General features: G+C 68.4%; 109 protein-coding genes and 1 tRNA gene (2 of these 110 only partly in view). 68 read left to right on the forward strand and 42 right to left on the reverse strand.

The genetic code is table 11. From position 1 onward, the window contains the following. Positions 1-22 carry the end of a uracil phosphoribosyltransferase gene (gene upp, locus TBIF_RS03440; RefSeq protein WP_024793467.1) on the forward strand. Its footprint begins 602 nt before the window's first position, so the window shows 22 of its 624 coding nt (coding positions 603-624); the start codon falls outside the window, past its left edge; its stop codon occupies positions 20-22. On the opposite strand, the gene TBIF_RS03445 is transcribed toward upp, so the two are convergent. Next, positions 19-1,452 carry a phospho-sugar mutase gene (locus TBIF_RS03445; RefSeq protein ID WP_235174481.1) on the reverse strand — a complete coding sequence of 478 codons (1,434 nt, stop codon included), beginning with the start codon at positions 1,450-1,452 and terminating at the stop codon, positions 19-21. The two genes, upp and TBIF_RS03445, sit on opposite strands and share 4 nt — an antisense overlap. A 179-nt stretch (positions 1,453-1,631) precedes the next feature. Next, a complete protein-coding gene (locus TBIF_RS03450) occupies positions 1,632-2,450 on the reverse strand; it encodes a purine-nucleoside phosphorylase (RefSeq protein ID WP_024793469.1) in 819 nt (272 codons plus the stop codon). Positions 2,451-2,968: 518 nt separating this feature from the next. Between TBIF_RS03450 and TBIF_RS03455 the strand changes: the two genes are divergently transcribed. From TBIF_RS03455 to TBIF_RS03470, 4 genes are all read left to right on the forward strand, one after another. Next, positions 2,969-4,459: a WS/DGAT/MGAT family O-acyltransferase gene (locus tag TBIF_RS03455; RefSeq protein ID WP_024793470.1), complete on the forward strand. Its 1,491-nt coding sequence runs from the start codon at positions 2,969-2,971 to the stop codon at positions 4,457-4,459. Beyond that, entirely contained in the window at positions 4,456-4,605 is a 150-nt protein-coding gene (locus TBIF_RS25610; protein WP_158506309.1) for a hypothetical protein, read from the forward strand. The genes TBIF_RS03455 and TBIF_RS25610 overlap by 4 nt, the downstream gene beginning before the upstream one ends. A gap of 116 nt (positions 4,606-4,721) precedes the next feature. Beyond that, complete coding sequence (locus TBIF_RS03465; protein WP_024793471.1) at positions 4,722-5,417, forward strand: enoyl-CoA hydratase/isomerase family protein; 696 nt, start codon at positions 4,722-4,724, stop codon at positions 5,415-5,417. Positions 5,418-5,433: 16 nt separating this feature from the next. Beyond that, on the forward strand, positions 5,434-6,675 hold the full coding sequence (locus TBIF_RS03470) for an amidohydrolase (RefSeq protein WP_024793472.1): 1,242 nt from the start codon (positions 5,434-5,436) through the stop codon (positions 6,673-6,675). A gap of 43 nt (positions 6,676-6,718) precedes the next feature. Here TBIF_RS03470 and TBIF_RS03475 read toward each other — a convergent pair whose 3' ends face one another. Beyond that, entirely contained in the window at positions 6,719-7,192 is a 474-nt protein-coding gene (locus TBIF_RS03475) for a gamma-glutamylcyclotransferase family protein (protein WP_024793473.1), read from the reverse strand. A gap of 147 nt (positions 7,193-7,339) precedes the next feature. On the opposite strand from TBIF_RS03475, the gene TBIF_RS03480 reads away from it, so the two are divergent. Beyond that, positions 7,340-8,743 (forward strand): NAD(P)H-quinone dehydrogenase, encoded by a 1,404-nt coding sequence (locus TBIF_RS03480; protein ID WP_024793474.1) that lies wholly within the window; start codon positions 7,340-7,342, stop codon positions 8,741-8,743. A gap of 35 nt (positions 8,744-8,778) precedes the next feature. Then, positions 8,779-9,612, forward strand: coding sequence for a phosphatase PAP2 family protein (locus TBIF_RS03485; RefSeq protein ID WP_024793475.1), 834 nt, complete (start codon positions 8,779-8,781; stop codon positions 9,610-9,612). Here the strand turns inward: TBIF_RS03485 and glpK are convergent. After that, positions 9,591-11,063: a glycerol kinase GlpK gene (gene glpK, locus TBIF_RS03490; protein WP_051461343.1), complete on the reverse strand. Its 1,473-nt coding sequence runs from the start codon at positions 11,061-11,063 to the stop codon at positions 9,591-9,593. The two genes, TBIF_RS03485 and glpK, sit on opposite strands and share 22 nt — an antisense overlap. A 334-nt stretch (positions 11,064-11,397) precedes the next feature. On the opposite strand from glpK, the gene TBIF_RS03495 reads away from it, so the two are divergent. From TBIF_RS03495 to TBIF_RS03515, 5 genes are all read left to right on the forward strand, one after another. After that, a complete protein-coding gene (locus TBIF_RS03495) occupies positions 11,398-13,122 on the forward strand; it encodes a glycerol-3-phosphate dehydrogenase/oxidase (RefSeq protein ID WP_024793477.1) in 1,725 nt (574 codons plus the stop codon). A gap of 274 nt (positions 13,123-13,396) precedes the next feature. Continuing rightward, a complete protein-coding gene (locus TBIF_RS03500) occupies positions 13,397-14,545 on the forward strand; it encodes an alkane 1-monooxygenase (protein WP_038169664.1) in 1,149 nt (382 codons plus the stop codon). Beyond that, positions 14,542-14,730 carry a rubredoxin gene (locus TBIF_RS03505; protein ID WP_024793479.1) on the forward strand — a complete coding sequence of 63 codons (189 nt, stop codon included), beginning with the start codon at positions 14,542-14,544 and terminating at the stop codon, positions 14,728-14,730. The genes TBIF_RS03500 and TBIF_RS03505 overlap by 4 nt, the downstream gene beginning before the upstream one ends. Beyond that, positions 14,730-15,944 (forward strand): NAD(P)/FAD-dependent oxidoreductase, encoded by a 1,215-nt coding sequence (locus TBIF_RS03510; protein ID WP_024793480.1) that lies wholly within the window; start codon positions 14,730-14,732, stop codon positions 15,942-15,944. The genes TBIF_RS03505 and TBIF_RS03510 overlap by 1 nt, the downstream gene beginning before the upstream one ends. A gap of 57 nt (positions 15,945-16,001) precedes the next feature. Further along, complete coding sequence (locus TBIF_RS03515) at positions 16,002-16,625, forward strand: TetR/AcrR family transcriptional regulator (protein WP_038169666.1); 624 nt, start codon at positions 16,002-16,004, stop codon at positions 16,623-16,625. An 18-nt stretch (positions 16,626-16,643) separates the two neighbouring features. On the opposite strand, the gene TBIF_RS03520 is transcribed toward TBIF_RS03515, so the two are convergent. Then, the gene (locus TBIF_RS03520) at positions 16,644-16,958 is read right to left on the reverse strand and encodes a GNAT family N-acetyltransferase (protein ID WP_024793482.1); all 315 of its coding nucleotides are present in this window, start codon (positions 16,956-16,958) and stop codon (positions 16,644-16,646) included. A 53-nt stretch (positions 16,959-17,011) separates the two neighbouring features. Beyond that, positions 17,012-17,965 carry an oxygenase MpaB family protein gene (locus tag TBIF_RS03525; protein WP_024793483.1) on the reverse strand — a complete coding sequence of 318 codons (954 nt, stop codon included), beginning with the start codon at positions 17,963-17,965 and terminating at the stop codon, positions 17,012-17,014. 105 nt (positions 17,966-18,070) lie between these two features. On the opposite strand from TBIF_RS03525, the gene TBIF_RS03530 reads away from it, so the two are divergent. Next, complete coding sequence (locus TBIF_RS03530) at positions 18,071-18,676, forward strand: TetR/AcrR family transcriptional regulator (protein WP_024793484.1); 606 nt, start codon at positions 18,071-18,073, stop codon at positions 18,674-18,676. Positions 18,677-18,689: 13 nt separating this feature from the next. Here TBIF_RS03530 and TBIF_RS03535 read toward each other — a convergent pair whose 3' ends face one another. The 10 genes from TBIF_RS03535 to TBIF_RS03580 all read right to left on the reverse strand — a co-directional run bounded on the left by TBIF_RS03535 (position 18,690) and on the right by TBIF_RS03580 (position 26,589). Then, positions 18,690-19,070, reverse strand: a complete 381-nt coding sequence (locus TBIF_RS03535; protein ID WP_024793485.1) for a GNAT family N-acetyltransferase — start codon at positions 19,068-19,070, stop codon at positions 18,690-18,692. Between the two features lie 2 nt (positions 19,071-19,072). Continuing rightward, entirely contained in the window at positions 19,073-19,495 is a 423-nt protein-coding gene (locus TBIF_RS03540; RefSeq protein ID WP_024793486.1) for a DUF1707 SHOCT-like domain-containing protein, read from the reverse strand. 89 nt (positions 19,496-19,584) lie between these two features. Beyond that, a complete protein-coding gene (locus tag TBIF_RS03545; RefSeq protein WP_024793487.1) occupies positions 19,585-21,375 on the reverse strand; it encodes an acetyl/propionyl/methylcrotonyl-CoA carboxylase subunit alpha in 1,791 nt (596 codons plus the stop codon). A gap of 185 nt (positions 21,376-21,560) precedes the next feature. Beyond that, positions 21,561-22,007 carry a SufE family protein gene (locus tag TBIF_RS03550; RefSeq protein ID WP_024793488.1) on the reverse strand — a complete coding sequence of 149 codons (447 nt, stop codon included), beginning with the start codon at positions 22,005-22,007 and terminating at the stop codon, positions 21,561-21,563. Further along, entirely contained in the window at positions 22,004-22,900 is an 897-nt protein-coding gene (locus TBIF_RS03555; RefSeq protein ID WP_024793489.1) for a sulfurtransferase, read from the reverse strand. The genes TBIF_RS03550 and TBIF_RS03555 overlap by 4 nt, the downstream gene beginning before the upstream one ends. Before the next feature lie 193 nt (positions 22,901-23,093). Continuing rightward, a complete protein-coding gene (locus TBIF_RS03560; RefSeq protein ID WP_235174464.1) occupies positions 23,094-23,453 on the reverse strand; it encodes a cupin domain-containing protein in 360 nt (119 codons plus the stop codon). 45 nt (positions 23,454-23,498) lie between these two features. Beyond that, positions 23,499-23,879 (reverse strand): DUF2784 domain-containing protein, encoded by a 381-nt coding sequence (locus TBIF_RS03565; RefSeq protein WP_024793491.1) that lies wholly within the window; start codon positions 23,877-23,879, stop codon positions 23,499-23,501. A gap of 42 nt (positions 23,880-23,921) precedes the next feature. Continuing rightward, entirely contained in the window at positions 23,922-24,599 is a 678-nt protein-coding gene (locus tag TBIF_RS03570) for a Maf family protein (RefSeq protein WP_235174466.1), read from the reverse strand. A gap of 2 nt (positions 24,600-24,601) precedes the next feature. Beyond that, a complete protein-coding gene (locus tag TBIF_RS24775) occupies positions 24,602-24,907 on the reverse strand; it encodes an acyl-CoA carboxylase epsilon subunit (RefSeq protein WP_084611520.1) in 306 nt (101 codons plus the stop codon). Positions 24,908-24,936: 29 nt separating this feature from the next. Continuing rightward, positions 24,937-26,589, reverse strand: a complete 1,653-nt coding sequence (locus TBIF_RS03580) for an acyl-CoA carboxylase subunit beta (RefSeq protein WP_024793494.1) — start codon at positions 26,587-26,589, stop codon at positions 24,937-24,939. Positions 26,590-26,689: 100 nt separating this feature from the next. Between TBIF_RS03580 and TBIF_RS03585 the strand changes: the two genes are divergently transcribed. Beyond that, on the forward strand, positions 26,690-27,526 hold the full coding sequence (locus TBIF_RS03585; protein WP_024793495.1) for a biotin--[acetyl-CoA-carboxylase] ligase: 837 nt from the start codon (positions 26,690-26,692) through the stop codon (positions 27,524-27,526). 15 nt (positions 27,527-27,541) lie between these two features. Here the strand turns inward: TBIF_RS03585 and TBIF_RS03590 are convergent, their stop codons facing one another. Further along, on the reverse strand, positions 27,542-28,330 hold the full coding sequence (locus TBIF_RS03590; RefSeq protein ID WP_024793496.1) for a class I SAM-dependent methyltransferase: 789 nt from the start codon (positions 28,328-28,330) through the stop codon (positions 27,542-27,544). Positions 28,331-28,685: 355 nt separating this feature from the next. On the opposite strand from TBIF_RS03590, the gene TBIF_RS03600 reads away from it, so the two are divergent. Further along, a complete protein-coding gene (locus TBIF_RS03600; RefSeq protein WP_024793497.1) occupies positions 28,686-29,183 on the forward strand; it encodes a PH domain-containing protein in 498 nt (165 codons plus the stop codon). A gap of 4 nt (positions 29,184-29,187) precedes the next feature. Here the strand turns inward: TBIF_RS03600 and TBIF_RS03605 are convergent, their stop codons facing one another. Then, on the reverse strand, positions 29,188-29,724 hold the full coding sequence (locus tag TBIF_RS03605) for a GtrA family protein (RefSeq protein WP_024793498.1): 537 nt from the start codon (positions 29,722-29,724) through the stop codon (positions 29,188-29,190). A 142-nt stretch (positions 29,725-29,866) separates the two neighbouring features. Here TBIF_RS03605 and TBIF_RS03610 point away from each other — a divergent pair, with 142 nt between their 5' ends. The 11 genes from TBIF_RS03610 (at position 29,867) to TBIF_RS22790 (ending at position 41,561) form a co-directional block, all read left to right on the forward strand. Next, on the forward strand, positions 29,867-31,126 hold the full coding sequence (locus TBIF_RS03610) for a 5-(carboxyamino)imidazole ribonucleotide synthase (RefSeq protein WP_051461344.1): 1,260 nt from the start codon (positions 29,867-29,869) through the stop codon (positions 31,124-31,126). Beyond that, on the forward strand, positions 31,126-31,632 hold the full coding sequence (gene purE / locus TBIF_RS03615) for a 5-(carboxyamino)imidazole ribonucleotide mutase (RefSeq protein ID WP_024793500.1): 507 nt from the start codon (positions 31,126-31,128) through the stop codon (positions 31,630-31,632). Before TBIF_RS03610 ends, purE begins: the two co-directional genes overlap by 1 nt. Before the next feature lie 2 nt (positions 31,633-31,634). Beyond that, a complete protein-coding gene (locus TBIF_RS03620; RefSeq protein WP_024793501.1) occupies positions 31,635-32,333 on the forward strand; it encodes a TetR family transcriptional regulator in 699 nt (232 codons plus the stop codon). Positions 32,334-32,594: 261 nt separating this feature from the next. After that, positions 32,595-33,752, forward strand: coding sequence for an acyl-CoA dehydrogenase (locus TBIF_RS03625; RefSeq protein WP_024793502.1), 1,158 nt, complete (start codon positions 32,595-32,597; stop codon positions 33,750-33,752). Between the two features lie 37 nt (positions 33,753-33,789). Next, a complete protein-coding gene (locus tag TBIF_RS03630) occupies positions 33,790-34,638 on the forward strand; it encodes a 3-hydroxybutyryl-CoA dehydrogenase (protein ID WP_024793503.1) in 849 nt (282 codons plus the stop codon). A gap of 66 nt (positions 34,639-34,704) precedes the next feature. Next, positions 34,705-35,892, forward strand: a complete 1,188-nt coding sequence (locus TBIF_RS03635) for a sensor histidine kinase (protein ID WP_024793504.1) — start codon at positions 34,705-34,707, stop codon at positions 35,890-35,892. Positions 35,893-35,902: 10 nt separating this feature from the next. Beyond that, on the forward strand, positions 35,903-36,592 hold the full coding sequence (locus TBIF_RS03640; RefSeq protein WP_024793505.1) for a response regulator transcription factor: 690 nt from the start codon (positions 35,903-35,905) through the stop codon (positions 36,590-36,592). A gap of 123 nt (positions 36,593-36,715) precedes the next feature. Further along, positions 36,716-37,465 carry an ABC transporter ATP-binding protein gene (locus TBIF_RS03645; protein ID WP_024793506.1) on the forward strand — a complete coding sequence of 250 codons (750 nt, stop codon included), beginning with the start codon at positions 36,716-36,718 and terminating at the stop codon, positions 37,463-37,465. After that, on the forward strand, positions 37,462-39,912 hold the full coding sequence (locus TBIF_RS03650) for an ABC transporter permease (RefSeq protein WP_051461337.1): 2,451 nt from the start codon (positions 37,462-37,464) through the stop codon (positions 39,910-39,912). The genes TBIF_RS03645 and TBIF_RS03650 overlap by 4 nt, the downstream gene beginning before the upstream one ends. Positions 39,913-39,933: 21 nt before the next feature. Next, positions 39,934-40,557 (forward strand): TIGR03085 family metal-binding protein, encoded by a 624-nt coding sequence (locus TBIF_RS03655; protein ID WP_024793508.1) that lies wholly within the window; start codon positions 39,934-39,936, stop codon positions 40,555-40,557. 29 nt (positions 40,558-40,586) lie between these two features. Then, a complete protein-coding gene (locus tag TBIF_RS22790; protein ID WP_235174477.1) occupies positions 40,587-41,561 on the forward strand; it encodes an aldo/keto reductase in 975 nt (324 codons plus the stop codon). On the opposite strand, the gene TBIF_RS03665 is transcribed toward TBIF_RS22790, so the two are convergent. After that, positions 41,545-42,273, reverse strand: coding sequence for a TIGR03089 family protein (locus TBIF_RS03665; protein ID WP_024793509.1), 729 nt, complete (start codon positions 42,271-42,273; stop codon positions 41,545-41,547). The genes TBIF_RS22790 and TBIF_RS03665 overlap by 17 nt on opposite strands. Before the next feature lie 25 nt (positions 42,274-42,298). Then, complete coding sequence (locus TBIF_RS03670; protein ID WP_051461338.1) at positions 42,299-43,768, reverse strand: LCP family protein; 1,470 nt, start codon at positions 43,766-43,768, stop codon at positions 42,299-42,301. Between the two features lie 381 nt (positions 43,769-44,149). Here TBIF_RS03670 and rfbD point away from each other — a divergent pair, with 381 nt between their 5' ends. The 4 genes from rfbD (at position 44,150) to TBIF_RS03690 (ending at position 47,941) form a co-directional block, all read left to right on the forward strand. Beyond that, positions 44,150-45,025: a dTDP-4-dehydrorhamnose reductase gene (gene rfbD / locus TBIF_RS03675; protein ID WP_024793511.1), complete on the forward strand. Its 876-nt coding sequence runs from the start codon at positions 44,150-44,152 to the stop codon at positions 45,023-45,025. 65 nt (positions 45,026-45,090) lie between these two features. Then, positions 45,091-45,990: a glycosyltransferase family 2 protein gene (locus tag TBIF_RS03680; RefSeq protein WP_024793512.1), complete on the forward strand. Its 900-nt coding sequence runs from the start codon at positions 45,091-45,093 to the stop codon at positions 45,988-45,990. Continuing rightward, positions 45,990-47,093, forward strand: a complete 1,104-nt coding sequence (gene manB, locus TBIF_RS03685) for a mannose-1-phosphate guanylyltransferase (protein WP_038169638.1) — start codon at positions 45,990-45,992, stop codon at positions 47,091-47,093. The genes TBIF_RS03680 and manB overlap by 1 nt, the downstream gene beginning before the upstream one ends. A gap of 11 nt (positions 47,094-47,104) precedes the next feature. Continuing rightward, the gene (locus TBIF_RS03690) at positions 47,105-47,941 is read left to right on the forward strand and encodes an SGNH/GDSL hydrolase family protein (protein ID WP_024793514.1); all 837 of its coding nucleotides are present in this window, start codon (positions 47,105-47,107) and stop codon (positions 47,939-47,941) included. A 24-nt stretch (positions 47,942-47,965) separates the two neighbouring features. On the opposite strand, the gene TBIF_RS03695 is transcribed toward TBIF_RS03690, so the two are convergent. Continuing rightward, positions 47,966-50,524 carry a DUF2156 domain-containing protein gene (locus TBIF_RS03695; RefSeq protein WP_024793515.1) on the reverse strand — a complete coding sequence of 853 codons (2,559 nt, stop codon included), beginning with the start codon at positions 50,522-50,524 and terminating at the stop codon, positions 47,966-47,968. Positions 50,525-50,692: 168 nt separating this feature from the next. On the opposite strand from TBIF_RS03695, the gene TBIF_RS03700 reads away from it, so the two are divergent. After that, on the forward strand, positions 50,693-51,994 hold the full coding sequence (locus tag TBIF_RS03700) for an alpha/beta hydrolase (protein ID WP_024793516.1): 1,302 nt from the start codon (positions 50,693-50,695) through the stop codon (positions 51,992-51,994). Here the strand turns inward: TBIF_RS03700 and TBIF_RS03705 are convergent. From TBIF_RS03705 to cofD, 3 genes are read right to left on the reverse strand one after another with little or no spacing between them, the layout of a single operon-like run. Beyond that, positions 51,984-52,532 (reverse strand): NUDIX hydrolase, encoded by a 549-nt coding sequence (locus TBIF_RS03705; RefSeq protein ID WP_024793517.1) that lies wholly within the window; start codon positions 52,530-52,532, stop codon positions 51,984-51,986. The two genes, TBIF_RS03700 and TBIF_RS03705, sit on opposite strands and share 11 nt — an antisense overlap. Further along, entirely contained in the window at positions 52,529-53,884 is a 1,356-nt protein-coding gene (locus tag TBIF_RS03710; protein WP_024793518.1) for a coenzyme F420-0:L-glutamate ligase, read from the reverse strand. Before TBIF_RS03710 ends, TBIF_RS03705 begins: the two co-directional genes overlap by 4 nt. Further along, positions 53,881-54,867: a 2-phospho-L-lactate transferase gene (gene cofD / locus TBIF_RS03715; protein WP_024793519.1), complete on the reverse strand. Its 987-nt coding sequence runs from the start codon at positions 54,865-54,867 to the stop codon at positions 53,881-53,883. Before cofD ends, TBIF_RS03710 begins: the two co-directional genes overlap by 4 nt. A gap of 579 nt (positions 54,868-55,446) precedes the next feature. Between cofD and TBIF_RS22795 the strand changes: the two genes are divergently transcribed. Next, complete coding sequence (locus tag TBIF_RS22795) at positions 55,447-55,683, forward strand: WhiB family transcriptional regulator (RefSeq protein WP_200182785.1); 237 nt, start codon at positions 55,447-55,449, stop codon at positions 55,681-55,683. Between the two features lie 44 nt (positions 55,684-55,727). Here TBIF_RS22795 and TBIF_RS03725 read toward each other — a convergent pair whose 3' ends face one another. Further along, positions 55,728-56,168: a metallopeptidase family protein gene (locus TBIF_RS03725; RefSeq protein WP_038169690.1), complete on the reverse strand. Its 441-nt coding sequence runs from the start codon at positions 56,166-56,168 to the stop codon at positions 55,728-55,730. Positions 56,169-56,442: 274 nt separating this feature from the next. On the opposite strand from TBIF_RS03725, the gene TBIF_RS03730 reads away from it, so the two are divergent. From TBIF_RS03730 to secA, 14 genes are all read left to right on the forward strand, one after another. Next, positions 56,443-56,826: a DUF3499 domain-containing protein gene (locus TBIF_RS03730; protein ID WP_084611521.1), complete on the forward strand. Its 384-nt coding sequence runs from the start codon at positions 56,443-56,445 to the stop codon at positions 56,824-56,826. A gap of 122 nt (positions 56,827-56,948) precedes the next feature. Beyond that, complete coding sequence (locus tag TBIF_RS03735; protein WP_024793523.1) at positions 56,949-58,334, forward strand: phosphomannomutase/phosphoglucomutase; 1,386 nt, start codon at positions 56,949-56,951, stop codon at positions 58,332-58,334. A gap of 92 nt (positions 58,335-58,426) precedes the next feature. Further along, on the forward strand, positions 58,427-58,648 hold the full coding sequence (locus tag TBIF_RS03740) for a Trm112 family protein (protein ID WP_024793524.1): 222 nt from the start codon (positions 58,427-58,429) through the stop codon (positions 58,646-58,648). An 11-nt stretch (positions 58,649-58,659) separates the two neighbouring features. After that, positions 58,660-59,820 (forward strand): hypothetical protein, encoded by a 1,161-nt coding sequence (locus TBIF_RS03745; protein ID WP_024793525.1) that lies wholly within the window; start codon positions 58,660-58,662, stop codon positions 59,818-59,820. 2 nt (positions 59,821-59,822) lie between these two features. Continuing rightward, positions 59,823-61,160, forward strand: coding sequence for a mannose-6-phosphate isomerase, class I (gene manA / locus TBIF_RS03750; protein ID WP_024793526.1), 1,338 nt, complete (start codon positions 59,823-59,825; stop codon positions 61,158-61,160). After that, positions 61,147-62,115, forward strand: a complete 969-nt coding sequence (locus tag TBIF_RS03755; protein WP_024793527.1) for a cation diffusion facilitator family transporter — start codon at positions 61,147-61,149, stop codon at positions 62,113-62,115. Before manA ends, TBIF_RS03755 begins: the two co-directional genes overlap by 14 nt. Positions 62,116-62,185: 70 nt before the next feature. Continuing rightward, entirely contained in the window at positions 62,186-63,679 is a 1,494-nt protein-coding gene (gene ahcY, locus TBIF_RS03760) for an adenosylhomocysteinase (protein WP_024793528.1), read from the forward strand. 26 nt (positions 63,680-63,705) lie between these two features. Then, entirely contained in the window at positions 63,706-64,356 is a 651-nt protein-coding gene (locus TBIF_RS03765; RefSeq protein WP_024793529.1) for a dTMP kinase, read from the forward strand. Positions 64,357-64,446: 90 nt separating this feature from the next. Then, positions 64,447-65,124, forward strand: coding sequence for an MtrAB system response regulator MtrA (gene mtrA, locus TBIF_RS03770; RefSeq protein WP_024793530.1), 678 nt, complete (start codon positions 64,447-64,449; stop codon positions 65,122-65,124). Further along, entirely contained in the window at positions 65,121-66,785 is a 1,665-nt protein-coding gene (mtrB, locus tag TBIF_RS22800) for an MtrAB system histidine kinase MtrB (protein ID WP_084611522.1), read from the forward strand. The genes mtrA and mtrB overlap by 4 nt, the downstream gene beginning before the upstream one ends. After that, positions 66,782-68,560, forward strand: a complete 1,779-nt coding sequence (lpqB, locus tag TBIF_RS03780) for an MtrAB system accessory lipoprotein LpqB (RefSeq protein WP_051461339.1) — start codon at positions 66,782-66,784, stop codon at positions 68,558-68,560. Before mtrB ends, lpqB begins: the two co-directional genes overlap by 4 nt. A gap of 60 nt (positions 68,561-68,620) precedes the next feature. Continuing rightward, a complete protein-coding gene (locus tag TBIF_RS03785; RefSeq protein ID WP_024793532.1) occupies positions 68,621-69,265 on the forward strand; it encodes a ComF family protein in 645 nt (214 codons plus the stop codon). A gap of 234 nt (positions 69,266-69,499) precedes the next feature. Beyond that, positions 69,500-70,156: a ribosome hibernation-promoting factor, HPF/YfiA family gene (gene hpf / locus TBIF_RS03790; protein ID WP_242474001.1), complete on the forward strand. Its 657-nt coding sequence runs from the start codon at positions 69,500-69,502 to the stop codon at positions 70,154-70,156. Between the two features lie 158 nt (positions 70,157-70,314). Next, complete coding sequence (gene secA / locus TBIF_RS03795; RefSeq protein WP_024793534.1) at positions 70,315-73,107, forward strand: preprotein translocase subunit SecA; 2,793 nt, start codon at positions 70,315-70,317, stop codon at positions 73,105-73,107. Between the two features lie 54 nt (positions 73,108-73,161). Here secA and TBIF_RS25275 read toward each other — a convergent pair whose 3' ends face one another. After that, positions 73,162-73,749: an Rv3235 family protein gene (locus TBIF_RS25275; protein ID WP_148302146.1), complete on the reverse strand. Its 588-nt coding sequence runs from the start codon at positions 73,747-73,749 to the stop codon at positions 73,162-73,164. A 158-nt stretch (positions 73,750-73,907) separates the two neighbouring features. Between TBIF_RS25275 and TBIF_RS03810 the strand changes: the two genes are divergently transcribed. From TBIF_RS03810 to TBIF_RS03825, 4 genes are all read left to right on the forward strand, one after another. Further along, the gene (locus tag TBIF_RS03810; RefSeq protein WP_024793537.1) at positions 73,908-75,365 is read left to right on the forward strand and encodes a WS/DGAT/MGAT family O-acyltransferase; all 1,458 of its coding nucleotides are present in this window, start codon (positions 73,908-73,910) and stop codon (positions 75,363-75,365) included. Positions 75,366-75,390: 25 nt separating this feature from the next. Beyond that, positions 75,391-75,882: a DUF6912 family protein gene (locus tag TBIF_RS03815; RefSeq protein WP_024793538.1), complete on the forward strand. Its 492-nt coding sequence runs from the start codon at positions 75,391-75,393 to the stop codon at positions 75,880-75,882. 76 nt (positions 75,883-75,958) lie between these two features. Then, positions 75,959-77,074, forward strand: coding sequence for a ferredoxin reductase (locus TBIF_RS03820; protein ID WP_024793539.1), 1,116 nt, complete (start codon positions 75,959-75,961; stop codon positions 77,072-77,074). 74 nt (positions 77,075-77,148) lie between these two features. After that, positions 77,149-78,363 carry a fatty acid desaturase family protein gene (locus TBIF_RS03825; RefSeq protein WP_024793540.1) on the forward strand — a complete coding sequence of 405 codons (1,215 nt, stop codon included), beginning with the start codon at positions 77,149-77,151 and terminating at the stop codon, positions 78,361-78,363. 10 nt (positions 78,364-78,373) lie between these two features. Here the strand turns inward: TBIF_RS03825 and TBIF_RS03830 are convergent, their stop codons facing one another. Together TBIF_RS03830 and TBIF_RS24345 are read right to left on the reverse strand one after the other, a co-directional pair. Further along, positions 78,374-78,802: a nitroreductase family deazaflavin-dependent oxidoreductase gene (locus tag TBIF_RS03830; RefSeq protein ID WP_024793541.1), complete on the reverse strand. Its 429-nt coding sequence runs from the start codon at positions 78,800-78,802 to the stop codon at positions 78,374-78,376. 121 nt (positions 78,803-78,923) lie between these two features. Beyond that, positions 78,924-80,849: an HNH endonuclease signature motif containing protein gene (locus TBIF_RS24345; protein WP_024793542.1), complete on the reverse strand. Its 1,926-nt coding sequence runs from the start codon at positions 80,847-80,849 to the stop codon at positions 78,924-78,926. Between the two features lie 189 nt (positions 80,850-81,038). Here TBIF_RS24345 and TBIF_RS03840 point away from each other — a divergent pair, with 189 nt between their 5' ends. Further along, a complete protein-coding gene (locus TBIF_RS03840) occupies positions 81,039-81,797 on the forward strand; it encodes an alpha/beta fold hydrolase (protein WP_024793543.1) in 759 nt (252 codons plus the stop codon). An 80-nt stretch (positions 81,798-81,877) separates the two neighbouring features. Here the strand turns inward: TBIF_RS03840 and TBIF_RS03845 are convergent, their stop codons facing one another. The 4 genes from TBIF_RS03845 to TBIF_RS03860 are packed head-to-tail and all read right to left on the reverse strand — an operon-like array spanning position 81,878 to position 85,576. Next, positions 81,878-82,288 (reverse strand): nuclear transport factor 2 family protein, encoded by a 411-nt coding sequence (locus TBIF_RS03845; protein ID WP_024793544.1) that lies wholly within the window; start codon positions 82,286-82,288, stop codon positions 81,878-81,880. Continuing rightward, entirely contained in the window at positions 82,285-83,481 is a 1,197-nt protein-coding gene (locus TBIF_RS03850; protein ID WP_024793545.1) for a thiolase family protein, read from the reverse strand. Before TBIF_RS03850 ends, TBIF_RS03845 begins: the two co-directional genes overlap by 4 nt. After that, positions 83,481-84,578 (reverse strand): thiolase family protein, encoded by a 1,098-nt coding sequence (locus TBIF_RS03855; RefSeq protein ID WP_024793546.1) that lies wholly within the window; start codon positions 84,576-84,578, stop codon positions 83,481-83,483. The genes TBIF_RS03850 and TBIF_RS03855 overlap by 1 nt, the downstream gene beginning before the upstream one ends. Positions 84,579-84,589: 11 nt before the next feature. Next, the gene (locus tag TBIF_RS03860; RefSeq protein ID WP_200182786.1) at positions 84,590-85,576 is read right to left on the reverse strand and encodes a Zn-ribbon domain-containing OB-fold protein; all 987 of its coding nucleotides are present in this window, start codon (positions 85,574-85,576) and stop codon (positions 84,590-84,592) included. A gap of 97 nt (positions 85,577-85,673) precedes the next feature. On the opposite strand from TBIF_RS03860, the gene TBIF_RS03865 reads away from it, so the two are divergent. Beyond that, positions 85,674-86,708, forward strand: coding sequence for an LLM class F420-dependent oxidoreductase (locus tag TBIF_RS03865; RefSeq protein ID WP_024793548.1), 1,035 nt, complete (start codon positions 85,674-85,676; stop codon positions 86,706-86,708). 32 nt (positions 86,709-86,740) lie between these two features. Here TBIF_RS03865 and TBIF_RS03870 read toward each other — a convergent pair whose 3' ends face one another. After that, entirely contained in the window at positions 86,741-87,571 is an 831-nt protein-coding gene (locus TBIF_RS03870) for a crotonase/enoyl-CoA hydratase family protein (protein WP_024793549.1), read from the reverse strand. A gap of 100 nt (positions 87,572-87,671) precedes the next feature. On the opposite strand from TBIF_RS03870, the gene TBIF_RS03875 reads away from it, so the two are divergent. Together TBIF_RS03875 and TBIF_RS03880 are read left to right on the forward strand one after the other, a co-directional pair. Beyond that, the gene (locus tag TBIF_RS03875) at positions 87,672-89,336 is read left to right on the forward strand and encodes an acyl-CoA synthetase (protein ID WP_024793550.1); all 1,665 of its coding nucleotides are present in this window, start codon (positions 87,672-87,674) and stop codon (positions 89,334-89,336) included. After that, positions 89,333-90,445: an NAD(P)H-dependent flavin oxidoreductase gene (locus TBIF_RS03880; RefSeq protein WP_024793551.1), complete on the forward strand. Its 1,113-nt coding sequence runs from the start codon at positions 89,333-89,335 to the stop codon at positions 90,443-90,445. Before TBIF_RS03875 ends, TBIF_RS03880 begins: the two co-directional genes overlap by 4 nt. Positions 90,446-90,519: 74 nt before the next feature. On the opposite strand, the gene TBIF_RS03885 is transcribed toward TBIF_RS03880, so the two are convergent. From TBIF_RS03885 to TBIF_RS03895, 3 genes are read right to left on the reverse strand one after another with little or no spacing between them, the layout of a single operon-like run. Continuing rightward, positions 90,520-93,081 (reverse strand): multicopper oxidase domain-containing protein, encoded by a 2,562-nt coding sequence (locus TBIF_RS03885; RefSeq protein WP_024793552.1) that lies wholly within the window; start codon positions 93,079-93,081, stop codon positions 90,520-90,522. Then, positions 93,078-94,214, reverse strand: coding sequence for a DUF8744 domain-containing protein (locus tag TBIF_RS03890; RefSeq protein WP_024793553.1), 1,137 nt, complete (start codon positions 94,212-94,214; stop codon positions 93,078-93,080). The genes TBIF_RS03885 and TBIF_RS03890 overlap by 4 nt, the downstream gene beginning before the upstream one ends. Next, the gene (locus tag TBIF_RS03895) at positions 94,211-94,912 is read right to left on the reverse strand and encodes a helix-turn-helix transcriptional regulator (protein WP_235174479.1); all 702 of its coding nucleotides are present in this window, start codon (positions 94,910-94,912) and stop codon (positions 94,211-94,213) included. Before TBIF_RS03895 ends, TBIF_RS03890 begins: the two co-directional genes overlap by 4 nt. A 62-nt stretch (positions 94,913-94,974) precedes the next feature. Between TBIF_RS03895 and TBIF_RS03900 the strand changes: the two genes are divergently transcribed. After that, positions 94,975-95,751: a DUF2249 domain-containing protein gene (locus TBIF_RS03900; RefSeq protein WP_024793555.1), complete on the forward strand. Its 777-nt coding sequence runs from the start codon at positions 94,975-94,977 to the stop codon at positions 95,749-95,751. A gap of 98 nt (positions 95,752-95,849) precedes the next feature. Here TBIF_RS03900 and TBIF_RS03905 read toward each other — a convergent pair whose 3' ends face one another. Then, on the reverse strand, positions 95,850-96,965 hold the full coding sequence (locus tag TBIF_RS03905) for an acyl-CoA dehydrogenase family protein (protein WP_024793556.1): 1,116 nt from the start codon (positions 96,963-96,965) through the stop codon (positions 95,850-95,852). 33 nt (positions 96,966-96,998) lie between these two features. Next, complete coding sequence (locus tag TBIF_RS03910; protein ID WP_024793557.1) at positions 96,999-98,195, reverse strand: acyl-CoA dehydrogenase family protein; 1,197 nt, start codon at positions 98,193-98,195, stop codon at positions 96,999-97,001. Positions 98,196-98,426: 231 nt separating this feature from the next. Here TBIF_RS03910 and TBIF_RS03915 point away from each other — a divergent pair, with 231 nt between their 5' ends. The 11 genes from TBIF_RS03915 (at position 98,427) to TBIF_RS03965 (ending at position 109,014) form a co-directional block, all read left to right on the forward strand. Beyond that, positions 98,427-98,615 (forward strand): ferredoxin, encoded by a 189-nt coding sequence (locus TBIF_RS03915; protein ID WP_024793558.1) that lies wholly within the window; start codon positions 98,427-98,429, stop codon positions 98,613-98,615. 319 nt (positions 98,616-98,934) lie between these two features. Next, positions 98,935-99,696: an MlaE family ABC transporter permease gene (locus tag TBIF_RS03920; RefSeq protein ID WP_024793559.1), complete on the forward strand. Its 762-nt coding sequence runs from the start codon at positions 98,935-98,937 to the stop codon at positions 99,694-99,696. Between the two features lie 3 nt (positions 99,697-99,699). After that, complete coding sequence (locus TBIF_RS03925) at positions 99,700-100,548, forward strand: MlaE family ABC transporter permease (protein ID WP_024793560.1); 849 nt, start codon at positions 99,700-99,702, stop codon at positions 100,546-100,548. Between the two features lie 32 nt (positions 100,549-100,580). Continuing rightward, entirely contained in the window at positions 100,581-101,741 is a 1,161-nt protein-coding gene (locus tag TBIF_RS03930) for an MCE family protein (RefSeq protein ID WP_051461340.1), read from the forward strand. Positions 101,742-101,745: 4 nt separating this feature from the next. After that, a complete protein-coding gene (locus tag TBIF_RS03935) occupies positions 101,746-102,789 on the forward strand; it encodes an MCE family protein (protein WP_024793562.1) in 1,044 nt (347 codons plus the stop codon). Beyond that, positions 102,782-103,957 carry an MCE family protein gene (locus TBIF_RS03940; protein WP_158506310.1) on the forward strand — a complete coding sequence of 392 codons (1,176 nt, stop codon included), beginning with the start codon at positions 102,782-102,784 and terminating at the stop codon, positions 103,955-103,957. The genes TBIF_RS03935 and TBIF_RS03940 overlap by 8 nt, the downstream gene beginning before the upstream one ends. After that, a complete protein-coding gene (locus tag TBIF_RS03945) occupies positions 103,957-105,279 on the forward strand; it encodes an MCE family protein (protein WP_024793564.1) in 1,323 nt (440 codons plus the stop codon). Before TBIF_RS03940 ends, TBIF_RS03945 begins: the two co-directional genes overlap by 1 nt. Then, on the forward strand, positions 105,280-106,512 hold the full coding sequence (locus tag TBIF_RS03950; protein WP_024793565.1) for an MCE family protein: 1,233 nt from the start codon (positions 105,280-105,282) through the stop codon (positions 106,510-106,512). Then, positions 106,509-107,930 carry an MCE family protein gene (locus TBIF_RS03955; protein WP_024793566.1) on the forward strand — a complete coding sequence of 474 codons (1,422 nt, stop codon included), beginning with the start codon at positions 106,509-106,511 and terminating at the stop codon, positions 107,928-107,930. Before TBIF_RS03950 ends, TBIF_RS03955 begins: the two co-directional genes overlap by 4 nt. 53 nt (positions 107,931-107,983) lie before the next feature. After that, positions 107,984-108,502 carry an Rv1363c family protein gene (locus TBIF_RS03960; protein WP_024793567.1) on the forward strand — a complete coding sequence of 173 codons (519 nt, stop codon included), beginning with the start codon at positions 107,984-107,986 and terminating at the stop codon, positions 108,500-108,502. Positions 108,503-108,528: 26 nt separating this feature from the next. Next, complete coding sequence (locus TBIF_RS03965) at positions 108,529-109,014, forward strand: Rv1363c family protein (protein ID WP_148302147.1); 486 nt, start codon at positions 108,529-108,531, stop codon at positions 109,012-109,014. Between the two features lies 1 nt (position 109,015). Here TBIF_RS03965 and TBIF_RS03970 read toward each other — a convergent pair whose 3' ends face one another. The 4 genes from TBIF_RS03970 to TBIF_RS03985 all read right to left on the reverse strand — a co-directional run bounded on the left by TBIF_RS03970 (position 109,016) and on the right by TBIF_RS03985 (position 112,798). Beyond that, a complete protein-coding gene (locus TBIF_RS03970) occupies positions 109,016-110,488 on the reverse strand; it encodes an alpha,alpha-trehalose-phosphate synthase (UDP-forming) (protein ID WP_024793569.1) in 1,473 nt (490 codons plus the stop codon). A gap of 68 nt (positions 110,489-110,556) precedes the next feature. Continuing rightward, a complete protein-coding gene (locus TBIF_RS03975) occupies positions 110,557-110,745 on the reverse strand; it encodes a hypothetical protein (RefSeq protein WP_024793570.1) in 189 nt (62 codons plus the stop codon). Positions 110,746-110,817: 72 nt separating this feature from the next. After that, positions 110,818-112,347 carry a threonine/serine exporter family protein gene (locus TBIF_RS03980; RefSeq protein WP_024793571.1) on the reverse strand — a complete coding sequence of 510 codons (1,530 nt, stop codon included), beginning with the start codon at positions 112,345-112,347 and terminating at the stop codon, positions 110,818-110,820. Positions 112,348-112,411: 64 nt separating this feature from the next. Then, positions 112,412-112,798, reverse strand: coding sequence for a nuclear transport factor 2 family protein (locus TBIF_RS03985; protein WP_024793572.1), 387 nt, complete (start codon positions 112,796-112,798; stop codon positions 112,412-112,414). Between the two features lie 123 nt (positions 112,799-112,921). Here TBIF_RS03985 and TBIF_RS03990 point away from each other — a divergent pair. After that, positions 112,922-112,994 (forward strand) — tRNA-Thr (locus tag TBIF_RS03990). Between the two features lie 162 nt (positions 112,995-113,156). Beyond that, positions 113,157-113,819, forward strand: the 5' portion of a protein-coding gene (locus TBIF_RS03995; protein ID WP_024793573.1) for a siderophore-interacting protein. The gene runs 108 nt beyond the window's last position; the window shows 663 of its 771 coding nt (coding positions 1-663); its start codon is at positions 113,157-113,159; the stop codon falls past the right edge of the window.

Here is a 113,819-nt window from a genome sequence, read left to right on the forward strand (position 1 = left end):
TCGGCAGTTCGGGCCGCGCTAGAGCAGCCGCCGAATCTGCTCTGCCATCCGCTCAAGCAGGTCTTGGGCGAGGGCCGTGTCCTCGGCCACCGCCTCCAGGTACGCCTTGAGCTTGGGCTCCGTGCCCGACGGCCGGATGACGACGCGGACCGATAACCCGTCGGCGGAGGCTCCGGTCCAGACGAGCGCGTCCGTCGTGCGGGTGGGATGCGTCAGCAGGTCCGCGCAGGCGACCTCGATGCCGGCCAACTCGGTGGGCGGGCGGTGGCGCAGCCTGGCCATCGTCTGGGCGATCAGCGCCAGGCGCTCCACCCGCACCGAGACCTGCGTGCCGACGTGTGCGCCGAACTCCGCCGCCAGGTCCGCCAGAACGTCGTCGAGGGTGCGACCGCGTGCTTTGAGCGCCCCCGCTAGCTCGCACACCACCAGCGCCGCGGAGATGCCGTCCTTGTCCCGCACGATCTCTGGGGCCACGCAGTAGCCGATTGCCTCCTCGTACGCGTAGACAAGGCCCGCGCCCGCCCGCACCAGCCACTTGAACCCGGTGAGCGTTTGCGCGTGGCGTGCGCCGCGGGCGGCGGCGATCTTGCCGAGCAGCTGCGAGGACACGAGGGTGCTCGCCACCAGCCCGCCCGGGGCCGAGCGGGCCAACAGGTGCTCGCCGAGGATTGCGCCGACCTCGTCGCCGCGGAGCATCCGCCAGACGCCGTTGTCCGCCACTCCCACCGCGCAGCGGTCCGCGTCGGGGTCCAGCGCGATCGCGATGTCCGCGTCGACCTCGGCGGCCAGCGCCAGCAGCCGATCGCACGCGCCTGGCTCCTCGGGGTTGGGGAACGGTGCGGTGGGGAAGTCGGGATCGGGCGCGAACTGGGACGCCACCACGTGGATGTCACGGTGGCCCACTCGGTGCAGCGCGTCGAGCAGCGTCTGTCCGCCGACGCCGTGCATCGCGGTGACGGCGATCCGGAGCGGCTTGCCGAGTTCGTCGGGGCCAGGATCGACCAGGCCGCACACCGCGTCTAGATACGCCTCGACAAGCTCGTCGCCAGCCGGCGCGACAGGCGCACGCGGGACCTCGTTCGCGGGCCCCACCCGTCCGATGGCGTTCTCGATCAGCCGGTCCGCAGGGGAGATCAGTTGCGCGCCGTCGCCGAGGTAGACCTTGTAGCCGTTGTCGCCGGCCGGATTGTGCGAGGCCGTGATCTGCACTCCCGCAGCCGCTTTCAGTCGCAGCACCGCGAACGCCACCACCGGCGTCGGCAGTGGCCGGGGGAGCAGCACCACGTGGTGCCCGGCCCCGGCGAGCACCTCCGCGGCGGCGCGCGCGAACTCCGCGGAGCCGTGGCGGGCGTCGCGGCCCACCACCACCGTCGTGCCCGGGCCCGTAGATTCGACAGTGGCCAGATAGGCGGCGAGCCCGGCCGTCGCCCGGACGACCGTCGCGAGGTTCATGCCCGACGGCCCGGCGCGCAGCGGCCCGCGCAGGCCCGCGGTGCCGAAGGCGATGGGCGCGCTGAAGCGTTCGGCCAGCTCGTGCGGATTGAGCGCGGCCAGTTCCGCGCGGGCGGCGGGGTCGGGGTCCGCGTTGATCCACCCCTGCTGTTCCGCAGTGAGTCCCGATTGAGCGGGCCTCACAGCGTGGCCACCACCTGGCGCAGCAGCGTGCCCATCCGCTCGGCGGCGGCGGCCCCCGCGGCGAGGACCTCGGCGTGGTTCAGGGGCTGCCCGCTCATGCCGGCGGCGGCGTTGGTGACCATCGAGATGCCGAGGACCTGCGCGCCGACCGCGCGGGCGGCGATCGTCTCGTGCACCGTCGACATCCCCACCAGGTCCGCGCCCATGGTGCGGAGCATGCGGATCTCGGCGGGAGTCTCGTAGTGCGGCCCGGGCAGACCGGCGTAGACGCCCTCGGAGAGCGTGGGGTCGATCTCCCGGCACAGCTCCCGCAGGCGCGGGTCATAGGCGTCGGTGAGGTCGACGAACTGCGCGCCGACCAGCGGGGAGCGCGTCGTCAGGTTCAGGTGGTCGCTGATGAGCACGGGCTGGCCCACGTGCATGTCGGTGCGCAGCCCCCCGGCCGCGTTCGTCAGCACCATCGTCTTGGCCCCCGCGGCGTGCGCCGCCCGGATGGGGTGCACCACATGCGCCAGGTCGAGGCCCTCGTAGGCGTGGGTGCGCCCGAGCAGCACCAGCACATCGCGCTCGCCGATGCGCACCGACAAGATGGTGCCGGCATGGCCCTCCGCGGACGGCGAGGTGAACCCGGCCAGCTCCGACATGGGAATCTCGGCCGTCGGCGCACCCAGTATCTCCGCGGCGGGCCGCCACCCGGAGCCGAGCACGACGGCCACCGAGTGGCTGGCGACGCCAGTGCGGTGGGCGATCTGCTGCGCCGCGCGCTGGGCGAAGTCGCCGGCGGTGGCGTGGGTGAGGATGTTCTGGAAAGGCATGGGGTCCATTCTCCCTTGGATTTGCTGTCACGGCTGCGCCGAGCAGCTCGACGCAACACACGGTGAGCTGGTGGATCACGTCTGCGACGTCGTAGTCGGCGGTTATGCGGCATATCGCTGTGCTGAGCGCGAGGCATCCGGCTGGCCGAACAGGAGAATCCTCAGGCCCGCCGCATCGCATACCTCACCGCAAAGTAGTCAGGATTACCCGCTGTGCGTCGACGCCCGGGAAACACGCGGTGGCCAGGGTGAAGCCACCAGCCCAACGCCGGACGAACATTCGGCAAAAAGTCGGGCGATGATACTGAAACATGCCTCTACCAGTGCTGACTGGACTACTGACCGGGTGGCTTTACGTCGCGACTGTGGGGTACAAAGGACCACAGCGAGATCAAATTATGATCTCCACCACATCTAAACGTGACGGTTGTACACACTTAGAAGAGTCCCAGACACCCGGCTCCTCAAGGTTGCAGACCAGGTTTTGGCCCGCTGCGCGTAGAGGGAGGATCACACAAGTGCTGTTGCCGATGTCTCCGACAGATTCGATGTTCCTGATCGGCGAGTCCCGCGATCATCCGATGCACGTCGGCGGCTTGGCGCTGTTCGCTCCGCCAGAGGCCGCCGACGCGCGGGATGTGCGCTCGATGCTCGATGCGGCGCTCACCCGCGGCGAGGTGGCCCCACTGCTGCGTCAGCGGGCCCGGCGGTCGGTGACCTCGCTGGGGCAGTGGGGCTGGGAGACCGATACCGACGTCGACCTCGATCATCACGTGCGCCATGACGCGCTGCCGGCGCCCGGCGGGATGGCCGAGCTGATGACACTGGTCGCCCGCCTGCACGCCACCGCGCTCGACCGCGGCCGGCCGTTGTGGGAGATGCACCTGATCGAGGGCCTCGCCGACAACCGTTTCGCGGTGTATATGAAGATCCACCACGCCCTCGCCGACGGTGTGTCCGCGATGAAGTTGCTGCGCAGCGCACTCAGTTCGAACCCTGATGCGTCCGGCATGCCAGCGCCGTGGGAGCCGCTGGTGCGTGAGCGTCCTGCGCTGCGACTGGTCCCCGAACCCCCTGCTTCGCACCTTGGCCTCCTCGAACTGCCGGCCGGGGCGCTGCGCGCGACCCGTGGCGTTGTCGGCGAGGTCGCCGGGATGCTGCCCGCGATCGTCGGCACTGTCGACCGGGCGCGCCGTCGCCGCGGCGGATCGCTCACCCTGGCTGCGCCCAAGTCCAGGCTGAACGTGCCGATCGGCGGGGCCCGTCGGTTCGCGGCCCGTTCCTGGCCGCTTGAGCGACTCCGCATGGTCGCAAAGTGTGCCGACGTCACCATCAATGATGTGGTGCTCGCGATGTGCTCTGGGGCGCTGCGCACCTACCTGGGCGAGGTCGGCGCGCTGCCCGACGACCCACTCATCGCGATGGTGCCGGTCTCGCTGCACAGCGAACAGCGGGAATCTAAGGGGGGTAACAAGATTGGGGTGCTGATGTGCAACCTCGCCACTCACCTCGGCGATCCCGCAGGCCGACTCGACGCGGTGAGCGCCCACATGCGCGAGGGTAAGGAGACGATGCGCGCCAAGAGCTCGGCGCAGCTTCTGGCGATGAGCGCACTCGGTGCTGCGCCCCTGGCGCTGGGCATGTTCGGCATGGGCGGGCCGATCCGGCCGCCGAACGTGATGATCTCCAACCTCCCCGGCCCCCCCGAGCCGCTGTACTGGAACGGTGCTCGCTTGAGCGCGCTGTACCCGCTGTCTATCCCGGTGGACGGGCAGGCCCTGAACATCACCTGCACCAGCACCGACGATGAGATCGCGTTCGGGTTGACTGGCTGCCGCCGCGCCCTGCCACCGCTGGAGCCGATGCTGGACCACCTCGACGACGAACTGGGCGCCCTCGAACAGTCCGTTGGCCTGCGGAGCGTCGGCACAGCCATCCGCACCATTGCCTACCCCGCACACAGCGACCCGCAGAGGTCGGCCCGGGACATGAAGGAGGATCACGCATGAACGCATCCGTCACACCGGCAGGATCTCGACGCGTCGCGCCCGGAGGGGCGATGAGCACGGCAGAGATCAAGGCCCGCATCGAGGCGATGTTCGCGGACGCTCCGGCGCCAGCTCCCGACGGATCCGGCGAGAAGAAGTCGGCATGAATACCAATGGCGCAGCGCCCGTCGTGCTGGGAAACTCACATACATGCCGCGTTTCCTTCAGGCGTGTTCCTCTGTCCGGTTAACATCTGTACTTACTCACCGGTAACATCGTCCCCATGCCATTTCTTGAGAAGCAGGGCGACGTGTTCATCTGGTACCTCGGCACCGAGGGCGAGGTGGACAGCGAGGCCCGGTTCAGCCCGGACTGGCTGAGTTCTGCCCACGCGATACTCGACGAGGTCGAGCAGAGCGAGGGGCCCGCCGCACTGGTCACCACCGCCACCGGCAAGTTCTTCAGCAACGGCCTGGACCTCGAGTACATCCTGCCGCGCCTGGACCAGCTGGACACCTACCTCGACTCCGTCCACGAGATCTTCCACCGCCTGGTGCAGTTCCCCGTGCCCACCGTCGCCGCCATCCAGGGCCACGCTTTCGGCGCCGGGGCCATGCTCGCCACGGCCCACGACTTCCGCGTGATGCGCTCGGACCGCGGGTTCTACTGCCTACCCGAGGTCACGCTCCAGATGCCGTTCACCCCCAGCATGACCGCGCTCATCACCTCGCGGCTGCCCGGCCAGACCGCGCTCGAGGCCATGAGCACCGGCCGTCGCTTCGGCGGCGCGGATGCCCTCACCGCGGGCATCGTGGACCAGACCGAGACGGGCGAGGACCTCCTGGCGGCGGCCGTCGCGCGCGTGGCCCCGCTCGCCGCGCTGCGCGGGCCGAACCTCGGCGGCATCAAGGCCGGCATCCACGCGGACCTGCTTGTGGCTCTCGCGGCCAAGACCACTGGCACACGTATCGGGGGCTAAATGCGAGACTGAATGGGTGAGCCCCAGATCCGGATCAGCCGACGTCGACCAACATTCCAGCGCCCAGGCGGGCGACTGGTTCGAGTGCTGGCTCGACGCGCATCGGGCTGACCTGGTCGCCTGGCGTCGCCACATCCACCAGAATCCGGAGCTGGCCCGCGAGGAGTACCAGACGACGGCATTCGTCGTGGCGCAGCTGCGCGCCGCAGGGCTCGATCCACAGGTGCTGCCGCTGGGCACCGGGCTCTACTGCGATATCGGGCCGGCCGACGCCGACGGCAAGAGGCTCGGCCTGCGCGCGGACATGGACGCGCTCCCGATGACCGAGGAGACGGGCCTGCCGTTCGCCTCCACCGTGGCCGGCGCGGCGCACTCCTGCGGGCACGACGCGCACACCACGATCCTGATGGCCGCGGGCCTGGCGCTGGCCAGCGCACCCAAGCTGCAGGCCGGCGTCCGCCTGATCTTCCAGCCCGCAGAGGAGGTCATGCCCGGCGGCGCGCTCGACGTGATCGAGGCCGGCGTGCTCAGCGGCGTCAACCGCATCTTCGCCCTGCACTGCGATCCGCACTTGGTGGTGGGGACCGTCGGCGTGCGGGTCGGCCCCATCACCTCGGCGGCGGACGTCGTCGAGCTCAGCCTGCACTCCCCGGGCGGACACACCTCCCGGCCCTATCTGACGGCCGACCTCGTGCACGCGATGGGCCTGCTGATCACCGGTGTGCCGGGGCTGCTCACCCGGCGGGTCGACGTCCGCTCGCGGACCGTCATGGCCTGGGGCGCCGCCCACGCGGGCAACGCGCCGAACGCCATCCCGCAGACGGGCATGCTGCGCGGCACCGTCCGCACCGGCGAGCACTCCACCTGGCTGCTGCTCGAGCCGCTCGTCCGCGAGATCGTCGAGGGCATCCTCGCGCCGACGGGCGTCACTGTCGACATCAACTACCAGCGCGGCGTGCCGCCGGTGGACAACGACGAGCACTCGGTGGCGTTGCTGCGCCGGGCCGTCGAGACCCTCGGCCCGGACGTCGTGGTGCCCACCCCGCAGTCCAGCGGCGGCGAGGACTTCTCCTGGTACCTCGAGCACGTGCCGGGCGCGATGGCGCGGCTAGGCACGTGGTCGGGGCAGGGGCGCCGGGCTGATATCCACCAGCCGGACTTCGACATCGACGAGCGCGCCCTCGAGGTGGGCGTCCGCGCACTGGTCAGCCTGGGGGCCCCGTCGCTGCGGTCGCCGAACCTGCCGAACCGGTCCTAACCCCCCAGAGCGTCTCCGGACCCCCAGAGTGTCTCCGGACCCCTCAGAGCGTCTCCGGCCCCACGTTCCGGCACTCCCGCGTCCGCAACGCGCGCACGTATTGGGGTGGGGCGCCGGCGATCTCCGCGGCGTCGGCCATCACGCCCAGGTAGCGGGCGGAGGGCAGCCCGCCCTCGAAGGCGTCCATGACGTAGAGCCAGGCGAGGATGGGCTCGGAGCTCAAGCTGCCGATGGGGTCGATGCGAACCTTGATCTTGCGGTGCAGCCCGATCTCGGAGCCCTCCCAGCGGTCGAGCGCGGGCTTGTCGTCGTCGGGCACGTCGTAGAGCACCACGAACACCCGCGACGTCGGGTCCTCGACCACCGTCGCGAGAGCGCCGTCCCAGCCTATGTCGCCACCGCAGAACGCGAGGCGCCAGCCGCTGAGCCAGCCAGTCCCCGCCGTCGGGGAATGCGGGGCACGTTGGAGCATTTGCTCGGGGTGCATATTCGAGCCGTAAGCCGCGTACATAGCCACGGGCCAACCCTAGATGATCGGCGTCGTGGGCAGGTGATCGCGGGGCGCCCCCACACGGGGGTACGGCGCAGGCCAAACCACGAGTGCGCGTCCCGTCTTATCCGCGACCGGATACCGTTAGGGCGTCGAAGCGAGGAGTGAGGGTCAATGACTCGGATTGTGATCATCGGTGGCGGGCCGGCCGGCTACGAGGCGGCGCTGGTGGGAGCCCAGCACGGGGCATCGGTGACGTTGGTGGATTCCGACGGCATCGGCGGCGCCGCAGTGCTGGTGGACTGCGTGCCGTCGAAGACGTTTATCGCGTCGACGGGGGTCCGCACGGACCTGCGCCGTGCAGAGGACCTCGGTGTGAAGCTGCCACTGGAAGAGGCCCGCGTCGATATGGCGCACGTGAACAGGCGGGTGAAGGCCCTGGCCCAGGCGCAGTCCGACGACATCCGCGACCGGCTGCGGGAGGAGGGCGTGACCATGCTGCACGGCCACGGCGCCCTCGCCGACCTCTCACCAGGCATGGCCACGCACAATGTGCGGGTGGATCTGCACGACGGCACCGAGCGGGTGCTGGACGCGGACGTCGTGCTGATCGCCACCGGCGCGAGCCCCCGGGTGCTGCCCAGCGCGGAGCCCGACGGCGAGCGGATCCTGAACTGGCGCCAGCTCTACGACCTCGATGAGCTCCCGGAACACCTGGTGGTCGTCGGCTCCGGCGTCACCGGCGCGGAGTTCGTCTCCGCGTACACCGAGATGGGCGTCGCGGTCACGATGATCTCCAGCCGCGACCGCGTCCTGCCCCACGAGGATGAGGACGCGGCGCTGGTGCTGGAGGAGGCCCTTGAGTCGCGGGGCGTGGCGCTGGTCCAGCACGCGCGCTGCGATGCCGTGGAGCGGACCGAGAACGGCGTCCGGGTGGTGCTGGGCGACGGCCGGGTGGTCGAGGGCAGCCACGCGCTGATGACCGTCGGCTCCGTCCCCAACACCAAGGGGCTGGGCCTGGACCGCGTCGGTATCGAGCTCGAGCGCAGCGGGCACATCACCGTGGACCGCGTCTCGCGCACGTCCGCGACAGGCATCTACGCGGCTGGCGACTGCACGTCGCTGATGCCGCTCGCCTCCGTGGCGGCGATGCAGGGGCGCATCGCGATGTACCACGCGCTGGGCGAGGGCGTCATGCCGATCAAGCTGAAAACAGTTGCGGCGGCAGTGTTCACCCGACCCGAGCTGGCTACCGTCGGCGTGAGCCAGGCCTCCATCGACAGCGGCGAGGTTCCGGCGCGCGTGATCATGCTGCCGCTGACCACCAACCCGCGGGCGAAGATGAAGGGCCTCAAGCGCGGTTTCGTGAAGATCTTCTGCCGGCCGGCGCAGGGCACCGTCATCGGCGGCGTGGTGGTGGCGGAGACGGCGTCGGAGCTGATCCTGCCCATCGCGATCGCGGTGCAGAACAACCTCTCCGTCGCGGATCTCGCGGGCACCTTCTCGGTGTACCCGTCGCTGTCCGGCTCGGTCACCGAGGCCGCCCGCCAGCTGATGCGGCACGACGATCTGGACTAGGCAGCTGATCTAGGGCACATGGTGATCCAGAGCCGATGAACGCCAACCTCTCCTGGGAGCAGTCGGGCGTCCTCGCGGCGGCGCTGATAGTCCTGGCGGTTGGGCTGGGCTTTCTCCGCGGGACGTGGGCCCGCAAGGCCTCCCCGCTGCTGGGCGAGGCCGCGCTCGTCGTCGCCCTGTACTCCCTGTGGCAGTTGTGCGGGGTGCTGGTCCGCAATCAGACGGCCGGCGCATACGAGCGTGGCCAGTGGCTGCTCGACGCGGAGCGGTACCTGCCGCTGCCCGCCGAGCTGGGCATCAACCACGCGATGGTGCCCTATCCGTTGCTGACGCAGGCGGCCAACCTGTACTACGCGACCATGCACTTCGGTGCGGCGCTCGCGTTGCTCGTGTGGCTGTATCTGCGCCATCGGGACCGGTACGCGGGGTTCCGCACGGTGCTTGCCGTGTTCACCGCCATCAGCTTCGCAGTCTCGCTGGTGCCGGTCGCGCCGCCGCGGCTGATCGCCGGGGCCGGCTTCGTCGACACCGCCGACCAGTACGGGCAGTCGGTGTACTCCGCCATGAGCGTGGTGGGGCCGAACCAGCTTGCGGCGATGCCGTCGGTGCACGTGGGCTGGGCTGCGCTGGTGGGCGTCGCCGTCGTCGTCGTCGCGAAAAGCCCCTGGCGCTGGCTGGCCCTGGCGCATCCCGTGCTGACGATGCTCGTGGTGGTGGCCACGGCCAACCACTACTGGCTCGACGGGATCGTCGCCGTCGGACTCCTCGCCGCCACCTGCGGGCTCTGGCGGGCGGCCCGACAGGTCTGGGAGCGGCTGTCGGTCCTGAAAGCGCCCGCCCTAGAGCCTCAGTCCTCCACCCAGTCGTAGGTGCGCTCCACAGCGCGGTTCCACTGCCGGTAGAGCTCCTCGCGCTGGTCCTCGGGCATCTTCGGCTCCCATTGCTCGCCGGCCTGCCAGTGCGCGGCGATGTCGTCGAGGCTGGACCAATAGCCGACGGCGAGCCCCGCCGCGTACGCGGCGCCCAGTGCGGTGGTCTCGTTGACGACGGGGCGCACCACCGGGATGCCGAGGATGTCGGACTGGAACTGCATCAGCAGCTGGTTCACGACCATGCCGCCGTCGACCTTGAGCGCGGTGATCGGCAAGCCGGACTCCATGGCCGCCTCGATGACCTCGCGGGTCTGATAGGCGGTGGCCTCCAGCGCGGCGCGCGCGATGTGGCCCTTGTTCACGAACCGGGTCAGGCCCACCAGCACGCCGCGGGCGTCGGGGCGCCAGCGCGGCGCGAACAGCCCCGAGAACGCGGGCACCAGGTACGCGCCGCCGTTGTCCTCGACGGTCGCGGCCAGGGTCTCGGCCTCGGCGGCGGAGGAGATCAGCCCGAGGTTGTCGCGCAGCCACTGGATCAGGGAGCCGCTGACGGCCACAGAGCCCTCGAGGGCGTACACGGCGGGCTCGTCGCCGACCTTGTAGCAGACCGTCGTGAGCAGACCTTTGTCGCTGTGCACGGGCTTGGTGCCGGTGTTGACCAGCAGGAAATTGCCGGTGCCGTAGGTGTTCTTGGCATCGCCCGGGGACACACAGGCCTGGCCGAACATCGCGGCCTGCTGATCGCCCAGGATCCCGGCGACCGGCACCCCGGCCAGCACGCCGCGGGCGCGGACGTTGCAGTACACCTCGGAGGAGCTGCGGATCTGCGGCAGCATCGACATCGGGATGCCCAGATCCGCGCAGATCTCGGGGTCCCACTCGAGCGTCTCAAGGTTCATCAGCAGCGTGCGGGACGCGTTGGTGACGTCCGTCAGGTGCAGGCCCGGCTCCTGTCCGTGCTTGCCTGTGCCGCCGGACAGGTTCCACATCAGCCAGCTGTCCATGGTGCCGAAGCACAGGTCGCCCGCCTCGGCCGCCGCCCGCGCGCCGTCGACGTGGTCGAGGATCCAGCGCACCTTCGGCCCCGAGAAATAGGTGGACAGGGGTAGTCCGGTGCGTGCGCGGTAGCGCTCGACGCCCAGCTCGTGCCCCGCTGCCAGCTCGTCGCAGATCTCGGCCGTGCGGGTGTCCTGCCAGACGATCGCGTGGTAGACGGGCTTGCCGGTGTGGCGGTTCCACACGACGGTGGTCTCGCGTTGGTTGGTGATGCCCAGGGCGACAATGTCGCCTGGGGTCAGGTCCGAGGACGCGAGCGCCTCGCCGACCACCGAGCGGATATTCGTCCAGATCTCCGCGGCGTCGTGCTCCACCCACCCTGCCTGGGGGAGGATCTGCTCGTGCTCGCGCTGGGCCACATCGACGACGTTGGCGTCGTGGTCGAAGATCATGCAGCGCGACGAGGTGGTGCCCTGGTCGATCGCGGCCACATACTTTTTTGTCACAGGCGAGCTCCGTAGCTGTCGATAGGTGATGCGCGAGTGCAATCAGTATGACCACGCGCGATGAGCTCGTGTGCGGTACTCGGTGATCGGCGGCCGCCCAGGCATGGTTGGGGGAGTCCCAGGCAAGGTCGGCGGAGTCACAGCCGTAATACCCACCCCCGGCGCCGGCAACCATTAGCCTGGGGTCGGCGCAATTCGATCTGCAAACGTAGGGGAGCGTGACGTGGCCAAGACCAGCGACGCCAAGAAGTCGGGAACCGGACAACTCGGTACAGGAAAGTTGGGTACCGAGAAGCTTGGCCCCGGGCAGCGCGACGAGGCCTGGCGCAGACTGGGCGAGGAGCAGTTCGACCTCATCGTCATCGGCGGCGGGGTCGTGGGCTGTGGCACCGCGCTCGACGCGGCCACCCGCGGCCTGAAGGTCGCGTTGATCGAGGCGCGAGATTTCGCGTCGGGCACCTCCAGCCGATCCTCCAAGATGTTCCACGGCGGCCTGCGCTACCTCGAGCAACTGGAGTTTGGGCTGGTCGCGGAGGCGCTACACGAACGCGAGCTGTCGATGTCGACGCTGGCCCCGCACCTGGTCAAGCCGCTGAAGTTCCTGTTCCCGCTGCAGCACCGGTTGTGGGAGCGCCCGTACATGGCCGCCGGCATCCTCCTCTACGACAAGATGGGCGGCTCCAAGTCGGTGCCCGCCCAGAAGCACCTCACCCGTTCTGGCGCGCTGCGGATGTCGCCGGGCCTCAAGCGCAGCTCGCTCATCGGCGGGATCCGCTATTACGACACGGTGGTCGACGATGCGCGCCACACCATGATGGTCGCCCGGACTGCGGCGCACTACGGGGCCGTCGTGCGCACGTCCACGCAGGTCGTCGGCTTCACACATGAGGCGGACCGCGTCAGCGGCGTCCATATCCGCGACAGCGAGACGGGCGAGACCGCCACCGTGCGCGGGCACGCCGTCGTCAACGCGACTGGCGTGTGGACTGACGAGATTCAGGCCCTGTCCGGCGAGCGCGGGCGATTCCGGGTGACGGCGTCCAAGGGCGTACACATCGTGGTGGCGCGCGACCGGATCGTCAGCGAGGCCGCCATCATCCTGCGCACGGAGAAGTCCGTGCTGTTCATCATCCCCTGGGGCAACCACTGGATCATCGGCACCACCGACACCGAGTGGAACCTGGACCTGGCGCATCCAGCCGCGACAAAGGCCGACATCGATTACATCTTCGGCCATGTCAACAAGGTCCTCGTGACCCCGCTGACCCCCGACGACATCGAGGGCGTCTACGCCGGCCTTCGCCCGCTGCTGGCAGGGGAGAGCGACGAGACCTCGAAGCTCTCGCGCGAGCACGCCGTCGCGCGTGTCGCCCCAGGCCTGGTGGCGATCGCCGGCGGCAAGTACACCACCTACCGCGTGATGGGGGCCGACGCCGTCGACGTCGCCTCCGTCGACATCCCCGGCCGAGTCGCCGAGTCCGTCACCGAGAAGGTCCCACTAGTTGGCGCGGACGGCTACTTCGCGCTGGTCAACCAGGCAGAGCAGGTCGCCGAGAGCTACGGCGTGCACCCCTACCGCGTGCGGCACCTCCTCGATCGCTACGGCTCGCTGATCCACGAGGTCCTCGAGTGTGCCAAGGGACGGCCCGAGCTGTTGGGCCCGATCGCCGGCGCCCCGAACTACCTGCAGGTCGAGGCCGTCTACGCGGCGTCGTCCGAGGGGGCGCTGCACGTGGAGGACGTCCTGGCCCGCCGCACCCGCATCTCGATCGAGTACGCGCACCGCGGTGTGGACTGCGCCCGCGAGGTGGCCGAGCTGATGGCCCCGGTGCTCGGCTGGGACCAGGCGACGGTTGATGCCGAGGTGGAGAACTACCTGGCCCGCGTCGACGCCGAGGTTCGCTCCCAGGGCCAGCCGGACGACGATTCCGCAGACACCCTGCGGATCGCGGCGCCCGAGGCCCGCGGCGAGATCCTGGAGCCCGTCGAGAGAGCGGTTGATTAGCCTCCTTTTCCACCCCTGCCGCTCTCACTTGCGCGCAGCCACGCAGAGCACTGCGTAGCTGCGCGCAAGTCTCGTTTTCGGGGGTCCGGGCCGTCCTGCGGGCACTGCGCGCTGTGATCTAGTTCATGAAGATGATTGACAAATGGCATCTTCGTGTCTAAATTTCAGATTATTAACGATTCAGTGTCCACTCGGCCCGGATGTGGCCGCAAGGAAGGCGAGCACCGTGTCTGATCTGCAATACCCCAATAGCAAGGCCGCCAGGAAGACGCGGCTGACGTACACGCGGACCGACGGCACCACCGCGCGCTGGCGCGACCGCAAGCGGTACCTGTGGATACTCGCGCTGGTCCCGTCCTCGGCGACGTTCCTCGCGCTGGGCCTGGTCACCGCCAGCGGCTGGAACGTGTTCTGGTGGGCCGGCCCGTTCCTCGCGTTCGGCCTGATCCCGTTGATCGACATCTTCGCTGGCGAGGACGGCAACAACCCGCCCGATGAGCTGGTCGAGGAACTGGAGAATGACCGCTTCTACCGCTGGACCACCTACGCGTACGTGCCGCTGCAGTTTGCCTCGTTCTTCACCGCCTGCTACATCTGGGCCGCCTGGGACCTGAGCCTGCTGTCCAACCTGGGCCTGGCATTCACGGTCGGCGTCGCGGGCGGTATCGGTATCAACACCGCGCACGAGCTGGGGCACAAGAAGGAGTCGGTGGAGCGCTGGCTGTCGAAGGTCGTGCTGGCGCAGACCGGCTATGGGCACTTCTATGTCGAGCACAATCGCGGCCACCACGTCCGTGTCGCCACCCCGGAGGATGCCGCGTCCTCGCGTCTCGGCGAGAGCTTCTACCGCTTCTTGCCGCGCACGGTCTGGGGCTCGTTGACCTCCGGCTGGAACCTGGAGCGCTCGCGCCTGCAGAAACAGGGCGGCACACACTGGAGCCTGAAGAACGAGGTCCTCAACGCCTGGCTGATGACTGTGGTGCTGTTCGCGGTGGCGCTCGCGGTCTTCGGCATCGGCATCCTGCCGTGGCTGCTTGTCCAGGCCGTGTTCGGGTTCTCCCTACTCGAGGTCGTGAACTACCTGGAGCACTACGGGCTCAAGCGGCAGAAACTGCCCAGCGGCCGCTACGAGCGATGCGCCCCGCGGCACAGCTGGAACAGTGACCGCATCACCACCAACGTCTTCCTGTACCACCTGCAGCGCCACAGCGACCACCATGCGAACCCGACGCGGCGCTACCAAACCCTCCGCACGTTCGACGAGGCTCCGCAGCTGCCCATGGGGTACGGCACCATGATCGTCGTCGCCGCGGTCCCGCCCCTGTGGCGCAAGGTGATGGACCACCGGGTCGCCGCCCACTACGGCGGGGACCTCACGCTCGCCAATATCCAGCCCGCCAAGAGAGAGAAGTACCTCGCATGACCACCACCACCGCGTACAAGCTCTTCGAATGCATGCAGTGCGGCTTCGAATACGACGAGGCGCTCGGCTGGCCCGAGGACGGCATCGAGCCCGGCACCCGCTGGGACGACATCCCCGACGACTGGTCCTGCCCCGATTGCGGCGCCGCGAAGTCTGATTTCCAGATGGTCGAGGTCGCCCGCTGATGGCTGCCGGCAGGATCGTCATCGTCGGCACAGGCGTTGCCGGCGCGACCGCCGCCGAGACCCTGCGCAAGGAGGGCTACGACGGCCAGGTGGTGCTGATCGGCGACGAGCCCGGCCTGCCGTACCGGCGCACGATGGTCTCCAAGGAGCTCCTGTCCGGCACCGCCACTCCCGAGCGTGCGCAGCTCAAGCCCGCCCAGTTCTGGGCCGACAACAACGTGGAGCTGCGCGCCGGGGTGTCCGTGACCGAGATCGACCCCGAGGCGCGGACCATCGCGACCGACGACGGCGAGACGCTGGCCTACGATGCGCTGCTGCTGGCCACCGGCGGCCGGCCGCGCGAGCTGACGCTGGCGCCCGCCGCTGTCTCTGCCCCGGGTCTTGACTCTGGTGTCCACCACCTGCGGACCCTGCGCGACGCGCAGTCGCTGGGATCCGCGTTGGCCGAGGCGCGGTCGGTCCTCATCGTCGGCGGCGGGCTCATCGGCTGCGAGGTCGCAGCCGCGGCATCCTCCGGCCCCGCGGTCACAATCCTCGAGTCCGGTGGCGCGATCTTGGAAAGAGTTCTGCCGCATGAGGTGTCGGTGATGCTCGGGAAGCTCCACACGGCCAATGGCGTCGACGTCCAGGCTGGGGTGGCGCTGACCGGCATTGTGCGTGGGCCGGCCGGGTTCACCGCGACCGCCGCCGACGGTCGATCCTGGACCGCCGACGTGGTGGTCGTCGCGGTCGGGATGGCTCCCAACACAGAGCTGGCGGAGGCCGCCGGGCTGGCGGTCTCGGACGGGATTCTGGTCGACGAGTTCTGCGCCACCTCCGCACCCGGGATCTTCGCCGCCGGGGACGTCGCGCGGCTGCCGAACCCAGTGCTCGGCGGTACACATCGCGTCGAGCATTGGAACCATGCCCAGTCCCACGGGGCCGCGGCGGCGCGGGCGATGCTGGGCGGCATCTCCGGTGTCGCGGCCGAGCCCTATGCCGACGTGCCGTGGTGCTGGACCAACCAGTACGGCAAGAACGTGCAGATTGCCGGCTGGCCGGGCGTGGCGCAGAAGTGGGCGGTGGACGGCAGCGTCGCCGACCACGACTTCACCGCGCTGGCAACCCGGGACGACAGGCTCATCGGGGCGGTCACGCTGGGCCGGCCGAAGGACGTGCGGTCCGCCCGCGCCCGAATCGCGGCCGAGCATGACGCCGTCGGCTCGCGGGTCTAGTCCATGTACAGAGAGGCCGAGGTGGCGCAGTCGCCGCGCGGCGTAAAGAATAGCGACATGGCCCATTCCACTGTCTCGGCATCCGGACCCCAGGCCCGGGGCTCATACCAGCAGGCGGCACGCGAGCTGCTCCGTCAGACTGTCCTGCACGCGACCCGGGAGCTGTTGTCCGAGCGGGACTGGAGCGAGGTGACGATGGCGGACATCGCGACCGCCGCGGGCATGAGCCGCCAGACGCTCTACAACGAGTTCAAGTCGCGCCACGGGGTGGCGGAGGCCTATGCGCTCCGGCTGGTCGACAGCTATGTGGACCTGTTCGGCGCGGCCGTGACCGGGCATCCGGGCGACGTCCAGGGCGGGCTCGAGAAGGGTTTCGCGGACTTCCTCATCGAGGCCGCGACCGACCCGCTGGTGCAGTCGGCCCTCGCGGGCACCGCGAAGCTCGATGTGATGCGGCTGGTGACCACCGACGGCGGGGTGATCCTGGACGCGGCCTCGGTGCGGCTGGCCAAGATCGCGATGGACGCCTGGGGGCTGCAGGACTATGCGGCCGCAGCCCGGATCGGCCGCCTGGTGGTGCGCCAGGCGATGAGCTTCATCACGCTGGCGCCCCGGCCGGAGGAGAACCCCGCCGCGGACCTGAGCCGCGTGCTCGCGCCGCTGATCGAGAGCCTGCGCTAGATCACGGGTTGGGCTAGATCACGGGTTGGGCAGAGCCAACCGCGTGCGGACGTCGGCGGGCACATGGGCCAGGTGCTGCGGGTTCTTGATCACGAACTTGTGCACATAGCTGCAGGTCGGGATGATGCCCAGCCCGTTGGCCGCGGAATCGGAGAGCGCGAACTCGACGACCTTGCCGGCGAGCCCCTGGCCGCCGAAGGCCCCGTCGATGACGGTGTGGTCGAAGTCCCGGTTCGCGCCGGCGTCCTGATAGGCGGCGAAGCCAGCCTCGGTGCCATCGACGGTGATGACGTAGCGGTGCTGCTCCGGCTGGTGCGAAATCTGTTCGCTCACAAGGGCCTCCAAGTGTTGGGATTGAGTCCGCCCCCAGACTAGTGCTGCTGGGGTCAGGCCCGCCGCTCGGCGTGCACGGGGCAGTAGTGCATGGGATTGCCGCGCTGGGACTCACGGGGCAGGTTTCGCTCCGGGGTCTCCATCAGCGGGGCGTCGCGTGGGACCCGGCCCGTTGTGCGGTCGATGCCATCGCGAGAGCGTGGATGCTTGCGGTAGCGGGGCGGCACCGCCTTGAACGACGCGTTGATGGCCTTGCCGGCGACAGTGTGCAACCGCTCGTCGCGCGCGGACCAGGAGTAGCCGAGCAGCTCACGCACCTCCGGCTCATACATGCCGACGGTCAGCCAGGTAAAGGCCCTGGACACCAGGGGGCGCTGCAGCCGCCACAGCCACTGCGGCAGCCACGGCATGAACGGCGGCACCTCGAGGGCGTCGAGGTCCAGCACGTCCCGCGTCGCCTTGTTGTCCTCGAGGATGCTGGCGCACATGTGCTTCCAGTACACCTGGAAGTCCTCCCAGGTCTCCGGGACGGGTCGCATGGTGACGCCGTACTGGGCGTACCACTGCTTGTGCTCCTCGAACAGTTGGCGCTTCTCGGCCTCGCTCATGCCGCCGCAGAAGTTCTCCGCGGTGACAATGGTGCCGTAGAAGAAGGTGGCGTGCGCCCAGTAGAAGACGTCGGGGTCCAGGGCGTGGTAGCGCTGGCCGTCACCGTAGGTGCCCTTGATGTCGCGGTGGTAGTCGCGCACCTGCATGCCGGTCTCATGCGCGCGGTCGCCGTCGAAGACCACCCCGCCGATGGGGTAGAGCGAGCGGTAGAGCCGCTCCCAGCGCTCCGTGAAGAAGTCGGAGTGCTCCTCGACCGCCGCGCCGAGCTTGGGATGCATGTTCTGCATCGACCCGGCCCACGGGCCCTGCAGCAGGCCGCGCCAATCCCCGAAGTACTTCCAGGTGACGGACCCCGGGCCCAGCGGCAGGGGATCGGCCTTGGTGATCTCGCTGGTCATTCCCGGCCCCAATCGAATCGGACAACGTGCGTTGTCAACTTGTTAATATTGAGGATAGGAATGACAATGGTCGTTGTCAACTGGTCGCGATCGAATGGAGACGAAATGCCACAGCAGGCGGAGAGCGCGCTGGACCGGCGCCGACGCGTGCGGCGGGCGGATTTCATCGTCGCCGGAATCGCGCTGCTCGGCGCGGCGGACGGCGGCGCCGTGACCGTGCGCGGGGCCTGCCGGGTCGCGGGGCTGACGGAGCGGTACTTCTACGAGAGCTTTGAGGACCGGGACCAGTACGTCCGCCAGGTCTACGAGGAGGTGGGCGCGCGCGCCCACCAGGCGCTGTCGGACGCGATGGTCGCGGGGGATCGGGGCCAGGGCGGGGCGCAAGCCGAACGGGCGGCCGCGGCAGTGGACGCGTTCGTTGGACTCATGGTCGACCAACCGGCGATGGGCCGCGTCCTACTGCTGGCCCCCATCGCGGAGCCGGCTCTGAGCGGGATCGGCATGGCGTTGCTGCCCGCGTTCATCACGCTGGTGCTCGAGCAGCTCACCGCCGTGCCGGACCCAGTGGAGAAGCAGCTATTGGCCACGGGCGTGGTGGGGGCGCTCACGGCGCTGTTCGTCGGCTATCTCGAGGGCACGCTGGTGGTGGACCGTGCGCGCCTCGTGGAGCACTGTGTGGAGCTGGTGCTCGATACGAACCGGCGGCGTTAGTCCCGGCGCAGTGCTAACCGGGCCATTGGCCGTTGACGGTCAGGCCCAGGCCCGACTCGGCGAAACGGCGCACCGCGGCCAGGCCCTCGGCGAACGCGTCGTCATATCCGCTCGAGGTCCAGCCGCCCAGGGACCAACCCTCGGCGTCGCTATCGGGGCCGCCGTCGTGGCCGAGCCGGATCTCCGCGACCATCTCGCCCGTCTCGGGCACGCAGACCGCCCAGGAGTACAACTCGTCGGCGGCCCACTGGTCGAGGCGCAGCTGGATGTAGTCCGCGCCGGCCTCTTCCGTGACGACGCCTGCGGTGCGCAGGGCCGGGGTGTCGTCCACCCGCTCATCGGCCCGCAGCGCCCGCAGGTACCATCGGCCGGCGTTGATCTCGACGGGTTCCATTGCTACGCGGCCTCCGGCTTATGGTCGGGCAACTCGCCTGGCGGGTCCTGGTGGCGGCGTCCGCCCGCGTAGAGGATCGCGCCCGATGCCGGGATCATGAGGAACCACAGCCAGGTGTTGGTGAGGAAGAACAGGGCGAGGGCGACGAACGGCATCACCGCCACCACTGCGGTCCGCCACTCCCAGCCGGACCTCCGCGGGCTCGACTGGCCGCGCGGGCTGGCGACCGGGGCCCGGGCCCTGTCGGCGGGCAGATCGGAGAACACGGACTCCAGGTCCCCGTAGGTGCGCGCCTGCGCGACGAGCCCGCTGCGGTCTTCGAACTCGGCAAGGGAGAGCCGACCCGCACTGAAATGGCCGCTGAGCGCGGCCATCGCCTGCTCGCGCTCGTCGGTGCCTATACGGATCTCGGGCGAATCTGACATGGCATCAGCGTATGCCACGGCAACATTGGAAAAGCCAGTGCGCGCGATCCGCAGGGGATTCGCGCGCACTGGCTCTTGGCTTTGGGGTGTTACTTGATCTCGAGCAACACGGTGCCCTGCGTGATGGCGGCACCCGGCTCGACGGCCAGACCGGTGATGACGCCGGCCTTGTGCGCGTTGACGGGGTTCTCCATCTTCATGGCCTCGAGGACCAGCACCAGATCACCCGCGGCGACCTCCTGGCCCTCCTCGACGGCGATCTTCACGACGGTGCCCTGCATGGGCGCGGTCACGGAGTCGCCCGAGGCCGCGCCGCCGCCGGCGCCGCCGCGCTTGCGGGACTTGACCTTGCGCTTGAGCCCACCGTTGCCGTTGCTGCCACCGCCGAGGCTGAGCTCGCCCGGCAAGGAGACCTCAAGGCGGCGGCCGCCGACCTCGACGACCACGTTCTGGCGCGGCAGGGCCTCGTCGTCCTCGGCGATAACGCCACCGGCGAAGGGCTCAATCTGATTGTCGAACTCGGTCTCGATCCAGCGGGTGTGCACGTCGAACTTGGTGCCATCGCCGATGAAGGCGGGGTCCGAGACGACGGCCGCGTGGAACGGGATGACCGTCGCGAGGCCCTCGACCGTGAACTCGGCGAGCGCACGACGCGAGCGGGCCAGGGCCTCTTCGCGGGTCGCGCCGGTGACGATCAGCTTGGCGAGCATGGAGTCGAACTGGCCGCCGATGACGGAGCCCGACTCGACGCCCGAGTCGACGCGGACGCCGGGGCCCGACGGCGGGGAGAACAGCGTGACGGGGCCGGGGGCGGGCAGGAAGCCGCGGCCGCCGTCCTCGCCGTTGATGCGGAACTCAAAGGAGTGCCCGCGCGCGACAGGATCCTCGGTGATGCCCAGGACCTCGCCGTTGGCGATCTTGAACTGCTCGAGGACCAGGTCGAGGCCGGCGGTCTCCTCGGTGACGGGGTGCTCCACCTGCAGGCGGGTGTTCACCTCGAGGAAGGAGACGAGGCCGTCCTGGCCCACCAGGTACTCGACTGTGCCGGCGCCGTAGTAGCCCGCCTCGCGGCAGATGGCCTTCGCGGAGGAGTAGATGGCCTCGTTCTGCGCGTCGGTCAGGAACGGCGCGGGGGCCTCCTCGACCAGCTTCTGGAAGCGGCGCTGCAGCGAGCAGTCGCGGGTGCCGGCGACGACGACGTTGCCGTGCTGGTCGGCGATGATCTGGGCCTCGACGTGGCGGGGCTTGTCGAGGTAGCGCTCCACGAAGCATTCGCCGCGGCCGAAGGCTGCGACGGCCTCACGGGTGGCCGACTCGAACAGCTCCGGGATCTCTTCCATCGTGCGGGCGACCTTCATGCCGCGACCGCCGCCGCCGAAGGCGGCCTTGATGGCGATCGGCAGGCCGAACTCCTTGGCGAAGGCCAGGATCTCGTCCGGGCCGGCGACGGGGCCGTCGGTGCCGGGGACCAGTGGTGCGCCGGCCTTGACGGCGATGTGGCGCGCCGTGACCTTGTCGCCGAGGTCGCGGATGGACTGCGGCGACGGGCCGATCCAGATGATCCCGGCGTCGATGACAGCCTGGGCGAACTCGGCGTTCTCGGCGAGGAAGCCGTAGCCGGGGTGGATGGCGTCGGCGCCGGACTTGGCGGCGGCGTCGAGGATCTTGGCGATGTTGAGGTACGAGTCCGCCGAGGTCTGGCCGCCGAGGGCGAATGCCTCGTCGGCGATCCGCACGAACGGCGCGTCCGCGTCCGGCTCTGCGTAGACGGCGACGCTGGCCAGGCCTGCGTCGGCTGCGGCTCGGATCACTCGCACCGCGATCTCGCCGCGGTTGGCGACGAGGACCTTGGTGATGTGGTCACTGGAGTGATTCGGCACGGGGCCTCCCGGGTGTCAAGTGTGCTGAGCCCCTTGTGGGGGCTCCTCGTGAGTTCAACTACTGATTTGCTTCGCAGTTTAGGCGCCGGCCGTGCGGGACGCGCGACCGGTCCCGGTGTCGGCCAATCGCTTGCTTGGCCGACGCCAGAATTCCACTTACCTTAGCGTGCGCTAGGCGAGCGTCGTCACAGTGTCTCTGGTGATGTCTCTGGTGACGGCGTATCGCGGAGGCGCCGCTTGACACGCGCGAGCATCGCAGACAGTCCGCGTAGGCGCAGAGGGCTGACGATCTCGGCCAGCCCGAGCGTGGCGTAGAAGTCCTCGGGCACGCTGAGGATCGCGTCGGCGCTCGCCCCGTCGAGACCCTGGTGCAGGATCGACGCGAAGCCGCGGGTGGTGGGGGCCTCCGGCGGGGCACTGAAGAATAGGCGGACGCTGCTGCGATCGCGGGCGTCCACCAGGAGGAACAGGGGGGACTGGCACTCGGGGACTGGCTCCATCGCCGCCTCCTCGAGCTCGGCCGGGAGCGGGGGGAGCTCCTGGCTGAACTCGAGGAGCAGCTGCAGCTTGTCGCGGCCCTCGACGGCCTCGAAGTCCTCGATGATCTCCATCAATCCGGCTGGCATGCTCATGCGCGAGACGGTACCGCCCCGGGCTCGTCGCCCTTGGTGATGGGCACGCGCACGGTGTTGCCCCACTCGGTCCAGGAGCCGTCGTAGTTGCGGACGCTCTCGAATCCCAGCAGGTGGGTGAGCACAAACCAGGTGTGGCTCGAGCGCTCGCCGATGCGGCAATACACGATGAGGTCGTCCGCCTGGCCGTAGCCGCGGTAGATCTCCTCGAGCTCTGGGCGGGTGCGGAAGCGGGAGTCGGGCGCCGCGGCTTTGGCCCACGGGATCGACACGGCGCTGGGGATATGCCCGCCGCGCAGCGTGCCCTCCTCGGGGTAGTCCGGCATGTGGGTGCGTGCCCCGGTGAACTCGTCGGGGGAGCGCACATCGATCAGCGGGCCGGTGCCAAGGTGCTCGAGCACCTGCGCCTGGTACGCGCGGATCTGGGTGTCGTCGCGCTCGACGACGGGGTAGTCGGTGGTGGGGCGGTCCGGCACATCGAGGGTGGTCTCGCGGTTCTCGGCCAGCCACGCGTCGCGGCCGCCGTCGAGCAGGCGAACGTCCTTGTGGCCGAACAGGGTGAACACCCACAGCGCATACGCGGCCCACCAGTTGGACTTGTCGCCGTAGACGACGATGGTGTCCTCGCGCTTGATGCCCTTGCGGCTCATCAGCGCCGCGAACTGCGCGCCGGTGATGTAGTCGCGGTCCACCTGGTCGTTGAGGTCCATGTGCCAGTCGACCTTCACCGCGCCGGGGATGTGGCCGACGTCGTAGAGGAGGACATCCTCATCGGACTCGACGACCACCAGGCCGGGGGTGCCCAGCTTCGAGTTGAGCCACTCGGTGGACACGAGGCGTTCGGGGTGGGCGAATGCGGCGAAGGCAGGGTTCTTCTCGGGTCCAACAGGCACAGTGTTCTCCTGGATATCGACAGCGGGCGATGGCGTATTCAGCCTAGTCTCCAGGGCGCGGGTCGGCTCGGCCCGGCGCGGCGGGCGCTGTCCCGCTGCTTACGCCTCCATTGTGTGTTTGCGCCTGTTGGAACAGGCGCATGCGCACAGAGGGGGCGCAAAGATGTGTGGCCTACTACGACGCAACCGGCCGCTACTTCGAGGCGGCCTTCGGATCCAGCATCACGAGTTGCAGTGTCGCGTCCGTGACCGCGTGCACAGCGTGGGGGAGGCGCGCGGACAGGTGCGCGATATCGCCGGGGTGCAGATCGGTGGTACGCCCGTCGGCCGTGAACTGCAGGTGGCCGGCCACGGACTGCACCAGGATGGGGAAGGCCGCGGTGTGCTCAGTCAGCTCTTGACCGGCGGCGAAGTTGAAGATCACGACGCGGGCGCCGTCCTCGACCATGACGCGCTTGACACCCGGCTTGTCCTCGCCGGGCTCGACGGCGGCCTGGAGGTCATGCACGTCGGTCATCTTCAGAATCTTCAGACTCGCGCTGGTGTCGGTCACGGTGATCTCCTCGAGCGTGGTGGGGGTGCTGCCACCATCTCATCATTAACCGGGCGGCGGTCCTGCTTGGGTCCGGATCGCGTGGCGATGGTGGGCGAACAGCGCCCACGACCCGGCGACGACGAAAAATGCCGCGAACACGGCGATCGTCGCCGCGTCCCGGGGATAGAAGACCCCGGTGATGTAGTGGTCGATGAACCCCGCCGACGGCAGTGGCGCCATCCCGCCCTCGCGCCGGGCCCAGCGTTCGAGATCGGTGAGGGGGCAGGGGATGTTGAGAAACGCGTTGCCGGCAGCCCAGACGACCGCGGCGAGATGCAGCCAGATGGTGTGGGGCCAACGCAGGGCGAGGAATCCGCCAACGACGACATAGATGGTGAAGGCGAAATGGACTGCCACTGTCGCCACCACGATCAGCACATACATTGGGAACCCCGCAGCCTCGGTGATTCCAGTATCTAACTGGTGTCAAGCAGAGGCAGGGGGATTGCCAGCCCACAGCTGCGCGATGCCGAGGCCGACGCGCCCGAGCAGTTCACGCACGAGGGGCAGCCCGATGCCGATGACGCTGGACGGATCGCCTTCGATGCCGTCGACGAACCAGCCGCCCAGCCCGTCGAGGGTGAACGCGCCGGCGACCTTCAGCGGCTCGCCCGTCGCCAAATAGGCCTCGAGGTCCTCGTCGCTGGGCGTGCCGAAGCGCACGAGGGTCCCGCAGTGGTCCGCCGCCTCGCCGACCACCACACCGCCTCGCACCCGCAGGAGGCTGTGGCCGGTCAGCAGTTCACCGCTGCCCCCGCGCATGGCCCGCCACCGCTCGCGGGCGATGTCGACGGAGTGCGGCTTGCCGAGCAGCTCATCGTCGATGTGGAGCATCGAATCGCAGCCGACAATCACGGCATCAGCCAGGACGGGGTCGCCAGTGAGCGCCGTGAAGACGTCAAGTGCCTTGGCCCTCGCCAACTCCGTGACGACGGTGTCGGGTGCGGCGTCGGGACCCAGCTTGCCTTGGACGGCGTCCTCATCGACTTCGGACACCCGGACAAAGGGGCTCACCCCGGCGGCCCGCAGCACCGAGAGACGGGCGGGGGACGCCGAGGCGAGGATGAAGCGTGGCGCGGCGGACCGCGCCGAGGGATCAGACACTGTCAGTACTGGCCCAGTTCGCCGTTGACGAACGCGCGGGGGGCGAAGGAGTAGCGGCCCCGGGTGTTGAGCGCCTGGGACTTGTCCCCCCAGTACTCGAGCGGGCCGGTGGGCTCGCCGTTGCCGTTGCCGTTGCCGGCCGCGGCGGTCACGACGGCGACTAATGCGGCCAGTTCCTCGGGCTCCGGGTTGCCGCGGAGCACCTTGAGCAGCGCGGGCGTGGCGTCGTCGGCTAGCTTCTGCGCAGCCTCGGCCACGTCCTCCAGGACGATACCGTCGAGCTTGTCTTCGATATTTTCGATGCTCATAGTCTCAGAGTCCATCACAGTTTCGGTGCTCACAGCGGGATGTTCCCGTGCTTCTTGGGCGGCATGCTCACGGACTTGCGCTCGAGCAGACGCAGGGACTTGGCGATGTGCACGCGGGTGTGCGAGGGCGGGATGACCGCGTCGAGGTAGCCGCGCTCGGCCGCCACGTACGGGTTGACCAGCGTGTCCTCGTACTCCTGCTGCAGCGTCAAGCGCAAGGCGTCAACATCCTCGCCGTTCTTCGCGGCCTCGAGCAGCCGCTTGCGGTAGACGAAGCCGACAGCACCGGCAGCGCCCATGACGGCGATCTGCGCGGTGGGCCACGCCAGGTTCACGTCAGCGCCCATGTGCTTGGAGCCCATGACGTCGTACGCGCCGCCGTAGGCCTTGCGGGTGATGACGGTGATCTTGCCGACCGTCGCCTCGCCGTAGGCGAACAGCAGCTTCGCGCCGCGGCGGATGATGCCGTCGTACTCCTGCTCGGTGCCAGGCAGGAAGCCGGGCACGTCGACCAGGGTGAGGATTGGGACGTTGAACGCATCGCAGGTGCGGACGAAGCGCGCGGCCTTCTCCGACGCGGCGATGTCGAGGCAACCGGCGAACTGCATCGGCTGGTTGGCGACGATGCCGATGGAGCGGCCGTCGATGCGAGCGAAGCCGACGAGGATGTTCATCGCGCGGCCGGCCTGGACCTCTAGGAACTCGCCGTCATCGACGAGGCTCTCGATGAGCTCGACCATGTTGTACGGCTGGTTCGCGTTGTCCGGGATGATCGTGTCGAGCGCCAGGTCGTCCTCGGTGAGGGAGTCCTCGATGGACGCCTCGACGGGGTTCGGGGCCGGGAATCGGGGGGCCTCGCCGCGGTTATTGCTGGGCAGGTAGCTCAGCAGCTCCTTGACGTAGTCCAGCGCGTCCTGCTCGTCCGGGGCCACGTAGTGCGCGACGCCGGAGCGCGACATGTGCGTGTGCGCGCCGCCGAGGTCCTCCATGGTGACGTCCTCGCCGGTGACGGTCTTGATCACGTCGGGGCCGGTGACGAACATCTGCGAGGTCTTGTCGACCATCACGACGAAGTCGGTGAGGGCGGGGGAGTACACGTGGCCGCCGGCGTTGGGGCCCATGATCAGGGAGATCTGCGGGATGACGCCGGAGGCCTGGACGTTGCGGTAGAAAATCTCGCCGTACAGGCCAAGCGAGACGACGCCCTCCTGGATGCGCGCGCCGGCACCCTCGTTGATGCCGATCAGCGGGCGGCCGGTCTTCAGCGCCAGGTCCATGACCTTAACGATCTTCTCGCCGTAGACCTCGCCGAGGCTGCCGCCGAAGACGGTGGCGTCCTGGCTGAAGATGCAGACCTCGCGGTCGTCGATGGTGCCGTAGCCGGTGATGACGCCGTCGCCGAGCGGGCGGTTCGCCTCCATGCCGAAGTTCGTGGACCGGTGGCGGGCCAGCGCGTCGATCTCGACGAAGGAGCCCTCGTCGAGCAGCTCGATGATGCGCTCGCGGGCGGTCATCTTGCCCTTCGCGTGCACGCGCTCGACGGCGGCCTCGCCGACGGGGAGCTTCGCCTCCTCGAGGCGGTTGCGCAGATCGGCAAGCTTGCCGGCGGTGGTGTGGATATCGATGGCGGCGGGGTCCTGTAGGGCCTCGGCGCCGGTCGTCGAATCAGTCGCACTGGTCATGGTGTGCATGGTAGCGAGCGGACGCTAGGCATGTTCGCGGCAGGGGCGGTTACCGGCGGGTAACCATGGTTTCGGGGCTCTCCCGCCTAGGCTTGCCGTTATGTATTCCGATCTTAGCCGCCCGCCGCTCGACGAGAAGGGGTTGCGGCGCAGCCTGACCGGGCCCGCGTCCGCGCCGTGGTCGCATTTGGACGTGGTCGCGGAGACCGGCTCCACGAATGCGGACCTCATGGCGCTGATCGCGGCCTCCGATCAGCCGGACTCGTTGGATCGGACGGTGCTGTTGACCGAGTCGCAACTGCATGGCCGCGGTCGGCATGGGCGGGACTTCGGCGGCGCACCGCAGGCGCAGATCACCATGTCCGTGATTCTGCGGCTCCCCGGCGTGCCGGTGGCGGCGCTGGGCTGGCTGCCGCTGCTGACCGGGGTGGCCATGGTCGACGCGCTGCGCGAGGTCGCCGAGGTCGAGGCGGAGCTGAAGTGGCCCAATGACGTGATGATTAAGGGCCGCAAGGTGGCGGGCATCCTCGCGGAGGCGGCGGCGACCACCCCGGCGCCGATCGTTGTGCTGGGTGTCGGTATCAATGTGACGCTGACGGAGGACGAGTTGCCGGTGCCGACCGCGACCTCGCTGCGGCTGGAGGGCGCGGAGTGCACGGATCGCAACACCCTGGTCCGGGCCACGCTGCGGGCGCTCGCGACCCGCGTGCACCGCTGGCAAGGCCTCCGGGGCAACTACCCGGAGCTGGCGCAGGACTACCGGGAGTACTGCGGGACCCTGGGCCTTAGCGTGCGGGCGGTGCTGCCGGGCGGCAAAGAGTTGCTGGGGATCGCCCGCGATATCGACCACGAGGGCCGGCTACAGATCGAGACCGACGCTGGCGAGCTGATCGCAGTCTCGGCGGCGGATGTCACGCACCTGCGGCCAACGGATTAAGCCAATCCTGCCTGTTCAGGCCTTGATGGCGACGAAGGACACGGCCACCATCTCCTTGTCGTATTTGACGAAGGTCTTGCGCATGTCGAGCACACGCTTGCGCGCATCGTGATCACGCAGCAGGTTCTTTGCGAACCGCAGGGTGCCGAGCAGGCCCTCGTCAGCGAGAAGCCGTCGCGGCTGCAGTAGCGCCATGGGCGCGGTGTTGGTTTCGGCGATGGTGAACCCGCCGACGACAAGCAGGTCGCGCCATTCCTCGACCGTCATCGGCCGGGCATTGACCTTGATGGCCCGCGCGAGGGACTGCTGAACGTCCTTCTTGAGGGCCTCGTCGAGGGTGTCGGGCTGCAGGGCCAGCTCGTGGATGGCGTAGCGACCGCCGGGGCGCAGCACGCGGGCCGCCTCGGCGATAATCGCAGCCTTGCTGCGATCGGTCTGCATCGTCAGCATCGCCTCGCCGATGACGAGGTCGGCGGACGCGTCCGGCAGCCCGGTCTGGGCGGCCTCGCCGACGACGCAGCTGCCGCGCTCGCCGACCCGATCGCGGACGATTGTGGCCGCGGACTCGTCGTGCTCGACGCCCATGTAGGACTTGGGGCGCGCGGTGAGGATCTCGGCGGCAGTATGACCCAGCCCGGGTGCGAGCTCGACGACGTCGGCGCCCTCGATGTCAGCCCCGCCGAGCATCGCCTGGGTCAGCTCGACACCGCCGGGGCGCAGGACCCGCTTGCCAAGCCGGGCGAGGAGCCAGTGGCCTGGCAGATGTGCGGCGTCGCGGTTGGCGAGGGGGAGTTCTGCATTCATCGTGGTCTTCCTTCTGCGAGGTGATTACTGTGCTTAGGCTAGCCTAAACTACGCTGGTTTAGCGTGCATCTGTACGCGTTATTTCTGTTGGGGTGTCGAGTTCGATGACCTCGTCTGCGAGGTGGCGCACGAGAGCCGGCTCGTGGCTGGATAGCAGCACGGCGACCCCCGATCAGGCGGCCTCCTCGATGAGGTCGGCGACGGCGGCGGCCCATTGCGGGTCGAGATGGGAAAATGGCTCGTCGGCGATCAACTTCGCCGCCTCGACAGCGGCCTGCGTCGCCAGCATAAGGTGGTGGCCATGTGTAACGAGCTCCTCCGCCAGCCGCTGCGACGTGCGGGCTGACGCGCGGGTATGGCATACCCGGACAGACTGCTCCACGACGATGAGATGGTCCTGTGGCATCGGCATCCGCATTGGCGGCGGGTCGCCGGCCCGGCGTTGGGGCTGCCGCTGCTGACTCTCGCCGCGGGCGTGGGCATCGGCCTGATCGAGCGCTATACGACGCGAGACTGGCAGCTGGCGCTCTACGGGCTCGTGGGCGCCGCGTGGCTAATCGTGGTGTGGTGGCGCTGCGCGTGGCCCTGGCTGGCGTGGCGGCGCACCCACTTCGTGCTGACGAACCAGCGCCTGCTGGTGCGGGAGGGCGTGCTCAGCCGCAGGGGAATCGAGATTGATTTGCGCGACGTCAGCGATGTGTCCTGCCGGCGCTCCATGGCAGAGCGCTTGACCGGTTCGGGCACCCTCGTCGTGCGCTCCGCTACGGCACCGCCGCTGGTGTGCGGGGCCATGGCGCAGGCGGGCGCGGTCCAGGCCATGATCGAGGCCGAGGTCGACGCGCTCTACCACTGAGTGGTCAGGTGGTCTCGAGGTCCCGGTCGTCGAGGTGCTGGGGGTGGTCCTGCTCCGGGGCCTCATGCGGGAACACCCAGCGGCGCAGCGCCCAGAACCGGAAGGCCATCTGCAGCAAGTTGCCGATGAGGTACGCGCTGACGAAGTCGGCGATGTTCTCGACAGTCAAGGAGTGGTGCATCGCATCCAGGTGGAACCAATACCGGGAGATCCACAGGGGGATGAAAGAGAGCACCACGCCGATGCCGCTGACCACGAAGAACAGCACTGCCTCGGTGGAAACTCCGCGGCCGCCGCGGCTGCGGAAGGACCACTGCCTGTTCAGGTAGTAGGACAGCGCCATGGCTGCGACGCCGGCGATAATCTTCGCGGTGAGGGGTTTGGCCTCCATCACCGAGAGCTTCAGTATGTAGAAGATTCCCAGGTCGAAGATGAACGTGGTGCCACCTACGATGGCGAACTTGATGAATTCCGAATGACGGAGTGCGAGACCCCGAAAGGGCTCGGGAATCAACCGGATAACTCCGTCTGCATATGACACGAGGTCCAATTCTAATGCATGGATCGGCAAAGTTTGCTGTACTTGTGGTCACAGGACCGAGATTTGGGCTGACCGCTGCACGGGTCATCCCTGGTCCGTGGCAGCATAGGTAGCCGTGATCGAAGATTCTCAGGACACGCGAATCAATGGCCCCGCACATCCCGGCGGCGCAACCCGCACGGGTGTGAGCGACCTCCCCGTGGTGGCGATGATCGGGGGCGGCCAACTTGCGCGCATGACCCATCAGGCGGCGATAGCGCTGGGGCAGACCCTGCGGGTGCTCGCCGCCGACCCGGCCGAGTCTGCGTCCCAGGTAAGCCCGGACGTCGTGATCGGCAGCCACACGGATTTGGCCGCGCTGCGCCTGGTGGCGGACGGTGCGACGGTCCTGACTTTCGATCATGAGCACGTGCCGCCGGAGCACCTGCACGCCCTCGTCGCGGAGGGCGTGAACGTCCAGCCGCCGCCCGAGGCGCTGGTGTACGCCCAGGACAAGCTGATGATGCGCCGCAAGCTGCGCGAACTTGGCGCGCCGGTCCCCGATTTCGCCGAGGTGCGCGGACTGCAGGACGTGGTGGACTTCGCCGAGGCGAACAGTTGGCCCGTCGTCATCAAGGCCATTCGCGGCGGTTATGACGGCCGCGGTGTGTGGATGCCCAAGACCGAGGCTGAGGCGGAGGCTATTGTCGCGGACCAGTTGGCCCACGGCGTGGGGCTGATGGTGGAACAGAAGGTGCCGCTGCGCCGGGAACTGTCCGCGATGGTGGCGCGCTCCCCGTTCGGCCAGGGCGCGACATGGCCGGTGGTCGAGTCGGTGCAGCGCGACGGCGTCTGCGCGGTGGTCGTGGCGCCCGCGCCGAAGCTCTCCGACGAGCTGGCCGCGCGCGCAGAGCAGCTGGCGCTGCGGCTGGCCGCAGAACTGGGCGTCGTCGGGTCGATGGCTGTGGAGTTATTCGAGACGGCCGGCCCCGACGGTAAGCCCATGATCCTCGTCAACGAGCTCGCGATGCGCCCGCACAACACCGGGCACTGGACGCAGAACGGCGCGATCACCTCGCAGTTCGAGCAGCATCTGCGCGCAGTCCTGGACTATCCGCTGGGCGATCCCAGCCCCATCGCCCCGGTCACCGTGATGGCGAACATCCTCGGCGGCCCGCAGACTCCGGCCATGTCGATGGACGAGCGCCTGCACCACCTGTTCGGGCGGCTGCCCGAGGCGAAGGTGCACCTGTACGGCAAGGGGGAGCGGCCCGGCCGCAAGCTCGGCCACATCAATATCACCGGAGCGATCTCGGGCTCGCTGGACGACGCGGCCTATGTCGCCGATGTCCGCGAGCGGGCCGAGCGCGCCGCACACTGGCTCTCACATGGCGAATGGTCAGACGGATGGGACGGGAAATAATGAGCGGTAGTGGTGCGCGGGTCGGCCTCATCATGGGCAGCGACTCCGATTGGCCCGTGATGGAGGAGGCCGCGCTGGCCCTCGCAGAGTTCGGGATCCCGTTCGAGGTGGGCGTGTTCTCCGCGCACCGCACCCCGCAGCGGATGCTCGACTACGCGACGGAGGCCTCCACGCGCGGCATCCAGGTGATCATCGCCGGCGCCGGCGGCGCGGCCCACCTGCCGGGCATGGTCGCGTCGGCGACGCCGCTGCCCGTGATCGGCGTGCCGGTGCCGCTGAAGTACCTCGACGGCATGGACTCGCTGCTCTCGATCGTGCAGATGCCCGCGGGGGTGCCGGTCGCGACGGTCTCCATCGGCGGCGCGCGCAACGCCGGCCTGCTGGCCGTGCGCATCCTCGGCGCCACGGACCCGGCGCTGCAGGCCAAGATGACCGCGTTCCAGGCCGATCTCGAGAAGATGGTGCTCGGCAAGGATGCGGCGCTCCGACGCACCCTGATGGGCTGATCGTGCTCGGAAATCCCGAGTCGGAGTTCCGGCTGCGGGTGGCAGACCACGCCATCCGGCTGTTCGCCGAGGCCGGCTACGAGGCCACCACGGTCGATGAGATCGCCGCCGCGGCCGGGGTGTCCCGGCGGACCTTCTTCCGGCAGTTCCGCTCCAAGGAGGACGTGGTCTTCGCGGACCATCGCACCCTGCTGGAGCAGGCCGGGCGACAGCTGGCGGAGAGCCAGCGAGCCGGCCAGGACCCCTGGACCGCGGTCTGCGACGCGGCCGAGCTGGTTTTCGACCGCTTCCTAGAGCACCGGGAGATGTCGGTGCGCCGCTATCGCGTGGTCAACGCCGTCGAGGCGCTGCGCGAGCACGAGATCGTCACCGTCTACCGCTATGAGCGGCTATTCGCCGACCATCTGCGGGTGGCGCTGCCCGAGGTGGCGCCGCTGCGGATCATCACGTTCGCATCCTCCGTGACGGCGACCCATAACTATCTCCTGCGCGAGATGCTGCGCGGCAACCCCGATGCGACGGCGGCGCGGCTGCGCGTCGAGCTGACGGCCGTCCGCCGTTTGTACTCCGAGTCTGCGGAACTGGCCGGGGGACTTGCCGGGGGACGCACGACGGTCGTCGTGACCGTCGTGCAGGGCGGGGGATCGAGTGCCGAGGTCGCCGAGCGGGTGCGCCAGGAGCTCGACGAGCTGGGCGAATAGCCACCTCCACTCATCGAGTGTTGGCACTGAGTGCCGACTCGTGGCACGCGGGCCGCGGTTGGGGTTTTCCTGCCTGACGGCCGATGTTTCCCTGGATGGCCATGGTATTAGTCACGTCATGCGGTAGTATCGGCCCGGTTGGCAGAGCGGTCTCGGCTTAGGCTTGGACGGCAGTGTGGCACGCAGTGCCACACGGTCCGCCGTAGTCTGACACCCAGCCGGATTTTGCAGCCCAGTCGATCCACGTGGAGGAGCCTTAAGATGTCAGGAAACCCGAACTTCAGCCTGTTCCAGCTCAATGAGGAGCACGACGAGCTGCGGGCCGCTATCCGCGCGCTGTCGGAGAAAGAGATCGCGCCGCACGCGAAGGCGGTCGACGAGGACGCCCGCTTCCCCCAGGAGGCCCTCGACGCGCTCATCAACTCCGGCTTCAACGCCGTCCATGTGCCCGAGGAGTTCGGCGGCCAGGGCGCGGATTCCGTGGCCACCTGCATCGTCATCGAGGAGGTCGCCCGCGTCTGCGGCTCGTCCTCCCTGATCCCGGCCGTGAACAAGCTCGGCACGATGGGCCTGATCCTCAAGGGCTCCGAGGAGCTCAAGGCGCAGGTGCTCCCCGATCTGGCGAACGGCGAGATGGCGTCCTACGCGCTCTCCGAGCGTGAGGCCGGCTCCGACGCCGCCGCCATGCGCACCCGCGCCAAGGCCGATGGCGATGACTGGATCCTCAACGGCTCCAAATGCTGGATCACCAACGGCGGCAAGTCCACCTGGTACACGGTCATGGCCGTGACCGACGCGGACAAGGGCGCCAACGGCATCTCCTCGTTCATGGTCCACAAGGATGACGAGGGCTTCATCGTGGGCCCGCTCGAGCACAAGCTCGGCATCAAGGGCAGCCCCACCGCGGAGCTGTACTTCGAGAACTGCCGCATCCCCGGCGACCGCATCATCGGCGCGCCCGGCACCGGCTTCAAGACCGCGCTCGAGACCCTCGACCACACCCGCCCGACCATCGGCGCGCAGGCCGTCGGGCTGGCCCAGGGCGCGCTCGACGCCGCTATCGACTACACCAAGGACCGCAAGCAGTTCGGCAAGGCGATCGCGGACAACCAGGCCGTGCAGTTCATGCTCGCGGACATGGCGATGAAGGTTGAGGCCGCCCGCCTGATGGTCTACACCTCCGCCGCACGCGCGGAGCGGGGCGAGAAGAACCTCGGCTTCATCTCCGCCGCGGCCAAGTGCTTCGCCTCCGATGTGGCCATGGAGGTCACCACCGACGCCGTGCAGCTGTTCGGCGGCGCCGGCTACACCACCGACTTCCCGGTGGAGCGCATGATGCGTGATGCGAAGATTACCCAGATCTACGAGGGCACCAACCAGATCCAGCGCGTCGTGATGTCCCGCGCGCTGCTGCGTTGATCTCTCGCGAACCCGAATAGCTAAGGAAGCCATGAGTATTGAGCTTGTAGGAGTAATCGGCGGCGGCACCATGGGCGCCGGCATCGCCGAGGTCTGTGCCAAGGCCGGCAGCTCGGTCTTGATCCTGGAGACCAAGCAGGAGTACGCCGACGCCGCGCAGGCGCGGATCGAGAAATCGATCGCGCGCGGCGTCAAGGCCGGCAAGCTGGACCAGGCCGCGGCCGACGCCGCGCTGGCCCGCGTCGGCGTCACCCTCGACATGAACGACTTCGCGGACCGCGACCTCGTCATCGAGGCCGCGCCGGAGATCGAGGCGCTGAAGGCGGACATCTTCAGCAAGCTCGACGCGATCGTCAAGCGGGAGGGCATCCTGGCCTCCAACACCTCGTCGATCCCCCTGATCAAGATGGCCAACGCCACCCAGCGTCCCGGCCAGGTCGTCGGCATCCACTTCTTCAACCCCGTGCCGGTCATGCCGCTGGTGGAGGTCGTGGTCAGCCTGGTCACGGCAGAGGAGACGGTTGCGACGGTCACGGAGTATGTCCGGGACACGCTGGGCAAGAAGGCCGTTCGGGCCGGCGACCGCGCGGGCTTCATCGTCAACGCGCTGCTGATCCCGTACCTGCTCTCCGCCGTGCGGATGTTCGAGTCCGGCTACGCCAGCGCCGAGGACATCGACGCGGCCATGAAGGGCGGCTGCGGCTACCCGATGGGCCCGCTCACGCTGTGCGACACCGTCGGGCTCGACATCGCGCTCGCCGCCGCAGAGTCGATGCACCAGGAGTTCGGCGAGCCGCACATGTCCCCGCCGCCGCTGCTGCGCCGCATGGTCGACGCGGGCCACCTCGGCCGCAAGACCGGGCAGGGCTTTTACAGCTACAAGTAAGACCAAGCACGACGGCCGCCGCGATGGGATCACCCCATCGCGGCGGCTGTGTTTAGGGTGGCAGTCATGAATGCGACGCGCGTGGCCGAGCGCTGGGGCCGATGGGCGGGCCGGCACATGTTCGGCCTCGACGCGACCGCCGCGGCGGTGCTGGGGATTTTGGCCACGATCACCGCGGCCAGCCAGGGATGGCCTGCCGCGGTGATCTCGCTCGCGATGATCGTGCCGCTGGCCTGGCGGCGGACCGCGCCCGTCGCGTCCGGCGTGGCGGTGACTGCCAGCTGTCTGCTGTACGTCGCGGTGGTGCCGGCGGGCTCGTTGGCGATGGTCGTCGCGCCGATCACGGTCTACGCGTTGGCGGCCTACACCGATGGCTGGCCGGGTCCCGCGGGGCTCGCGATGGGCTGGGTCGGCGCGCTGCTGGCCGGGCCGCGGTACTGGCTCGACGAGTACACCACGGCACTGGGCCTGATCTTCATCATCATGCTGCTTGGCCTGCTTATCACCGTGACCTGGGTCTTCGGCCGGCTGCGGCGGGTGCGTCGGGAGCAGGTCTCCGGTCTCGCCGAGCGGGCCCGGCTGCTGGAGCTCGAGCGGGAGCAGGAGGCGGAGCTGGCTGCGCTGAGCGAGCGCTCCCGGATCGCCCGCGAGATGCATGACATCATCGCCCACTCCCTGACCGTCGTCATCGCCCAGGCCGACGGCGGCCGCTACTCCGCCACGCCCGACGCGCCTGTGCCCGACGCCGCCGCGCAGGCCCTCACCACCATCGCCGCCACCGGCCGGCAGGCGCTGACGGATATGCGCTCGCTGCTGTCCGTGCTGCGCGAGGACGGCCCGCGCGAGTTCGCGTCGACGCCCGGGGCCGCCGACATCGAGGGGCTCGTCGCGGATCTGGGGTGGTCCTATCGCGAGATCGGCGCGCCCGGCACGCTGTCCGCCGGAGCCGGGCTGACCGCGTTCCGCGTGGCGCAGGAGTCCCTGACGAACGTGCTCAAGCACGCGGGGCCCGGCGCGCGGGCGGAGGTCGAGGTGCGCTGGTCCCCGCGGCGACTAGAGCTCACGGTCAGCGATGACGGCCGGGGTGCGGCCGGCCTCGTGGAGCCATCGCCGGGCGGGCAGGGCGTGATCGGTATGCGGGAGCGCGCGCACCTGCACGGCGGCACCCTGGCCGCGGGACCGCACCCCGGCGGCGGCTACCGCGTGCGGCTGGAGCTCCCGTGCGGACCGGCCCCCGAGATCCCCGTGGCTTAGATTGACCGGTATGGAAACTCCGATCCGGATCGCCCTCGTCGATGACCAGCAGCTGGTCCGCGCCGGGTTCCGCATGGTGCTCGAGTCGCAGCCGGACCTCGTCGTGGTCGCCGAGTCGTCCGACGGCGCGCAGGGGCTGGCGGCGGTGCGGCGCGAGCAGTCGACCGGTGCGGGAGTAGATGTGGTGCTGATGGACGTGCAGATGCCGACGATGGATGGCATCGAGGCCACCCGCCAGCTGACGGCGCTGGGGGAGCGGCCGCGCGTGATCGTCCTGACCACCTTCGACAACGACGAGTACGTGCTCGCCGCGATCGCCGCGGGGGCCAGCGGCTTCCTGCTCAAGGACGCGGACCCGGAGGAGTTGCTGGCCGCGGTGCGCACGGTGCACAACGGCGACGCGGTGATCGCGCCCCGGTCCACCCGTCGCCTGCTCGAGCACGTGGGACCGCTGCTCGGCCACGAGCCCGTCCCCCTGCCCGCGGACCTCACCGCGCGGGAGCTGGAGGTGCTCGCGGAGATGGCACACGGGCGGACCAATGCGGAAATCGCCGATGCGCTATTCGTCTCCGAGGCGACGGTCAAGACCCATATCGGAAAGGTGTTGGCCAAGACCGGCTCTCGCGACCGGGTGCACGCGGTGCTCGTCGCGTTCCGGGCGGGGCTGGTGCGCCCCGACGAGGTCCTGCGGCAGGGGTAGCCAGCCTCAGCCCACGGGATGAGTTCGCCACCTCGACAACGCTTCTCGCGGTCGATGTGGCGGCGCCACCTGTGGAAATAGGATTGAGATCGAACCTGATCCCGACCTTTGGAGGCACCGAGAATGACCCCGCCCGTACCCGCGATTCGAGCACTGGGGCTCACCAAGCACTACGGCGACGGCGAGGCGCGGGTGAGCGCGCTGGCCGGCGTGGATGTGGAGTTCATGCGCGGGCGGTTCACCGCGATCATGGGGCCATCGGGCTCCGGCAAGTCGACCCTGATGCATGTGCTCGCAGGCCTCGACACCGCGTCGGCGGGCTCGGTGCTGCTGGGGGAGACGGACCTGACGCGACTGGGCGACACCGAGCTGACGATTCTGCGCCGCGAGCGCATCGGCTTCGTGTTCCAGGCCTTCAACCTGCTGCCGGTGCTGACGGCGCGCGAGAACATGCTGCTGCCGATGACGTTGGCGGGGCAGCGGCCGGACCCCGAGTGGCTGGACGATGTTGTCGAGCGGCTCGGCCTGCGGGACCGGCTGGCCCATCTTCCGCATGAGCTCTCAGGCGGCCAGCAGCAGCGGGTCGCCGTGGCGCGGGCGCTGCTACCGCGCCCTGCGGTGATCTTCGCGGACGAGCCGACGGGCAACCTGGACTCGCACTCCGGCGAACAGGTGCTGGGGCTGCTGCGCTCGAGTGTGCGGGAGACGGGCCAGACCGTCGTGATGGTCACCCATGACCCGGTGGCCGCGTCATATGCCGACCGCGTGGTGCTGCTCGCGGACGGCCTCCTGGCCGGCGAGGTCCACGACCCCACGCCGGACAGCGTCCTCGCGGCGATGCGCGGCCTGGGCGTGGCGGCGGTGGCCCGATGATGCTCAAACTGACTTTCCGGCAAGCGAAGGCGCACGCAGGGCGGTACCTGGCCTCCGTGCTGGCGGTCGTGGTGGCGGTGGGTTTCGTCGTGTCCACGCTGGTGCTCGGCGCCACCATGCGGGCCTCGACGATGGACTCGCTGGCCGCGCAGTACAAGGGCGCCGACGCCGTGGTCCTCACGAGCGGCGGGGACACAACCTCGCTCGCCGAGCGGGTGCGGGTGATGCCCGGGGTGCGCGCGATATCGGTCGACCACCGTGCCTTCGTCACCGCGAACCTGGGCAATGGGCCGGAGTTTGCCGAGATGTCCACGGTCGCAGCGGATGACGCGGCGGACGGGCTGCGCTGGCAGCGCATCGTGGACGGCGCGGCGCCCACTGGACTCGGTCAGGCGCTGGTGTCCGCAAGCTCTGGCATCGACCTCGGCGCCGAGGTGAAGGTCATCTCGTCGGACCGCGACGTGCCGGACACTGTGCTGGAAGTCGTTGGCCACGCGGACCTCTCGGGCACGGTCAACAACTCGGGTGGGCTGCGCCTGTATGTCTCACCGGAACAGGCCGCGCAGCTCGCCGGCCCGGATGCGCCGGCGGAGATCCGCATCGCCGGGGACGGCCGCCGCTCGCCCGAGGCGCTCACCGCAGCCTTGGCGGCTGTGGCCGGCTCGGACCTGACCGTGCTGACCGGCGATGCTCGCGCGGCCCAGGTCGCCGATCAGCTCCTCGGCGGCACGGGCGTGTTGAGCTCGGTGCTGTTGTCCTTCGGGGCAATCGCGGTCGTGGTGGCGGGCATGGTCATCGCGAACACCTTCGCGGTCCTGTTGGCCTCGCGGACCCGTGAGCTGGCGATGCTGCGGTGCTCGGGCGTCACCGCCGGGCAGATCCGGTCCAGCGTGCGGATCGAGGCGCTGGCGGTCGGCGTCATCGCGTCGGCGCTGGGTGTGGCCGCGGGCGTCGGGGTCTCGGCGGCGGTTGCGGCCGTGGCCTCCGCCATGGACGCGCCGATTCCCTTGTCCAGCTTGGCAGTTGGCTGGGTCGCGGTGGCGGTGGGCCTGGCTGTGGGCATCGTGACGACCTTCCTGGCGGCGGTGGGTCCGGCCCGCGCCGCGACCAAGGTCTCACCGCTTGCGGCGCTGCGGCCCGTGGAGGTCCCGCTCTCGCATGCCGCCGCCGGGGGCCGACTGAGCCTGGCACTGGGTGGGTGCGCGGTGCTCCTGGGATCCGTGCTGCTGGGCGTGGGCGCGTGGGTCGCGTCGGTTCTCATAGCCTGCACCGGCGGCCTGCTCGCATTCATCGGCGTGGTGACGCTGGGCGGCCGACTGCTACCGAGGGCGGTGTCCGCGGCGGGTGCGTTGGTGGGCAAGGCCGGGGGGCCGGTGGGCCGATTGGCGGCGGGCAACGCGGGGCGCAATCCGCGCCGGACCACGGCCACCGCGACGGCGCTGCTGATCGGGATCACCCTGACCTCGACCATCGTGGTCGGCGCGGGTGTGCTGCGGACCTCTGTGGACAGCACCTTGAACGCGCAGTATCCGGTGGACGTGATGGTGTCGGACTCGACCCCGCTCCCGCAGGAGCTCGAGGGCCAGATTGCGAGGCTAAGCGGTGTGCGGCTGGCCACGCCGGTGCAGCGGATGGTCTTGTCGGGCCCCGGCGGCACGTCGGCCACGGCGTACGCACTCGGGCCAGACGCCGGCGAGGACTTCCGAAGCGATCAGCAAGCGCCGCCGGCTGGCGTCGTGTCGGCGTCTGCGTCGGACCTCCGCGACCTCGGTCTGGCTGCCGGGTCCGCCGCAGAACTGAGCATTGAGGGCGGGGCGGGCACCACGGTGCTGATCGCGGATTCGGACGCGCCGGTCCCGCTGGCGAGTCTCGCGAACGCGTCGACGGAGTCGCCGGACAGCCTGTGGATCCGGCTGACAGACGACCTCACCCCGGCACGGCAGGCTGAGCTCGGCCGGGAGATCCGACAGTTGGTCGCCGCGGCGGCCCCGGCCGGCCAGGTCTCCTTCGCGGTCGACGGGCGCAACACCTTCAACCAGGTGCTGGACACGATGCTCTACATTGTCGGCGGGTTGCTGTCGGTGGCGGTGCTGATCGCGCTGATTGGCGTCGGCAACACGATGGCGCTGTCGGTGATCGAGCGCCGACGCGAGACGGGTCTGCTGCGCGCGCTGGGCCTGACGAGGCGCGGGGTGCGGGCGATGCTGCTGTGGGAGGCGGCGCTGGTGGCGGGCGTGGCCTCGCTGTTTGGTGTCGTGCTTGGCCTGGTGTTCGGCATCACGGGGACGATCTCCGTCGTCGGGTCGCCCAATTTCGCGGCCGGCGGTATGCCCTGGCTGCAGCTCGTGGGCATCGTCGTCATCGGCGCGGCCGCGGGGATGCTGGCGGCGGTGCTTCCAGCGCGTCGGGCCACGCGGGTGCCGCCGACAGTCGCTCTTGCCGGCTAAGACCTGCGTATCGTCGTGTACATGAGTATGGCGCAGCGCGAGCGGCAGCAAATGGCGGATCTGATGACGAGCCTCGGACCGGACGCCCCGACCCTGTGCGAGGGGTGGACGGTCCGAGACCTTGCCGCGCACCTGGTCACCCGGGAACGGCGGCCCGACGCGATGCCCGGCATCATGGTCCCGCTGCTGGCGAAGCACACCGCCCAGGTCCAGGCAGGCTACGCGGCGCAGGACTTCGACGCGCTGCTGGCGCAACTGCGCGCGGGGCCGCCGATCTACTCCCCGTTCTGGGCCATCGACGGTCAGGTCAATCTGGGGGAGATGTTCATCCACCACGAGGATGTCCGCCGCGCGCAAGCGGATTGGGCCCCGCGGGAGCTGAGCGACAAGACCCAGGACTCGTTCTGGCGAATGGCCAAGCTCATCGGCCGGCGGAGCTATCGCAAGAGCCCCGTCACCGTGGTCCTCACCCGGCCGGAGGGCGACACCGCGACCCCCGTGCACCGGGACGGGCCGATGGTGACCCTGCGTGGGGAACCCTCCGAGCTGCTGATGCACGCCTTCGGCCGGGACGCGGCGAAGATCGAGTTCGAGGGCGCAGCTCAGGACGTGGAATCGGTGCGGACGCTCAACCGCTCGCTGTGACTCGCCGCGCTGATGACTAACCTGGGGCCATGAGCACCTCCTCTCGTCAACTCGGCAACTCCGGCCTCACAGTCTCGACGGTGGGCCTGGGCTGCAATAACCTCGGCAAACCCGGCACCGCCAGCGAGTCGCTCGACGGCGCCACCGCGCTGGTCGACGCGGCCCTGGATGCGGGAGTCTCGTTCTTCGACACCTCCGACACCTATGGCGCGCACCCCGGACTCAGCGAGCACCTGCTGGGCCGGGCGCTCGGGCGCCGCCGCCGGGCAGACGTCGTGGTGGGCACCAAGTTCGGCATGGACATGCGCGGGGCCAACGGCCAGGACTTCGGTGCGCGCGGATCCCGCCGCTACGTCATCAAGGCGGTCGAGGCCTCGCTGCGCCGACTCGGCACGGATTGGATCGACCTGCTCCAGTTCCACAAGCCGGACCCGAAGACGCCGATCGCCGAGACCCTCAGCGCGCTAGACGATCTGGTGCGCGCGGGCAAGGTCCGCTACCTCGGGAACTCCAACATGTCCGGGTGGCAGATCGCCGAGGCCGAGTTCACCGCGCGCATGTCCGGCGGGGCCCGCTTCATCTCCGCGCAGAACCAATACAACCTGCTCAGCAGGGAGGTCGAACTGGAGGTGCTGCCCGCGGTGCGCGCGTTCGGGTTGAGCCTGCTGCCGTTCTTCCCCCTCGCGAGCGGTCTGCTCACCGGCAAGTACACGCGCACCGGCGAGCAGGTGGCGGGCCGCATCTCCAATAATCAGCCCCATGTGCTCGACCAAGCGCCGTGGGATCGGCTCGAGGCGTACTCGGAGTTCGCCAGCCCAGCCCGGTGTCGCGAGCGTCATCGCCGGGGCCACCACGCCCGCGCAGATCCAGGCCAACGTGGCGGCCGCCTCTTGGCAGCCCACGGCGGAGGACCTCGTCGAGCTCGACGCCATCTTCCCCAGGCCGAAGCCACTCAACCCGTTCTGACTCTGTGCTGTCGGGCCGAGCTCAGAGCTGGCGGGTGACCTTCTCCGACGTCATCCGCCGCTCGAGGGCGGACGGGTCCATGTTCGCGACCTGCACCAGCGAGGAGCCCGCTGCCAGCACCGCGAGAAGACCGTCGACCAGCTTGTCGACTGTGTTCCAATTCCGCTGGGACAGAACGCGATCCGACGGCCCGAGATCCACGCGGGCGGCCCGGGCGACCTCGAGGACCTCGGTGATCGACCGGCCATCCAGCGCCGGCGCGGCACCCGAGATACGGGTCGACGAGAAGTGATCCCCGTGGATGCGGACGGTGCTGGCGTAGTCGGTCATGGTCGGCGGCAGGTCCGGCACGGCCCGGCCGAAGGCGTCGAGCGAGCAGACCGCGATCTCGTCGATGTCTTGTACCTCGTCCATGCGTTCCGCGGTGACCACGGCGAGCCGAGCAGTGGGACCACCGTTGGCGGGGTCGGCCTCTAGAACCACCTCGCAGCCGTTCCACCACGCCCCGAGGAGCACCGCGACGGTCTGCCAGTGCGCGGGCATCAGCACACAGACCCGGTCGCCGGCGGCCAGGCCGAACTCGTCGCGCAGCATGTTCGCGGTCTTGGCGACCCAGTTCATCAGCGTGATCGCGGACAGCTCGACCCGTTCGCCCGTCGCGTCGTCGTAGTAGGTGACGAGCGGGTTGGCGGGACTCGCCGCCAGGATCGGGTCGATCAGCAGGTCGGTGAGTGTGCGGGAAGCGGTCATACGGCCAAATCTAGTTGACCCAAATCTAGTTGACGCAGGTCGGTCCGCCACCGCTGGCGGTGATGGGCTCCGCGCCAGGGGTTCCGGGCTCAGGAGGCGGTGCGCCCGGCAGGCTCGTCGGGGCGCCGGGGTGCGGGTCGGACGCGGGCGCGGGCGCGGCGGTGCCGTCGGTGATCGGGGCGGTGTAGTAGTCGGTGCCGGGACCGATGTAGTCGTAGCTGAGGACCACGTTGACCGACCCGGCGTCGAGGGATTCGTCGGTGCGCACCTCGAGATTACCGAGGGCGCGGGCGACGGCGCGGCCGCTGGCGGAGTCCTTCGGCGAGGTGAACACGGTGGACACGGACACTGGTGTGGAGAAGTCGCTGTTGCCGACATCGCCCAGCCCGTAGCCGACAGACTCGAGCTCGGAGGCGACGGTCGTCGCGAGCCCGCCGATGTCCGACGCGTTGAGGACAGACACGGTCACCTTCGAGGGCGTGACGTCGAGGGGGCCACTGGCCTCGGCCTCGGCGGCGGCGACCTCGGGGGAGGGCTCGCGTCCGATCATCTGGTCGAAGAAGCCCTGGACCTGCAGCGGGTCGACCACCACGATGGACTCGCCATTCGGGGAGAAGCCAGCAGGGTCGACCACGGGGATCGTCTCGAATTTGACCTTGCCGCCGGAGAGGTTCTGCAGCTGCTGCGCGAACCGGATGACATCCCAGCCGTCGTCGATCACCACGGACCGCTCGATGGCGCTGCTGAACTCGCTGATCTTCGCCGGGTTGCTGAGGGTCTTGGCACTGAGGACCTCCTGGGCCAAGGAGGCGAGGAAGACCTGCTGGCGCACGATGCGGTCGAGGTCTCCGCGCGGCAGATCGTGGCGCTGGCGCACAAAACTCAGCGCGTCGGGACCGTTGAGGGTCTGCTCGCCGGCGGCGAAGTTGGCGCCGGAGAGCGGCTCGTCGACAGCGTTGTTCAGGCACACGGGGACGCCGCCGACGGAGTCTGTGAGCAGCACGAAGCCGAGTAGCCCGACCTCCGCGAAGTGATCGACGGTGATGCCGGTCAGGCCCGCGACGGACTCGATCAGCGCCTGCCGACCGGCCTTGGTGGCCTGCTGCTCCGCGCTGGCCATGTCAACACCCTCCGCGACGAGCTTGTCGAGGGTGAGCGCCCGCGTGGCCCCATAGGCGGAGTTGATCTTCCCGCTCCCCATGTCGGGGATTTCGACGTAGGCGTCGCGCGGGATGGAGACGGCGGTTGCCGAGCTGCCATCGTTGGGGATGCGGATCAACATGATGGTGTCCGTGCTGGTGGAGTCGGCCTCGCCGGCCCGCAGCGTGTCCAACTCCTCCTGCGAGAGCTGATTCCCCTTCGCGTCGGTCCGCGAGTCGATGCCCACCACCAGGATGTCGATGGCCCCGTCCTCGCCGCCGCCCAGCCCGAGGCCGGCGGCCGTCGCCAAGTTCGAGCGCAGTGAGTCCACCGAGTACCAGGCATAGCCGGTCACCAGCAGGATCAGAATCGATGCGACCGCCAGGGCCGTCCGGCCCGGATGCGCCAGGGCGGCCGCGCCAGCCGCGGCGAAACCAGATGGGGCAGCCCCCGACCGCTCAGGCTTTGACCGCTCAGCCCCCGACCGCTCAGCCCCCGACCGCTCAGCTCCTGACCGCTCAGGTCTGGGCCGGGGCTGCTGCGGCCGCCGAGGTCGTGGAGAGTCGCCTCTGGACGGCACCGGGCCCCCTTCTGCTGGCTTAGGCGGAGAGAATCATTGCTTAAGGTCCGCTCCAGGCTAGTGGCGGTTGCCGGTTGGGTCGCGGGGGACACGGCCGTGCGTGCCAAACTGTTGTCGCGAGTCGCCCCGGGGCGTGCTGCGAGGAAAGGGAATCGGATGAGAGTTCTGGTCACCGGATCAGCAGGTCAATTGGGTCGTGCTGTGACGGAAACGCTGACGCGGGTGCAGGCCGCAGGGGGCTCCGTCGTCTTCCGCGGTGTGGGCTCGGCTGAGATGGACATCACCAGCGAGTCATCGGTGGCGGCCGTGCTGGGCGAGTTCGCGCCCGACGTCGTCATCAACTGCGCCGCGTACACGGCCGTCGACGACGCGGAGACCGATGAGGACTCGGCGCTGCGGGTGAACGCCGACGGGCCCGCGAACCTGGCGCGGGCGACTGCGGCGTCGGGCAGCCGGTTGATCCACGTGTCCACGGACTATGTCTTCGACGGCCAGGGCCACACCCCCTATCCGGCGGATGCTCCGACCGGGCCCAACACCGCCTACGGCCGCACCAAGCTGGCCGGCGAGGAGGCGGTGCGCCGCCTCGACCCGTCCGCGCACATCGTGCGCACGGCCTGGGTCTACACCGGATGGGGCTACGTGGACGGGGGCACCGACTTCGTCGCCACGATGCGCCGGCTCGAGGGGGAGCGGGAGACCATCAACGTGGTGGATGACCAGCGCGGCTCGCCGACCTACGCGCCCGACCTCGCCGCCGGGTTGGTCGAGTTGGCGGGTCTCGCTGCGGACACGGGGTTGGTCCTGCACGCCACCAACGCGGGGGAGGCCACGTGGTGGGAGCTGGCCCGCGCCGTCTTCGAGGGCGTGGGCGCGGACCCGGACCGGGTGCGGCCCTGCTCATCGAGCGAGTTCCCGCGCCCGGCGCCGCGGCCCGCGTATTCGGTGCTGTCTGGGGGCGAATGGTCCGCATTTGGTTTAACCCCTCTGCGGGACTGGCGAGACGCGCTCCACGCGGCGCTCTCGAAGTGACACAGCTCGCGTTCAATCTGCCCTAATTAGGTGGGGAAGGGTCCGCGACGGCTAGTCTGGCCCGCGTGACTTCGACGTTGGCAGTGGTGACCGTGACCTACTCCCCAGGGGAGCACCTTCGTCGTTTCCTGGAGACGCTCGAGGAGGCGACGGACTGGCCCACCGAGGTGATCATGGCCGACAACGGCTCGACCGACGGCTCGCCGGAGGCCGCCGAGTTGGAGTTCCCGAACACCCGGCTGCTGCGGACCGGCGCGAACATCGGCTACGGCGCCGCGATCAACCGCGCCGTCGCGGAGGTCGACCCCACCGCGGAGTTCATCGTGGTGGCAAACCCGGATGTCCGCTGGGGCGTCGGGGCCATCGACGAGATGCTCGAGGCCGCCCAGCGCTGGCCGCGCGCAGGCTCGTTCGGCCCCATTGTGCGCGAGCCCGACGGCTCCCTTTACCCGTCCGCGCGAGAGCTGCCCACGGTCCTCGGCGGCATCGGGCACGCGGTGCTGGGCACGGTATGGCCGTCCAATCCCTGGACTCGTGAGTACCTGCAGGAGACCGAGATGGTCTCCGAGCGGCCTGTCGGGTGGCTCTCCGGCTCCTGCCTGCTGCTGCGCCGCACGGCCTTCGACTCCATCGGCGGCTTCGATTCCCGCTACTTCATGTACATGGAGGACGTGGACCTGGGCGATCGGCTGGGCAATGCGGGCTGGCAGAACGTCTATGTGCCGTCCGCCGAGGTCACCCACGCCAAGGGCCACGCCGCCGGCAAGCATCCCGAGCTGATGCTGCCAGCCCACCACCAGAGCGCCTACCGTTTCCAGGCTGACCGCCACCCGAAGTGGTGGCAGGCGCCGTTGCGGGGCGCGCTGTGGAGCGGGCTGACGGTTCGTTCGAAGATTTCCGTCGCGGTGGCTACCCGCGCGCGTGACAAGGCGGCCCGGCTGGGCTCGACCGGAGAGAGTGCGTGATGACCGAGAACAGTGATGTCGCAGTGAATCTGGCGGCGGAAACCGACGCCGTGATCCTTGTTGGCGGCAAGGGCACCCGCCTGCGTCCGCTGACGATGTCGGCCCCGAAGCCAATGCTGCCCACGGCGGGGGTGCCGTTCCTGACACATCTGCTGGCCCGCATCGAGGCGGCCGGGATCCGGCGAGTCGTGCTGAGCACCTCCTTCAAGGCGGAGGTCTTCGAGGAGCACTTCGGCAACGGCGATGACCTGGGCCTGAGCATCGAGTACGTCACCGAGGACGAGCCGCTGGGCACCGGCGGCGGCATTCGCAACGTGCTGTCGAAGCTGAAGGCGCCGAACATCCTGGTGTTCAACGGGGATGTGTTGGGCGGGGCGGACCTGAACGCGCTGCTGGCTGCCCATGCCCAACGCGACGCCGACGTGACAATGCACCTCGTGCGGGTCTCCGACGCGCGCGCCTTCGGCTGCGTCCCCACCGACGAGGACGGCCGGGTCTCCGCGTTCCTCGAGAAGACCGAGGATCCGCCGACGGACCAGATCAACGCCGGCTGCTACGTGTTCAAGCGCGAAGTCATCGAGCAGATCCCAGCCGGGCGGCCCGTCTCCGTCGAGCGCGAGGTGTTCCCAGGCCTGCTGACCGCCGGCGCGAAGGTCTACGGCCACGTGGACACGTCGTACTGGCGTGACATGGGCACCCCCGAGGACTTTGTGCGCGGCTCCGCGGACCTGGTCCGTGGGATCGCACCGTCGCCGGCGTTGACCGGGCCCCGCGGCGAGTCGCTGGTCAAGCCGGGTGCGGGTATCGCCCCGGGCGCGATCCTGATCGGCGGCACGGTCGTGGGCCGCGGCGCCGAGGTCGGGGCGGGCGCGCGGCTCGATGGCGCGGTGATCTTCGACGGCGCCAAGGTCGAGGCGGGGGCGGTCATCGAGCGCTCCATCATCGGCTTCGGCGCCCGCGTCGGGCCGCGTGCGCTGATCCGCGACTCCGTCATCGGCGACGGCGCGGTGGTCGGTGCCCGGTGTGAGCTGCTGCGCGGCGCCCGGGTGTGGCCGGGAGTGCAGCTGCCCGACGGCGGCGTGCGTTTCTCCACCGACGTCTGATGAGGAGCCATATGAACGGCCACTCCGCGCCGGGCCAGCTTGAGTCGGGCCAGCGTGAGTCGACAGCCCGTGTCTACCAGCGCTTCGTCGCGCTGGGGGATTCGTTCACGGAGGGCGTCGGCGATGTCGACGCCGGCCGCCCCAACGGCCTGCGCGGCTGGGCGGACCGGGTGGCGGAGCAGTTGGCCGCCAATAGCGGCCGGCTTGACGGCCAGGAGTTCGGCTACGCCAACCTGGCCATCCGCGGACGCCTCCTCCCCGAGGTGATCAGCGAGCAGCTCGAGCCCGCGATCGCCCTTGCGCCGGACCTGGTCACCATCTACGCCGGCGGCAACGACCTGATGCGGCCGTCCCTCGACATCGACGAGCTGATTCGCGGCTACCAAGAGGCCTTGACACGGCTCGTCGACACCGGCGCCACCGTCCTGGTGTTCAGCGCTTATGACACGGGCTGGGCGCCGGTGTTCCGGAAGCTTCGCGGGCGTATCGCGATCTACAACGAGCTGCTGCGCGAGGCCGTCGAGAACGCCGGCGCGACGCTGGTCGACTACTGGCGCATGGACGGCTTTGACGACACCCGAATGTGGGACGGCGATCGGCTGCACATGGCGCCCCGGGGCCATGCGCTGATGGCCGCCGAGGTCCTGGACCTGCTCGGCGTCCCACACTCCATCGAGCGGCCGGTGCTGCCCGCCCGGCCGGAGCAGACGAAGGCGCAGGAGCGGGCCGAGCGCAATGAGTGGCTGCGCCAATTTATGGTGCCGTGGTTGTCCCGCCGCCTGCGGGGCATCTCCTCGGGCGACGGCGTCGAGCCGAAGCGTCCGCAGCTCGCGCCCATCACGGGTTAGCCCCCCCGACCGCCCACCTCGTGGTCAGCGCTTCACCAGCTTGCGCACCAGCCGCATCCCCTGCCGCGCCGACATCGTCGGCAGATAGGCATGGGAGATGGCGGTGCCGATGCTGGGCAGTGCCGCCGGATCCTCGAACGCCATGTAGACGGGCACATAGGTGGGTTGGAACTTCGATTTGAAGGCGAGCAGCGAGCGGAAGCCGTACACGGGCTCGAGCGCTCGACCCAGGGCGTCCAGGGCCTTGTCCAACACCGCGACAGCGCCGGTGGGCTGGTTGGGCGAATCCTCATCCGGTGTGTTGATCTTGGCCAGGGGCGCCCCGGACAAGCTCATGAACTCGATGCCCTCCTCCTGTAGGAGCAGCGCCGCGGAGGCGATGAGGAACTCCACAGTGGGGCGGAATCCCGCAGTGCGCCGACGCATGAAGTCCAAGGTCCAGCCGACCACCTGACCGTCCCGATACACCGGCAGCCAGGACGTCACGCCGTGGACGGTCCGGTTCTCGTCGATGGCGATCAGGCACCGCACGTCCGGGTCGTCCACCTCGTCCAAGCCGCCGAGGGTGAAGCCCATCTCCGGCATGCCCTTGCTGGAGACCCATTCCTCGGAGATCACCTTGATCTGGTCCGTCAGCGACAACGGGGCCGTGGGATAGCTGATCCACTCGGCGGTGATCCCTGCCTTCTTGGCATGGTTGAGCGCGGTGCGGATGTCTTGGAAGCGCTTGCCGGTGAAGGCGAGCTCGGTCAGCGGCAGCACCGTCTCCTCAGCCACCTTGATGCCGATCCAGCCGAGCCGGTCTGTGATCTCCTTGACCGGCTCGAACACGGAGTAGTAGCAGACGGACCAGCCGTTGTGGGCGCAGTGGCGGGCGAAGCCGACGACGGCTTCCTCCAGGTGCTCGGGCGGCCCGACGGGTCCGCCGGTGGTGAGCGCTATGCCGGAGACGACGCGATACGCCACGTAAGCCTCCCCGCCCTCGGTGAACCAATACTCGTTGCCAGTCCATACCGTCATCCAGGACATGGAGTTTCCGCCGGTGTGCTGCAACAACTCCCGTGCCTTCAGCGCCGCATCCGGGTCCTGGCCGTAGGCGGGCTTGCGGAACGTGGCGAGCATCGCGACGGTCAGAGTCAGCCAGAATACGACGCCCGTCCACTCGAATAGGACAGTCGTGACGAACTCCGTCGGCAAGAATCGTGGGTCCAACCACTGCAGATAACGCGGTGGGATGAGCCGTTCGGGGAATCCGATGATGAGGTCGGCGGCAGTGGGGTGGCGGTCGAACCCGTCGGCCAGCATCGAGCCCAGCAGGACATAGGCCGCGAAGAGTGCCGCCGTCACGGCGGCCAGGAACGTGAAGAGTCGCAGATAGGTGCGTTTGGGCGCGGTCACCGCGAAGAAGTGCCGGGTGGCGAGCAAGACAATGAGCATCGCGATGGGGACGAGCATCGGGATGATCGCGTGGTACAGGTGCTGCGCGCCGTCTCGTCCGCTGAACTCCCACTGGTCGTACGCCGCGTTGAAGTAGCGCAGGACCAGGTTCAAGCTCGCGAGGCCGAGCAGCACACACTGCGCCAATACTGCCGCGACCCAGGCGCCGCGACGGCCGCGCCGCAGCCCGTCGCTGAGGACAAGCACGAAGATCGACGGCATGAGGGTGAGCATCGTCGGCCCGAAACCCCCCAGGCGCAGGCCCAGCAGGCCGCCGCGGCAGTCCCGGCCGCCCGGCTGCGCGGCGCACAGCGCTCGCACTTCATCGGGGGTGGACTGCGCGCCGCTGAACAGGTCGCGCACTGAGATGAGGGGGCCGATCGCGTGGGGTGACAGCGCCGCCAGGATCGGTCCGATGGCGCTGGCGGCGACGACGATCGCCACGAGGACCCGGCCCTCGCGGCGGGTACCCGCGAACAGCGGATGCGGCCCAACAGCGGCGCGCCCGCCGCGAATCATCCAGGCCCCCACCGCGAGTCCGGCCCCCACCGCGAGTCCGGCCAGCGCCGCGAACAGCCGGCTGTAGTCCATCAGATGGCCGCTGAACAGGGCGAGCGTGACCAGCAGTGCGAGCATGCCGACGCGGATCCGCCGACGCCACAGCGCAGACATTGACGCGCTGGCGGCAAGGACGACACCCGCGATGAAGGTCGTCGGGCCTACGGCGTACTCCGCGCCGAGGTGTGGGGCCCAGGAGATCCCGGCCAAGACTGTGGCCTGCACCAGCGCCGCCGCAGCGAGACCGCCGAGGAACTGGGTGAGAATCGCGACGCCGAGGAACCTCTGCGAGCCGAGCCGCCTCTCGATCGGCACACACCCAGCGAGCAGGAAGATAGTCGTGATGATGTACACCGACAGCCCCTGCGCCCATAACGCGGAGGTCAGGGCAGTCCAGAGCCGGCCGTCGGGCAGCGTCGACGTGCCGATGCCCACCGATTGCCGCAACTCCCGGGATGGGCCGTGCAGGACGCTGCCGGTTGCGAAGGCGATCACCCACAGCGCGGCGAGGTAGGCGATTGTCACCGGAGCCGAGCGGACTGCGGCGGTCGAACTTGCCCACAGCGCGGCAGGTGATGGGCTCGCCACGGACACCTCCTGCGCATAGTGAATCTCGCGGCTGTCGCCGCATTAATACATAGTGCACTCTCGCTGCTGTGAACTCCCTGAGAGAGCGTGGGAGCCCCCGGAATCGGTACAGTCGTTTTGTGCGCGACGGCTGTCCCGCTGCCGCCCTGCAATTGTGGGAGGGGAGGTATGCGGATGCTCGATTGGTCGCTGTTGACTGGACCTGTGCCGGTCATTATCGCGGTGTTGGGGGGACTCGGCGCCATCTGGCTGCTGGCTCGGGTGAGCCGGCGCCACCTGCTGCGCAACGTGCCGCTGACGCTGGCGGGCGCCGTCATTGTGGCCGTCGTCATGTGGCTGGTGGTGGAGAAGCTCTGGCACCCCTTCCCCGATCCGCTGCCGCTGGCTATCTACGTGTGGACCGGCCTTGGAGTCTGGGCCGTGCTCCTGGTGGTGCCCCGCATTCTGGCGAGCCGTCGCCGGCTGCTGGTCTCAGTGGTGTCGGTGCTTGCCGCGGTGCTGGTGGTGCTCACCTCGGCCGCGCAGATCAACCTGCATTTCGACGCGTATCCCACGATCGGGAACGTGGTGGGCAGGAGCGCCGTGAACACCATCGACTTCGCGGAACTACCGCCGCGGCAGGACAATCCGATCATGGGCGCGCCGCTGGAGGCGAGCTGGACGGCACCGGCTGAGATGCCGTCGGTCGGCAGCGTGACCACCGCGGCCATCCCGGCGACCGCGTCGGGCTTCACCGCCCGGCCCGCCGAGGTGTATGTGCCGCCCGCGTACTTCACCGCCCGTAGGCCGCTGCTGCCGGTGCTCGTCCTGCTCGCCGGACAGCCTGGCGGCCCTGGGGATTGGTTCGCGGGCGGCAATCTGGAGCGGACGATGAACAATTTCGCCCACGCGCACCAGGGGCTCGCGCCCATCGTCGTGGTGGCGGACGGCACCGGAAGTGAGTTCGCGAACCCGCTCTGCGTGGACTCCCACCTGGGCAACGTCGCGACCTATCTGACCGTCGATGTGCCGGCGTGGATCACCGGGTCGTTTGAGGTGGACCCGGACCATAAGGCGTGGGCGATTGGCGGGCTGTCCTATGGCGGGACCTGCGCGCTGCAGATGTCCACCCTCAAGCCGGAGGTCTACCCGACCTTCATCAACCTCTCCGGCCAGCTCGAGCCGACGTTGGGCGACCACAACACCACGGTGGACCAGGTCTTCGGCGGCAACGCGGCCGCGTTCGCCGCCGTGAACCCGATGGACCTGATGAAATCCCGCAGCTATCCCAATGTGGGGGGCTACTTCGTGGTGGGCGCGGGCGATGATCAATACAAGGCCGGGCTGCGCACCGTCTACGAGGCCGCGAAGGCCGCGGGCATGGACGTGCAGTTCGACGAGGTGCCCGGGGGGCACAGCTTCGACGTCTGGTCACGCGGGCTGGCGGACAGCCTGCCGTTCATCAGCCACCGGATGGGGCTCACGTCCTGAGCCGGAGCCGGGCCAGGCGCATAAGTTGTCCTACGGTGTCGCGCTCGGCGTTCTCGGGCAGCTCGTCGACAGGCCACCAGCGAAGATCGTCGGACTCGTCGCTGCGCACCGCCACGGAGCCGGCGGGCGCGATGGCGAGGAAACGCACGTCGAGGTGGCGCGTTGGCAGGCCGAGCGAGCACGTGATCGGATGCGTGTGTAGGGCAAGGGGAACCGGGTCCATGACCAGGTCTTTGATGCCGGACTCCTCGCGGGCCTCGCGTAGCGCCGCCGCCTGGATTGTGGCGTCGGAGGGCTCGCAGTGCCCGCCCAGTTGGATCCAGCGTCCCACCCGGGGGTGCAGGGTGAGCAGGACCCGGCTCGCCGTGTGGTCGAGTAGCAGCGTGGAGGCCGTGAGGTGGCCGGGCGCGGACTTGCGCAGGCAGGCGTCGGGCGCGGCGTCCAGGAACGCGAGCACGGTGTGCCGCAGCGAGTCCTGTTCGACGTCTGGCGCCGGCCAATCCACAAGGGTGGACACGGCCGATTCATGCAGGCTCACAGCTCCACCAGCCTGTCGTCGAGGGCAGCGGCAGGCCGGGCTGCGAGGGGTTCTTCGGGATGCCCGATCGCGATGGCCCCCAAGGGCTGCCAGTCTGCGGGCAGTTCGAGGATCTCACGGACCACGTCGGGCGCGAAGATAGTCGAGCCGATCCAGCAACTGCCGACCTGGCGTACGGCGAGCCCGACCAGCAACCCTTGCACGGCAGCCCCGACGGCCACCGTGAACATCGTGTGCTCGGCGCCGGTGCGACGAGCGTCCGGGTAGCGGTGGGCCCCGTCGGGGACGCAGACCGGGATGATGATCTCGGGTGCCCCGTAGAGGATGTCGCCGCGGCTGGTGCGGGCCGCGATGCGGTCCGCAGACCAGCCATCCGCCGCGAGGTCCGCCTGCCAGGCGGCGCGCATCCCGTCCAGCAAGGCCTTGCGGCGCACGGGATCCCGCAGCCAGACGAAGCGGACGGGAGCGGTGTGGTGCGGGGCCGGCGCGGTGAGCGCGTCGGCGACGGCCGCGCGGATCAGCTCTGGCTCGACTGGCTCCGAGGTGAATGAGCGCACCGAGCGGCGCAGCAGCAACGCCTCCTGGCGGCCGCGTTCAATCGACTCGGCGGTGCCCAGCCAGAACAGGTCCTCCTCACCCGCACGGACGAGATCCCGTGCGGTGGAGCCATTCTCGACGGGGCTCAGACCTCGGACGACGGCGATGGGGGTGCCGCCGAGCTTGCCCTTGACGAGGTCTCCCGCAGCGGCGAGCTCATCGGCGATGGCGATCTCGGTGACGAATAGCTCGTTGCCGTGCTCGTCCGCGCCGCCGGCGTAGGCATGCGCGACTGCCAGTCCGGCCGCGCCGATCGCGACGTCGGTCTGCCCTATCCGCCAGGCCCGGCCCATCGTGTCGGTGACGACCACCGCGACGGTGACTCCGAGGGCCTCCTGGATAGCGGCACGGAGCCGACGGGCGCTGGCATCGGGGTCTACTGGCAGCAGCGCCAACTCATTGCCCAGCACGTTGGAGCCGTCCACCCCGGAGGCGGCCTGGACAATGCCCAGCTTGTTCTCCGTGATGAGGGTCCGGTTCTTGCGGGCGACCACGCGGACCGCCTCCTGATCCACCAGTTGACGCCGGGCGTGGTCCCGCTCATCGGGGTCGGTGGGCGCGATCACGATGCGCCCCTCCACCTTCGAGAAGATTTTGGAGGTGACCACCAGGACGTCGTCGTCGGCCAGCCAGGGCGCGGCGGCGACCACCGCGGCGGCGAGGTCGTCGCCCGGACGGAACTCCGGGAGTCCCTCAACGGTGCGGATCTCCAGCGCGGGGCTGGCATGGTCGGGGATCTGCGAGCCCGGGATCACAGCGTGATCCCGACCAATTCCATTGCCTGCCTGGCCATCTCAGCGGTGGCCTCGGGATCGGACATCAATAGCGGCACAGACTTGACTGCGACGCCGGGAATGTCGGCGCGGTCACCGGTGTCCACCAGCCAGCCATCGAGGATGCCGGCCTCGGAGCGGGCCCCGTACATCCGGCCGATGGCCTCCGCCTCGGTGGGGACGCCGATCACGGTCAGGCACTCATCGGCCATGCCGCGCAACGGCTTTCCGGCGATGACGGGGGAGATGCCGACGACCTTGGCTGCGGTGGTGCGCAGGGCCCCGCGGATACCGGGCACCGAGAGTAGGGCCCCGATGCTGACGACGGGGTTGGAGGGTGCGAGGACCACCAGGTCGGCGCCCTCGATGGCCTCGAGGACCCCGGGGGCCGGCTTGGCTTTGTCGGCGCCCACCTGCACGAAGCTGTGCGTCGGCACCTGGGCGCGGTGGCGCACCCACCATTCCTGGAAGTGGATGGCGCGTTTCTCGCCGTCGGCGGGGTCGGTGATCACCACGTGCGTCTCGCAGCGGTCGTCGGTCACGGGCAGCAGCGTCACGCCGGGCTGCCACCGGTTGCACAGGGCGGCCACGATGCTCGAGAGCGGGTAGCCGTGGTCGAGCATGCGGGTGCGGATCAGGTGGGTCGCGGTGTCGCGGTCGCCCAGGCCGAACCAGTCCGGGTCCGCGCCGTACGCGGCGAGCTCCTCCTTGACGTGCCAGCTCTCGTCGGTGCGGCCCCAGCCGCGCTCGACATCGATGCCGCCACCCAGCGTGTACATGCACGTGTCGAGGTCGGGGGTGATGCGCAGTCCGTGCATCCAGACGTCGTCCCCGACATTGACCACCGCAGTGATCTCGTGCTCTGCCCCTTCGCTCACCGGCCCCTTGGCCAGATCCAATAGGGAGCGCAGTCCCACTAGGAATTTCGCTCCGCCGACGCCGCCAACCAACACAGTCACCTTCACGCTGTCCGAGCGTAGTGCGTGGGGGCCGGGGCCCCGCTGCTGGCCTTAGTGAGCGGGGGCGAGCGGCCCAGGCAGGCTGTGTGATGAAGAACACGGACACAAAAGCTGCGGATTCTGTAACGGCGGGCGGGTCGGCACATCGAAATACCGAAGTGCGGTGGTATAGCGATTCCGCCGTTCGGGTTGAAGGGTTGGAAGAACCAGTGTTTAATAACAACCATGTCATTTGATGGGGCGAGGGGACCTGGGATCGCCCTTGATGACCAAATTTCCGGCGTAACCCCAGGGCCTGTTGTTCCGGTGTCGGTGTTTCCAGTGTCTGGGAACACAGAGACTGGAAACCATAGAGGGCATGATCCGCGCACTGCGACAGATGAGGACCCCGCAACGATGCTGAACGAGTCAGTGGTTAACGAGTCTGCACCGATTGCGCTTCGGACTGCAGGTTGGGCCGAGGTCGTCACCGGGGGCGCAGTCTCCGGGCCGACGGCGGAGGCGGAGCCGGTCGATCGCGCGGAGTTCATGGCGTCAATCGTCAACGCGCGCCCCGAACTGTCCCTTGTCGGTGGCTACGACGGCATGGATATCGGCCACCCTGAGGAGGAGTGGCAGGACCGGGCGCTCTGCGCGCAGACCGACCCCGAGGCGTTCTTCCCGGAGAAGGGCGGCTCCACCCGTGAGGCGAAGAAGATTTGCCTGAGCTGCGAGGTGCGCGTCGAATGCCTCGAGTATGCGCTGGAGAACGATGAGCGGTTCGGCATCTGGGGTGGACTGTCCGAACGTGAGCGCCGCCGTCTGAAGAAGGGCGTTATCTAGAGCAATTACGACCTAGGGCAATTAATAGTCGACCCGACCCCGCGCTAACCGCGCAGGGTCGGGTCAATTATTTCCGGGTCGACGCACAGGTAGGTGGCGACCTGCTCGACCATGACGTCGTGCAGCAGAAAGATGAGCTCGCGCGGGTGCTTGGCCCGCAGCTCCAAGGGGCGTCGGAACAGCACGATGCGGGCGCGGGTCGGATCGCCGGCCTGCGTCAACCCCGCTGGCACCAGGCGGGAGAGTGGGACGGGGCCGTCGGCCACGACCTCGGGCGGCCACGTGATGGTCTCCGGGTTGCGGGCCCGGATCTTGGGCGTCTCGTCGACGGCGATGTCGAGTTTGGTCAGCTCCTTGTGCCACGCGGCGTCGATATCGCCGAACGCCAGGATCGCCATCCGGTCGAAGGCGTCCGAGCGGCTCTGCCACGCTGGCACGCCCGCGGGCAGCACGCTACCGCGGATACCGCGGCCGCGACGCTCGATGCTGCGAGAGGTCGGGGTGCGCTTGCGATTCTGGGAGCCGGTGGGGGTCCGGTTGGTGAGGAGTCGGGACCCCGACGGGGCGAGGCCGCGTCGCGGCGTGGGGTCATCGCCTGTCGGGTCATCGCCGGAATGGCCCTTACCTGAGTGGCCCTTGCCAGTGTGACCTCGGAACATGGCCACAACGATACCTGCGAGGGATGCTGCCGACTCCACAGGAGGACTCATACGGCGCGTTGGCGCCAGGTCCGGCCGCAGTGGGTTACTGTCTCTAGTCGTGAGGATACTGCGGAAATGCTGCCGGCCCGGGTGCAAGAACTCGGCTGCCGCAACTTTGACGTTCGTGTATTCGGATTCCACCGCTGTCGTCGGACCGCTGGCCACTAGCGCCGAGCCGCACTCGTGGGACCTGTGCGAGCTGCACGCAGTGCGCATCACGGCCCCGCTGAACTGGGAACTTGTTCGGCATGAGGGCCGGTTCGCGGTGGGGGAGCCGGATGAGGACGATCTGACTGCGTTGGCCGAGGCTGTTCGGGAGGCCGGCCGCGTCGACCGGGGCAGACCTGCCGACGTGGGCGCGACTAGGCCCTCGCCGCCCAGCCCTATCGCCCGCACAGGCCGGCGCGGACATTTGCGCGTTCTGCCGGACCCTGAGCAGTAACGCCAGCAGTACGGCCATAGCGCAGTAGGCGGTTGGCGCCTGTCAGTGCGCGCTGGACATTAGGATTGCAACGATGCGTCGGGCCGAACCCTGGACCGACCGTGAATTCGAGGAGCCCGGTAATGGTCCGCTCAGCAGCGTCGGTGCATGCCGTCATCAAGGCCTATGACGTCCGTGGTCTGGTCGGTGAGCAGATTGACGAGGACTTCACCCGTGACGTGGGCGGGTCCTTCGCCCAGCTCATGCGCGCCGAGGGCGCCACAACGGTCGTCATCGGGCACGACATGCGCGATTCCTCCCCGAGCCTGTCCGCCGCGTTCCGCGAGGGCGTGCTGGCCCAGGGCCTCGACGTGGTCAGCATCGGCCTCGCGTCCACCGATCAGCTTTATTTCGCGTCGGGGCTGCTCGACTGCCCCGGCGCGATGTTCACCGCCAGCCACAATCCCGCCGCCTATAACGGGATCAAGCTGTGCCGCGCTGGCGCGAAGCCGGTGGGCCAGGACTCCGGACTGGCAACCATCGCCCAACAGGTCATCGACGGCGTGCCGCCGTCCGAGTCGGCAGCTGGCTCCGCGACCGAGCGGGATGTCCTCGAGGAGTACGCGGCATTCCTGCGCGACCTGGTCGACATCTCCGCGGCCCGCCCGCTCACGGTCGCGGTGGACGCCGGCAATGGGATGGGCGGGCACACGGTGCCCGCTGTCCTGGGCCCGCTGCCGCTGCGCGTCGCCCCGCTGTACTTCGAGCTCGACGGCAACTTCCCCAACCACGAGGCGAACCCCCTCGATCCCAAGAACATCGTGGACCTGCAGGCGCTGGTGGTGCAGTTGGGCGCCGACATTGGCCTGGCGTTCGACGGCGACGCCGACCGCTGCTTCGTCGTGGACGAGCTGGGCCAGCCGGTCTCGCCGTCCGCCGTCACGGCCCTGGTCGCCGAGCGCGAGCTCGCCAAGCACCCGGGCGCCACGATCATCCACAACCTCATCACCTCCCGCGCGGTGCCCGAGCTCGTCGGGGAGCTGGGCGGCAGGGCGGTGCGCACCCGCGTGGGGCACTCCTTCATCAAGCAGGAGATGGCCGAGACGGGGGCAGTTTTCGGCGGCGAGCACTCCGCCCACTACTACTTCGCGGACTTCTGGGGCGCGGACTCCGGCATGCTCGCCGCGCTGCATGTCCTCGCCGCGCTGGGCGAGCAGGACGGCCCGTTGTCCGAGCTGATGGCCAAGTACGAGCGCTATGCCGCGTCCGGTGAGATCAACTCGACGGTCGACGACGCCGCCGCCCGCACCGATGCGGTCCTCGCGGCATTCGCGGACCGCACGGCCGGAGTCGACCGGATGGACGGGGTGACCCTCGACCTCGGCCCCGAGCACTTCGGCGGGGGCGCCTGGTTCAATCTGCGGGCCTCGAACACCGAACCGCTGCTGCGTCTGAATGTGGAGGCGCGCACCCGCGCGGAGGTCGACGCGTTGACCAAGGAGATCCTGGAAGTGGTACGCGGCAAGTAGCGTGTCCCAGAGCTAGTGAGTCTGAGCGCTAGTGAGCTAGACCCGGGGCGGCAGCCGTCGTGCCCGGGGCATGTGTGGAAGGGAAGAACGACATGGCGGTTGTGCTGGATCCGGTTCTCGCAGAGGTCCTAGCCTGCCCGGCTCCGGATCACGGCTCGCTGCGCGTCGGCACCCCCGAGGACCCGGCCGCGGACGCGCTGACGTGCGAGTCCTGTGGCCGGATTTACCCCGTGGAGGACGGCATTCCCGTGCTGCTGCTCGACGAGGCCGTCACACCTAACGCGGACGGTGGGGCTGAAAGCCCGCAGACGTGACACCTGAGCCTGTGGACCTTGACGATGGCGACGCGGTGCAGCGCGCGGACACCCGAGGGGTGCTCCGTTCTGCGGCGTCCGCGGGAGCGCAGGTTCGCGCGGTGTCCTCGGCGGTCTCGGACGGCGTGCTGGGGAGTTTGGCCGGCATCCGGCCGCGCGCCGTCGTGCTGGTGACCGGGCGGGGCTCGGCGAGCCGGGCGGCGGCGATCCTGGTGGGCGCGCTGGCCGGTGTGGTCGACGTGCCCGTGGTGCGGGCGGATCGCACACCCAACTGGACCGGCTCGCTCGACCTGGTTGTGGTCGCCGGCGACGATGCCGGTGACCCGGTGCTCGCCCAGTCCATCGCGGATGCGGTGCAGCGCGGCGCGGAGACCGTGGTGACGGCGCCCGACGAGGGGCCCGTCGGGACGGCCGGCGCCGGCTATGCGCTGCGCTTGCCACCGCGGGTCAGCGTGCTCGACGCCAATCGGATGATTCACCACTTGGCCGCGATGCTTGCGGTGCTGGCGGCCGTCGGCTCCAGGGGCCAGGTGCTGGGCACCCAGCGCGAGCTGTCGCAGCTGGCGGACGTGCTCGATGGGGAGGCGCTGCGCGGCGGGCCCGGACAAGCGGTGTTCCGCAACGCGGCCAAGACTCTCGCCGCCCGGGTCACGACGGCCCATGCGGCGGGCATAGCGCTGGCGGGCGATCGTCCTGGCACCACCGCGCTGGCCGAGCACGCGGCGGCGGCCCTGCTGTCCGCCGGTGGAGTGTGCGCCGCGGCCGTCGAGCTGATCGACGTGCTCGCCGCCCCGCGGCAGATGGGCTCGGTCGCCGCGGAATCCATCTTCTACGACCCGCAGTTCGACGGTCCCGCAACGGCCCCGCCGCTGCGGGTGTTCGTGCTGTCCTGTGCGGCGGACGCGCGGGAGACCGCAGTGCGGGTATCCGCGCTGCCGGACGCGGAACTAGTCCTGGCCGGCGACGAGCCGGCGGTTGGCCTGGACAGCGGGGCGCCCGCACCGGGCCCGGCCATGGCCGCGGCGGAGCTCGACGACCGCCCCGAGATCATGCAGCTCGTCGTCCTGGCGGTGCGCTGGGAGCTCGCCGCCGCCTATGTCTCGTTGACCGCGGGCTCGTTGGCTGTCGGCCCATCGGCGCCGTTGTCGGATCAAGCGGACGTGGAGCGATAACGGTGGAACTCTTGGAGGCGGCGGTCCGGTCCTATGCGTGGGGCTCGCGCACCGCGATCGCCCAGCTGCGTGGGGACCGGAATCCGACGCCGCATCCCGAGGCGGAGCTGTGGCTCGGCGCGCACCCGGGTGATCCGGCGATGCTCGCCGGCAGTCGGTCCGAGAACGGCGCCGCCCGCTCTCTACTTGAGCAGATCGACGCGGATCCCGTCGGACAGCTGGGCCGGCAGGTGTTGGCCCAGTTCGGCCCGCGGCTGCCCTTCCTCCTCAAGGTGCTCGCCGCGGAGGAGCCGCTGTCCCTGCAGGCGCACCCGAGCAAGAGGCAGGCGGAGGAGGGGTTCGACCGCGAGGAGGAGCGGGGGCTGCCGATCGACTCGCCGCTGCGCAACTACCGCGATCGCAACCACAAGCCGGAAGTGGTGGTCGCGCTGGGCCCCTTCGAGGCGCTCGCGGGATTCCGGGACGCGGCCAGCACCGTCGAGCTGCTCGCCGCTATAGACGTGCCGGAGCTGGCCCCGCACATCGCGCTGCTGCGCGGGGAGCAGGACGAGGCCGGACTGCGCGCCCTATTCACCACCTGGATCACCATGCCGCAGAACGCGGTGGACGAGTTGCTGCCGAAGGTGGTGCAGGGCTGCGTGCGGTACCTGACCGCCCACAGCGGCGGGGGCCCGCTGGGCGCCGTCATGCGGACCGTCCTCGAGATCAGCGACACCTACCCCGGGGATGTCGGCGTCCTGTCGTCGATGCTGCTCAACCGGGTGACGCTGCAGGACGGCGAGGCGCTCTACCTGCCCGCCGGGAACCTGCACGCGTACCTGCGGGGGGTGGCTGTGGAGGTGATGGCCAACTCCGACAACGTGTTGCGCGGGGGTCTCACCCCCAAGCACGTGGACGTGCCGGAGCTCCTGCGGGTGCTGGACTTCGGCTCCGTCGACGCGGTGCCAATGACAGACACCACCGCCCCCGGCGGCCCGCCCATCCCCGGCGAGTACGAGTACCCCGCCCACACCCAGGACTTCCGGCTGAGCCGGGTGCTCCTGGGCGTGGATCCGCTCACCCTGGGCGGCCGGGACAATCCGGACGCGCGCGGCCCCGAGATCCTGCTGTGCGTGGACGGCGCGGTGGAGCTGCGCTGCGGCGAGCAGCGGCTGGAGCTGGGCGGCACGCAGGCGGCCTGGATCGCGGCCGCCGACCCCGCACTCACCCTGCGGGCGCTCACCCCGAGTGCGCGGGTCTTCCGGTCGACGGTCGGCGCGATCGGCCCGGGAGCCGGCAAACCACTAGTCTCACACCAGCTGGACACAGCGAATAGTCGAGGAGAAGATGTCCGCCCATAGCGAGGACCAGCCCACAGCCGAGATCGAGGCGGCAGAGCACACTAGCCACGGCGGCAAGAAGGCCATTGTCGCGGCCCTAGTGGCCAACGCGGGGATCGCGATCGCCAAGTTCGTCGGCTACCTCATCACGGGGTCCTCGTCGATGCTCGCGGAGGCGGTGCACTCGGTCGCCGACACGTCGAACCAGGGTCTGCTGCTGTTCGGTCAGAAGCGCTCGGAGCGGCCCGCGGACAAGCTGCACCAGTTCGGCTACGGCCGCAACCGCTACTTCTACTCGTTCGTGGTGGCCCTCGTGCTGTTCACGATGGGCTCGATGTTCGCGATCTACGAGGGCATCCACAAGATCCAGCACCCGGAGGACCTCTCCTCGGCCTGGGTCGCCATCGCGATCCTGGTGGTCGCCATCGGGCTGGAGACCTTCAGCTTCCTGACCGCCCGCAAGGAGTCGCTGCCACTCAAGGGCGATAACAGCTGGTGGCACTTCATCCGCAACAGTCGCAGCCCGGAACTTCCCGTGGTCCTCTTGGAGGACCTAGGGGCACTGGTGGGTCTGGTGCTCGCGCTTGCAGGCGTGAGCCTGACGATGATCACCGGCGACGGGGTGTGGGATGGCATCGGCACGCTCTGCATCGGCGCGCTGCTCGGCGTCATCGCGGTGTTGTTGATCATCGAGATGCAGTCCCTGCTCATCGGCGAGGGCGCGACGGACAAGGACCAGGCGCTGATCGACGACGCCCTGGCCAGCGGCCGCGTCGAGCGCGTGATCCACCTGCGCACGCAGTACATGAGTCCCGATGAGCTGCTGGTCGCGGCGAAGATCGCATTCCCCACCGGAATCACGCTGCGAGAGGTCGCCGCGGAGATCGATGCCGCGGAAGCCCGGGTCCGCGCGGTGGTCCCGGCGGCGAAGCTGATCTATCTAGAACCCGATCTTGACCGGGACACAGTGCACTAGCGCGTGCCCGATAGCCTTGACAACCGACCCATCTCCTGACGGGGTCCGAAATTCTATGAGGAGTTTGCACATGACCAGCGCGAGCACGCGAATGACGGTGGACGTTTCCAACGGCATCGATTTCAAGGTGGCGGACCTGTCCCTCGCCGAGTTCGGCCGCAAGGAGATTCGCCTCGCCGAGCATGAGATGCCCGGTTTGATGGAGCTGCGCCGCGAGTACGCCGATGTCCAGCCGCTCAAGGGCGCCCGCGTGTCGGGCTCGCTGCACATGACGGTCCAGACCGCCGTGCTGATCGAGACCTTGACGAGCCTCGGTGCTGACGTTCGATGGGCGTCGTGCAACATCTTCTCCACCCAGGACCATGCCGCCGCGGCCATCGTCGTCGGCAAGCACGGCACCCCCGAGGCGCCTCAGGGCGTCCCGGTCTTCGCGTGGAAGGGCGAGAGCCTCGAGGAGTACTGGTGGGCTGCCGAGCAGATGCTGACCTGGCCCGCCGCCGCTGATGGTTCCGAGCGCCCCGCCAACATGATCCTCGACGACGGCGGCGATGCCACCACGCTCGTGCTGCGCGGCGCGCAGTTCGAGAAGGCCGGCGTGGTCCCGCCCGTCGACGAGGAGCACGACAGCGCTGAGCACAAGGTGTTCCTGGCCCTGCTGCGCGCCTCGCTCGCCGCCGACAACACCAAGTGGACCGCCATCGCGGAGTCCGTCAAGGGTGTCACCGAGGAGACCACCACGGGCGTGCTGCGCCTGTACCAGTTCGCCGCCGCCGGCGAGCTCGTCTTCCCCGCGATCAACGTCAACGACTCGGTCACCAAGAGCAAGTTCGACAACAAGTACGGCACCCGCCACTCGCTGCTCGACGGCATCAACCGCGGCACCGACGTCCTCATCGGCGGCAAGGCCGCGCTGGTCTGCGGCTACGGCGACGTGGGCAAGGGCTGCGCCGAGGCGCTCAAGGGCCAGGGCGCGCGCGTCACGGTCACCGAGGCCGACCCGATCAACGCGCTGCAGGCGCTCATGGACGGCTTCGACGTCAAGACCGTCGAGGAGTTCATCGGCCAGGCCGACATCGTGATCACGTCCACCGGCAACAAGGACATCATCACGTTCGAGCACATGAAGCAGATGAAGCACCAGGCCATCCTGGGCAATATCGGCCACTTCGACAACGAGATCGACATGGCCGGCCTCGAGCGCGCGGCCGACGTCACGCGGATCAACATCAAGCCCCAGGTCGACGAGTTCACCTTCGCCGATGGACACAGCATCATCGTGCTGTCGGAGGGTCGCCTGCTGAACCTCGGCAACGCCACCGGCCACCCGTCGTTCGTGATGTCCAACTCCTTCGCGAACCAGACCATCGCGCAGATCGAGCTGTGGACCAAGCCCGACGAGTACGACAACGAGGTCTACCGCCTGCCCAAGCACCTCGACGAGAAGGTCGCGCGCATCCACGTCGAGGCGCTCGGCGGCTCCATCACCAAGCTCACCAAGGAGCAGGCGGAGTACATCGGCGTCGACGTCGACGGCCCGTACAAGCCCGAGCACTACCGGTACTAGAAGCGGGCGGGCGCTAAGCACCAGTCATGGGAAAACTGCTCGTCATCGAGGGCATCGACGGCGCCGGCAAGCGCACCCTCACGGAGGCGCTTGTCCGGAGCTGGCGGGCCGATGGAGTCCGGGTCGCGACTGCGGCCTTCCCCCGCTACGGGGAGTCCGTGCACGCGGACCTGGGCTCCGAGGCGCTGCACGGCCAGCACGGGGACCTCGCGGACTCCGTCTACGGCATGGCCCTGATGTGGGCGCTGGACCGGCGCGAGCACCGCGCTGGCCTGGCGGCCCAGGTCGCCGCGCACGACATCGTGCTCCTGGACCGCTACGTCGCCTCGAACGCCGCCTATGGCTGCGCGCGGCTGCGGCAGGGCCCGGCCGACGGTTTCGCGGACTGGGTGCGGGAGATGGAGTTCGAGCGCTTCGGCCTCCCCGTCCCGGACCGGCACCTGTTGCTGGCCGTGCCGGTCGAGGTGGCCCGGGAGCGGGCGCGGGGACGTGAGGCGCAGGACGCGTCGCGCACCCGGGACGCGTATGAGCGAGACGAGGGTCTGCAGGCCCGGACCGCGGCGGTCTACGAGCAGCTGGCCGCGGCGAACTGGCTGGCCCCGTGGACAATCACGCGGGTCGGCGAGTTGGCTGGGCCGGACGCGATTGGGGCCCTCGCGGCGCGCTTGGTCGGCTAGCCGGGTAAACATCGGTAGCCTGTCCCAAGCACTAGTACGTGTAGCGCTCAACTAATCAACACACAGACGACGAGATATCGCGATGAGGATATGAAGCCGAAGATTCTGGTAGTCGATGACGACGCCGCGCTGGCGGAGATGCTCACCATCGTGCTCGAGGCCGAGGGCTTTGAGCCGCTCGTCGTCGGCGACGGCCTGTCAGCGCTCCCGCAGATGCGCGAGTTCCGCCCGGATCTGATCCTCCTGGACCTGATGCTGCCAGGCATGAACGGCATCGACGTGTGCCGGGCGATCCGCAGCGAGTCCAGCGTGCCGATCATCATGCTCACCGCCAAGACGGACACCGTCGACGTGGTCCTGGGCCTCGAGTCCGGCGCCGACGACTACATGGTCAAGCCCTTCAAGCCGAAGGAGCTCATTGCCCGGGTGCGTGCCCGGCTGCGGCGCCTCGAGGATGAGCCGGCGGAGATCCTGGCCATCGGCGAGGTCCAGATCGACGTCCCCGCACATGTGGCGACACGCGGCGGCGAGCCGATCTCGCTCACCCCGCTGGAGTTCGACCTGCTGGTCGCGCTCGCGCGCAAGCCCCGCCAGGTCTTCACCCGTGAGGTGCTCCTCGAGCAAGTGTGGGGTTACCGCCACGCGGCGGACACCCGGCTGGTCAACGTGCACGTGCAGCGGCTGCGCGCGAAGATCGAGCGTGATCCCGATAATCCCGAGGTCGTCCTGACCGTTCGGGGGGTCGGCTACAAAGCCGGACCTCCGTGATCGGTCGCCGAATCCGGGCGCGGAGCCGAGTCCATCGGGCCGCGACCGGCATCGCCAGGCGCGGCCGCTCCGTGGGGCGCCGTCTGGCACGGAGCTGGCGGCGCTCCCTACAGCTGCGGGTCGTGGTCTCGACCCTCACGTTGTCCCTCATTGTCATCTTGATCCTGGGCTTCGTGCTGAGCAGCCAGATCACCGACCGCATGCTCGAGGCCAAGGTCGCGGCAGCTACCGAGGAGATCGACCGCGCGCGCGGCACGGTGGACCGGATTCTGGGCGCGGCGGACTCGACCAGTGCGCTGGAGAACCGCCTCGAGGCCGCGAAGTCGGCGCTGGTCGATCCCACCACCGACGGCCAGACGGGCAACAGTGCCGGGGCCTTCGAGCCGGTGGTGATCGTGCCCGGCAGCGGCCCCAGCCCAGAGACGTCCGCCGGCCCGGTGCGCGATATCCCGGACAGCCTGCGCACCTTCGTGCAGGCTGGCAAAGTCAGCTACCAGTACGGTTCGGTGCCCGGCCCGGACGGTGCGATCGTGCCAGCTCTGATTGTGGGCTCCCCGGCGGGCTCGGACATCTCGCCCATCGAGCTGTACTTGATCTTCCCGCTGATCGCGGAGCAGCGCACTCTCACCCTGGTCCAGGGCATCCTCTTGACTGGCGGCATCGTGCTGCTCGGCCTGCTGACCGCGATCTCGCTGCTCGTGGCGCGCCAGGTGGTGCTGCCGGTGCGGTATGCGTCGCGCATCGCCGAACGCTTCGCAGACGGCCGGCTCACCGAGCGCATGCCGGTGCATGGCGAGGACGACATCGCCCGCCTCGCCGTGTCCTTCAACGACATGGCCGAGAACCTCTCCCGACAGATCGCCCAGCTTGAGGAGTATGGCAACCTGCAGAAGCGGTTCACCTCCGACGTGAGCCACGAGCTGCGGACGCCGTTGACGACGGTGCGGATGGCGGCCGACCTGATCTACGACAACCGGGACGATCTAGACCCGGTGCTGCGCCGGTCCGCCGAGCTTATGACCAACGAGCTGGACCGGTTCGAGGCGTTGCTTGCGGACCTGCTCGAGATCAGCCGGCACGACGCCGGCGTGGCGGAACTCGCCGCCGAGAAGCTGGACCTGCGCGCGTGTGTACGGGGCGCCGTCGCGACAGTCGAGCACCTGATCGGTGAAGCCGGCAGCCACTTGATCCTGGACCTGCCCGACGAGCCCGTCGTCGCGGAGGTGGACCCGCGGCGCGTCGAGCGGGTATTGCGAAACCTCCTGGCCAACGCCCTGGACCACGGGGAGGGCGAGCCGGTGCTGCTGCGCCTGCGCGCAGACGACAACGCGGTGGCAGTCGTCGTCTGCGACGAGGGCATCGGGCTGCGGCCGGGGGAGGAGAAACTGGTGTTCAACAGATTCTGGCGCGCCGACCCGTCGCGCATGCGGCGCTCTGGCGGAACTGGGCTGGGCCTGGCCATCAGCATGGAGGACGCGCTGCTGCACCACGGCAAGCTGGAGGCGTGGGGCGCCCCCGGTGAGGGCGCCTGCTTCCGACTGACACTGCCGCGCGTACTCGGGCACCGGCTCACCGGCAGCCCCCTGTCCCTGCACACCCGCGTGCCGCGGGGCATCGCCAAGGCCCCCGCGCCGCTGCCCGAGGGGGAGTCGCTGCCGTGAGAATCTCTGCTGGGAAGTCCACCTTCGGCGCATTGTTGACGCTGGTGCTCGTGGGAGTGCTGCTGCTCACCGGCTGCGCCGCGCTGCCGTCGACCTCCGCGCCGCAGGCGATCGGGGTCGTCCAGCGTGACGCCGGCCTGGCGGACGTCCCGACCCCGACCTCCGGCAAAGAGCCGGACCTGTTGCTGCGCGATTTCGTCAAGGCCAGCAGTGAGCCGGGCGGTCGCCATTCCGCCGCCCGCAAGTACCTGACGGGGTCCGCGGCGGTCCGGTGGGACGACACCGTGTCGATCTCCATCGTCGAGAAGATAGACGTGTTCTTCGACTCCCGCACCGCAGATTCCGCCACGCTGCTCGTTCGGGCAGCGAAGGTCGGCGACCTCGACGACCAGGGGGTGTTCAAGGCCGAGGAAGGCACTCTCGAGACCCGCGTGACGATGATCCGCGAGAACAACGAGTGGCGGATCGATCAACTGCCGGACGGGGTCATTGTCGACCGCTCCCAGTTCCTCAACGCTTACCACGAGGTGGCGCTGTATTTCCTGAACCGGCAGGGCACGGTCGTCGTGGCCGACCCGCGATGGCTCTCGCTGCGGACGGATGAGCTAGCCGCCCAGCTGATCGACATGTTGATCACTGGGCCGAAGGCGCCGCTGGCCGAAGCCGTCAGCAATAAGCTCGGCAGCGATGTGCACCTGCGCAGCACGCTCACCAAGCTCGACGGGCGAGACAGCGACGTCGGCATCGGTGTCGGTGGTGTCAAGATGGACTTTCAGGGCATCGGCAGCCTGGGGCAGGCCAACCGGAGACTGCTGGCAGCACAGGTGATTTGGACGTTGTCCTCGGCCGGGATCGCCGGCCCCTATGAAATCCTCGCCGACGGCGCGCCGTTGGACGCGACCCACCCAGAGCCGCTCACCACCGAGGACGTCGCCGTCTTCTCGTCGGATACGGAGAGCCACAGCGCAGGACTGCTCGCCATCACCGACGGCACCCTGGTCAGCGTGGTGGAGTCCGGCGCCATCCCCGTCCCGGGAGCACTGGGCCAGCCGAGCGACCTGATCAGCGCCAGCCTCTCGCGCGGGGGCGATGAGGTGGCCGGCGTGCGGATCGCGGATGTGCCCGGCGAGCGGCTCCTAGAACTCGTCGTGGGCCCCTTCGGCGGCGACGCGGTACCGGTCGCATCGGGCGGTGCGATCACGCGACCCACCTGGAGCGTCGGCGACAACTCGGTGTGGGCGGCGATCGGCGGCGACAAGGTCGTGCGGGCGGCGAAGGGCTCGGACGGCCGCTGGTTCAGCGCCCCGGTGGATATCCGAGAGATCACCGAGCTGGGCGGGCCGATCACGGAGATGCGGATCTCCGGCGACGGGGTGCGCGTGGCACTGATCGTCGGCGGCCGCGTGTTCATCGCCTATTCCACGCCACTCGACGACGGCAGCTATCGGCTCAGCGCGCCACGGGCCATCGGCTTCTCCCTGGGCTCGTCGCTGATCTCGCTGGACTGGAATGGCAGCCAAAATCTCGGCGTGCTCCGGTCCGGCGCCGATAACCCGCTGGCGCAGCTATCCTACGACGGTTTCTTCGTGCGGCCCATGACCAACCGCAACCTCTCGCCGCCCCTGCGGGCGATCGACATGACCGCGAGCGAGGCCTACGTGGTCGACAGCCGCGGCGTGATGCGCTTGTCGATCCCCGGCACCGCGGACGAACAGTACTGGCGCGAGGTGCCCGGACTGATGGGCAACGGGGCGGTGCCGGTGACGCAGGGCTGATTGGCAGTGGATGTCTGGGGCCGGGGCATGATGTGCGGCATGGGCAAGCTCTGGTCGTCTGTGCTCGATCTTGCGCTGCCCCTCGAGTGCGGGGGCTGCGCGACGCCAGGCACTCGCTGGTGTGGCCCGTGCGCGGACGCCTACGGCCAGGGGCCGGTGCGGCTGCGGCCCCGCGTGGACCCCGGCGTCCCGGTGTGGTCGCTGGGCACCTATGTGGGCAGCCGCCGGCAGGCTGTGCTCGAGGTTAAGGAGCACGGCCGGCGCGATCTGTCCCAGCCGCTGGGACAGGCGCTAGCTGTGGGCCTAAGCCGGCTCCGCGAGCTCGGCGAGCTGGACCCACCGGAGCTGGCCCCGCTGGCCCTGGTGCCGGCGCCGTCCAGGAGGGCCGCGGCGCGCAGACGCGGCGGGGACCCCGTGCATCGAATTGTCGGCCGGGCCGCCGCCGCACTCGCGCCCGAGCAGGTCGTCGTCGCGGCGAACCTCGAGATGGGCAGGGGAGTGCGGGACTCCGTGGGCCTGGGCGCGGAGGCGCGCACGCGCAACCTCGACGGGCAGGTCCGGCTGCGCGGCGTGATTCCCAGGACGGGGACGGTGGTCCTAGTCGACGACGTCGTCACGACGGGCGCGACGGCGTCGGAGTCGGTCCGTGTGCTCAGCGCCGCCGGGGTGCGGGTGCACGCGGTGCTCGCGCTGGTACACGTGTGAGAGCCGCTGGCGCCGGGGCCAGCACTTTGACTGTGCCCGCGAATCCCATCTCAGTCATTTGTCGTCAAACACGTGGCGGAGTCACCGGATCGCGACTAGCGTCGGCCTCAACACCGAAGGGCAAAACCCATCGGTGTCGAGTGAAAACACAGAACGGCCATCGGCGCTGCTGCGTCTTCCATCGCGGCAGCCAAAGCTGGGAGGTTCGACATGTCGACCAGTTCAGAAGTAACAATGGATTTCCTGTCCGCTGATCAAGTTGAGGAATCCGACGGCAGCGGCCGGAGCCTGGGTGCGGACCTAGTAGTCAAGGGCCGCAACGTGGAAGTCCCAGACCACTTCCGGGTGCATGTCGCGGATAAGCTCGCTCGGCTGGAGCGGTTCGACCTAAAGGTTCAGATATTCGACGTCGAGCTCCAACACGAGCGCAACAAGCGGCAGGCCAAGGCCGCCCAGCGCGTGGAGATCACGGCGCGGGGCAAGGGCCCGGTCGTCCGCGCAGAGGCTCGGGCGGACAGTTTCTACGCCGCCCTCGAGCTGGCCGTCGCCAAGCTGGAGAGCCGGCTGCGCAAGACCAAGGACCGCAGAACGGTCAGCTACGGGGAGAAGACCCCGATGTCTGTCGCCACCGCCACCGCGGAGCTGGCCCAGGACGACTCGCTGGCCATCTCGCCGGAGATCGGTCTGGAGAATGACGACTATCCGGTGGGCCCCGGACAGGTGGTGCGCACCAAGGACCACCCGTCCACGCCCATGACAGTCGACGAGGCACTTTACGAGATGGAGCTGGTAGGACATGATTTCTTCCTGTTCCAGGACTCCGCCTCGGACAAGCCGTCGGTGGTCTACCGACGGCACGCATTCGACTACGGATTGATCCGACTGGCCTAGCCAAACTGATCTACGCCTACCATGGATCCGGTCGGGGACTACACGCCCCGGCCGGATCCACTGTTTCGGGGGCATCTTGTGCCCGGAACGCGAGTTCACACAGGATTGAGGAAACAGAACCCGTGCTGTCGAAACTGCTCCGTATCGGTGAGGGCCGCATGGTCAAGCGGCTCAAGAAGGTCGCAGACCATGTCCTCTCGCACGCGCCGGATATCGAGGCGCTCACTGACGAGCAGCTGCAGGCCAAGACCGAGGAGTTCCAGAAGCGGCACGCGGACGGCGAGTCGCTCGACGAGCTGCTGCCGGAGGCCTTCGCCGTCGCCCGCGAGGCGTCCTTCCGTGTGCTCGGCCAGAAACACTACGACGTCCAGATCATGGGTGGCGCGGCGCTGCACTTCGGCAATATCGCCGAGATGAAGACAGGCGAGGGCAAGACCCTGACCTGTGTGCTGCCGGCCTACTTGAACGCCATTGGCGGCAAGGGCGTCCACGTGGTCACGGTCAACGACTACCTCGCCAAGCGCGATGCCGAGTGGATGGGCCGCGTGCACCACTTCCTCGGCTTCTCGGTCGGCTCGATCCTGGGCGGGATGACGCCGGACCAGCGCCGTGCGTCGTACAACTCGGATATCACCTACGGCACCAATAACGAGTTCGGCTTCGACTACCTGCGCGACAACATGACGCACAGCATCGAGGACCTCGTCCAGCGTGGCCACAGCTATGCCATCGTCGACGAGGTCGACTCGATCCTCATCGATGAGGCCCGCACGCCGCTGATCATCTCGGGCCCGGCCGACGGCGCCTCGAACTGGTACGCCGAGTTCGCGCGCATCGCGCCGCTGCTCAAGAAAGACGAGCACTACGAGGTCGACATCAAGAAGCGGACCGTGGGCATCCACGAGGCGGGCGTCGAGCTCGTCGAGGACCAGCTCGGCGTCGAGAACCTCTACGAGTCTGCGAACTCGCCGCTGGTGAACTACCTGAACAACGCGATCAAGGCCAAAGAGCTCTATCAGCCCGACAAGGACTACATCGTCCGCGGCGGCGAGGTCATCATCGTCGATGAGTTCACCGGCCGTGTGCTGGCCGGGCGCCGCTATAACGAGGGCATGCACCAGGCGATCGAGGCCAAGGAGCGCGTGGAGATCAAGCCGGAGAACCAGACCCTGGCCACGATCACCCTGCAGAACTACTTCCGCCTGTACACCAAGCTCGCCGGCATGACGGGCACCGCGGAGACCGAGGCCGCCGAGCTGAACGAGATCTACAAGCTCGGCGTGATCCCGATCCCGACGAACCGCCCCATGGTCCGCGCCGACCAGCGCGATCTGATCTACAAGACGGAAGAGGCCAAGTTCGACGCCGTCGTCGACGATGTCGCGGAGCGGCACGCCAACGGGCAGCCGGTCCTGATCGGCACCACCAGCGTGGAGCGCTCGGAGTACCTGTCCCAGCAGTTCACCAAGCGCGGCATGGTGCACAACGTGCTCAACGCCAAGCACCACGAGCATGAGGCGAGCATCATCGCCGAGGCCGGTCGCTCCGGCGCGATCACGGTGGCCACCAACATGGCCGGCCGTGGCACCGACGTCGTGCTCGGCGGCAACCCGGACATCCTGGCCGACCTCGAGGTGCGCACGCGCGGCTTCGACCCGGTCGAGACGCCCGAGGAGTACGAGAAGGACTGGGACGAGACCATCGAGCGGGTCAAGGCCGAGGTCAAGGCCGAGGCCGAGAAGGTCAAGGACTCCGGCGGCCTGTATGTGCTGGGCACCGAGCGCCACGAGTCCCGCCGCATCGACAACCAGCTGCGCGGCCGCTCCGGCCGGCAGGGCGACCCCGGCGAGTCCCGCTTCTACCTGTCGCTGGGCGATGAGCTGATGCGCCGGTTCAACGGCGCCGCTGTGGAGTCGATTATGACGCGCCTGAACATGCCGGAGGACATGCCGATCGACTCGAGCATCGTCTCCAAGGCCATCAAGAACGCGCAGACGCAGGTAGAGCAGCAGAACTTCGAGATCCGCAAGAACGTCCTCAAGTACGACGAGGTGATGAACCAGCAGCGCACCGTCATCTACGAGGAGCGCCGCCGGATCCTGCGCGGCGAGGACTTCGAGGGCCAAGTCGAGCACATGATCCGCGACGTCGTCACGGCCTACGCCGACGGTGCGTCCGCGGATGGCTACGTGGAGGACTGGGACCTCGACACGCTGTGGGGTGCGCTCAAGGCGCTCTACCCCGTCTCGATCAGGCATGAGGACCTCACCGGCGAGACGGCGAATGGCCAGCGTGACGAGCTGAGCCGGACCGCGCTGCGCGAGGCTCTCGTTGAGGATGCGCTGGCCGCGTATCGCAACCGCGAGGCCGAGATCGACGCGATCGGCGGCGAGGGCGCGATGCGCCAGATCGAGCGCAACGTCCTGATGCAGGTCATCGACCGCAAGTGGCGCGAGCACCTCTATGAGATGGACTACCTCAAGGAGGGCATCGGCCTGCGCGCGATGGCGCAGCGCGATCCCCTGGTGGAGTACCAGCGTGAGGGCTTCGACATGTTCAAGGGCATGCTCGAGTCCCTCAAGGAGGAGTCCGTCGGCTACGTCTTCAACGCGGCGGTCGAGCCGGCCCAGCCCACCATCGAGGTTGGCGGCGCTCCAGCGCAGGCCCAAGCTCAAGCGCAGGCCCAGCCGCTGCCCACCGAGCTGGCGCCTGTCGAGATGAAGAAAGAAGAGGCCCCGGCTCCGGCGCCGGTCGCGTTGCGCGCCAGGGGCTTCGGCGACGAGCCTGCGCCCGCGCTGACCTACTCCGGGCCAGACGAGGACGGCCAGGCCCACGTCACCCGCGAGGCCGCCGACGACGGCCAAGGCGGCTCGCGCCGTGACCGCCGCGCCGAGCAGCGCGCGGAGAGCAAGGGCAGGGCCAAGCCGCCGAAGTCCAAGAAGCGCAAGTAGCAAACGCTCCAGCCGTCCGGGCCCGCATCCTTGCGATGCGGGCCCGGACGGCTTTTAGGCCAGGAGCAGGTTGGTCGCCACCCACAGGTCCCGACGGCGTTCGATGCGGCCGGCGATCGCGAATACCCGGGGTCCGCGGGCGTAGCTGGCACACACCTCGGCCGCGCTGTGGCCCGCCGCGACGATGCGGATCTTGCGGAGCGTGGCGGTGCCCAGTTCGCGGCCGGGCGGGCGGCTCACCGCCAGCGCCGTGAGCGCGTCGATCACGGGCTGGGTGGCCATACCCTTGAGCTGGTCGGGACGACGGCGTCGGTCGACGATCTCCAGGGTCAGACGCAGGAGGCCCTCGACCATGCGCCGCACTTCGACGGCGGAGGCGGAGGTGGGGCTAGCCGCCGGCGGCACGATGGGCGGCGGCTCTGTTAGCGCTGCTGTTGGCGGCGCCTCTGGCGCTCGCGTGGCGACTGGCGCGGGAGCTGGCCCGGCGAAGATCATGCGTGGGATCGTCGGCTGCGCAGGCGGCTCCCACATGGGCGGCCGCGAGAGATATCGCATGCTGGAGTCGGCGATGGGCCACAGTTCGGCATGCGCGTGGATGCGGATGCCAGCAGGCACTTGAAAGTTGGTCGGATAGTCAGACAAGGCTCTCTCCAGACTCGACAGCGGGCAACCACCTGGTGGCATGCCAGTGATGGATGGGTCGAGTCCGCTGGAGAGGCGCGGACTTCGACCATCATGACAGAATGTGGGGGCACCCCGCAATGGGCGGGTAATCGGGTGGGAAGCGGGAATCGTCGACGATGGTCACACGGTTGAGCGGGCAGGACGCGGCATTTTTCTACGTCGAGGATTCGGCCACTCCTGCGCACTTGGGGTCCCTGGCCATCTTCGACGCCGCGGGCTCGCGCATCGGCTATGACGGGCTGCTGGCGCTCATCGAGGGCCGACTGTCCCAAGTGCCGCGCTATCGGCAGCGGGTCAAGGAGATCGCGGGCGGACTGATCCGGCCGGTGTGGGTCGATGACGAGGACTTCGACATCACCTACCACGTCCGCCGCTCCGCGCTGCCGAGCCCCGGCACGCAGGAACAGCTCAACGAGCTGGTCGCCCGCCTGATCTCGCGCCCACTGGACCGCAACCGCCCGCTGTGGGAGCTGTACGTCATCGAGGGGCTCGAAGGCGACCGCTTCGCGATGTTCACCAAGTCCCACCAGGCGATCGTCGACGCGTTCGGCGGCGCCTTCGACATCGGGCACGTCCTCCTGGACACCAGCCCCGACGAGGTCGAGGGCCACGATGAGCTGTGGATGCCAAGCCCGGAGCCGGGCGCCCTGGCGCTGGTCATCAACGCGCTCTCCGGAATGGTCTCGCGGCCCACCGACGGCATCGAGCTGGTGCGCTATGCCGTGGGGGACGTCGCGAGCTCGATCAGCAAGGTCAGCAAGACCGTCACGGAACTCGGGTCTATCGCGCGCGGTCTGACCGCGTCGGCGCCGTCGAGCGTGCTCAACGCCGAACTCTCCCACAGCCGCCGATACGTCATGGCCAGCAGCGATCTGCAGGACTATAAGCGGGTGCGTGCGCGCTACGGCGGGACAATCAACGACGCCGCGCTGTCCGTGCTGTCGGGGGCCCTTCGGAATTGGCTGATCTCGCGGGGCGAGGCGGTCAGCGGCTCCACCATGGTGCGCGCGCTCGTCCCGATGTCGGTGTTCCCCGGCGACCGTCAGAAGCCCGGCGCACCACCCTCCGTGGGTGTGGAGGGCTCCGGCCAGGACCAGTACCCGCTCGGCCCCCTCTACGGCGGTACGACGCTTGACCTGGCCCTGGTGGACCTGCCGGTGGGCGAGCAGAATCCTGTGGTGCGGTTGTCCCAGATCGCGTACTCGATGAGCTCGCAGCCGAGCTCTTCGCGGGCGGTCGCGGCGCGTAACCTGACCCGGATGTCCGGTTTCGCGCCACCGACGATGCATGCGATGGGCGCGCGACTCGCCAGCTCCATGTCGCGACGAGCGTTCAATCTGGTCATCACGAACGCGCCGGGGCCGCAGATGCCGCTGTACTTCGCGGGCGCGAAGATGTTGGAGATCCACCCAGTGCCGCCGCTGGTGCGTAACCAGGCGCTGAGTATCGGGTTGACCTCGTATGACGGCAGGATCTTTTACGGGATCAACGCGGACCGTGAGGCGATGTCGGACCTGGCGATGTTCCCGGAGCTCATCCGGGAGTCGATCGAAGACCTGCTAGAGACCCTGTGACCACCATTAATCAAAGGACCTGCCAATGAGGGTTTTCGTGCCTGCCACCATCCCGATGCTGGAAGAGCTGATCAAGGACGGACTGCTCATGCCGGTCAGCGGCACGGTCTTCTCCGTGACGCCGTCGCTGCGCGAGGAGTACATCTCAGACGACGACGACGAGCTGGCGGAGGTGGCCATCATGGAGGCGGCCCGCGGCTCGCTGCGACTGCTCTCCGCGCATCCGGACGTGCGAATGCGTCGCGTCGTGCTGGCCGTCGACGTCGAGGGCGCTGAGCTGCGGCCGGACCTCGACGCTGCGGTTTTGCGGGTCAAGGAGCCGATCCTGCTGAAGAAGGTGGCGTCGGCGCTGGTCGACCTCGAGGCGGCCGAACCGGCCATCGCGCGCGCGGTGGAGTTCATCGACGCGGCCGATTTGGGGGATGAGGACGCGGAGCTCGCGCTCGGTGACGCGGAGGATCATGGCCTGGCCTGGTACGCGACGCAGGAGATCCCGTTTCTTATAGAATTGCTGTGAGTGGCCGCACTGGCGTTTTTGCCCTACCTCGGGGTAACCTACGGTGGCGTAGGTTTGTCAACGGATGGGGATCTTGATGGGTTTTAAGGAATGGCTCGAGGCACCGGCAAAGGGCGTCGCGACAACCAGTTCGCCGCGGATGAACATGCTGCGGGGCGCGTTGGCGCGCATCACGACCCCGCTGCTGCCGGACGATTATCTCCACCTGGCGAATCCCCTGTGGTCCGCGCGTGAACTGCGCGGCCAAATCGTCGAGGTGCGCGCGGAGACTGCGGACTCCGCCACCCTGGTCATCAAGCCGGGCTGGGGCTTCCACTTCGACTATCAGCCCGGCCAGTATGTCGGCATCGGCCTATTGGTCGACGGCAAATGGCACTGGCGCTCATATTCGTTGACCTCGGCCCCCGTGCACGCGGACAAGACCATCGCGATCACCGTCAAGGCCATGCCCGAGGGCTTTTTGTCCTCGCACATCGTCGGCGGCGTCGAGCCCGGCACCATCGTCCGGCTCGCGGCGCCCCAGGGCAACTTCGCGCTGCCGGAGCCACTGCCGGAGAAGATCCTCTTCCTCACCGCGGGCAGCGGCGTCACCCCGATCATGTCGATGCTGCGGGCCATGGACCGCCGTGGTGCGGTGACTGACGTCGTGCATGTGCACTCCGCGCCCACCGAGGCCGATGCGATGTTCCGCGACGAGCTGCAAGACCTGGCCAGCCGGCACGACAGCCTGCGCCTGCACCTCCAGCTGACCCGGTCGATGGGCAAGTTCAACCTCGACGAGCTGGATACCGTCTGCCCCGACTGGCGCGAGCGCCAGGCCTGGGTGTGCGGCCCCGGCGGGATGCTGGAAGCGGTCGAGGCCCGATGGACACAAGAGGACATCGCGGACAACCTGCATCTGGAGCGCTTCGCCGTCGACCGCAGCGGTCAGGACGGCGACGGCGGCACGGTGACGTTCGCCAAGACCGACCGCTCTGTCGAGATCGACGGCGCGACCACCCTCCTCGAGGCGGGCGAGAAGGCTGGCGTGCAGATGCCGTTCGGCTGCCGCATGGGGATCTGCCAGACCTGCGTCGTGCCACTCGAGAAGGGCGCTGTTCGCGACCTGCGCAACGGCAAGTTGCATGAGGAGGGCTCGCGTATTCAGACTTGCATCTCCACGGCCGCAGGCGACTGCACGCTGGGGCTGTGAGTGGTGCTCCAGACGGGCCGCACGCGGATCGGCGCTACTGAATTCAAGTTCTCAACTGAAGGGCGCGAAATCTAATGGCAATCTCAGACGTCGCGACATACTCGCACCTCTCCACCAGCGATATCGAGGGCCTGCGGGCTGAGCTAGACACAATTCGACGGGATGTCGAGAGCTCGCTGGGCGAGCGCGACTCCCGCTACATCCGGCGCACCATTCAGGCACAGCGGCTGATCGAGGTCGCATCGCGCGCGGTCATCTTCGGCTCCAAGTCGAAGACGGGCCTGGCGCTGGGCACCCTCGGGCTGGCGGTCGCGAAGAGCATCGAGAACATGGAGATCGGGCACAACGTCAGCCACGGCCAGTGGGATTGGATGAACGAGCCCGAAATCCACTCCACCTCGTGGGAATGGGACATGGCATGCGCGTCGCCCCAGTGGAAGCATTACCACAACTATCTGCACCACAAATACACGAACGTGCTCGGCATGGACGAGGACATCGGGTTCGGTGTCATCCGCATGGCTCGCGACCAGGAATGGCGCCCGATCAACCTGATCCAGCCCCTCCAGAACCTGGTGCTGGCCATCGGGTTCGAGTGGGGCATCGGCATCCACGACATCAAGCTGGAGTACCTGAAGGGCACGCCCGAAGAGCGGGCGCACACCATCAGCCAGGTCAAGGAGTTCGTCCGCAAGGCTGGGCAGCAGCTGTTCAAGGACTACGTCCTGTTCCCCGCGCTGAGCGGCCGTCGATGGAAGCGGACGCTGGCCGCTAACGCGAGCGCGAACGTGGGCCGGAACCTCTGGACCTACGTCGTGATCTTCTGCGGGCACTTTCCGGACGGCGCGGAGAAGTTCACGATGGACGACATCGAGAACGAGACGCCCGGCGAGTGGTACCTCCGTCAGATGCTCGGCACGGCCAACATCAACGCGGGGCCGGGCATGGCGTTTATGACCGGCAACCTCTGCTACCAGATTGAGCACCACCTGTTCCCGGATCTGCCGAGCAACCGCTACGGCGAGATCAGCGACCGCGTCCGAACCCTGTGCGATAAATACGACCTGCCCTACAACACCGGGCCGCTCGCCGTGCAGTACCTTGAGGTGCTGCGGACTGTATTCAAGCTGTCGCTGCCGAACAGCTTCCTCACGGAGACCTCCGACAACGCCCCGGAGACCGCCTCGGAAAAGCGGTTCCCGAGGTTGCAGGAGGCAGTCGTCGATCCGGTGACGGGTCGCCGACGGGGCCTGCGCACCGCACTGCGGGAACTGCGCGCGGCCAGCTAACGGGACTTCTCTACCGGGGCCGGAGCGCCACTATGGCGATGGGCCGATTGGTCTTCGACTGATACTGGCCGTACTGGCCCCGGTTGATCTTGTTCATCCGCGCCCACATGCGCGCATAGTCGCTGTCGCCCGGGCGGACCGTGCGCGCGGTGACCGGTAGCCGCTGGCGGCCGATCTGGATCTCGCAGTCCGGTTGCGACATCACATTGTGCAGCCAGCCGGGGGACCTGCGCGCGCCGCCGTTCGACGCGACCACCGTGTAGTCCTCGCCGTCGCGGCCGTAGATCAGCGCCGATGTGCGAGTCTCGCCGGTCTTGCGGCCAACCGAGCGCAGCAGCAGCGACGGCATGCCCATCATCATGCGGTGGCCAAGCCAACCGCCGGTTGACTCGTATATCTGCTGGTGCAGTTGGAGCGATTTGACGAAGAGGTTGGCCATGCAGTGATTATGGCTGATGGGAGCGCGTCTGCTAGCGGACCGAATCAAGCTGCGCAAATGCCCTCGCTCAACCTCGGCCCGACTTCTGCCTACATCGACGGGACTGCGGAGGTCCTGCCCGCTAGAACGGTGGTGGGTCGATTCCGCTGCCGTACTCGTCGCCCTTGTTGATCTTGTCGCCGATGCGGTATCGGACGATGCCGTCGCGTGGGTCGGGCTCGGGCGGTGGCGGCTTTTCGGCTCGAAGGTGCGCGGGCCGCTCGATCGGAGGCAGAGGTGTCCTGTCGAGATGGATATTCGGTGGGGCGACGGTGGTCCGGAACCCGGCCGGCAGCGTTATCTGGACGTGCCCGGTAATAGAAGTCCAGATGAGAGCCGAACCGGCGAGACCGACGACTGTCCAGGTCCGAGCAGTCTTCAGCTGGTGATGGTGTTTGCACAAACATTGGAGATTTGACTCGATGGTCCATCCGCCGGCTCTCGGCCGATTCTGGTTGAACGGCACCCTGTGGTCGATTTCGCAGCGCTTGGCGGGCCGGGTACAGGCGGGGAAGCGGCAGTGCCCATCGCGGGCGCGCACAAGCGCCTTCTGTGCGGCGGTGGGTCGATAGGTCAGGGCACCGTCTGGCGGGTGCTCGAACCCGCCGTGCCCGTCGGGGTGGATCCCGGCGGCGTCGGCCGGGTGGTGCTCGAGATGCATCAGGATGCGATTGATAATGGTGCCGTCGCCAATCACCGATTTGCGTGGGGCGCAGCGGATCTGGTCGCGCCGATACCAGGCGGCGAGGGGGATCGGCGGGGCTGGCCGTGATCGGCCCAGGAGCATGCGGGTGTTGGCGGGCAGCGCGGTGCCCATAGCGGTGGCGCGGTGCTGCTCGGCCAATTTCTCTCGGGAGCAGTATTCGGTGTACTGCTGCTCGAGGTAGTCCTCGTACTCGGGATCTTCCTCGACGGGAAGATCTTCCCGGAGGTTGTCGGCCACGTCGGACTCGGGTGGGGTGGAGGCAGGCGGGGCGGACTCCGCTGGCGGGTCCACGAAGCCGCCGGAATCCTCGTCCTCCTGGTCGCCAGGATTGATGGTCTGCCAGTGTTCGGCGAGGCGCTTGCCCTCGTTGATCAGCAGCTGCCAGGTGGCGTCTTCCGCGAGCATGCGGGCGTAGTCCGGGCAGATCGGGCCATATCCGGCCAGCACCGCGGGGTTGTTCGCCAGCTGCATGAGCGTGGCCAGGTCGGCGTGGACGTAGACGTGGGGCTTGTTCCGGGGCTGGTGGGTGGTCTGCAGGAAGTGGGGGCAGGCGTCACGTCCACAACGGCAGGGGATCGCGTGCTCGCCGCGGGTGAGGGCGAGGAATGCGTCGGCGCGTCGCTGGCCGGCGTTGCGGGGGTCCTGCTCGCAGACGGTGGCGGCGACCTCGTCGATCATCGCCTCGAGGTTTATCGCCTCATCCGCGGTGAGGAAGGCCTCGAACCATGCCATCCCGAAGGGCGCGTTGCGTCGGCGGGTGCGCCGACGTGCCTTGCCGACTTGGTGGCGGTGGGCGGCGAGGTCGGGATCGTGGGCGATGAGGATGCGTTCGATCTCGGCGAGCAGCGGGCCGGGGGTCAGCTTACGGGCTGCGGCGAGCAGTTCGTCCTCGATGGCGGCGATGGTGTGCTTCTCGATCTCGTCGAGTGCGCTGGAGATAGCGGCGACGCGTCGGTAGTTGAGGTCGCCCGCAAGGAACGCGTCCGTGATTTTCGGGGTGCGGTGGGTGAGCATCTCGCCGATTTTGAGATAGGTGGTTGCGACGGTCTCGGTGCAAGTGGTGGCGATAGCAATGTCGGTGATGGCGATCTCCCGGAGGAGGTGTTCGCTGACGCCGAGGGTGCGGAGGCACTTCATGCGGAAGTCGGCGAGGGCCGCGGTTTTCAGGAGCCGTTGTGCGGTGGCGCGGTTCTCCATCCGGTCGAGTTCGACGAGGTCGTCGCGGACCGCGTCGGGCAGGGTTTGGAGGCCGGTGGACACGACGGTCCCCAGTCTCTCCAGCACCTCCCGGCAGTAGCCCATGTATTCGATTTTACTCGGATGAAAGCTCGTTAGCAAGAGATTTCTATAGTTGAACTCTGGATCACCGCTGGTCCCGGAGAGAATGGGCCACCTGGCCAGCCGCGAGAGCCGCCAGCTTGCGGACGGCTACTCGTTGCCGGCGCGGGGATTCGCGTAACCGAGTATGGGCGCTCGGTAGACTCGGACACCATGCAGACCAGCGTGTTGACGGCGATCCCCAATGGTGTCGAGATCGCCTACCGGCGCGTGGAGCCACGCGTGCCCACCCACCCCACACCGATCGCCCTGGTGCACGGGATGGGCGGGGACAGCCGGACCTGGGACGGCGTCGCGAGGAGCTTGGCGCGACAGGGACGGACCGTGATCGCTGTCGATCTGCGCGGTCATGGCCGTAGCGCGCGGGCGCCGTCCTATCGGTTCGGGGACCTGGCCCAAGACGTCGCCGGGCTGTGCGAGCACCTGGGGCTGGAGCAGGTGGACCTCGTCGGGCATTCCCTGGGCGGGGTGACCGCGTCCCTGGTGGCACAGCAGCGGTCGGACCTGGTGCGAAGGCTTGTGCTGGAAGAGATGCCGGTGCCGCTGCAGGCGGGCGACCCGGCCCCGGTGGTGCCGCGGCATCGGCCGTCGCGCACGGAGCTGTGGAACGCCGCCACGGGGCTGCTGCGCAACCCGCGCGGGGTGCTCGCGTTCGACCGCGCGCTGACCGATCCCGCGATGTCCCAGTTCCAATCGCCCAATCCGCAGTGGTGGGAGGGGCTGCCCAAGCTTCAAGCGCCGACGCTGTTCCTGCGGGGGGCGCGTCCGGGCAGCATGGTGGACCCGCGACTATTGGCGGACATGACCGCGACGGTGGAGCGAATCACGGTGCGGGACTTCGACTGCGGCCACAGCATCCACCGCGACCGCAGTCGGGAGTTCCGCGCCGCGGTGGAACAGTTCCTGGCCTAGCCCCCAACGACGAGTGCGCAGTTGCTCGGCTGCCCCAACGAAGGCGGCTCGAACAACTGCGCACTCGCGACCGAGATAGATCAGGCGGGCCGGTACGTCTTCATTGCCCGCTCTAATTCCCAGAACGCGCGCAGAGACTGCAGCTTGCCCTCGGCATTGGCGCGGTAGATGAACACACCCTCGGCGTCCACCACCGAGCCGGCGATGGTGGTCGTGATCAGACCGATGTTCGCGACCTCGTCCCCGCAGGCCACCGAGTCCTTGATGTGGAACTCGATGGACTCGGTCTGCGCGATCGCCATGTCCCAGAACGCTGCGATGGCCGCGGGGCCGTGATGGCCCTTGCCCTCGGGGTCGAAACCGGACTTGCCGACGGGGTCCTCGACCCAGCCGTCCTCGGCGAACAGGGCCAGCCAGTCGGCCTTGTTCTTAGCTCCGACGGCCGCCATGGAGCGGGCGGCCAGCAGGCGCGCGGGGTGGTCCAGGGTCATTTGGCCGACTCTGGCTTGTCCGCGCCAACCACCCACATCGAGAAGTATTGCGAGCCACCGCCATACGCATGGCCGAGCGCCTTGCGGGCGCCCGCCACCTGGTGGGCCCCGGCCTTGTCGGTCACCTGGATGACGGACTCCGCGAAGCGGATCATGCCCGACGCGCCGATGGGGTTCGAGGACAACACCCCGCCCGACGCGTTGACGGGCAGCTTGCCGCCGATTGCCGTCTCGCCGGCCTCGGTGAGCTTCCACCCCTCGTGCTCGTTGGCGAAGCCCAGGTTCTCCAGCCACATGGGTTCGAACCAGGAGAACGGCACGTAGATCTCGGCGCAGTCGATCTCGTCGATGGGGTTGGTGATGCCGGCCTCGGCCCACAGCGCCGCCGCGGCGTCGCGGCCCGCCTGGGGGCTGACGTGGTTGCGCCCGGAGTACGAGGTGGGCTCGGTGCGCATCGCGGTGGCGTGGATCCAGGCGACCGTGCCGCCCGCCGCGACGGTGTCCTCCGCTGCGGCCTCGTCGCCGATCACCATGGCGCACGCGCCATCTGAGGACGGGCAGGTCTCATCGAAGCGGATCGGGTCCCACAGCATGGGGGACTGCTGCACGGACTCGACGGTGATATCCGGCTGGTGCAGGTGCGCCAGGGGGTTCAGAGCCCCGTTGCGGCGATCCTTGGTCGCGACGATCGCGCCGATGTGGTTGGGCGCGCCGGACTCCCGGATATAGGAGCGCACGTGCGGGGCGAAGTAGCCGCCCGCGCCCGCGCCGACGGGCTTGTTGAACGGCACCGCGATCGACAGCGCCCACATGGCGTTGGACTCGGACTGCTTCTCCCACGCCACCACCAGCACGCGGCGATGGATGCCGGACTTGACCATCTTGGAGCCGACGATGGCGGTGGTGCCGCCGACCGAGCCCGCGGTGTGCACGCGCAGCAGCGGCTTGCCCACCGCGCCAAGGGCATCCGCGGTGGCGAGCTCTGGCATCATGACGCCCTCGAACAGGTCGGGGGCCTTGCCGACGATGACGGCGTCGATGTCGTCCCAGCCAACCTTCGCGTCCGCCATGGCGCGGTCGATCGCCTCGCGGCACAGTGCCGCCATGGTCACGTCGTGGCGTTTGGAGACGTATTTGGTCTGGCCGGTGCCGAGGACGGCAGCGAGCTTCTTCGGCGTCGAATTCTCAGCCATTAGTTCCGCCCTTCCAGGACGCATACGAGGTTCTGCTGGAGGAGCGGGCCGCTGGTGGCGTGGGCGAGGGCGCGACGGTCGGTGCCCTCCATCACGCGGGTGGCCGCGCGGCCGATGCGCTCGAGGCCGGCCGCGAACATGGGATTGCCGCTGAGGGCTCCGCCCGACGGGTTGATCACAATGGCATCCCCGGCGGCCCCATCCAATCCCATTGCCGCGCGCAGGATCAGCTCCTGGTGCGTGAAGGGCGCGTGCAGCTCCGCGACGGTGATGCCGTCGAGGCTGCCGCCCGTCGCACGCTCGGCCGCGATGGTCGCGGACGGCGCGGTGGTCAGGTCTCGGCCGCCCAGTTCGGCGGAGTCGATGCGGTGGTCGAAGCCGGTGATCCACGCGGGACGCTCGCACAGCTCGTACGCGCGGGGGCCACGGGCCAGGATCACGGCGGCGGCGCCGTCGGTGATCGGCGCGCAGTCGTGCTTGCGCAGAGGGTCGGCGATCATCGGCTGGGCGAGCAGCTCGTCAACTGAGACCGAACCGGCAAGCTGGGCGCCGGGATTGGACAGAGCATCCGTGCGTGAGCGCCTGGACACCTCGGCCATGTCCTTCTCGTCCCACAGTCCGGCGTCGATGCCGAGGCGGGCCTGCAGGCCCGCCATGGACACCGAGTCCGGCCACAGCGGCGCAACGACATAAGGGTCCGTCTGCAGCGCAAGGGTTTTGCGCAAATTGCCGGCGGAGGACTTGCCGAAGCCGTAGACCAGCGCGGTCTCGGCCTCGCCCGTCAGGAGCTTGACGTAGGCCTCGTACATTGCCCACGCGGCGTCCATCTCGACATGGGACTCGTCGATCGGCGGCACTGCGCCGATCGCGTCCACGGAGGAGATGAAGGAGAACGCGCGTCCCGAGAGGTAGTCCGAGGAGCCGGAGCACCAGAAGTCGATATCGGAGCGCGTGATGCCCAGATCCGCGTAGAGCTGCTGGAAGATCGGCACCAGCATCTCGGTGCCGTTGGTGGTGCCGGGCGTCTGCCGCACACCGGGGGCCTGGCAGAAGCCGACTATGGCGATATCGTCGGGGCCCGGCTGGAAAGTTGTCATCAGGTCCTCAATCACAGGTGCAGCGAGTAGGTGTCGAAAGCCGCGTCGGGCTCGCCGTTGGGCTCGTAGTGCGTGATGTTCTCGCCCGTCATGCCCCACTCCTCGCGGGGCTTCCAGACCGCGCGCACCCGCATGCCCATGCGGACCTGGTCGGCGTCGATGCCGAGGATCAGGTGCAGGAACGGGATGTCCGCACCGTCGAGCAGCACGTAGGCCGCCACGTACGGAGGCTTGATGCGCTGGCCGGGGAACGGCACGTTGACGATGCAGAAGGTGGTGACGGTGCCGTGGTCGGACAGCTCGACCTCGTCCGTCGTCGGGAGTCCGTGGGTGGGGCTGGCGCCGCGCGGGGGCACGTAGATCTTGTCGGTGGCGGGGCAGCGGGCGCCGATGATGCGGCCCTCGCCGAGCGCGCGCAGGTAGCTGGACTCCTGGGCGGAGACGGAGTGCTGGATGTTGAGCTCGATGGGGGTGACAATCATCTTGATCGCGGCCTCGTTCAGGAAAGTGGCCAAGTCTCCGGAAGAAGCGGTTTCTAAAACAAGTTCACCCGGCTCGAAGCAGGCGATGTCGTTGATGTGGCCGACGGTCTCCGCGGCCCAGCGAACCTTGACGCGCATGCCGGTGGACATGGCCTCGGGGCCGGGGGCCGATACCGCGTGCAGGATCGAGGTGTCCGCGCCGTCGAGCTGGATTAGCGCGAACGCGAAGGGCTCGGCCAGCGGGTGCTCGGGGCCTGGATTCGGGACCCACGACCACGTCTTGACGGTGCCCGTGCCTGCGACCTCGACGAATTCTGCTAGCGGTGCCGCAGTCACCGGGTCATACTCGACAGGTGGCACGTGCACCCTGCCGTCGCTGCCGCGGACGCCGACGATGCGGCGACTGCGTAATGCTCCAAGGAACCGGCCGATGATCGGGCCAACTGAGCGCGTGTAGTCGAATTGAAGATCGAGGGACGCACTGAGAGGCTCGAGCTCGGGAGTGTCCATTTCCATGACGCTCTTTCGAATGCTCACAACATCGAGTAGAACAGGTTCTCATTCGTACGGCAAGCGCTTTCCCAAGGAATGCGCAGAAATCGGGAGTTCACGCATGAAACTGGGCCTTCAGCTCGGATATTGGGGTCGATCCGCGCCGACGAACGTGCCGGAGCTGCTCGCGGCCGCGGAGGAGCACGGGTTTGACTCGGCGTTCACCGCGGAGTCCTGGGGCTCGGACGCGCTCACCCCCCTTGCCTGGTGGGGCTCGCAGACGCAGAGCCTGCGCCTAGGCACCTCGGTGGCGCAGCTATCCGCGCGCACGCCGACGGCCGCGGCGATGGCCGCGCTCACGATGGACCACCTCACCGGGGGACGCTTCATCCTGGGGCTTGGCGTCTCCGGCCCGCAGGTGGTCGAGGGCTGGTACGGCCAGCCGTTCGCCAAGCCCCTGGCCCGCACGCGGGAGTACGTCCAGGTCGTGCGCGATGTGCTGGCGCGCGAGAGTGCCGTCGTCAACGAGGGCGGGCACTATTCACTGCCCTATGACGGGCCCGACGCGTCGGGCCTCGGCAAGCCCCTCAAGTCCATCACCCACCCGCTGCGCTCGGACGTCCCGATCTGGCTGGGCGCGGAGGGGCCGAAGAACATCGCGATGACGGCGGAGATCGCCGACGGCTGGCTGGCGATCTACTACTCGCCGCGACTGGCCCCGATGTACCAGGAGTGGCTCGATGAGGGCTTCGCCCGGCCGGGCGCGCGCCGCAGCCGCGAGGACTTCGAGATCGCCGCGACCTGCCAGATCACGATCACCGACGAGCCCGACGCGGTCCGCGCCCAGATCAAGCCGACAGTGGCGCTGTACGTCGGCGGCATGGGCGCCCCCGAGCTGAACTTCCACGCGCAGGTCTATAAGCGGATGGGCTACGGCGAGGTGGTCGAGGAGGTGACGGAGCTGTTCCGCACCGGCCGCAAGGACGAGGCGGCCCGCGCGATCCCGGACGAGATGGTCGACGAGACCATGATCATCGGCAACGCCGAGTACGTCCGCACCGAGGTGGCCCGCTGGGAGGCCGCGGGCGTCACGACGATGCTGGTGACCTGTCGTGACGCCGCGCAGGTGGCGGCCGTCGCCCAGGCCGTTTTGTGACAGAGGCTGTTCTCTAGGGGCGGGTTCGGGGCTTACTCCCCCGTGAAGGTGGGCTGGCGCTTCTCCGCGAAGGCGCGCGGGCCCACCTTCGCGTCCTTGCTCTTGAACACGGCGACGCCGATCTTGGCCTCGATGGCGAACGCGTCCTCCTCGTGCATGCCCTCGGTGTCGCGGATCGTCTTGAGGATCGCCTGCACGGCGAGGGGGCCGTTCGCGGCGACGAGGTCCGCGAGCTCGAGGGCCTTCTCCAGGGCCTGGCCGTCTGGCACGACGTGGCCGATCAGCCCATAGTCGAGCGCCTCGGGGGCGGTGATGTGCCGGCCGGTCAGCAAGATCTCGGCGGCGACGGTGTACGGCACCTGGCGGACCAGGCGGACGGCGGAGCCGCCGAGGGGGAACAGGCCCCACTTCGCCTCGGACACACCGAATTTGGCGCTTGCCCCGGCCACACGGATGTCCGTGCCCTGCAGGATCTCGGTGCCGCCGGCGATGGCGGCGCCCTCGACCGCGGCGATCAGCGGCTTGGTCAGGCGTCGGCCCTTGAGCAGTGCGGGGAGCTTGGTGACATCGAGCTTGGGGGCGGCGCCGCTGGCCTCCCCGGTGGTGATGTTGTCCCCGGGCGGGGCGGCCGTCATCGCCTTCAGGTCCATGCCCGCGCAGAAGGCGCCGCCAGCGCCAGTCAGGATGGCGACGCGGATGTCCGGGTCGGCGTCCACCTGGTCCCAGGCGTCGCGCATGATCGCCATCATCTCGCTCGAGAGCGCGTTCTTGGCCTCGGGGCGGTTCATCGTCACGATGAGGACGTGGCCACGCTTCTCGACGAGGCAGTGGGGGGCATTCGCAGTGGTGGGGGCCTCAGCCATGGCGTGATCCTCGGGGGTCGCAGGCCACAACTTTGGGCCCGGGTGATGGGAATCTCAATTTGAGCTTGTGGGAAACCGTAACACGTTCTAGTTTGGACGTGTGGCCATAAACATCGCAGACTTCGTCGAGCATTCCATCGACCTCAATCCGGACCGCGTGGCGCTGCTGGACAGCGACCGCGCCGTCACCTTCGGGCAGCTGGAGGAGCGGGCAAACCGCCTCGCCCACTACTTGCGCGACCGCGGCGTCAAGCCCGGCGACAAGGTGGGCATCTACAGCCGCAACACCATCGAGGCCATCGAGGCCATGGTGGCGATCTTCAAGGCGCGCGCGGTGATGGTGAACGTCAACTACCGCTACGTCGAGAACGAGCTGAAGTACATCTTCGAGAACTCGGACATGGCCGCGCTCATCGTCGAGCGCCGCTACGTCGACCGGGTCGCCCACGTCGCGCCGAAGACGCCTCAGCTCCAGACGATCGTCGTGGTGGAGGACGGCACTACCGAGAATGATGTGGACGCCTGCTCCGCCGCGGACTGCGTCGCGGTGGAGTATGAGAAGGCGATGTCGGCGGGCTCGCCCGAGCGCGACTTCGAGGAGCGCAGCCCCGACGACATCTTCATGCTCTACACCGGCGGCACCACCGGCATGCCCAAGGGCGTCATGTGGCGCCACGAGGACTGGTGGCGGGTGCTCGGCGGCGGCGTCAACTTCGTCACCGGCGAGATAGTCGAGGACGAGTGGGAGCTGGCGAAGGTCGGCGCCGCCAACCCCGCGATGGTGCGCTTCCCGATTCCCCCGATGATCCACGGCGGCTCGCAGTCCGCGGTGTTCCACAGCCTCTTCGGCGGCGGCACCCTGGTCATGCATCCCGAGTTCGACGGCCACGAGGTGTGGCAGGTGATCGACAAGCACAAGATCAACCTCATCTTCATCACCGGCGACGCGATGGCGCGCCCGATGATCGACGCGCTGCTCGAGGGCAACCCCGCGACCGGCGAGCCGTACGACCTGTCCTCGCTCTACGTGATCGCCTCCAGCGCCGCGCTGTTCTCGCCGGCTCTCAAGGAGCAGTTCCTGGAGCTGCTGCCCAACCGCATGCTCACAGACTCGATCGGGTCCTCCGAGACCGGCTTCGGAGGCCTGAGCCTGATCACCAAGGGTTTCGAGCACTCCGGCGGCCCGCGCGTGAAGATCGATGCCGCCACCGTGGTGATAGACGACGCCGGCGTGCCCGTGGTGCCCGGCTCCGGGCAGGTCGGCCTGCTGGCCCGCCACGGCCACATCCCGCTTGGCTACTACAAGGACGAGGCCAAGACGGCCGAGACCTTCAAAACCCTGGGCGGCGTGCGCTACTCGATCCCCGGCGATTACGCGACGGTTGAGGAGGACGGCACCGTGATCATGCTCGGCCGCGGCTCAGTCTCGATCAACAGCGGCGGTGAGAAGATCTACCCGGAGGAAGTCGAGGGCGCGATCAAGTCGCACCCCGACGTGTTCGATGCCCTCGTCGTCGGAGTCCCCGACGAGCGCTGGGGCCAGCGGGTCGCGGCCGTCATCGCCGTCCGGCCCGGCTCCGCGCCGAGCCTGAACGCCATTGTGAACGCCGCACGCAAGGACATCGCCGGCTATAAAGTGCCGCGCAGTGTGTGGTTCGTCGACGCGATCGCGCGCAACCCGGCCGGCAAGCCGAACTATAAGTGGGCCAACGAACAGGTCGCCTCCCGCGAGGCGGACGACCACTACACGAATGGAAACGCATGACCACCGACCTAGCCGCAAAATTCGGCATCGAGTACCCGATTTTCGCGTTCACCCCGTCCGAGCACGTCGCCGCGGCGGTCTCGCGCGCCGGCGGGCTCGGGGTCCTCGGCTGTGTGCGCTTCAACGACCCTGAGGAGCTCGAGGCCACCCTCGTCTGGATGGACGAGAACACCGACGGCAAGCCCTACGGCATCGACATCGTCATGCCGGCCAAGGTGCCCACCGAGGGCAAGGCGGTGGACCTGGAGTCGCTGATCCCGGCGGAGCACCGCGCGTTCGTCGACCGCACGCTCGCCGACTTGGGCGTGCCGCCGCTCTCAGACGACGTCGAGCACTCGGCGGGCGTCCTGGGCTGGCTGCACTCCGTGGCTCGCGCCCAGGTCGATGTGGCCTTGAAGCACCGCCCCGCGCTGATCGCGAACGCGCTCGGCTCACCCCCGAAGGACGTCATCGACGAGGCGCATAAGCACGGCGTGCCCGTCGCCGCGCTGGCTGGCGCGGTCGCGCACGCCCGCCATCACGTGGAGAACGGCGTCGACATCGTCATCGCCCAGGGCTATGAGGCGGGCGGGCACACCGGCGAGATCGCGTCGATGGTGTTGGTCCCCGAGATCGTCGACGCGGTGGGGGACGACGCCATCGTGCTTGCCGCCGGCGGCATCGGCAGCGGCCGGCAGATCGCGGCGGCCCTGTCGCTCGGCGCGAGCGGCGTGTGGATGGGCTCCTACTGGCTCACGGCCGCCGAGTACAAGCTGGGCAGCGCGTCCAGCGAGGGTCCGTCGACCATCCAGAAGGCGCTGCTCAAGGCGACCTCGGCGGACACGGTGCGCACGCGCATCTACTCCGGCAAGCCCGCGCGGCTGCTCAAGACCAAGTGGACCGAGGCCTGGGCGGCCAAGGACGCGCCCGACGCGCTGCCGATGCCGCTGCAGAACCTGCTGGTCAGCGATGCGCACCAGCGCATCTCGGCGGCCGACAACCCCGATGTGGTCGCGATGCCCGCCGGGCAGATTGTGGGGCGGATGAATGAGATCCGGCCCGTCGCCGACAGCATGAAGGATCTTGTGGACGAGTACGAGGCGACGATCGCGCGGCTGCGCTCGTTCTAGGCCCACCCAGTGTCGCGGGCGAGTTGTCGGGGATCACTCCCGTCGGCTCGTCCGCGAAACTCGTTGTGGGGCAGCTAGTCCGTGACCCGGATCAACCCATGCGCGCCGCGCTCCGCGTCCACCATCGAGTGGTTGACGAAGGGGTAGTCCCCGGCCTCCGGGAACGCCAACTCCACGAACCCGCCCTGCGCCGCCGACAGGTCTAGGGTCTGGCTGCCGCCGGCGTCGGGATTGCCGGGGCGGAGTGTGTACGCGCCTTCCTTCCACACGGTGTCGAACTGCCCGCCGACGACGTGGAACGCGGTGCCCCGGTTCGGCCCGGCCGCCAGCACCCAGATCCGCACGCGCTCACCGACCTTCGCGGTCAGCGGGGCGCGGTCGTACTGATTGGGGTAGCCGTTGAAGACCACCAGGTCCGGCGTCTCGGCGTTGATCTTCGCCCCGTCCGCGACCTCGCCGTCGGGTCCGAGGTACATCTCGGATTGCACCAGCACGTACTCGCGGTCCACCGGCGCGAGGTTGGGTGGATCGATGATCACCGCGCCGAACATGCCGTTGGCGATGTGCATCGACATCGGCATCGTCGAGCAGTGGTACATCCAGATGCCGGATTTCGTGGCCGTGAAGTCATACGTCAGGGACTCACCGGGCTCGATAGTGCGCATCGGCCCGTCCGGGGCGAGGGAACCGGCGTGGAAATCGATGGAGTGCCCCATGGTGGCGTTGTTGTGCAGCGTCACCTCGAAGCGGTCGCCGACCTTCCCACGCAGCACCGGCCCGGGGACGGAACCGCCGTAGGGCCACAGCGTTTGGGTGTAGCCGGGGGCCACCTCGATCTTGCTGTCGGTGACCGCGAGGTCGACCTTGTGCACGGTGGCCTCGATCGCGGGCGGCAGTGCCGCGTCGCGGGGGTGGAAGTCCGGCCCGGGCTCGCCCCGCAGGTCCAGGCCGGGGGAACCGGCCTCATGCCCGGGCATGGCCCCGGCGCCGGTCGCGTTGACCTGCAACACCATTCCCAGTTGGCGGTGTCCGGCCACCGAGCACCAGCCCGCCATGCTCACGCCGATCACTCCGGCGTCGATCTCGTGGCGCTCGCCGGCGGCCAGCATGGGGGAGCGGGCGCCATTGGCGAGGACCAAGTCGTGGCGCATGTCGCCCGTGTTGTCGAAATCGATGATGAGTTGGTTTCCGGCGGGCACGTCGATGACGGCGGGCACGAAGCGGTAGCCGTCGACCTTGACCGCGACCCGGGTGACCTCGCCGGTGGCCGCGGCGGCGGTGGTGGGCCCGGTCGGGCTCGGCAGCGCTCCGGGTTCTATGGCCACGCCGATCGCGGCGACCAGCACCACCACGCCGAGCCCGGCCAGCGCGTGGCCCAGCCGGCGGCCCTCATGCGGATCGACGAGGCGGTTGCGCGGATCCGGCCGGGTGATGGGTCCGGTGCCCGCGCGGCGGGCGAGCAGCCAGGCGTAGACCATCAGCGGCACAAAGGATCCCAGGCCGACGGCGACGACGATCCAGCTCAGCTGCTGCACCCGGTCCGGGGTGGGCAGCACGCACAGCAGCAGCGCGCCGTTGACCATCGTGATGCGGGCCGACGAGACGCGGTTCAGCGCGGCGGTGGCGATCTGCGTCGCGGAGGGGCGGTTGCCGAGCACGACGGGCATCAGATAGCTCAGCGCCCCGAGGAGCACCTGCGCGAGGAAGCCGACGACCAGGGCGGGCACGACGGCGCGCAGCCAGTCCTCGGCGTCCATCCACGTGGAGGACAGCGCGAACCCGACGGTCAAAGCCGCCAGCGAGCCGAGCAGCCAGAGCACGCCCGCGAACACCGACATCGAGGGGAAATGCAGGGGCCGTTTGCGCCGCGCCTCGTCGATGTGGGGCCAGAGCACGTAGCCCGTCGCGCCCGTGTAGATCGCCAGACCGACTGCGGTGAGCCAGATCAGCCCGCCCAGCGCGCCCCCGACGGCGACGATCAGGCCTGCCCCCAAAACTGGCAGTCCACGCAGCGCGGCCTTCTCCACGCCGGCGGCCATGCGGGTGCGCAGGATCGTCGGCCACAAGGTCACGAGGGTGCCCAGCACGGTCAGGCCAATCCAGCCGAACACGTTGATCAGCGCGTGCGAGACGATGAACTGGGAGTACCACTGTCCGGGCAGGCGGCTATCGGCCATTGTGACGCCGAGCCCCACACCGATCGGCAGCGCCACCCCCGACGCGGCGTAGAAGCGGACCATCGGCCCGAAGCGCGACGGCAGCGCCTTGTGCAGCGTGTAGGCCATCGCCGCCGCGTGCCACAGGATCACGGCGCCGACGAGGATCCCACCGATCAGCACGGCCAGCCACGTGCCGGTCACCATGCCGACGACCACGCTGAGCGCGCCGAGGTTCAGCCCGCCCAACCGAATCGCCTGCGCGCGCTGGCCGGCGTCGCGGCCCAGCCGCAGGACCGCTTCGGTGAAGTACCAGCTCCAGATGAGGATGGCGTTGGTCGCGGCGCCCAGGCCGAGCAGGTGCACCAGCAGCCAGGGCGACTGCGGAATGTGGTCGTGGGCTATTGCGACGCCGAGCAGCGCAATCAGCCAGGCGAGCACGATCGAGCCGACGCGCAAGTGCCAGGTGCCCAGTTTCATTCGGTAGCTCCAACTTTGGGGTCTCGCCGCCGGGGCCGCAGCGCTGAGCCGGTCGCGATGACGAAGAACAACAGCAGTGCCGCGATGTTGAGCGCGCCGCCCCACTGCACCGCGCCGACAACCCCTCGTGCGTCGCCCACAAGGACGCGCAGGAGCAGCGAGGCGTGCAGCAGCGCGACGGGCAGATACATCAGCGGAGTGTAGGGGAGTGGATGGCGCAGGACGGCCGGGAAGATGATGGGGGCGTGCGCCATGATCATCGAGATCACGAAGCCAAGCAGCACCGCGTGCGTCGACGCGTCGTATAGGGGCCCGCTGTGGACCGGCCCGGCGATCAGCCAGATCGCGGCGGTCACAGACAGCCAGGAGTAGCCGGCGAGCAGGCAGACGGCGCTGAAGCGGGGCAGGCCGGCCCCGCGCACTGTCTTCGTCGCGACATCGAATAGCAGGAGCCAGCCCACCAACGTCAGCAGCGCGAGGCCCAGGAGGGGATAGCCGATGACGGGCCAGAGGGCCGTTGCGACCACGCCCACCACGACGGCGGCCGCGATCAGTATGGCGGCAGGCTCCGCGCGGGGGTCCAGGAACGCGACGCGGGCCAACTCCAGGCGCTCGCCGGCGATGGTCAGCACCAGGAAGCACACGAGCCAGGGCAGCAGCGTGGGCATGTCGATGCCCGCCAGCCACAGCAGCGCGCCGCCGACGGCGAGGATCCCGCCCGCGATCTGCACCAGCACCGCGCCCGCCATATTCCGACGCCACAGCGGCACATAGACCGCGAGCAGGACGACCGTGCCGATGAGCATCGCCGTCGCGCCGATATCGCGGGGCAGCGGGGTCAGCAGGGCTACCCCGCCCAGTCCCAGGCCGGCCGGGGCGAGATAGCCCCACGCCGTATTGCCGCGCATCGGGCCGAGCGCGACGGCCCGCTCCAGCGCCACGACGGCGCCGACGAAGCCGAGGATCATCAGCACGCCGTGGCTGTCGGCCAGCGAGGCGTCGCGGAGGGGCGCGCCCAGGCCAAGCAGCAGCAGCGCCGCGTCCAGGCCCGCGAGCATGCACAATCCGCCTGGGAGGAGCAGGAGCAGGCGGGCGGCCCGGGTGGCCCGCAGATTCCGGGCGGGGGCGGTCACTCCTCCGCCGATCGCGGCAGCTCCAGCCGGCACGAGCCCGCTGCGGCGAACGGGGCCAGCGCGGCGCTCTCGGCGTCCTCGCCGCCGAACACCTCCAGCGCCCCGCGGACGATGCCCAGATGTACCCGGCACACCACCTCCGGGTACCGGTGGGCGGCGTCGAGCAATGGGCACTGGGTCAGGGCGATCTCGGTGCCTGTGCCGGCCTCCGGCGCGAATCCCAGCTGCGCGAGCACCGCGAGGAGGCGCTCCGCCGGCGTCCCCTCGGTCGAGTCGGCCGCCGCCAGCTCCCGGCCCCACTCGATGCCGGCCGTCACGGCGTCATGCTCGAGGTCGGTGCTGATGCGCGTCAGAGTCGCCGACAGGGACATGGCGAGCCCGGCGTAGTCGCGCAGGCGTGGGTCGGCCAGCGGCGAGTCGACGCCGGCGTCGACGGCGCTGTAGAGCCAGGCTGGGCGGCCCCGGCCCGAGGGCTCCGCGCGGTCGCGCTCGACCAGCCCCGCGTGGGTGAGCGCGTCGAGGTGCTCGCGGATGGTGTTGGGGTGCAGCTCGAGCTCGGCGGCGAGGTCCGCGATCCGGCTGCCACGGGCCTGCTCGCGCAGCCGATCCAGCACCGCGGCCCGCTGCCCGGACAGGTGCGCCGCGGCGGGTGGCGCGGAGGCCGGCCGCGGGCCAAAGGGCACTGCACTATTATTCACGGTATTAACTGTAGTAAATTAAATGCGGCTAGTAAATCGAACCGGCAGACAAGGATCTGAAAATGACCACAAGCGAGCTGATTATGGCGACGAGTTCCGAAGACGCCACCGCGGTCGACACTCTGCGGGCGCAGCACGCCGAGATCCTCGGCAGGCTCACCGCGATCGCGGACGGTCTCTCGGCCGCCGCCGGCGCCGCGGGCCAGGAGTTCGACCAGGCCTTCCAGGACGGCATCACCTTTATCGGCGAGACCGTGCTGCCGCACCTGCGGATCGCCGACGAGCTGCTCTACCCGGCCGCCCGCGCGAGCGCGCCCGCGAAGCTGCTGGTCGAGGCCACCCTCGCTGGCACCGCTGCCATCGCCGAGCAGGGGACCAGGCTTGAGCGCGCGACGGAGCGCCCCCGCGCGATCGCCGCCGCCGAGTCGGCCCGCGCGCTGGTCCAGGCGCGATTCGCCGCGGAGGACGACTTCCTCCTGCCCGCACTGGCCGCGAGCCCCGGAGTGGACCTCGCCGCGATCGTTCGGGAGCTGGGCACGCGCACGCCCGTCGCGCAGGCCCCCGCCGCAGCACACAGCCACGGCGCCTGTGGTTGCGCAGAGTCCGCCAGCGCGGAGGCCCCCGAACTCGACGTGCGCGCGATCCCGCACGCGATCCGCCACGCCACGGTGTTCGGCGCGTTCGACGCGGTCCCGGCTGGCAGCTCGATGATCCTCATCGCGCACCACGACCCGATCCCGCTGCTGAATCAGCTGGCCGAGCGCTCCGGCGGCCGCCTGGAGGTCGCCTACGAGGAGCGCGGCCCCGAGGCGTGGCGGCTGCGCCTGACGCGCGTCTAGGGTTCCCCCATTCACGACTTCGCCCCCGTTTCTTGTGCTGGCCCCCGTTGCAACGGGGGGAAACGCAAGGAACGGGGGCGAGGCTGTGTGAAGGGGGTCTAGCCGGCCAGGGAGGCGCCGATCTGCAGCAGCTGCGCGCTCGCGGAGCCCAGCCAGAACTCGTTATGCTTCGCGCCCAGGAAGTAGCGGTGCACCGGGTGATCGCGGTCTAGGCCGACGCCGCCGTGGATGTGCACGGTGGTGTGCGCGACGCGGTGGCCGGCGTCCGCGGCCCAGAACTTCGCCACGGCGATCGCCTGCGCGACGTCGCCGGGCGCCTCCGAGCCCTGTCCCAGCCGCCACGCGGCCTGCAGCTGGGTCAGGCGGGCGCCCTGGACGTCGATGTAGGCGTCGGCGAGGCGCTGTGCGACGGCCTGGAAGCTGCCGATCGGGCGGTCGAACTGCTCGCGTTCGCGCGCGTACTCGCTGGTCAACTCTAGCGACCGCTCGAGGATGCCGAACTGCTCGGCGCACAGGCCGACGGTGGCGTAGTCGAGCAGCCGGTCCAGCACGGCGGCGCCGTCGGCAACAGTGCCCAGCAGGCGGTCCTGGCTCACGGCGACGTCGGCCAGGGTGATGGAGCCCAGGCTGCGGAAGTCGGTGCCGACCTGGCGCTCGATGGCGAGGTCCGCGGCGTCGACCACGAACACGGCGACGCCGTCGGGCGTGGTGGCGGGGATCAGGACGGCCTGCGCCAGCGGGGCCGCGGGCACCGTGGTCTTCGCGCCGTTGAGGATCCAGCGGCCCTCGCGCAGCTCCGCGGTGGTGGCGGGCGTGCGCTGGTCGGGATTGAGGTCCTCGACGATGGCGGCGGTGAGGACGACCTGGCCGGTGGCGGCTTTGGCGGCCAGCTGCTGCTGGCTCGGCGAGCCGAACTCCGCGAGCGCGCCCGCGGCCATGACGATCGACGGGAGATACGGGACGGCGGCGAGCGCGCGGCCGAGCTCGGTGAGGACCGCGCTCTGCTCTAGCGGGCCGAAGCCGCCGCCGCCGACGGACTCGGGCAGCGCGGCGGCGAGGACGCCGGCCTCGGCGAGGGCCGCGTACAGGCGCGCGTCGAAGTGGTCCTCGGACGCGTCGAGCTCGCGCTGGCGGTCGTTGTTGACCAGCTTGTCGCAAATGCTGCGGGTCAGGCCGGCCAGGTCTGTCTGTGCTTCGGTGCGGGTGAAGTCCATTGGGCTACCTAAGTTCTCGAGATAGGGAAGGGGTTAGCGCCGGGAGGCCGGCAGGCCGAGGCGCGTCATGCCGATGATGTCGCGCTGCACCTCGTTGGTGCCGCCGCCAAAGGTGAGGATCAGCGACGAGCGCTGCATCCGCTCGACGCGGCCCCGCAGCAGCGAGCCGGCGGAGTCCTGGCGCAGGAAGCCGTTGGCGCCCAGGACCTCAAGCAGCAGGCGGTAGGCCTCGGTGGCGAACTCGGTGCCGAACACCTTGCAGGCGGAGGCGTCGCCGGCGCTGGGGGAGTGCTCGGTGTCGGCGGCGTCGGCACTCCAGGAGATCTCCCAGTTCATGAGCTTGAGGTACTCGACCTTGGCGTGCACGCGGGCCAGGTTCAGCTGGGCCCATTCCTGGTCGATGACGCGTCGGCCGTCGGTCAGGCGGGTATCGCGCGCCCACTCGGTCACGGCCGCAAGCGCGCCCTGGATGGGGGCGGCCGAGGTCAGCGCCACGCGCTCGTGGTTGAGCTGATTGGTCATCAGCTTCCAGCCGCCGTTGACCTCGCCGACCACGCTGGACGCGGGGACCCGCACGTCCTGGTAGTAGGTGGCGCTGGTGTCCGGCCCGGCCATGGTGTGCACGGGCGTGGTGGAGAAGCCCTCCGCGTCGGCGGGGACGATCAGCATGCTGATGCCACGGTGCTTCCGGGCCTCGGGGTCGGTGCGGGCGGCCAGCCAGATGTAGTCGGCATAGGCGATCAGGGAAGTCCACATCTTCTGGCCGTTGATGATCCAGTCATCGCCGTCGCGCACTGCGGCGGTCCGCAGCGAGGCCAGGTCGGTGCCGGAGCCGGGCTCGGAGTAGCCGATTGCGAAGTGGATCTCGCCGGCCGCGATCTTGGGCAGGAAGAAGGCCTTCTGCTCCTCGGTGCCGAAGGCCATGATGGTCGGCGCCACGGAGTTGATCGTCAGGAAGGGCACGGGGGCGCCGGCGATGGCCGCCTCGTCCGTGAAGATCAGCTGGTCGATGCTGGAGCGGTTCTGGCCGCCGAACTCCGTCGGCCAGCCCAGCGCGAGCCAGCCATCCCTGCCCATCTGGCGGACCACGTCACGGTAGACGGAGCCCTCTCCATACTCGCCGCTCTGCACGCTGAGCAGCGCGCGCCGCTCAGGGGTGATCAGGTTGGCGAAGTACTCGCGCAGTTCGGCGCGCAGCGCCTCCTGCTCGGCGGTGTAGGTGATCTGCATCGGTCCTCCGGAAGGGCTGGGTGCGGGCACTGCCCGGCGAGGGTCGCCGCCCAGGCTGGGGCCGCCCTCGCCGCTGGTGTGTCGCGGCTCACGATGCATCATTGCATACCGGTGTAACACGTTCTAGTCTGAACCCCACGGTGTCACGGACGCTTGGGGAATCGCCTCGAGCGGGCCGGCAAGCTGCCCGGGTCTAGCAGGGATTCGGTAAGGAACTAGAAGGAGTCCGCCATGAAGGTGCAGGTCGATCTCAACCTCTGTGAGGCAAATGCGATATGTGTTGGCCTCGCGCCCAAGGTGTTCGACCTTGACGATGACGACGTGCTGCACATCGTGGTCGACGAGGTGCCGGAGGAGCTGCAGAAGCGGGTCCGCATGGCTATTGACCGCTGCCCGAAGGCGGCGCTCAGCGAAGGTTGAGCGGCAGGGCCTGGTCGGCGGCGACGCCAATCATGTCGCCCAGCCCTGAATAACGGCGTACGTGATCCACGTAACGCTGTAGTAAGTTCAATCCCCGTCGGGCGATCGTCCAGCTCCTGGGCGCGTCCGGCGGGGTTCTCTGTGCTCCGTGCGATCTGGGCAGGCGGAGACTCGGCGCGGGGCACAAATGGAACGTGTTGCAATTCCCGGCCGCAGCAGTCACTATTGGCGAGGTTCCCGGTGAGTCGGATCACAGCCGGGTACGGTTCGGATGTGCTGTGGCCGCGTGAGCGGACCTGAGCAGAAGGAGGGAGGTCAGATGAAGAACGTTCTAGAGGTGCCGGTTCGGGGACTCGGCGGATTCTTTGCGATGACGTTGGATGCCTTCCGCTACACCTTCTCGCGGCCGGTCCAGTGGAAAGAGTTCATCGAGCAGGCCTGGTTTATCGCCAGGGTCTCGATGCTGCCGACCATCCTGGTCGCGGTGCCGTTCACGGTGCTTGTCAGCTTCACCTTGAATATCCTCCTCCGCGAGATCGGCGCGTCGGACCTGTCCGGCGCGGGTGCCGCATTTGGCACGATCAGCCAGGTTGGCCCCATGGTCACGGTGCTGGTCGTCGCCGGCGCAGGCGCCACCGCGATCTGCGCGGACCTGGGGGCCAGGACCATTCGCGAGGAGATCGCCGCGATGGAGGTCCTCGGCATCGACCCCATCAAGCGGCTGGTGATCCCGCGGATGTGGGCCTCCATGCTCGTCGCGATGCTGCTCAACGCGATGGTCTCCACCATCGGCATCCTCGGCGGCTTCCTCTTCTCCGTCTACCTGCAGGACGTCAACCCGGGCGCGTTCGTCAACGGCATTCCGCTCCTGACGGGCTTGACCGATGTGGTGATGTCCGAGGTTAGGGCTGGCGCCTTCGGCCTCATCGCCGGCCTCGTCGCCTGCTATATGGGGCTCAGCGTCAAGGGTGGGCCCAAGAGCGTGGGCGACGCGGTTAACCAGACCGTCGTCTATGCGTTCATGGCGCTCTTCGCCGTGAACGTCATCCTGACCGCCGTCGGCGTGAAGATTGCGAGTTAGGCCATGACAGTGATCACCGGGCGATTCCCGCGTAGCCGGCGCAGCATGAACCGGCTGTCGGAGTCGGTGGACGATTTCGGCAAGCAAGCCCACTTCTACTGGCGAGCGATGGCGTTCATCCCGTTCGCGGTCCGCAAGTACAAGAAGGAGACGATCCGGCTGATCGCCGAGATCAGCATGGGCACCGGCGCCCTCGCGCTGATCGGCGGCACGGTCGTCATTGTCGGCTTCCTGACGCTGATGGCGGGCGGCACCATCGCGGTGCAGGGCTATAGCTCCCTTGGCGATATCGGGGTCGAGGCCTTGACCGGCTTCTTGGCGGCGTTCATCAACGTCCGCATCGCGGCCCCGGTCATCGCGGGTATTGGCTTGGCCGCCACCATCGGCGCAGGCTCCACAGCCCAGCTCGGCGCCATGCGGGTCAGCGAGGAGATCGACGCCCTGGAGGCCATGGCGATCTCCTCGGTGCCGTACCTGGTGAGCACACGCGTGGTGGCGGGCATGGTCGCGATTATCCCGCTGTACTCCCTGGCGGTGCTCGCGTCCTTCGGTGCCAGCCGCTTCGCGACAGTCGTGATCTACGGCCAGTCCGGCGGCGTGTATGACCACTACTTCTCGACATTCCTGCAGCCAGTCGACATATTGTGGTCGTTTTTCCAAGCGATAGCCATGGCGGTCGTGGTCATGCTTGTGCACACCTACTACGGCTACAACGCGTCCGGCGGGCCCGCTGGGGTGGGAGTCGCGGTCGGCAATGCCGTGCGCACCTCGTTGATCTGCGTTGTCACCGTCACCCTGCTCATCTCCCTGGCGATCTATGGAACGTCCGGCAACTTCAACTTGTCCGGATAGGGGGCTGATCACAGATGAGCGAACCACGCAGGATGAAGGTTAACTACAAGCTGTATGCGCTGGGCATGGTGGTGATCCTCGTCGGCTTGGCGACCGTCGCGCTGACGAGTTTCGCGGGCGGATTCGACTCCACCAAGCGGGTCACCGTGCGCGCGGATCGAGCCGGCCTGGTGATGGAGCCCAACGGCAAGGTCAAGATGCTCGGCGTCCAGATCGGGACCGTTGCGGGGATCACGCAGGATGCCGACGGCGCGTCGTTGGAGTTGGACATCGACTCCTCAAAGATGTCGTTGATCCCGGAGAACGTCGATGTCGACATCCGCTCGGCCACCGTTTTCGGGGCCAAGTACGTCAACTTGGTCGAGCCCGCGAGCCCCTCGGCCGACCATCTGGCCAGCGGCGCGGTGATCGATTCCGAGCACGTGACTGTCGAGTTCAACACGCTGTTCGGCAACCTGCAGTCGGTGCTGCAGACAGTCCAGCCGGAGAAGATCAATGCCACGCTCGGCTCCATCTCCACGGCGCTGAACGGGCAGGGCAAGAACCTGGGCGAAACGCTGCACAAGGCGGACGACTACCTCGCTGAGATGAACCCGACGCTGCCCGCGTTGGAACATGATCTCAAGCAGGCCGCCATTGTCACAGACACGTACGCAGACCTGACCCCAGACTTGATGCAGATGCTGGCAAACACCACCGCGGTGGGTGAGACCGTGGTCTCCGAGGCAGAGAACCTGCACCAGAGCCTGCTCGGCACAACCGGGCTGGCAAACACCGGCGATGCACTGCTGGGCGAGGCGGGCGAGGACTTCGTCACCGCTATGGACTACCTGCAGCCGACTTTCAGCACTGTCAATGATTACTCTTCGGTGTTGACCTGCTTCATTGTGGGAGTCAGCTTGGTCAAGGATGCCGGCCAGGCAGCATTTGGCGGCGATCAGCCGGGCCTGAGCCTGTCGTCGACCTTCCTGGCCGGCGCCCCGGCCTATTCATATCCGGAGAACCTGCCAAAGGTGAATGCTAAGAATGCGCCGAGCTGCTACGGCCTGCCCTGGGTGGACGAGACCAAGAACGCGCCGTATGTGGTTACGGACTCTGGGGTGAACCCGTCGATTGTGGAGCATCAGCAGACGAACCCGCAGTCGCTGTGGGGCTTCTTGATTGGGCCGCCGCCGCCCGGATGGACGTGGTGAGACGATGAGAAAGAGCTCGCTCAAGGCGACAACGCTCAAACTGGGCATCTTCACGGTCGCGATGTTGTTGATCTTCTCCGGCCTCGTCGTGGTGTTCAGCCAATATCGGACCGGGTCGACCCAGGACTACCACGCGGTCTTCACTGACGCGTCGGGCCTGAAGAAGGGTGACAAGGTACGGATCGCGGGCGTCGTGGTCGGCTCGGTGACCGGAATCGCCATCACCGACAACGAGCTCGCCACCGTGGATTTCAATGTCGATGACACCTTCCCGCTCCGAGAGAGCACGCACATGGCTGTGCACTTTCAGGACATGGTGGGCAATCGCTTCGTCGAGCTCAGCGAGGGCTCCGGGGACGGCAAGCAGTTACAGAAGGGCAGCACCATCCCCGTCACGCAGACGGAGCCGGCGCTGGATCTGGATGTGCTGCTTGGCGGCTTCAAGCCCCTTTTCCGGGGGCTGGACCCAGGCCAGGTCAATAAACTGGCGGCCTCGCTGCTCGATGTGTTCCAGGGGCAGGGCACGACACTGGTGAACCTGCTCAGCAGCACTAGCTCCTTCTCCAACACCCTGGCAGAGCGGGATCAGCTGATCGGCGAGGTCGTGGACAACCTCAATGCGGTGTTGGGGACGATGGACGCGAATAAGGCGGAATTCTCCACCATTATCGACAACGTCCAGCAGGTGGTGGGCACGCTCGCACAAAGCCGCGACGCCGTGGTCGGCGGAATCGACCACATCAACGAGGCGACCGGGACACTCGCCTCGCTGCTCACCGACGCCCGACCGGATCTGCAAACGGATATCGCAGAGCTGAACAGGCTGATGAGCATCCTCTCGACAGATGAGACCAAAGGGAAGCTGAACTGGGCGCTGGAGACGATGCCCCCGGCATTCCGTCAACTCGTGCGCGTGGGCGCGTACGGATCGTTCTTCAACTTCTATATTTGCGGGCTGAGCTTCAAGGTCGATGGGCCGGGCGGTAATCCGCTCATCATCCCGTTCAAGAACCAGACGACGGGAAGGTGTGCTCCGCTCGATGAGTAAATTATCGATGGACAAGTTTAGGGACCTGCCCCGCTTCCGGGAGATGAACCCCATCCCTATCGCGCTGATCGGCATCGGCTTGACGGTCCTGATGGTGCTGGTGGCGTTGAACTTCGACAAACTGCCATTCGTCAACTCCTCGAAGACGTATCAAGCGGAGGTCATGGATGCGGCAGGGCTGAAGTCAGGTGATGATGTCCGCGTTGCCGGCCTGAAGGTTGGGGCCGTGGGCGGAATCGAGCTCGAGGACGAGCATGTGCTGGTCACCTTCACGGTGGACAAGAAGATCCGCCTGGGGGACAAGACCGGTGCGGACATCAAGACTGAATCGCTGCTGGGCACGCGCGGGCTGCGGGTGCGGCCTGCCGGCGCCGGGGATATCGGCAAGAATGGGCGAATCCCGTTGGCGCACACCACCACCCCGTATGCGTTGACCGACGCGCTCGGCGAGCTGACGACGACGGTCGAGGAGATCGACACCGATGTCGTGACCGATGCGCTGAACTCGTTCTCCGAGAATCTGCAGGACACTCCCGAGGAACTGCGCGACGCGCTCAATGGCATCACCGGGTTGTCCAAGAGCATCAGTGAGCGTGACGAGAGCTTGCGTCAGTTGATGGCGCGGGCCAACGGTGTGACGGGAGTGCTCTCGGACCGAAGCGAACAGCTGAACGCCTTGGTGCTCGACGCGAACGCGCTGTTGAGCCAGCTCGACGAGCGCAAGCAGATGCTGAGCCAGCTCATCGTCAACATCGGTGCGGTCTCGACGCAGCTGACCGGGTTCGTCCAGGACAACGAGGCGGAGATGCAGCCGACGCTGGACAAGCTGAGCCAGGTGCTGGAAGTGATGATCGCCAACCGGGACAATATCTCGGAGTCCCTAGATGGCGTGAGCAAGTACATGTACGCGCTGGGCGAGTCGGTCTCGAGTGGCCCGTACTTCCAGGCGTATATCCAGAACTTCATCAACCTGGGGCCTGGCTTCAACACCACGGACCTGCTGACGCCGCTGTTCAACCACCTGGCACAGAACACCGCGGCGGCGGCGATTCCGGCGCCCGCGGATTCGGCCGCGGCGGATCCGGGACCCGGGGCTCAGTCGCCCTTGGATTTGGTGCCCGGAGCAGCGGATGCGCTTTCCGGTATTACTGACGGAGGGGGTCGATAATGGCGCGTGCCAAGCAACTTCGCATCGGTCTCGCGGCGCTGCTCGCCGTGCTCCTCGTGGTCGGGGTGTGGCAAGTGTGGCCCGGTGGAAGGCAGAACACCATCACGGCATACTTCACCAACGCCAGCGGGATCTATGCCGGCGACAAGGTGGCTGTGCTGGGCGTGACCGTCGGCTCGATCGACAAGATTGAGCCCGAGGGCACCACCACCAAGATCACGATGAGCGTGGACCGCGACGTGGCGATCCCCGAAGATGCGAGCGCCTTGATTGTGGCGCAGAGCCTGGTCACGTCACGGTTCATCCAACTGACCCCGGTGCACCGTGGTGACGGGCCCCAGTTGCAGAACGGCGACGTGATCCCGGTCGAACGCACGGCGGTGCCCGTCGAGTGGGACGAGATCAAGGTGGAGCTGAGCAAGCTGACCCAGGCACTCGGTCCGGAGGGGGATGATCCGGGCGCGCTCAACAAGTTCCTGAATGTGGCGGGGGACAACCTGGACGGCAACGGTCAGCGGATCCGCGACACCTTGCGGGAGCTGTCCGCGGCGATGAGCACGGTGTCCGACGGCCGAGTCGACCTGTTCTCCACCATTCGCAACCTGCAGACCTTCGTCAGCGCGTTGTCGTCGAGCAACCAGCAGATTGTCTCGGTGAGCGGCCATCTGGCCGCGGTCTCGGATGTGCTCGCCGCCAGCAACACCCAGCTGGACACCTCGCTCAAGAGCCTTGATGTCGCAGTCGGCGAGGTCCAACGATTCGTCACTGACAACCGAGTGGGAATCTCCGAGAACGTCGCGGACCTGTCGAAGGTGGTGGAGACGATCGCGGGCAAAAAGGAGCGATTGGCGGAGCTGCTGCATGTGGGTCCGACGTCCTTGGTGAACTTCTACAACATCTATCAGCCGGCCCAGGGCACTTTCACCGGCGGTATCGCGCTCGATAACACCGGCAACGTGGTGGACATGGTCTGCGGCGCGATGGGCGGTGCGGACGGTACTGGCCCGCTGGAGTCGGTGCAGAACTGCATTACGCTCCTGACCCCGATCTTTGCCGGGTTGGCGATGAACTACCCACCGGTGGGCACGAACCCGATCACCGGAGTCACCGCGATGCCGGACCAGGTCGTCTACACCGACCCAAGCCTGCACAACGTGCCGAAGCTGGAGACCCCGAGCCTGGCGCCCGGGAACACCTCCGCCGGCGATGCCGATATCCGGCAGGTGCCGACCGATGCGTCCGCACCTGCTGCCGCGGAGCCCGCCCCCAGCGGGTTGGGCCTCGGCGACCTATTGCTCCCCGGACTCGGAGGTGGGAATTAGATGGCCCCGAACGCAGGCAAGCGCACGGCGGCACGCAGCCGACGCACGCTCATCACCGCGGTTGCGGCATCTTCGGCCCTGTTGATCACCGGCTGCAGCTGGGACGGGCTGAACTCGTTGCCGCTGCCGGGTGCTATCGGCACCGGGAGCAGCTCCTATGAGCTCATCGTGCAGATCGGCAGCGTGGGAACCCTGACGCAGAACTCTCCGGTGATGATCGACGATGTCACGGTCGGCAGCATCCGGAAGTTGACGGTCAACCCAGACTGGACCGCCAAGGTGGTCATCGGCCTGGCAGAGGGCACCGAGGTGCCGCGCGGTACCCGTGCGATGGTGGGCCAGGTCAGCCTGCTGGGCTCGCAGTTCATGGGCCTGATCCCGCCGAAGGGCGTCGCCGCGGAGGACGCGCCGCTGTTGCAGGGCGGCGACACCATCTCGATGAGCGAGAGTTCCACCGCGCCCAGCACCGAGTCCACCTTGTCGACGCTCTCCGTGGTGCTCAACGGCGGCGGGTTGGCGCAGCTCAACGACATCACGACGGAGCTGAATGCCGTGTTCGACGGGAACCAGGAGAGCATTCACGACCTGCTGCCGCAGTTGGAGTCGTTGACCGCCACCCTTGATCGGCAGAAGGGCGACATCGTCCTCGCGATGGAGGGGGTCAACCGGCTCAGCTCCACGGTGCGCGATCAGGACGAGGTCCTTGTGGCAGCGCTGCAGGGGCTGGCCCCCGCCACGCAGGTGTTGGCGAATGAGAAGGACAACCTGGCCGGCGCCATCATGGCCCTGGGCAAGTTCAGCGGGGTGGCGGACGATGTCCTCACCCGCAGCTCAGACGATCTGCGCGCCAACCTGGCGTCGATGGGCCCGATCCTGTCCGCGGTGGCTGACACGGGGGATGCGCTGCCGGACACCTTGAGCCTGCTGTTCACGTTCCCGTTCCCGATGGAGACGTTGTTCAACGCTATGCGCGGCGACTACACGAACTTGTGGGATGAGGTCGATCTGACCGGAGCGCGGCTGAACAGTTCATTGTTCGTCGGCAGCAACCTCTACAACTCGATGGGCGGACCGGACGCGATCGTCGGTCAGCTCAGCGGCAACTCCAACACCAAGGGGGATCCCTTCAACCCGAAGATGCCGACCCCCGATCAGGTGGAGGACGAGTCGGCCGGCCAAATCCCCGAGCTGCAAGATCTGTTCGGACCGCTCGCAACAGGAGCAGACGAATGATCCTCACCCGTTTTGTCCGCATCCAGCTGGCGATCTTCCTGGTGCTGACAGTGGTCGGCGTCTCCGTGATGGCCATCAAGTACGTGCAGCTGCCGGCGATGTTCGGCATCGGGCGCAACGCGGTCACGGTCCACATGCCGTCTACCGGCGGGCTCTACAAGAATGCGAATGTCACCTATCTCGGAAGCACCGTTGGCACGGTGAAGTCGGTGGATCTGACCGCGAGCGGTGTGCAGGCGAAGGTGTCTATCGATAGCGGCGCGAATATCCCCGTGGACTCGAAGGTGTCCGTGCGCAGCGTGTCCGCGATTGGAGAGCAGTACCTCGAGTTCACCCCGCAGTCCAACGGTGGGCCTCTCATTGGCAACGGCTTCGAGGTCCCGGCGGATCGGGTGCAGATGCCCACCGATATCGGCCCGATCCTGGATGAGGCGAATCAGCTGCTAGAGGTGATCCCCAGAGAGCAGCTGACCACCATGATCGATGAGACGTTCCTGGCGTTCAATGATTCGGCGGGCGATCTGAAGGTGCTGATCGAGTCGGCGAAGGCCGTAATCGAGGAGGCGACCGGCAGTGTGGAGCCGACGAAGACCCTGATTGAGGAACTCGGACCGCTCCTGGACACGCAGGTGGTCAGCGGGGACGACATGCGGGCCTGGGTCAACAGCCTCGCGTCCTTCACCGGTCAGCTGGTGAAGAGCGATCCTGAGCTGCGCAGTGTGCTTGCCCAGGCGCCGGGCGCCACGTCGGTGGCGGACCAGCTGATGAAGGACATCAGCCCGACGTTGCCCCTCATGCTGGCGAACACGGTCAGCGTCGGCCAGGTGACCATGACCTACAACGACTCGATCCAGCAGTTGCTGGTGGTGTATCCGGCGCTGATGGGCGCTCTGCAGACGCTGGTGCAGAAGGCGGTTAAGGACAACAACAAGCTTCCGCTGGACTTCCACCTTGCGCTGAACGACCCACAAGGCTGCAGCATGGGCTACCTGAGCCCAGAGCAGCGGCGGCCGGCGAATGACGTCACGATCCCCGTCACGCCCGATGGCATCTATTGCCGGATTCCCCAGGACGCCCAGATGTCCGTCCGCGGCGCCCGGAACGCGCCGTGCCCGCTGACTCCGGGCAAGCGTGCGCCGACACCGGCGCTGTGCGAGGACTCGACGGGCTATGTGCCCCTCGGCGAGCCGACCCCGCCATTCGGGCCGGCCCAGCCGGACGTGCCGGGTGCGGAGATCACGCCGTATCAGGAGTTTGGGCAGGTGGGCACGGCGTCCTACGATCCCGGCACCGGCCAGTATGTCGCGCCGAATGGCGAGGTGTACGCGGACAGTAGTCTGGTCCCGAGTGGGGCCAATGGGGCTACCAGCGCCCCCGCCGATTCTTGGCAGGCCATGTTGTCCACACCATCGAACTAAGGCTTTAAGTGATATCTAAAGGTAATGAGCCAGGCGAGATAGCACCGGACGAGGTGGTCCCGGCGACACCGACGGCGAAAGCGAAACCAGCGCTGCTCGACCTGGCGCTGCCCATCATTGTGGGGGTCCTCGTCGTGGCGATGGTGATCGCCTGCGGGTTCTTGATCAAGAAGAAGGCCGACCTCTCGCACCAAGCGGACGTCCGCGGCTGCTTTCTGGCCGCGGCGGAGACCTCGGTCAACGACATCGTGAACGTGTCGGCTGCGAACATCGACGAGAAGATCGGGTCCATCCTCGATGGGTCCACCGGTGCCTACCGGGACCAGTTCGAAGGCGCCAGCGAGCAATTCGCGTCCATGGCGAGGGAGGTCGACGCGACATCGGAGGGCTCGATCGTGACCTCTGCGGTGGAGGACAACACAGACACCTCCGGGACGGTGCTGGTGGTTGCGATGTCGACGGTGACCAACACGAACACCCCGGAGCCCAAGGTGGCTTACTTTCGGATGCGCGTGACCGTGGACAAGGTTGATGGACAGTGCAAGACCTCCAACGTCGAGTACGTGATCTGATGGCCGACACAGTGGCAGGGGAGCGAATGTCGAGGTTGGCGAAGGGGCTCACAGCAGGGTTGTGCGTCGCAGTGTTGGTTGTCGGCGCCATCCTGGGGTGGCTGTTGTACTCGACGAGCTCCACGCAGGCCGCAGTGGAGGCGCGGGCGGAGGCGCCCGCTGCGGCGGCGGCACAGGTGCAGCTGATGTTCGCGTTCGACCATGGCTCGGTTCGCGATGAGATGGCGCGCGCGTTAGAGGGCACGACGGGGGATTTCCATCAGGAGTTCGAGGATGAGATCAACACAAACGTGATCCCCAATGCGGAGGCCCACGCCACAACGGTGACCGCGACAGTCATCGCGCAGGCCGCGGTGGAGTCCACAAAGGACGCTGCGACCGTGCTGGTGTACGTCAATCAGGTCGTCAATGCGGACACCGGGCCCAAGGCCACGTTCACGCCGAGCCGCCTCCTGGTGGACATGGCCAAGGCGGACGGGGTCTGGAAGGTGAGCGGGCTGGACGCGGTCTAACCTAGCTGGTGCCAGCCTCTGGCGGTGTGGCATCGCCTGGCGACGTCTCCCGTGGGGTGGGCCCACGCAGCGTGTCGAGGAACAAGCGGGCCCACCGGTTCACATCGTGGGTGAGCACCTGGCGGCGCATCGCGCGCATGCGGCGGTGCGTCTCCTCGCGGCTCTGGCCCATGGCCTCGACCAAGGTGTCCTTCATGCCGTCGAGGTCGTGCGGATTCACAAGATAGGCATTCTTGAGCTCGGCCGCCGCGCCCGCGAACTCGCTGAGGACCAGGGAGCCGCCCAGGGTGGTGTTGCAGGCGACGTACTCCTTGGCGACGAGGTTCATTCCGTCGCGTAGCGGGGTCACCAGCATGATGTCGGCGGCCACGAAAAACGCGACCAGCTCGTGGCGGTCGATGGCCCGGTGCATGTACTGCACGACGGGGCTGCCCACCTCGCTGTACTCGCCGTTGATGCGGCCGACCTGCTCCTCGATGGAGCGTCGCATGATGGCGTAGTTCTGCACGCGCTCGCGGCTGGGTGTGGCGAGCTGGAGCATCACGAAGGCCGCGGGGTCTAGGCGATTCTCCTCCAGCAGCTCGCGGATGGCGTGCAGCCGGATGTCGATGCCCTTGGTGTAGTCGAGCCGGTCGATGCCGAGCATCAGGCATTCCGGGTTGCCCAGCTGCGCTCTGATCTCGGCCGCCCGGGCCCGGACCGACTTCGAGCGTGCCAGCCTGTCCAGCTCGGCCGCGTTGATGGAGATGGGGAACGCGCCGACGTTGACGGTGCGCTCGCCATAGGTGATGGTGCCGTGCTTGGAGGCCGGGCGGATGCTGCCCCGGCTGGTCGGCAAGTTCAGCAGCTTCCGCGCCAAGATCATGAAGTTCTCTGCGCCGCCGGGCATTTGGAACCCGATCAGGTCCGCGCCCAGCATCCCCTCGATGACGGACTTGCGCCACGGCAGCTGCATGAACAGCTCCACCGGCGGGAACGGGATGTGGAGGAAGAACCCAATAGTCAGGTCGGGACGTAGCTCTCGGAGCATGCGGGGGACCAGTTGCAGTTGGTAGTCCTGCACCCAGACGGTGGCGCCGGTGGCCGCGGTGGCCGCGGTGGCCTCGGCGAAACGACGATTGACGTCGACGTAGCTGTTCCACCACGCCCGCTCGAAGACCGGCTTCACGATGAGGTCGTGGTACAGCGGCCACAGCGTCGCGTTGGAGAAGCCCTCGTAGTAGCGCTCGAAATCGTCGCTGTCGAGCGTCACCGGGTAGAGCTGGAGGCCGTTCTCGGTGATGGGGTCAAGCTTGGTGTCCGTCACTCCGGGCCACCCCACCCAGGCACCGGCGTTGGTGCGCAAGATCGGCTCCAGCGCGGTCACCAGTCCGCCCGGCGACTGCTTCCACCGGTGGGTGCCGTCGGGCAGTTGCTCGAGGTCGACGGGCAGCCGGTTAGCCACTACGACGAAATCCGATGTGCCTGACTGCATAGCGCGCGCCGCCCTCCGGGTTGATGACGCCTGATTATGACAGTAACGCCTCCAGTCTGGGGCGAGGCTTACTCGTCGGGCGTGGTGGGGCCGATTCCCAGCATCGAGAACAGCATCCGGCACTCGTCGGCATCTTCGGCGAAGGAGGCGACCACGCGCTGGGCCTGAATGATGGTGACCTCCTCGGGGGGCAGGATCTCCTCGCCCTCGAGCGGGTCTTCGTTGATTGCTTCGGTCTTGTTGCTGTTGGCTGTCATGGTGGTTCCTCCAAGTTTTCGGGTGAGCCCGGGGATGGGCCGCGCCGGGGGCTCGCGCAATTCGATACGACTCTAGGAGAGATTGCCCTGGTTTCGCCACCTAGGCCCTGGACGGCTCGGTCCGGGGGAGGCGGGGCGGTGGGCAAATTTACGGGGTTCGCGCTGCCGCGGCTGCGCAGGTCGGGGCGAAGGTGGCCGGATGCGACGGCGGACGATGGGCCGGCGCAGGCTCGCCGCGCGTTCCAGGATGCGTGGTCGGCGCAGCACGCGGGCGCACCATTCGCCCAGCACGACGCCGGCGGCGAGACCTGCGCCGACGCCCATCGCCGAGACGAGGTCGGTGAATCCGGTGGTGGTGTCCTCATTGAGGATCGAGTACAGGCCGCGGTAGATGGCCAGGCCCGGGAGCAGGGGGGTGATGCCGGCGATGCCGACGATCACCGGCGGGGTCAGGGCTCGGCGGGCCAGCAGGCCGCCGGCGAGGCCGATGATGGTGGCGGCCGCGGCGGCGCTGAGCACCTGGCCGACGCCGAAGTGGCCCGCCAGGATCAAGGCGCCGGTGCCGGCCGCGCCCGAGACGAAGGCGACGACCGTCGCGCGGACCTCCGCGTAGCAGGCCAGGGCGAAGCAGGCGGCGGTCAAGGCACCCGCCGCCATCTGGGCCGGCAGTTGGGTGAGGTTGCCGGAGAACTGGTCGGCGGTGATCGCGGGGAGGGCGAAGCCGACCGCGGCGGCGGTGCGCAATCCAATCGCGACGCCCGCGATGATGCCGCCCGTCATCATGAGGACCTCGAAGAACCGGCCGGCCGCGGTGACGGGAGCCCCTGTGATGGCATCCTGCACCGAGCCGACCAGGGATAACCCCGAGAGGAGCACGACGACACCCGAGGCGATCACCAGCGACGGCCGGATCTGCAGGTCCAGATGCTCGCGCATCGCATATAGCGCCGAGGCGGGCACGGTGGCGATGAAGCCGCCGATGACCTGCTGGAAGAACGCCGGCAGGCCGTGCCCATCGAGCCACCGGTTGGCCATCTGGATCATCAGCGTGGCGAGGAAGGAGGCGGCGATGATCGCCAGGCCGCCGCCGAGCAGCCAGGCCACCGACGCGGCCATTCCGGCCCACGCGCCCGTGGCGACCCACTGCGGGTACGGATGCCCGCTAGCGGTGATGTCGTGGAGGGTCTGGGCAGCTTGCTCCGGGGTCGCGGCGCCCCGGCGGATGCGGCGCACCAGTCGGTCGACGGCCGCCAGCCGGGTGAAGTCATGCGTCCGGTACTTGACGATCCGAATCGAGCCGGCGGGCGGCAGGGTGGGGCCGCGTCGGGCGCTGATCGCGATCGAGTTGTAGGTGATGTCGACGTCGCACTCGGTGAGGCCGTAGGCGGCGGCGACTTGCTCCACCTGGACCATGGTGTCGATCGCGCCGGTGCCCGAGGCCAGCAGCACCTCGCCGACCCAGCTGGCCAGGCGCAGGACCTCGGTGACGGCGATGTTGTCCGTCAGGTCGATCGGCTGCAGCGGGGAGGGTGGCGGGGCGACCGTGTCGACAGTCGCGCGTCGAACTGGGCGGTTGCGGATCGTGTCGACGAGTCTGCGCAGCGGGGAAGGCGGCACCGGAGCCTCGTGCGCTGTGGTGGCGACTATCTCGGGGAGCTGGGGGTCGTCAGTCTCGGACAAGGTCCCCGGACCCGAGCCCCGTCGCGGTGAGGGCCGTCTCGACGTCGGGGTGGATGAAGACCGACACGACCTGGTCGTTGTCCACCCGGAATGCGATCGCCAATGGGCGGCGGTCGGTGTCCGGGCCGCCGGCGAGCGAGCCTGCGGCCTCGCCGGACGTGACGACGACGGCGCCGCTGACATAGGCGTGCTCGAGGGAGACCGTCGTGTTGGACTCAGCGGCCCAATCCAACAGCGCGACGAGGCCCTGGCTGCCGCCCTCCGCGCTGGAGATCTCGATGCCGTCGCTGGACAGTTCGACCAGCGTGTCGGAGTCGCCGTCATTGAGGGCGTCCTGCCAGGCCAAGACCGTCGCGTACTCGGATGTGCTCATGAGTACCAACGTAGTGCTTGGACCGTGCGGGTACTAGTGAGACGCCGCAGTCCGACGTGCTGGGGCGGGGATTCGGCGTCAGCGCCGGCAGCGGTTACCATGTGGGTCGGTTTACGGGCCGGTGCTGGAGTGGCGCAATTGGTAGCGCACCCGACTTGTAATCGGGCGGTTGAGGGTTCAAGTCCCTTCTCCAGCTCAACGAAGATCCCAGGTGGGCACGGCGACCGCCTGGGATCTTTCATTTTCAGGAGGCATGGCGGGCTTGCCCGGTGTCGGCGCCTGGGACTCTCACCCGCACGACGGTCGCCGCACACGTATGGTGATATGTGGCAAGGCTTCCCTAATGAGAGGTGGATCCATGGCGAGGAAGATCACAATCCTGACGGTGCAGCGGACGGAGCGGGTGGCCCCCGGCATGGTGCGCGTGCATTTGGGCGGGACCGGCTTCGAGACGTTCGAGCCGAGCGTGTTCACGGACGCATACGTCAAACTGCACTTCGGCTCCGAGGCGGAGCCGGTGACGCGGACGTACACGGTGCGGTCAGTGGACCTCGAGCAACGCGAGATCGCCATCGACTTCGTCGTCCACGGCGACGAGGGCGTGGCCGGGGCCTGGGCGGAGTCCGTCGCGGCGGGCGAGACCGTCCGGCTGTCCGGGCCCGGGGGCGCGTATCGCCCGGACCCGACGGCGGACTGGCATCTGCTGGCCGGCGACGAGTCGGCGCTGCCCGCGATCGCGGCCGCGGTGGCGTCGATGTCCGCGGACGCCGTCGGGCAAGTGTTCGTGGAGGTGGCCGGGGCGCAGGCAGAGGTGCCCATCGTCGCGCCGGCGGGCGTCTCGGTGACGTGGGTCCATCGCGGCGCGGCGGCTGGCGAGGTCGCCGACGACGAGGCGGGCCGCCATGCGCCGCTGGTCGCCGCGGTCCGCGGGGCCCCATGGCTGGCCGGTGAGCCCCACGTGTTCATCCACGGCGAGGCCCAGGCGGTCATGCATGGCCTGCGGCCCTATATCCGCAAGGAG

This window comes from Tomitella biformata AHU 1821, assembly GCF_000524475.1.
Taxonomy (GTDB): domain Bacteria; phylum Actinomycetota; class Actinomycetes; order Mycobacteriales; family Mycobacteriaceae; genus Tomitella; species Tomitella biformata.

Excerpts from the sequence above, each read along its gene's own strand:
- TBIF_RS03445 (WP_235174481.1), bottom strand. The coding sequence starts at position 1,452 with ATGAACCTCGCGACGGTCGTCCGGGCGACGGCCGGGCTCGCCGCCTAT.
- TBIF_RS03450 (WP_024793469.1), bottom strand. The coding sequence starts at position 2,450 with ATGCCTTTCCAGAACATCCTCACCCACGCCACCGCCGGCGACTTCGCC.
- TBIF_RS25610 (WP_158506309.1), top strand. The coding sequence starts at position 4,456 with ATGAACGCATCCGTCACACCGGCAGGATCTCGACGCGTCGCGCCCGGA.
- TBIF_RS03465 (WP_024793471.1), top strand. The coding sequence starts at position 4,722 with ATGCCATTTCTTGAGAAGCAGGGCGACGTGTTCATCTGGTACCTCGGC.
- TBIF_RS03480 (WP_024793474.1), top strand. The coding sequence starts at position 7,340 with ATGACTCGGATTGTGATCATCGGTGGCGGGCCGGCCGGCTACGAGGCG.
- TBIF_RS03485 (WP_024793475.1), top strand. The coding sequence starts at position 8,779 with ATGAACGCCAACCTCTCCTGGGAGCAGTCGGGCGTCCTCGCGGCGGCG.
- glpK (WP_051461343.1), bottom strand. The coding sequence starts at position 11,063 with ATGATCTTCGACCACGACGCCAACGTCGTCGATGTGGCCCAGCGCGAG.
- TBIF_RS03505 (WP_024793479.1), top strand. The coding sequence starts at position 14,542 with ATGACCACCACCACCGCGTACAAGCTCTTCGAATGCATGCAGTGCGGC.
- TBIF_RS03510 (WP_024793480.1), top strand. The coding sequence starts at position 14,730 with ATGGCTGCCGGCAGGATCGTCATCGTCGGCACAGGCGTTGCCGGCGCG.
- TBIF_RS03515 (WP_038169666.1), top strand. The coding sequence starts at position 16,002 with ATGGCCCATTCCACTGTCTCGGCATCCGGACCCCAGGCCCGGGGCTCA.
- TBIF_RS03525 (WP_024793483.1), bottom strand. The coding sequence starts at position 17,965 with ATGACCAGCGAGATCACCAAGGCCGATCCCCTGCCGCTGGGCCCGGGG.
- TBIF_RS03530 (WP_024793484.1), top strand. The coding sequence starts at position 18,071 with ATGCCACAGCAGGCGGAGAGCGCGCTGGACCGGCGCCGACGCGTGCGG.
- TBIF_RS03535 (WP_024793485.1), bottom strand. The coding sequence starts at position 19,070 with ATGGAACCCGTCGAGATCAACGCCGGCCGATGGTACCTGCGGGCGCTG.
- TBIF_RS03540 (WP_024793486.1), bottom strand. The coding sequence starts at position 19,495 with ATGTCAGATTCGCCCGAGATCCGTATAGGCACCGACGAGCGCGAGCAG.
- TBIF_RS03550 (WP_024793488.1), bottom strand. The coding sequence starts at position 22,007 with ATGAGCATGCCAGCCGGATTGATGGAGATCATCGAGGACTTCGAGGCC.
- TBIF_RS03565 (WP_024793491.1), bottom strand. The coding sequence starts at position 23,879 with ATGTATGTGCTGATCGTGGTGGCGACAGTGGCAGTCCATTTCGCCTTC.
- TBIF_RS24775 (WP_084611520.1), bottom strand. The coding sequence starts at position 24,907 with ATGAGCATCGAAAATATCGAAGACAAGCTCGACGGTATCGTCCTGGAG.
- TBIF_RS03580 (WP_024793494.1), bottom strand. The coding sequence starts at position 26,589 with ATGACCAGTGCGACTGATTCGACGACCGGCGCCGAGGCCCTACAGGAC.
- TBIF_RS03585 (WP_024793495.1), top strand. The coding sequence starts at position 26,690 with ATGTATTCCGATCTTAGCCGCCCGCCGCTCGACGAGAAGGGGTTGCGG.
- TBIF_RS03590 (WP_024793496.1), bottom strand. The coding sequence starts at position 28,330 with ATGAATGCAGAACTCCCCCTCGCCAACCGCGACGCCGCACATCTGCCA.
- TBIF_RS03600 (WP_024793497.1), top strand. The coding sequence starts at position 28,686 with ATGGCATACCCGGACAGACTGCTCCACGACGATGAGATGGTCCTGTGG.
- purE (WP_024793500.1), top strand. The coding sequence starts at position 31,126 with ATGAGCGGTAGTGGTGCGCGGGTCGGCCTCATCATGGGCAGCGACTCC.
- TBIF_RS03625 (WP_024793502.1), top strand. The coding sequence starts at position 32,595 with ATGTCAGGAAACCCGAACTTCAGCCTGTTCCAGCTCAATGAGGAGCAC.
- TBIF_RS03635 (WP_024793504.1), top strand. The coding sequence starts at position 34,705 with ATGAATGCGACGCGCGTGGCCGAGCGCTGGGGCCGATGGGCGGGCCGG.
- TBIF_RS03640 (WP_024793505.1), top strand. The coding sequence starts at position 35,903 with ATGGAAACTCCGATCCGGATCGCCCTCGTCGATGACCAGCAGCTGGTC.
- TBIF_RS03645 (WP_024793506.1), top strand. The coding sequence starts at position 36,716 with ATGACCCCGCCCGTACCCGCGATTCGAGCACTGGGGCTCACCAAGCAC.
- TBIF_RS03650 (WP_051461337.1), top strand. The coding sequence starts at position 37,462 with ATGATGCTCAAACTGACTTTCCGGCAAGCGAAGGCGCACGCAGGGCGG.
- TBIF_RS03655 (WP_024793508.1), top strand. The coding sequence starts at position 39,934 with ATGAGTATGGCGCAGCGCGAGCGGCAGCAAATGGCGGATCTGATGACG.
- TBIF_RS22790 (WP_235174477.1), top strand. The coding sequence starts at position 40,587 with ATGAGCACCTCCTCTCGTCAACTCGGCAACTCCGGCCTCACAGTCTCG.
- TBIF_RS03665 (WP_024793509.1), bottom strand. The coding sequence starts at position 42,273 with ATGACCGCTTCCCGCACACTCACCGACCTGCTGATCGACCCGATCCTG.
- rfbD (WP_024793511.1), top strand. The coding sequence starts at position 44,150 with ATGAGAGTTCTGGTCACCGGATCAGCAGGTCAATTGGGTCGTGCTGTG.
- manB (WP_038169638.1), top strand. The coding sequence starts at position 45,990 with ATGACCGAGAACAGTGATGTCGCAGTGAATCTGGCGGCGGAAACCGAC.
- TBIF_RS03690 (WP_024793514.1), top strand. The coding sequence starts at position 47,105 with ATGAACGGCCACTCCGCGCCGGGCCAGCTTGAGTCGGGCCAGCGTGAG.
- TBIF_RS03700 (WP_024793516.1), top strand. The coding sequence starts at position 50,693 with ATGCGGATGCTCGATTGGTCGCTGTTGACTGGACCTGTGCCGGTCATT.
- TBIF_RS22795 (WP_200182785.1), top strand. The coding sequence starts at position 55,447 with ATGGATATCGGCCACCCTGAGGAGGAGTGGCAGGACCGGGCGCTCTGC.
- TBIF_RS03735 (WP_024793523.1), top strand. The coding sequence starts at position 56,949 with ATGGTCCGCTCAGCAGCGTCGGTGCATGCCGTCATCAAGGCCTATGAC.
- TBIF_RS03740 (WP_024793524.1), top strand. The coding sequence starts at position 58,427 with ATGGCGGTTGTGCTGGATCCGGTTCTCGCAGAGGTCCTAGCCTGCCCG.
- TBIF_RS03755 (WP_024793527.1), top strand. The coding sequence starts at position 61,147 with ATGTCCGCCCATAGCGAGGACCAGCCCACAGCCGAGATCGAGGCGGCA.
- ahcY (WP_024793528.1), top strand. The coding sequence starts at position 62,186 with ATGACCAGCGCGAGCACGCGAATGACGGTGGACGTTTCCAACGGCATC.
- TBIF_RS03765 (WP_024793529.1), top strand. The coding sequence starts at position 63,706 with ATGGGAAAACTGCTCGTCATCGAGGGCATCGACGGCGCCGGCAAGCGC.
- mtrA (WP_024793530.1), top strand. The coding sequence starts at position 64,447 with ATGAAGCCGAAGATTCTGGTAGTCGATGACGACGCCGCGCTGGCGGAG.
- hpf (WP_242474001.1), top strand. The coding sequence starts at position 69,500 with ATGGATTTCCTGTCCGCTGATCAAGTTGAGGAATCCGACGGCAGCGGC.
- secA (WP_024793534.1), top strand. The coding sequence starts at position 70,315 with ATGGTCAAGCGGCTCAAGAAGGTCGCAGACCATGTCCTCTCGCACGCG.
- TBIF_RS03810 (WP_024793537.1), top strand. The coding sequence starts at position 73,908 with ATGGTCACACGGTTGAGCGGGCAGGACGCGGCATTTTTCTACGTCGAG.
- TBIF_RS03815 (WP_024793538.1), top strand. The coding sequence starts at position 75,391 with ATGAGGGTTTTCGTGCCTGCCACCATCCCGATGCTGGAAGAGCTGATC.
- TBIF_RS03820 (WP_024793539.1), top strand. The coding sequence starts at position 75,959 with ATGGGTTTTAAGGAATGGCTCGAGGCACCGGCAAAGGGCGTCGCGACA.
- TBIF_RS03825 (WP_024793540.1), top strand. The coding sequence starts at position 77,149 with ATGGCAATCTCAGACGTCGCGACATACTCGCACCTCTCCACCAGCGAT.
- TBIF_RS03830 (WP_024793541.1), bottom strand. The coding sequence starts at position 78,802 with ATGGCCAACCTCTTCGTCAAATCGCTCCAACTGCACCAGCAGATATAC.
- TBIF_RS24345 (WP_024793542.1), bottom strand. The coding sequence starts at position 80,849 with ATGGGCTACTGCCGGGAGGTGCTGGAGAGACTGGGGACCGTCGTGTCC.
- TBIF_RS03840 (WP_024793543.1), top strand. The coding sequence starts at position 81,039 with ATGCAGACCAGCGTGTTGACGGCGATCCCCAATGGTGTCGAGATCGCC.
- TBIF_RS03845 (WP_024793544.1), bottom strand. The coding sequence starts at position 82,288 with ATGACCCTGGACCACCCCGCGCGCCTGCTGGCCGCCCGCTCCATGGCG.
- TBIF_RS03850 (WP_024793545.1), bottom strand. The coding sequence starts at position 83,481 with ATGGCTGAGAATTCGACGCCGAAGAAGCTCGCTGCCGTCCTCGGCACC.
- TBIF_RS03855 (WP_024793546.1), bottom strand. The coding sequence starts at position 84,578 with ATGACAACTTTCCAGCCGGGCCCCGACGATATCGCCATAGTCGGCTTC.
- TBIF_RS03860 (WP_200182786.1), bottom strand. The coding sequence starts at position 85,576 with ATGGAAATGGACACTCCCGAGCTCGAGCCTCTCAGTGCGTCCCTCGAT.
- TBIF_RS03865 (WP_024793548.1), top strand. The coding sequence starts at position 85,674 with ATGAAACTGGGCCTTCAGCTCGGATATTGGGGTCGATCCGCGCCGACG.
- TBIF_RS03870 (WP_024793549.1), bottom strand. The coding sequence starts at position 87,571 with ATGGCTGAGGCCCCCACCACTGCGAATGCCCCCCACTGCCTCGTCGAG.
- TBIF_RS03880 (WP_024793551.1), top strand. The coding sequence starts at position 89,333 with ATGACCACCGACCTAGCCGCAAAATTCGGCATCGAGTACCCGATTTTC.
- TBIF_RS03885 (WP_024793552.1), bottom strand. The coding sequence starts at position 93,081 with ATGAAACTGGGCACCTGGCACTTGCGCGTCGGCTCGATCGTGCTCGCC.
- TBIF_RS03900 (WP_024793555.1), top strand. The coding sequence starts at position 94,975 with ATGACCACAAGCGAGCTGATTATGGCGACGAGTTCCGAAGACGCCACC.
- TBIF_RS03905 (WP_024793556.1), bottom strand. The coding sequence starts at position 96,965 with ATGGACTTCACCCGCACCGAAGCACAGACAGACCTGGCCGGCCTGACC.
- TBIF_RS03910 (WP_024793557.1), bottom strand. The coding sequence starts at position 98,195 with ATGCAGATCACCTACACCGCCGAGCAGGAGGCGCTGCGCGCCGAACTG.
- TBIF_RS03915 (WP_024793558.1), top strand. The coding sequence starts at position 98,427 with ATGAAGGTGCAGGTCGATCTCAACCTCTGTGAGGCAAATGCGATATGT.
- TBIF_RS03920 (WP_024793559.1), top strand. The coding sequence starts at position 98,935 with ATGAAGAACGTTCTAGAGGTGCCGGTTCGGGGACTCGGCGGATTCTTT.
- TBIF_RS03925 (WP_024793560.1), top strand. The coding sequence starts at position 99,700 with ATGACAGTGATCACCGGGCGATTCCCGCGTAGCCGGCGCAGCATGAAC.
- TBIF_RS03930 (WP_051461340.1), top strand. The coding sequence starts at position 100,581 with ATGAAGGTTAACTACAAGCTGTATGCGCTGGGCATGGTGGTGATCCTC.
- TBIF_RS03935 (WP_024793562.1), top strand. The coding sequence starts at position 101,746 with ATGAGAAAGAGCTCGCTCAAGGCGACAACGCTCAAACTGGGCATCTTC.
- TBIF_RS03940 (WP_158506310.1), top strand. The coding sequence starts at position 102,782 with ATGAGTAAATTATCGATGGACAAGTTTAGGGACCTGCCCCGCTTCCGG.
- TBIF_RS03945 (WP_024793564.1), top strand. The coding sequence starts at position 103,957 with ATGGCGCGTGCCAAGCAACTTCGCATCGGTCTCGCGGCGCTGCTCGCC.
- TBIF_RS03950 (WP_024793565.1), top strand. The coding sequence starts at position 105,280 with ATGGCCCCGAACGCAGGCAAGCGCACGGCGGCACGCAGCCGACGCACG.
- TBIF_RS03955 (WP_024793566.1), top strand. The coding sequence starts at position 106,509 with ATGATCCTCACCCGTTTTGTCCGCATCCAGCTGGCGATCTTCCTGGTG.
- TBIF_RS03965 (WP_148302147.1), top strand. The coding sequence starts at position 108,529 with ATGTCGAGGTTGGCGAAGGGGCTCACAGCAGGGTTGTGCGTCGCAGTG.
- TBIF_RS03970 (WP_024793569.1), bottom strand. The coding sequence starts at position 110,488 with ATGCAGTCAGGCACATCGGATTTCGTCGTAGTGGCTAACCGGCTGCCC.
- TBIF_RS03975 (WP_024793570.1), bottom strand. The coding sequence starts at position 110,745 with ATGACAGCCAACAGCAACAAGACCGAAGCAATCAACGAAGACCCGCTC.
- TBIF_RS03985 (WP_024793572.1), bottom strand. The coding sequence starts at position 112,798 with ATGAGCACATCCGAGTACGCGACGGTCTTGGCCTGGCAGGACGCCCTC.